97 protein-coding genes and 1 pseudogene (2 of these 98 only partly in view) are annotated in these 115,343 nt (G+C 68.3%); 50 read left to right on the top strand and 48 right to left on the bottom strand.

Annotated features, from left to right (window positions below):
- The 13 genes from QF046_RS10465 to QF046_RS10525 form a co-directional block, all read right to left on the bottom strand.
- On the bottom strand, positions 1-799 hold the 5' portion of the coding sequence (locus tag QF046_RS10465; RefSeq protein WP_307369441.1) for a hypothetical protein. The gene continues 125 nt to the left of window position 1, outside the view; the window shows 799 of its 924 coding nt (coding positions 1-799); its start codon is at positions 797-799; its stop codon lies off the left edge, out of view.
- Positions 800-862: 63 nt separating this feature from the next.
- Positions 863-4,579, bottom strand: a complete 3,717-nt coding sequence (locus tag QF046_RS10470; RefSeq protein ID WP_307369443.1) for a hypothetical protein — start codon at positions 4,577-4,579, stop codon at positions 863-865.
- A 206-nt stretch (positions 4,580-4,785) separates the two neighbouring features.
- Complete coding sequence (locus QF046_RS10475) at positions 4,786-6,276, bottom strand: mannitol dehydrogenase family protein (protein WP_307369445.1); 1,491 nt, start codon at positions 6,274-6,276, stop codon at positions 4,786-4,788.
- A 7-nt stretch (positions 6,277-6,283) separates the two neighbouring features.
- On the bottom strand, positions 6,284-6,610 hold the full coding sequence (locus QF046_RS10480) for a DUF6385 domain-containing protein (RefSeq protein ID WP_307369448.1): 327 nt from the start codon (positions 6,608-6,610) through the stop codon (positions 6,284-6,286).
- A gap of 11 nt (positions 6,611-6,621) precedes the next feature.
- A complete protein-coding gene (locus tag QF046_RS10485; protein ID WP_307369451.1) occupies positions 6,622-7,962 on the bottom strand; it encodes an FAD-dependent oxidoreductase in 1,341 nt (446 codons plus the stop codon).
- Complete coding sequence (locus QF046_RS10490) at positions 7,959-8,888, bottom strand: DUF6772 family protein (RefSeq protein WP_307369454.1); 930 nt, start codon at positions 8,886-8,888, stop codon at positions 7,959-7,961. The genes QF046_RS10485 and QF046_RS10490 overlap by 4 nt, the downstream gene beginning before the upstream one ends.
- 77 nt (positions 8,889-8,965) lie before the next feature.
- On the bottom strand, positions 8,966-10,549 hold the full coding sequence (locus QF046_RS10495) for an ABC transporter substrate-binding protein (protein ID WP_307369457.1): 1,584 nt from the start codon (positions 10,547-10,549) through the stop codon (positions 8,966-8,968).
- Positions 10,550-10,624: 75 nt separating this feature from the next.
- Complete coding sequence (locus tag QF046_RS10500) at positions 10,625-11,407, bottom strand: endonuclease/exonuclease/phosphatase family protein (protein WP_307369459.1); 783 nt, start codon at positions 11,405-11,407, stop codon at positions 10,625-10,627.
- Positions 11,404-12,063, bottom strand: coding sequence for a histidine phosphatase family protein (locus tag QF046_RS10505; RefSeq protein WP_307369461.1), 660 nt, complete (start codon positions 12,061-12,063; stop codon positions 11,404-11,406). Before QF046_RS10505 ends, QF046_RS10500 begins: the two co-directional genes overlap by 4 nt.
- Positions 12,060-12,884: an ABC transporter ATP-binding protein gene (locus QF046_RS10510; RefSeq protein WP_307369464.1), complete on the bottom strand. Its 825-nt coding sequence runs from the start codon at positions 12,882-12,884 to the stop codon at positions 12,060-12,062. The genes QF046_RS10505 and QF046_RS10510 overlap by 4 nt, the downstream gene beginning before the upstream one ends.
- Positions 12,877-13,914: an ABC transporter ATP-binding protein gene (locus tag QF046_RS10515; RefSeq protein ID WP_307369467.1), complete on the bottom strand. Its 1,038-nt coding sequence runs from the start codon at positions 13,912-13,914 to the stop codon at positions 12,877-12,879. Before QF046_RS10515 ends, QF046_RS10510 begins: the two co-directional genes overlap by 8 nt.
- A complete protein-coding gene (locus tag QF046_RS10520; protein WP_307369469.1) occupies positions 13,911-14,801 on the bottom strand; it encodes an ABC transporter permease in 891 nt (296 codons plus the stop codon). Before QF046_RS10520 ends, QF046_RS10515 begins: the two co-directional genes overlap by 4 nt.
- The gene (locus QF046_RS10525) at positions 14,798-15,721 is read right to left on the bottom strand and encodes an ABC transporter permease (protein WP_307369471.1); all 924 of its coding nucleotides are present in this window, start codon (positions 15,719-15,721) and stop codon (positions 14,798-14,800) included. The genes QF046_RS10520 and QF046_RS10525 overlap by 4 nt, the downstream gene beginning before the upstream one ends.
- 274 nt (positions 15,722-15,995) lie before the next feature.
- Between QF046_RS10525 and QF046_RS10530 the strand changes: the two genes are divergently transcribed.
- From QF046_RS10530 to QF046_RS10545, 4 genes are read left to right on the top strand one after another with little or no spacing between them, the layout of a single operon-like run.
- Positions 15,996-16,961 carry a DUF6772 family protein gene (locus tag QF046_RS10530; protein ID WP_307369473.1) on the top strand — a complete coding sequence of 322 codons (966 nt, stop codon included), beginning with the start codon at positions 15,996-15,998 and terminating at the stop codon, positions 16,959-16,961.
- 8 nt (positions 16,962-16,969) lie between these two features.
- Positions 16,970-17,305 (top strand): hypothetical protein, encoded by a 336-nt coding sequence (locus QF046_RS10535; RefSeq protein ID WP_307369475.1) that lies wholly within the window; start codon positions 16,970-16,972, stop codon positions 17,303-17,305.
- A gap of 13 nt (positions 17,306-17,318) precedes the next feature.
- Entirely contained in the window at positions 17,319-18,374 is a 1,056-nt protein-coding gene (locus QF046_RS10540; protein ID WP_307369477.1) for a LacI family DNA-binding transcriptional regulator, read from the top strand.
- A gap of 14 nt (positions 18,375-18,388) precedes the next feature.
- A complete protein-coding gene (locus tag QF046_RS10545) occupies positions 18,389-19,402 on the top strand; it encodes an NAD(P)-dependent alcohol dehydrogenase (protein ID WP_307369481.1) in 1,014 nt (337 codons plus the stop codon).
- On the opposite strand, the gene QF046_RS10550 is transcribed toward QF046_RS10545, so the two are convergent.
- Complete coding sequence (locus tag QF046_RS10550; protein WP_307369484.1) at positions 19,384-20,346, bottom strand: sugar-binding transcriptional regulator; 963 nt, start codon at positions 20,344-20,346, stop codon at positions 19,384-19,386. The genes QF046_RS10545 and QF046_RS10550 overlap by 19 nt on opposite strands.
- Positions 20,347-20,484: 138 nt before the next feature.
- Here QF046_RS10550 and QF046_RS10555 point away from each other — a divergent pair, with 138 nt between their 5' ends.
- The 3 genes from QF046_RS10555 to QF046_RS10565 are packed head-to-tail and all read left to right on the top strand — an operon-like array spanning position 20,485 to position 23,440.
- Entirely contained in the window at positions 20,485-21,894 is a 1,410-nt protein-coding gene (locus tag QF046_RS10555) for an FAD-dependent oxidoreductase (RefSeq protein WP_307369486.1), read from the top strand.
- Entirely contained in the window at positions 21,891-22,361 is a 471-nt protein-coding gene (locus tag QF046_RS10560) for a histidine phosphatase family protein (RefSeq protein WP_307369489.1), read from the top strand. The genes QF046_RS10555 and QF046_RS10560 overlap by 4 nt, the downstream gene beginning before the upstream one ends.
- Complete coding sequence (locus tag QF046_RS10565) at positions 22,358-23,440, top strand: glycerophosphodiester phosphodiesterase family protein (RefSeq protein ID WP_307369492.1); 1,083 nt, start codon at positions 22,358-22,360, stop codon at positions 23,438-23,440. Before QF046_RS10560 ends, QF046_RS10565 begins: the two co-directional genes overlap by 4 nt.
- Positions 23,441-23,456: 16 nt before the next feature.
- Here QF046_RS10565 and QF046_RS10570 read toward each other — a convergent pair whose 3' ends face one another.
- Complete coding sequence (locus QF046_RS10570) at positions 23,457-24,029, bottom strand: TetR/AcrR family transcriptional regulator (protein ID WP_307369494.1); 573 nt, start codon at positions 24,027-24,029, stop codon at positions 23,457-23,459.
- A 76-nt stretch (positions 24,030-24,105) separates the two neighbouring features.
- On the opposite strand from QF046_RS10570, the gene QF046_RS10575 reads away from it, so the two are divergent.
- The 3 genes from QF046_RS10575 (at position 24,106) to QF046_RS10585 (ending at position 26,916) form a co-directional block, all read left to right on the top strand.
- Positions 24,106-25,101: an SDR family NAD(P)-dependent oxidoreductase gene (locus QF046_RS10575; RefSeq protein WP_307369497.1), complete on the top strand. Its 996-nt coding sequence runs from the start codon at positions 24,106-24,108 to the stop codon at positions 25,099-25,101.
- Positions 25,102-25,244: 143 nt separating this feature from the next.
- Positions 25,245-26,753 carry a hypothetical protein gene (locus QF046_RS10580; RefSeq protein ID WP_307369500.1) on the top strand — a complete coding sequence of 503 codons (1,509 nt, stop codon included), beginning with the start codon at positions 25,245-25,247 and terminating at the stop codon, positions 26,751-26,753.
- Positions 26,686-26,916 (top strand): hypothetical protein, encoded by a 231-nt coding sequence (locus QF046_RS10585; RefSeq protein ID WP_307369502.1) that lies wholly within the window; start codon positions 26,686-26,688, stop codon positions 26,914-26,916. Before QF046_RS10580 ends, QF046_RS10585 begins: the two co-directional genes overlap by 68 nt.
- A 213-nt stretch (positions 26,917-27,129) precedes the next feature.
- Here QF046_RS10585 and QF046_RS10590 read toward each other — a convergent pair whose 3' ends face one another.
- Positions 27,130-27,897: an SDR family oxidoreductase gene (locus tag QF046_RS10590; RefSeq protein WP_307369505.1), complete on the bottom strand. Its 768-nt coding sequence runs from the start codon at positions 27,895-27,897 to the stop codon at positions 27,130-27,132.
- 100 nt (positions 27,898-27,997) lie between these two features.
- Here QF046_RS10590 and QF046_RS10595 point away from each other — a divergent pair, with 100 nt between their 5' ends.
- The gene (locus QF046_RS10595; protein WP_307369507.1) at positions 27,998-28,855 is read left to right on the top strand and encodes a helix-turn-helix transcriptional regulator; all 858 of its coding nucleotides are present in this window, start codon (positions 27,998-28,000) and stop codon (positions 28,853-28,855) included.
- A 76-nt stretch (positions 28,856-28,931) separates the two neighbouring features.
- On the opposite strand, the gene QF046_RS10600 is transcribed toward QF046_RS10595, so the two are convergent.
- Complete coding sequence (locus QF046_RS10600; RefSeq protein WP_307369509.1) at positions 28,932-29,546, bottom strand: MerR family transcriptional regulator; 615 nt, start codon at positions 29,544-29,546, stop codon at positions 28,932-28,934.
- A gap of 72 nt (positions 29,547-29,618) precedes the next feature.
- On the opposite strand from QF046_RS10600, the gene QF046_RS10605 reads away from it, so the two are divergent.
- From QF046_RS10605 to QF046_RS10615, 3 genes are all read left to right on the top strand, one after another.
- Positions 29,619-30,278 carry a DUF4188 domain-containing protein gene (locus tag QF046_RS10605; protein ID WP_307369510.1) on the top strand — a complete coding sequence of 220 codons (660 nt, stop codon included), beginning with the start codon at positions 29,619-29,621 and terminating at the stop codon, positions 30,276-30,278.
- Between the two features lie 257 nt (positions 30,279-30,535).
- Positions 30,536-32,866 carry a phosphoribosylformylglycinamidine synthase subunit PurL gene (purL, locus tag QF046_RS10610; protein ID WP_307369513.1) on the top strand — a complete coding sequence of 777 codons (2,331 nt, stop codon included), beginning with the start codon at positions 30,536-30,538 and terminating at the stop codon, positions 32,864-32,866.
- The gene (locus QF046_RS10615) at positions 32,863-33,024 is read left to right on the top strand and encodes a hypothetical protein (RefSeq protein WP_307369515.1); all 162 of its coding nucleotides are present in this window, start codon (positions 32,863-32,865) and stop codon (positions 33,022-33,024) included. Before purL ends, QF046_RS10615 begins: the two co-directional genes overlap by 4 nt.
- 137 nt (positions 33,025-33,161) lie before the next feature.
- Here QF046_RS10615 and QF046_RS10620 read toward each other — a convergent pair whose 3' ends face one another.
- Complete coding sequence (locus QF046_RS10620; RefSeq protein WP_307369517.1) at positions 33,162-34,079, bottom strand: AraC family transcriptional regulator; 918 nt, start codon at positions 34,077-34,079, stop codon at positions 33,162-33,164.
- Between the two features lie 166 nt (positions 34,080-34,245).
- Here QF046_RS10620 and QF046_RS10625 point away from each other — a divergent pair, with 166 nt between their 5' ends.
- Positions 34,246-34,470 (top strand): hypothetical protein, encoded by a 225-nt coding sequence (locus tag QF046_RS10625; protein ID WP_307369519.1) that lies wholly within the window; start codon positions 34,246-34,248, stop codon positions 34,468-34,470.
- 91 nt (positions 34,471-34,561) lie between these two features.
- Here QF046_RS10625 and gnd read toward each other — a convergent pair whose 3' ends face one another.
- Complete coding sequence (gene gnd, locus QF046_RS10630; RefSeq protein ID WP_307369521.1) at positions 34,562-35,617, bottom strand: phosphogluconate dehydrogenase (NAD(+)-dependent, decarboxylating); 1,056 nt, start codon at positions 35,615-35,617, stop codon at positions 34,562-34,564.
- Between the two features lie 241 nt (positions 35,618-35,858).
- On the opposite strand from gnd, the gene QF046_RS10635 reads away from it, so the two are divergent.
- Positions 35,859-36,200: a TraR/DksA family transcriptional regulator gene (locus QF046_RS10635; RefSeq protein WP_307369523.1), complete on the top strand. Its 342-nt coding sequence runs from the start codon at positions 35,859-35,861 to the stop codon at positions 36,198-36,200.
- Between the two features lie 249 nt (positions 36,201-36,449).
- Positions 36,450-37,421: a LacI family DNA-binding transcriptional regulator gene (locus QF046_RS10640; protein ID WP_307369526.1), complete on the top strand. Its 972-nt coding sequence runs from the start codon at positions 36,450-36,452 to the stop codon at positions 37,419-37,421.
- A gap of 4 nt (positions 37,422-37,425) precedes the next feature.
- Here QF046_RS10640 and QF046_RS10645 read toward each other — a convergent pair whose 3' ends face one another.
- Positions 37,426-38,673 (bottom strand): AGE family epimerase/isomerase, encoded by a 1,248-nt coding sequence (locus QF046_RS10645; protein WP_307369529.1) that lies wholly within the window; start codon positions 38,671-38,673, stop codon positions 37,426-37,428.
- An 84-nt stretch (positions 38,674-38,757) separates the two neighbouring features.
- On the opposite strand from QF046_RS10645, the gene QF046_RS10650 reads away from it, so the two are divergent.
- From QF046_RS10650 to QF046_RS10660, 3 genes are read left to right on the top strand one after another with little or no spacing between them, the layout of a single operon-like run.
- Positions 38,758-39,549, top strand: a complete 792-nt coding sequence (locus QF046_RS10650; protein WP_307369532.1) for a 6-phosphogluconolactonase — start codon at positions 38,758-38,760, stop codon at positions 39,547-39,549.
- Positions 39,546-40,568 carry an N-acetylglucosamine-6-phosphate deacetylase gene (locus tag QF046_RS10655; RefSeq protein WP_307369535.1) on the top strand — a complete coding sequence of 341 codons (1,023 nt, stop codon included), beginning with the start codon at positions 39,546-39,548 and terminating at the stop codon, positions 40,566-40,568. The genes QF046_RS10650 and QF046_RS10655 overlap by 4 nt, the downstream gene beginning before the upstream one ends.
- Positions 40,569-40,610: 42 nt before the next feature.
- Complete coding sequence (locus QF046_RS10660; RefSeq protein ID WP_307369537.1) at positions 40,611-41,618, top strand: hydroxyacid dehydrogenase; 1,008 nt, start codon at positions 40,611-40,613, stop codon at positions 41,616-41,618.
- A gap of 25 nt (positions 41,619-41,643) precedes the next feature.
- Here the strand turns inward: QF046_RS10660 and QF046_RS10665 are convergent, their stop codons facing one another.
- A complete protein-coding gene (locus tag QF046_RS10665) occupies positions 41,644-42,495 on the bottom strand; it encodes a Gfo/Idh/MocA family protein (RefSeq protein ID WP_307369539.1) in 852 nt (283 codons plus the stop codon).
- Positions 42,496-42,650: 155 nt separating this feature from the next.
- On the opposite strand from QF046_RS10665, the gene QF046_RS10670 reads away from it, so the two are divergent.
- From QF046_RS10670 to QF046_RS10685, 4 genes are all read left to right on the top strand, one after another.
- Positions 42,651-43,898 carry an extracellular solute-binding protein gene (locus QF046_RS10670; protein WP_307369541.1) on the top strand — a complete coding sequence of 416 codons (1,248 nt, stop codon included), beginning with the start codon at positions 42,651-42,653 and terminating at the stop codon, positions 43,896-43,898.
- Between the two features lie 65 nt (positions 43,899-43,963).
- The gene (locus QF046_RS10675) at positions 43,964-44,905 is read left to right on the top strand and encodes a carbohydrate ABC transporter permease (protein WP_307369543.1); all 942 of its coding nucleotides are present in this window, start codon (positions 43,964-43,966) and stop codon (positions 44,903-44,905) included.
- Entirely contained in the window at positions 44,905-45,792 is an 888-nt protein-coding gene (locus QF046_RS10680; RefSeq protein WP_307369545.1) for a carbohydrate ABC transporter permease, read from the top strand. The genes QF046_RS10675 and QF046_RS10680 overlap by 1 nt, the downstream gene beginning before the upstream one ends.
- 3 nt (positions 45,793-45,795) lie before the next feature.
- Positions 45,796-47,262, top strand: a complete 1,467-nt coding sequence (locus QF046_RS10685; protein ID WP_307369547.1) for a carboxylesterase family protein — start codon at positions 45,796-45,798, stop codon at positions 47,260-47,262.
- Here the strand turns inward: QF046_RS10685 and QF046_RS10690 are convergent.
- The 3 genes from QF046_RS10690 to QF046_RS10700 form a co-directional block, all read right to left on the bottom strand.
- Positions 47,235-48,548 (bottom strand): mandelate racemase/muconate lactonizing enzyme family protein, encoded by a 1,314-nt coding sequence (locus QF046_RS10690; RefSeq protein WP_307369548.1) that lies wholly within the window; start codon positions 48,546-48,548, stop codon positions 47,235-47,237. The two genes, QF046_RS10685 and QF046_RS10690, sit on opposite strands and share 28 nt — an antisense overlap.
- Positions 48,549-48,617: 69 nt before the next feature.
- Positions 48,618-48,776 (bottom strand): hypothetical protein, encoded by a 159-nt coding sequence (locus QF046_RS10695; protein ID WP_307369550.1) that lies wholly within the window; start codon positions 48,774-48,776, stop codon positions 48,618-48,620.
- Between the two features lie 26 nt (positions 48,777-48,802).
- A complete protein-coding gene (locus QF046_RS10700) occupies positions 48,803-51,733 on the bottom strand; it encodes a carbohydrate binding domain-containing protein (RefSeq protein WP_307369552.1) in 2,931 nt (976 codons plus the stop codon).
- Between the two features lie 96 nt (positions 51,734-51,829).
- Between QF046_RS10700 and QF046_RS10705 the strand changes: the two genes are divergently transcribed.
- Positions 51,830-53,332, top strand: coding sequence for a DUF4127 family protein (locus tag QF046_RS10705; RefSeq protein ID WP_307369554.1), 1,503 nt, complete (start codon positions 51,830-51,832; stop codon positions 53,330-53,332).
- Positions 53,329-54,213 (top strand): acetylxylan esterase, encoded by an 885-nt coding sequence (locus QF046_RS10710; protein WP_307369556.1) that lies wholly within the window; start codon positions 53,329-53,331, stop codon positions 54,211-54,213. The genes QF046_RS10705 and QF046_RS10710 overlap by 4 nt, the downstream gene beginning before the upstream one ends.
- A 73-nt stretch (positions 54,214-54,286) precedes the next feature.
- Here QF046_RS10710 and QF046_RS10715 read toward each other — a convergent pair whose 3' ends face one another.
- A complete protein-coding gene (locus QF046_RS10715) occupies positions 54,287-57,220 on the bottom strand; it encodes a carbohydrate binding domain-containing protein (protein WP_307369559.1) in 2,934 nt (977 codons plus the stop codon).
- A 98-nt stretch (positions 57,221-57,318) separates the two neighbouring features.
- Complete coding sequence (locus QF046_RS10720) at positions 57,319-58,242, bottom strand: acetylxylan esterase (RefSeq protein ID WP_307369562.1); 924 nt, start codon at positions 58,240-58,242, stop codon at positions 57,319-57,321.
- Between the two features lie 54 nt (positions 58,243-58,296).
- On the opposite strand from QF046_RS10720, the pseudogene QF046_RS10725 reads away from it, so the two are divergent.
- Positions 58,297-58,610 (top strand): annotated as a pseudogene (locus QF046_RS10725) (enolase C-terminal domain-like protein); the annotation flags it as partial.
- A gap of 49 nt (positions 58,611-58,659) precedes the next feature.
- On the opposite strand, the gene QF046_RS10730 reads toward QF046_RS10725, so the two are convergent.
- From QF046_RS10730 to QF046_RS10740, 3 genes are read right to left on the bottom strand one after another with little or no spacing between them, the layout of a single operon-like run.
- A complete protein-coding gene (locus tag QF046_RS10730) occupies positions 58,660-59,385 on the bottom strand; it encodes an N-acetylmannosamine-6-phosphate 2-epimerase (RefSeq protein ID WP_307369564.1) in 726 nt (241 codons plus the stop codon).
- On the bottom strand, positions 59,375-62,452 hold the full coding sequence (locus QF046_RS10735; protein WP_307369566.1) for a discoidin domain-containing protein: 3,078 nt from the start codon (positions 62,450-62,452) through the stop codon (positions 59,375-59,377). Before QF046_RS10735 ends, QF046_RS10730 begins: the two co-directional genes overlap by 11 nt.
- 10 nt (positions 62,453-62,462) lie before the next feature.
- On the bottom strand, positions 62,463-65,291 hold the full coding sequence (locus QF046_RS10740) for a discoidin domain-containing protein (protein WP_307369568.1): 2,829 nt from the start codon (positions 65,289-65,291) through the stop codon (positions 62,463-62,465).
- Between the two features lie 283 nt (positions 65,292-65,574).
- On the opposite strand from QF046_RS10740, the gene QF046_RS10745 reads away from it, so the two are divergent.
- The 6 genes from QF046_RS10745 to QF046_RS10770 are packed head-to-tail and all read left to right on the top strand — an operon-like array spanning position 65,575 to position 72,378.
- Positions 65,575-66,600 (top strand): LacI family DNA-binding transcriptional regulator, encoded by a 1,026-nt coding sequence (locus QF046_RS10745; protein WP_307369570.1) that lies wholly within the window; start codon positions 65,575-65,577, stop codon positions 66,598-66,600.
- Positions 66,597-68,213: an FAD-dependent oxidoreductase gene (locus QF046_RS10750; RefSeq protein WP_307369571.1), complete on the top strand. Its 1,617-nt coding sequence runs from the start codon at positions 66,597-66,599 to the stop codon at positions 68,211-68,213. The genes QF046_RS10745 and QF046_RS10750 overlap by 4 nt, the downstream gene beginning before the upstream one ends.
- 47 nt (positions 68,214-68,260) lie before the next feature.
- Positions 68,261-69,532, top strand: a complete 1,272-nt coding sequence (locus tag QF046_RS10755) for an ABC transporter substrate-binding protein (RefSeq protein ID WP_307369573.1) — start codon at positions 68,261-68,263, stop codon at positions 69,530-69,532.
- 29 nt (positions 69,533-69,561) lie between these two features.
- Positions 69,562-70,518, top strand: a complete 957-nt coding sequence (locus tag QF046_RS10760; RefSeq protein ID WP_307369575.1) for a carbohydrate ABC transporter permease — start codon at positions 69,562-69,564, stop codon at positions 70,516-70,518.
- Complete coding sequence (locus QF046_RS10765) at positions 70,518-71,384, top strand: carbohydrate ABC transporter permease (protein ID WP_307369576.1); 867 nt, start codon at positions 70,518-70,520, stop codon at positions 71,382-71,384. The genes QF046_RS10760 and QF046_RS10765 overlap by 1 nt, the downstream gene beginning before the upstream one ends.
- Positions 71,385-71,400: 16 nt before the next feature.
- Complete coding sequence (locus QF046_RS10770) at positions 71,401-72,378, top strand: carbon-nitrogen hydrolase family protein (protein ID WP_307369578.1); 978 nt, start codon at positions 71,401-71,403, stop codon at positions 72,376-72,378.
- An 84-nt stretch (positions 72,379-72,462) separates the two neighbouring features.
- Here QF046_RS10770 and QF046_RS10775 read toward each other — a convergent pair whose 3' ends face one another.
- The 4 genes from QF046_RS10775 to QF046_RS10790 are packed head-to-tail and all read right to left on the bottom strand — an operon-like array spanning position 72,463 to position 76,503.
- Entirely contained in the window at positions 72,463-73,410 is a 948-nt protein-coding gene (locus QF046_RS10775) for a Gfo/Idh/MocA family oxidoreductase (RefSeq protein WP_307369580.1), read from the bottom strand.
- Positions 73,407-74,405, bottom strand: a complete 999-nt coding sequence (locus tag QF046_RS10780; RefSeq protein WP_307369582.1) for a hydroxyacid dehydrogenase — start codon at positions 74,403-74,405, stop codon at positions 73,407-73,409. The genes QF046_RS10775 and QF046_RS10780 overlap by 4 nt, the downstream gene beginning before the upstream one ends.
- Complete coding sequence (locus QF046_RS10785; RefSeq protein ID WP_307369583.1) at positions 74,402-75,469, bottom strand: dihydrodipicolinate synthase family protein; 1,068 nt, start codon at positions 75,467-75,469, stop codon at positions 74,402-74,404. Before QF046_RS10785 ends, QF046_RS10780 begins: the two co-directional genes overlap by 4 nt.
- Positions 75,469-76,503: an NAD(P)-dependent oxidoreductase gene (locus tag QF046_RS10790; protein ID WP_307369584.1), complete on the bottom strand. Its 1,035-nt coding sequence runs from the start codon at positions 76,501-76,503 to the stop codon at positions 75,469-75,471. Before QF046_RS10790 ends, QF046_RS10785 begins: the two co-directional genes overlap by 1 nt.
- A gap of 224 nt (positions 76,504-76,727) precedes the next feature.
- Here QF046_RS10790 and QF046_RS10795 point away from each other — a divergent pair, with 224 nt between their 5' ends.
- Complete coding sequence (locus tag QF046_RS10795; RefSeq protein ID WP_307369585.1) at positions 76,728-77,897, top strand: ROK family transcriptional regulator; 1,170 nt, start codon at positions 76,728-76,730, stop codon at positions 77,895-77,897.
- A complete protein-coding gene (locus QF046_RS10800) occupies positions 77,887-78,603 on the top strand; it encodes an SGNH/GDSL hydrolase family protein (protein ID WP_307369586.1) in 717 nt (238 codons plus the stop codon). The genes QF046_RS10795 and QF046_RS10800 overlap by 11 nt, the downstream gene beginning before the upstream one ends.
- 28 nt (positions 78,604-78,631) lie before the next feature.
- On the opposite strand, the gene gndA is transcribed toward QF046_RS10800, so the two are convergent.
- Genes gndA through QF046_RS10820 form a run of 4 tightly spaced genes read right to left on the bottom strand, consistent with a single transcriptional unit; the run spans position 78,632 to position 84,637 of the window.
- Positions 78,632-80,086, bottom strand: a complete 1,455-nt coding sequence (gene gndA, locus QF046_RS10805) for an NADP-dependent phosphogluconate dehydrogenase (RefSeq protein ID WP_307369587.1) — start codon at positions 80,084-80,086, stop codon at positions 78,632-78,634.
- Positions 80,083-81,450: a mannitol dehydrogenase family protein gene (locus QF046_RS10810; protein WP_307369589.1), complete on the bottom strand. Its 1,368-nt coding sequence runs from the start codon at positions 81,448-81,450 to the stop codon at positions 80,083-80,085. The genes gndA and QF046_RS10810 overlap by 4 nt, the downstream gene beginning before the upstream one ends.
- A complete protein-coding gene (gene uxaC / locus QF046_RS10815; protein WP_307369591.1) occupies positions 81,447-82,859 on the bottom strand; it encodes a glucuronate isomerase in 1,413 nt (470 codons plus the stop codon). The genes QF046_RS10810 and uxaC overlap by 4 nt, the downstream gene beginning before the upstream one ends.
- A gap of 38 nt (positions 82,860-82,897) precedes the next feature.
- Entirely contained in the window at positions 82,898-84,637 is a 1,740-nt protein-coding gene (locus QF046_RS10820) for a glycoside hydrolase family 3 protein (RefSeq protein WP_307369593.1), read from the bottom strand.
- Between the two features lie 238 nt (positions 84,638-84,875).
- On the opposite strand from QF046_RS10820, the gene QF046_RS10825 reads away from it, so the two are divergent.
- The 8 genes from QF046_RS10825 to QF046_RS10860 all read left to right on the top strand — a co-directional run bounded on the left by QF046_RS10825 (position 84,876) and on the right by QF046_RS10860 (position 94,507).
- Positions 84,876-85,724, top strand: a complete 849-nt coding sequence (locus QF046_RS10825) for a sugar phosphate isomerase/epimerase (protein WP_307369597.1) — start codon at positions 84,876-84,878, stop codon at positions 85,722-85,724.
- A complete protein-coding gene (locus QF046_RS10830) occupies positions 85,721-86,764 on the top strand; it encodes a Gfo/Idh/MocA family protein (RefSeq protein ID WP_307369600.1) in 1,044 nt (347 codons plus the stop codon). Before QF046_RS10825 ends, QF046_RS10830 begins: the two co-directional genes overlap by 4 nt.
- Positions 86,761-87,927, top strand: a complete 1,167-nt coding sequence (locus tag QF046_RS10835; RefSeq protein WP_307369601.1) for a Gfo/Idh/MocA family protein — start codon at positions 86,761-86,763, stop codon at positions 87,925-87,927. The genes QF046_RS10830 and QF046_RS10835 overlap by 4 nt, the downstream gene beginning before the upstream one ends.
- Before the next feature lie 222 nt (positions 87,928-88,149).
- Entirely contained in the window at positions 88,150-89,685 is a 1,536-nt protein-coding gene (locus QF046_RS10840; RefSeq protein WP_307369603.1) for an ABC transporter substrate-binding protein, read from the top strand.
- Between the two features lie 67 nt (positions 89,686-89,752).
- On the top strand, positions 89,753-90,694 hold the full coding sequence (locus QF046_RS10845) for an ABC transporter permease (RefSeq protein WP_307369605.1): 942 nt from the start codon (positions 89,753-89,755) through the stop codon (positions 90,692-90,694).
- Positions 90,691-92,490 (top strand): dipeptide/oligopeptide/nickel ABC transporter permease/ATP-binding protein, encoded by a 1,800-nt coding sequence (locus QF046_RS10850; protein ID WP_307369608.1) that lies wholly within the window; start codon positions 90,691-90,693, stop codon positions 92,488-92,490. Before QF046_RS10845 ends, QF046_RS10850 begins: the two co-directional genes overlap by 4 nt.
- Positions 92,487-93,398, top strand: coding sequence for an ATP-binding cassette domain-containing protein (locus QF046_RS10855; protein WP_307369610.1), 912 nt, complete (start codon positions 92,487-92,489; stop codon positions 93,396-93,398). The genes QF046_RS10850 and QF046_RS10855 overlap by 4 nt, the downstream gene beginning before the upstream one ends.
- Positions 93,399-93,457: 59 nt before the next feature.
- Positions 93,458-94,507 carry a LacI family DNA-binding transcriptional regulator gene (locus QF046_RS10860; RefSeq protein ID WP_307369612.1) on the top strand — a complete coding sequence of 350 codons (1,050 nt, stop codon included), beginning with the start codon at positions 93,458-93,460 and terminating at the stop codon, positions 94,505-94,507.
- A gap of 144 nt (positions 94,508-94,651) precedes the next feature.
- Here the strand turns inward: QF046_RS10860 and QF046_RS10865 are convergent, their stop codons facing one another.
- Positions 94,652-95,509 carry a sugar phosphate isomerase/epimerase gene (locus tag QF046_RS10865; RefSeq protein ID WP_307369614.1) on the bottom strand — a complete coding sequence of 286 codons (858 nt, stop codon included), beginning with the start codon at positions 95,507-95,509 and terminating at the stop codon, positions 94,652-94,654.
- A 241-nt stretch (positions 95,510-95,750) separates the two neighbouring features.
- On the opposite strand from QF046_RS10865, the gene uidB reads away from it, so the two are divergent.
- From uidB to QF046_RS10885, 4 genes are all read left to right on the top strand, one after another.
- The gene (gene uidB, locus QF046_RS10870) at positions 95,751-97,211 is read left to right on the top strand and encodes a glucuronide transporter (protein ID WP_307369616.1); all 1,461 of its coding nucleotides are present in this window, start codon (positions 95,751-95,753) and stop codon (positions 97,209-97,211) included.
- A 46-nt stretch (positions 97,212-97,257) separates the two neighbouring features.
- Positions 97,258-98,496: a D-mannonate dehydratase ManD gene (gene manD, locus QF046_RS10875; RefSeq protein WP_307369618.1), complete on the top strand. Its 1,239-nt coding sequence runs from the start codon at positions 97,258-97,260 to the stop codon at positions 98,494-98,496.
- 8 nt (positions 98,497-98,504) lie between these two features.
- The gene (locus tag QF046_RS10880; protein ID WP_307369621.1) at positions 98,505-99,044 is read left to right on the top strand and encodes a gluconokinase; all 540 of its coding nucleotides are present in this window, start codon (positions 98,505-98,507) and stop codon (positions 99,042-99,044) included.
- 168 nt (positions 99,045-99,212) lie between these two features.
- Positions 99,213-99,917 (top strand): SGNH/GDSL hydrolase family protein, encoded by a 705-nt coding sequence (locus tag QF046_RS10885; protein WP_307369623.1) that lies wholly within the window; start codon positions 99,213-99,215, stop codon positions 99,915-99,917.
- 96 nt (positions 99,918-100,013) lie between these two features.
- Here QF046_RS10885 and QF046_RS10890 read toward each other — a convergent pair whose 3' ends face one another.
- Genes QF046_RS10890 through QF046_RS10910 form a run of 5 tightly spaced genes read right to left on the bottom strand, consistent with a single transcriptional unit; the run spans position 100,014 to position 106,398 of the window.
- On the bottom strand, positions 100,014-101,684 hold the full coding sequence (locus tag QF046_RS10890; protein WP_307369625.1) for an ABC transporter ATP-binding protein: 1,671 nt from the start codon (positions 101,682-101,684) through the stop codon (positions 100,014-100,016).
- Positions 101,681-102,478, bottom strand: coding sequence for an ABC transporter permease (locus QF046_RS10895; RefSeq protein ID WP_307369628.1), 798 nt, complete (start codon positions 102,476-102,478; stop codon positions 101,681-101,683). The genes QF046_RS10890 and QF046_RS10895 overlap by 4 nt, the downstream gene beginning before the upstream one ends.
- Positions 102,475-103,509, bottom strand: a complete 1,035-nt coding sequence (locus QF046_RS10900) for an ABC transporter permease (RefSeq protein ID WP_307369630.1) — start codon at positions 103,507-103,509, stop codon at positions 102,475-102,477. Before QF046_RS10900 ends, QF046_RS10895 begins: the two co-directional genes overlap by 4 nt.
- A 40-nt stretch (positions 103,510-103,549) precedes the next feature.
- Positions 103,550-105,145 (bottom strand): ABC transporter substrate-binding protein, encoded by a 1,596-nt coding sequence (locus QF046_RS10905; RefSeq protein WP_307369632.1) that lies wholly within the window; start codon positions 105,143-105,145, stop codon positions 103,550-103,552.
- A 44-nt stretch (positions 105,146-105,189) separates the two neighbouring features.
- Positions 105,190-106,398 (bottom strand): amidohydrolase family protein, encoded by a 1,209-nt coding sequence (locus QF046_RS10910; RefSeq protein ID WP_307369634.1) that lies wholly within the window; start codon positions 106,396-106,398, stop codon positions 105,190-105,192.
- A 155-nt stretch (positions 106,399-106,553) separates the two neighbouring features.
- Here QF046_RS10910 and QF046_RS10915 point away from each other — a divergent pair, with 155 nt between their 5' ends.
- The gene (locus QF046_RS10915) at positions 106,554-107,336 is read left to right on the top strand and encodes a GntR family transcriptional regulator (protein WP_307369636.1); all 783 of its coding nucleotides are present in this window, start codon (positions 106,554-106,556) and stop codon (positions 107,334-107,336) included.
- A gap of 4 nt (positions 107,337-107,340) precedes the next feature.
- On the opposite strand, the gene QF046_RS10920 is transcribed toward QF046_RS10915, so the two are convergent.
- The 3 genes from QF046_RS10920 to QF046_RS10930 are packed head-to-tail and all read right to left on the bottom strand — an operon-like array spanning position 107,341 to position 111,414.
- Positions 107,341-107,979 (bottom strand): response regulator transcription factor, encoded by a 639-nt coding sequence (locus QF046_RS10920; protein WP_307369637.1) that lies wholly within the window; start codon positions 107,977-107,979, stop codon positions 107,341-107,343.
- Positions 107,976-109,292, bottom strand: a complete 1,317-nt coding sequence (locus QF046_RS10925; RefSeq protein ID WP_307369639.1) for a sensor histidine kinase — start codon at positions 109,290-109,292, stop codon at positions 107,976-107,978. Before QF046_RS10925 ends, QF046_RS10920 begins: the two co-directional genes overlap by 4 nt.
- Positions 109,243-111,414 (bottom strand): MMPL family transporter, encoded by a 2,172-nt coding sequence (locus QF046_RS10930; protein ID WP_307369641.1) that lies wholly within the window; start codon positions 111,412-111,414, stop codon positions 109,243-109,245. The genes QF046_RS10925 and QF046_RS10930 overlap by 50 nt, the downstream gene beginning before the upstream one ends.
- Before the next feature lie 143 nt (positions 111,415-111,557).
- Between QF046_RS10930 and QF046_RS10935 the strand changes: the two genes are divergently transcribed.
- Positions 111,558-112,364, top strand: coding sequence for a hypothetical protein (locus tag QF046_RS10935; protein WP_307369642.1), 807 nt, complete (start codon positions 111,558-111,560; stop codon positions 112,362-112,364).
- A 113-nt stretch (positions 112,365-112,477) separates the two neighbouring features.
- Positions 112,478-113,407 carry a Gfo/Idh/MocA family protein gene (locus tag QF046_RS10940; RefSeq protein ID WP_307369643.1) on the top strand — a complete coding sequence of 310 codons (930 nt, stop codon included), beginning with the start codon at positions 112,478-112,480 and terminating at the stop codon, positions 113,405-113,407.
- Positions 113,408-113,522: 115 nt separating this feature from the next.
- On the opposite strand, the gene QF046_RS10945 is transcribed toward QF046_RS10940, so the two are convergent.
- Together QF046_RS10945 and QF046_RS10950 are read right to left on the bottom strand one after the other, a co-directional pair.
- Positions 113,523-115,013 carry a lipase maturation factor family protein gene (locus tag QF046_RS10945; RefSeq protein WP_307369646.1) on the bottom strand — a complete coding sequence of 497 codons (1,491 nt, stop codon included), beginning with the start codon at positions 115,011-115,013 and terminating at the stop codon, positions 113,523-113,525.
- 169 nt (positions 115,014-115,182) lie between these two features.
- On the bottom strand, positions 115,183-115,343 hold the 3' end of the coding sequence (locus tag QF046_RS10950) for a RidA family protein (protein ID WP_307369647.1). It continues 223 nt past the right edge of the window; only the last 161 of its 384 coding nucleotides appear in the window; its start codon lies beyond the right edge, outside the window; the stop codon is at positions 115,183-115,185.

A 115,343-nucleotide genomic window follows, 5' to 3' on the forward strand; every position in this document is an offset into this window, starting at 1 on the left:
CCATCTCGCGCAGATCCCCGTCCAGCGCGCGCATACCGAGGCCGTAGTTGATCGCGGTGAACACCGCAGGCAGCATCCACAGGGCCAGCAACCCGACCACCCACACGACGAGCCGCCCCAGCGGCCGCACGCCGGCCCAGATCAGCGCGACCGCGACGATCACGGCGGGCACCCAGCGCAGGATCGTCCCGACCACCGGCGGATACCCGTAGATCGGGTTGAAGCTGACGATCAGCACCCCGATCCAGCTGCCCACCGGCACCGCCGACAGCGCGACCGCGAGCGAAGGAAGCAAGGCCGTGCGGCGGGATGCCATCCAGCATCCGAGCTGCGCGAGCAGGATTCCGGCGATGACGCCGCCGAGCATCCCACCGAAGTACAGCAGCTCCCGCGAACCCGCGGTGCCGTCGAGAAGACCGTGCCCGCCGGCGAGCACGGCGAAGCTCTGCACGGCGACGATCACATGCACGGCAAGCACGCCCAGCGCTGCCATGCCCGCGCGCAGATGCCTCCACCGCACGATGAGCCCGGCGATCACCCCGCCGAGCAGCAGCATCACGAAGATGTTCAGCGCGTAGTACTGGCTCAGCGGCAGCAGAGAGATCGGCATGTCATCGGGCATCGTCCGCTCGTGCCAGAGATTCTGCAGCGGCAGCCGGGCGCCACCCACCCACGACGGGAAGAGCATCAGAGCGGATGCCGCGATTCCGGCCAGCAGCGACGGCCACGGCCTGCCCGTCACGTCGGTGCGGTCGGGTGCAGAGTCGACATCGGCACGCGGGGCTTGGTCAGCATCCATGGATCGAGCGTGCCACACGCGACGCCGATCACGGGCGAGGCGCCATCCCTCGCACCCCGCCGCTCATCGATACAGATTCCGCGCCACGTAGTCCTTCCTGCTCTTGGCTCCGACCCGGATCTCGTCGGGCAGGAAGGCCTCTCCGTTGGCTCCGGCCTTGAGCGCATCGCGCCTCTTCGCCTCGTCACTCAGGGCCGCGTCGACGGCGAAAGCATCGAACACCGCTTGGCGTTGCGTGCTCGCGGCGAGCACATCGGCGACGTCGGCGCCCTGCCACCTGAACGTTTTCGTCAGCAGGTCCTTGTTCGCCTGAGCGTTCAACCAGGTGACGTCGCCCTTGTACGCGGCCGCCTCGAAGGAGATCATCTGGGCGAACGTCGGTGCCCGTGAGGTGAGCGTCTTGAACTGGGCGGTGTGCTGCGTCTCGTGGCGCAGCGTGAGCACCCCGGCGCCTCTCACGAAGTCCTCAGCATCGGCGAGCAGATTTCCCTTCGCGACCGAGTCGGCGATCAGCTTCTGCAGAGCGGCGAGGTTGACGAAGATCGTCTTCGGGTCGTCGGTCCACGCGCCGAACTCGAGGGCCGCATACTCCTTGGCGTGCGGGTGGTAGGCCAGGTCGCGCAGGGTCACGCCGCGCAACGCGATCCCCGCGTCTAAAGCATCCTTCCGGAGCGTCTGCAGCAGCAACGTCTTCGACGAGCTGATCGACGATGCTTTCGACCCGCCCGGCTCGAAATCCGCCAGCGTCACCGGCACGCCCAGCACGTTGTTCGCAGCCGCCAGCCGTTGATGCGAGAACGCCGAGGCGTCGTCTGCGGTGGCGACCTCGCGGAGGAAGGCGGACGGCCCCGGCATGAAGTCGGTGCTCCCGCCCGACCCATCGTCGCCGGATGCGCCTCCCGCCGACGACGAGGGCGCCCCGCCACCCGCATCGGCCGACGATCCCCCGGTGCTCCCGCCCGAGGTCAACCCGCGCTCGTCCATGTCGCGGCCGTGGTTGATGCGGGCGCCGTCGCCCGAGATGCCGCCCTCACGCCCCTTGGCGATCTCGGCGGACTTGATCGCCGTGAACATGCTGGCGGCGGCCTTGCCCATCTCGGTGGCCTGCGTGGTCGCCGTCTGGAAGTTCGTGCTCGCGATGCGCCCTGCATCGGTCGCGGCGTTCAGGGTGTCGGTCGATGCATACCGCGCGAGATCCTGCGTTCCGGCGAGCCCTGCCATGTCGCGGAACATGCTTCCGTTCGCCAGCGCACCCAGCGCGGCCGAGAGCCCGGCGGGTTCCGGCAGCACCGTCGGTGTCGAGATGCCCAGCACCGGGGTTCCCAGCTGCCCGGGCTTCAGATCGTCTGTCGTGCCGCGCGACCCGGTCGCGACCGGGGAGATCTCCGGCGGCTGCAGCGGGATCGGGGAGTCCTGCCAGTTCCAGAACCGGGTGATGTCGAGCTTCTCGGCCGAGTTCGAGCGGCCGAGAACCGCCTCGGCGAAGACACCGGCCGTCGGAATGGGCACGAGCCGCGTCGACTGGGTGTCGAGGTCGATCCCGCGATCGCGCAGCAGCTCGCCCCAGGTGGCGTACTGCGCGAGTCCGCTGGCGTCACCCGTCTCGGCGGGCGCACGCAGCACCAAGTAGTTGCCCGACACGGCGATCGGGTTCGGCTCGACCTGGTCTGCGAGGGGTCTTCCCAGCCACGACACATCGGCGAGCAGCAGGGCGAGGGATGCCGCATCCAGGCGCCCCAGCACGACCCGGGTGTAGTGGCCGCGGTTCGCCTGCAGGTGGGCGAGCAGTTCGTCGCGGCGCCCCGCAGCATCCCCGTGCAGAAAGCAGACCTTCTGCATGGCGCTGGTCGCGAGCACGGCGATCGGCACGACGGCCAGCGACTGCTGGCCCTCGGATTCGTACCGGACGACCATCGACCCCTCCCCCGCGGCGGCGGCATCGCACGCCACATGGATCGCATCGATGCCGCGCGCGGCGATGCCCTGCGGGAAGTCGACCTGCCCGGTTCCCGCCGCCACCATGAACGTGCTGGCCTCAGCTGCGACTCCCGGCTGGTCGATCCGCACGCGGTCGACGACGACGTCGTCGAACGCGATCGAGGTGATGCGCGCGTCACCCGGGACGATCTCCGCGATCGGCCCTGGCCGCACCACCATGAACCGTGTCACCACGCGCGGCGGCCGCACCGGGTCGCCGACCGGCGGCATGACGGGCGGATCGTCGGGCGGATCGTCGGGAACCGATGGATCGTCGCCCGCGCGCCGCATCGCCGTCCTGACCATCCCAGACGCGGGCGCCAACGCGACATCGGCGACCGTGATCGGCCTCGGCACCCGCACAGCGCTGTGCAGCTCGATGCGGCCTCGGTCATCGAGCAGCAGATCCGCCGCACGCGGGGTGAGCGCGCCGGTGAGCAGCTCGCCGCGGAAACGGGCGACGAGATCAGGGCCGGATGCCGTGCTGAAATCCAGCAGCGCGAAGGGCAGGAACAGGGCCCGATCGAACCGGTTCAGCTGCACGGTGACGCGGTAGATCTGCACGACCTCGTAATACTGCACCGTCAGCGCATGCATGTGGTTGTAGTTCGCGACGATGCGAGTGCTGACCTGCTCGTGCTCGGATTGCGAGACCTCGCGCACGGCGGTCGCCCGCCGGTTGCGCACCGACGTCGCGTACTGCTCGGTGCGATCGTTCACCCGCTGGTTCATCTCGGCGAAGACGGATCGTGACCCGACCGACCACGATGCGCTCGTCGCCTCGGACTGCGTCTCGGACGACTGGCTCGTGTAGGAGCCGCCGACTCCGAAGCCGAGGGCGCCACCGATCGAGCCGGCCATTCCGGCGATCCCTCCGCCGTAGCTGGCCGCGAGGCCCTTCGACGTGCTCGACGACTTCGACCATCCGGTCGCGATCGAGCCGCCCTCCTGCATCTCTTCGGCCACCGCGTTCTGCACTTCGCTGATCGCCCGCACGTGATTCGTGGCATTCGAGAGACGCTCGCCCTCGTCGACCGACTCGCTCGAGGTCGTCGTGGTCTTGCGCGTCCAGTCGATCATCGCGAGGCGGGTCGCCTCACCGGGTGCGAGCGCGAGCGAGTGCACCATGTGCCCGAGCGTGAGCCCCTGCGCGAACCACGACTGCGCATAGGTGGCGATCGCCCCGATCGCCGGCGCCCCGAAGGCGAGCCCACCACTGGCCAGCTTCTCGAGCGACAGCGGCGCCGACAGCGGCTGCTGGGCCTGGGTCGCATCCGTCCCCAGCATGAAGAGCGTGTCGTAGTAGACGCGTTCGGTCGGGTACTCCCCGAAGGCGGGACGCAGTTCGTCGGCGGAGCGCTCTTCGGAGTCGCCCAGATCGGTGCCGAGCGCGACACCCACCATCTCGTGCGCGACGCGACGCGGCGGCCACAGCGCGAGCTCGCGGATCGTGGTGACCGCGAGGGCAGCGGTGATCGCCGCCGCCGCAGCCTGCGAGATGCCCTGCAGCCTCACGATGGGCAGCGCGGGCACGTCCTCCGGTGCCACCCCCGATCCCGACGGGCCGAGGATGTCCTGCGGCACGAGCTGCACATCGGAGCCGGCCGCGGTGAGCGCGGCGGAGGCGCGGGCGAACACCGACGAGGTGCCGAGATCGAAGATCGAGCCGATCGTCAGAGATGAGAGAGCGGATGCCGCGTCCGGACTCACCCCGATCAGTTCGGTCACTGACTGCTCGAGCAGCTCACGAAGACTGAGTTCGCGACTGGACTCGCGGACGAGGTCTGCAAAACGGACAGACATGGCTGTCTCCGATCCGCGTCCAACAGGGCGCACGCCGACGATCGAGATGCGAGGAGCCCCAGATGACTACTCCTCACACCGCCGGATGCTACTCCCAGCCGGGGCGCCGCGACAGGGTGACTTCGTTGCGGTCACGAGCGGCACCCGTTGCACGTCCGAGCCCGCAGGCATGCGCGCCGGAAGCCAGCCGTCCCCGGCAACCGGGCTCACGAAGGCGCGGACTCTCCGACGATCCTCCGCAGCGCCTCGCGGGCGCCCAGATCGCGGATCAGCCCCACAGCTTCCACGTATGCGTCGACGAACCGGGAGTCATCTCTCAGATCGCCGAAGAGCTCACGATCGTCGAGGAAGGCTCCGGGCTCCTGACGGTCGCGGAGAGCGGCGGCGACCACGCGATCGCGAAGCCTGTCCACCACCTCGATCGGCCGGCCCTCCTCGTCGATCCCCTCGGCATATCGCGCCCAGCTCGCGACGATCGCGGCGCACAGACGCACCTCGCCACCGGCATCCAACTGCTCGCGCACCACCGGAACCATCCACGTCGGAATCCGGTCGGTGGTGTCGGCGCACAGTCGGGCGAGGGTGTCGCGCACGTCGGGATTCGCATAGCGTTCCAGCAGCGAGGCCTTGTACGCCACCAGGTCGATCCCCGGCACGGGCGGCAGCGTGGGCGTCGCCTCCCGATCCATGTAGTCCACCAGCAGGCGGCGGATCAGCGGGTCGGCCACGGCCTCATGCGCGTACACGTAACCGAACAGGTGACCGAAGTAGGCCATCGCCTGATGGGTGCAGTTCAGCAGGCGCAGCTTCATCAGCTCGTACGGGATGACGTCGTCGACCATCTGCACGCCCACCTGCTCGAAGGCGGGGCGCCCCGTCGGGAAGTGATCCTCCAGCACCCACTGCTCCCATGGCTCGGCGACGACGGGCCAGGCATCCACCACTCCGAACCGCTCCCGCAGCTCGTCGATGTCGCTCTGCGCGGTCACCGGGGTGATGCGGTCGACCATCGAGTTCGGGAAGGCCACCTGCTCGCCGATCCACTCGGACAGTTCGGCATCCCGCATCCGCGCGAACGCCATGAACGCGCCCCGCGCCACCGAGCCGTTGCCAGGAATGTTGTCGCACGACATGACGGTGAACGGATCCACCCCGCGCTCGCGGCGCAGCCGCAGCGCCTCCACGACCAGCCCGAAGACCGTCCGCGGCTCACCGGGAGTCGCGAGGTCGTCCTGGATGCCTGGGCCCTGCGCATCGAACTCGCCGGTCGCCCGGTGAACGTTGTATCCGCCCTCGGTGACCGTCATCGACACGATGCGGATCGCCGGGTCGGTCAGCCGCTCCACGGCCGCGGCGCGATCGTCGGGCGCGTAGACGTACTCCACGATCGAGCCGATCACCCGAGCCTGGCGCACGCCGCCGGCGCTCTTCAGCACGAGCGTGTACAGCTCGTCCTGCGCGGCCAGCGCGTCCCGCATCCGCGCATCGTGCTCCAGCAGCCCGATGCCGCAGATGCCCCACTCGCGCGCATCGCCTCCTGCGTTCAGCAGGCGATCCACGTACATCGCCTGGTGCGAACGGTGGAACCCGCCGACACCGATGTGAGCGATGCCGGCGCGGACCGCACCGCGGTCGTAACCAGGGCCCTCGACGTCAGCCGGCAGCACCGCCGTCGCATCGAGCACGTACTCCGCCATGCGCGCCTCAGCCCTTGCCGTTGACGTGGATCAGGATCCGGGCCGTCGCCTCGGCCGACGCCCCGGCGACGGTGACGCGCAGCCAGTTGCCGAATCGCGCGAGCGAGAGCTCGGCGATCGCGGCATCCGCGGCCAGCGTCACGACATCGCCGCGACGGATCCAGTTGATCCCGTCCGGCGAGATCTCGGTCGCGAGCGTCAACTGCGGATGCTCGCCCTCCACCTGCACGAAGACCACGGCCTCGCTCGCCCATCCCGCCTCGTACGCCTGGCTGGCGAAATCTCCGTCGATGACGATCCGTCGCGCCAGCACCGACGTGTTGTTCTGCTGCATCCTGTTCCCTCTCACCTTGTGCCCGCGAACGACCCGACGTCGTCGAAGTCGACGATGGCGCCGCCTTCGATCAGCGTCTGCCGCAGCAGGTCGAAATCCATCTCCGACATCGAAAGTCCGTGCTGCACGGCGAGCGCAGCGGCCGAACCCGCCCCCTGCCCCATCGCCATGCACGTCGCCATCACCCGCACCGAGCCGAAGCCCGGCCCGTCGGCGCACAGGCAGCGACCCGCCGTCACCACGTTGTCGCTCCCCCGCGGCACGAGGCTGCGGAACGGCACGTTGTAGGCCTGACGCAGGATGAGCAGGTCGTCCTGATCGATGCTGTCCACGTGGTGGATGTCGATCGTGTGCGCCCCCTTCGCCACTGTGTCGGGGAACGCCTTCGGATGCACGATGTCATCCTTCGCGAGCTCGTACAGCCCCACGATGTGGTGCGTCTCGCGCACGCCGGTCTGGATGCCGGACTTCGCCAGCCATGCGTCGCGGAACTCCGGGAACTCCCGCCGCAGCACCTCGATGAGTTGATGCATCTTCTCGCGCAGGCTCGTCTCGGTGCGCGAGAACCACGCCGGCTCGCTCGCATCGGTCGGCTCCCTCAGCACGTTGATGCTCACCATGCCGTCGTGGAAGAACTCGTTGATCCACGGGCCGCCGAACAGCGGCGCCTCACCGGCCTCGTGCAGCTCGGCCAGGCGCCCGCGGATCGTCTCCGACACCGGCAGGATGCCGTCGACCGCGTCGCCGAAGAGATGCTGCAGCGCATCGGTGTCGACACCGCCGAGCTGGAACCACAGCGTCGCCGGCTGCAGAACATCGCCCTTGGTGGTCGGCAGCCCCGCGGAGCGCACGACATCGGCATCCCCGGTGCAGTCGACCACCGCCTCGCACGCGTACGCCACGCGTCCCGCCTTGTTCTGCACGATCACATGACCGACACGGCCGTCCGTCGCGACCGTGTCGGCGAACCAGGTGTGCAGCAGCAGCGTCACGCCGCTCTCGAGCAGCATCCGCTGCGCCGCCAGCTTGAAGAGCTCGTCGTTGACGGGCCAGTTGCCGCTGTCGCGTTCGAGTTCGGCCCCGCCGAGCTCTGCAGCGCGTCGCATCAGCTCCAGCGGGATGCCGCCGATGTGCTGCTTGCCGCCCACGCGGAACTCGCTGATCGGCGTGACCAGCGCGCTGGTCGCCATCCCGCCCACGAAACCGTACCGCTCGATCAGCAGGGTGCGCGCCCCGCCCCGGGCGGCCGCGACCGCGGCGATCACGCCGGCGGGGCCACCGCCCGCGACGATCACATCGAAGTGCCCGACGACCGGCGTCTCACGCGCCGGCTCGAGCACGGTGTCCGTCATTCGCACGAATACACCACGGAGTCCAGGAACAGGCTCACCGATCGATCGGTGTCGGTCTCGATGAAGAAGATCGGGTTGATCAGATCCTTGATCGACTTGTATCCCGGTACGAGGGTCGGCTCCAGCTCCCGCATGTCGAAGACCTGATCCATCGACTGCAGTTCGACGTACCGGCGGTTGCGGATGTCGACGGTCAGCCGGAAGTACAGCCAGTTGATCTTGTCGGGGCTCTCGTTGAACAGCAGCTCCTGCTCACCGCCCGGGATCCAGTCGTAGCCGTCGCCCGAGCCGTCCTCGAAGCGCCGTCCGTACCACTGGTTGTCGACGCCGGGCACGCACCAGCCGTTCTCGACGCCGAAGTTCCAGTCCGTCGGGGTCACACCGTCGGCGACCCGGTAGTACTGCCAGCGCCGCACCGGCTTGCCGCCGAGCGCGTTCACGTAGCGCACACCGGGCATGTATCGGTGCTCGGCATCCTGAACATCGAAGAAGAACCCGATCGCGCGGATGTCGTCCTCGCCGATCCCGAACCGGTCCTGCGTCGGCGTGTACGAGTACCAGGCCTCGATCTGGATGAGGTCGGGGTCACCGAACCGGGACAGGCGCTTGATCGCATGCCCCATGCTGCCCGGCCGCGGGGGCTCGGTGTGCGGGCCGCCGGTGGGAGCGGTGGTGACCTTGAGGGAGTACGTGCCCTCCATCGAACCGTGGGAGGAGGCGAACCGCATCGCCGCCGAGCTGAGCTGGTTGGCCGGCCAGCTGGTCAGATCCACCACCGAGTCGAAGGACTCGTAATCGTCGTAGACGAAGTTGGGGGTGAGGTCCATCCAGCCGTTGTAGCCGGTGTCGAAGTCGTCGTAGGTGATGACGCGGTTCAGCGGGTTGAACCGCTCGAGGCCGCGGTCGTAGCTGAGGAATTTCTGCATTGTCCTGATCCTTGGATGCCGATGCCGATGCCGATGGACCGAGGTGGGACGGCCTGCGCCGTCCCACCTCGTCGTGCTCACTTCGTGAGATACACCGTGCGGAAGTCGATGAACTCGTTCGCCGGGATCTCCAGACCCTTCACGTTCGAGGCCGTGGCCACGTTCACGTTGATCTGGAACAGCGGGATCGCCGGGGTGTCCGCGCGCATGATGTCGATCGCCTTCTGGTACAGCGCAAGACGCTCATCGGGATCGGTGCTGCGCTGCGCCTGCATCGTGATCTCGTCGAACTCCTGGTTGCAGTAGCCCAGACGACCGGCGGTGCAGTTGTAGAGACGGTAGATCGTGTAGTCCGCGTCTCCGGTGATCGTCTGGTTGGGCTGCACATCGATGTTCCAGCCGTGGGTGCCGTCGTCGTTGACCGTGCTGAAGGTGCTCAGCCAGGTCGCCGCGTCGAGCGCCTTCGGCTCCACCGTGATGCCGACCTCGGCCCAGGCCGAGATGAATGCCTGCATCATGTTGGCGAAGCCGGCGCCGTTGGCGTTGCTGTAGATCGCATCGACGGTCAAGCCGTCCGCGTGACCCGCCTCGGCCAGCAGCTCCTTGGCGTGCTTCGGGTCGTACTTCACCATGCCATCGGTCGGCTCCACGCAGCCGAAGGCGGCCACGGGGCAGAACGACTTCATGACGGCCGCGGTGTCGCCGAACAGCGACTCCTGGATCGTCTTGAGGTCGAGGGCGGCCCACATCGCCTCGCGAACGCGCTGATCCTTCAGGAACTCGTTCTTGTTGTCGAACCACAGGAAGTAGTAGTTGAGACTGTCCTCCTGCGTGAAGGTCACATTGCTCATGCCCTTCACCTGGTCGACCTGGTCGTGAGGAACGTCGCCGATCACCTGCGCCTCGCCGTTGGAGAGAGCCGTGATCTTGCCGTTGACGTCGGTGACCTGCTTCATCGTCAGCGTCTTGAGCTTCGCCTTCTCGCCCCAGTACTTCTCGTTGCGCTCGAAGGCGAAGCGATCGTTGGCGACGTAGTCCTTGATCACGAACGGACCCGTGCCGATCGGCAGCGCCCAGTAGTCGTTGTCGGCCGCCGCGGTCAGATCGGTGTGCGAGAACTTCGCCTGGCCGATGTAGACCAGCGAGAGCACACCGAGCAGCGTTCCCGAAGAGACGGACGTCTTGATCGTGACGGTGTGGTCATCGTCGGCGATCACCTCCGTGATCGGAGCGAGCACCGTCTTGAGGGGGCCCTGCTGCGCGATGTAGCGCTCGATGGAGCCCTTGACATCCGCGGCGGTGAGGGGCGCACCGTCGCTGAAGGTGACGTCATCACGCAGCGTGAACGTCAGCGTGGTGTCATCCGTCCACTCCCACGACTCGGCGAGCTTGGCCTTCGGCTTGCCCTCCTTGTCGAGGGTGACCAGCGTCTCCATCGTCTGCGAGATCGCCATCTCGACACCGATCTCGAGCGGGTACTTGGAGATGTCCGTTCCGGCCCAGCCGTAGGACGGGATGTAGGTCAGGTTCTGCTCTGCATCCGGCAGCGGCTCGGTGGATCCGGCATCCTTGCCTGGTCCTCCCGAACATCCTGTGAGCACAAGTGCGGCAACAGCCGCCAGGGCGGCGACGGATCGCACCCTCGCGCGTAGCGATGTCATTGCTATCTCCTTTGATCGGTGAGTCGGGTACTGCTGAGGGACAAGGGACTTGCTGCGGTCCCCACTCCGCCGGTGTCAGCCGGGCAGGGTGAAAGTCGACGCGACCGGGTGGTGATCGCTGGGGGAGATCCCCCTGTCGAAGAACTCCACGACCTCGGCGCTGCGGGGGCGCACGGGGCCGCGGAAGAAGATGTAGTCGATGGTCTTGTGCGGGCTCGCGATCGGCGACTTCGGCGTGCCGACGACGTCGCGGAAGGGATTGGGCACGACCGGATGCGTGGGAGGCGCCTGCCGGTTCAGCGCGCTGAACGAGTCGAGATACCCGGCGGTGCCGATCACCCAGATGGCGGTGGCGATCGCGTTGGTGTCGGAGGCGAAGAAGACGGGCTCATCGGGATGCGCGAGACGGGCGAGCTCCTCGACCACGCGCCGCGCCTGCGGTGTGCGCTGGTTCACCCCGGTCTCGACCTCGACGGCGTTGCCCGAATAGGACAGATGCGCGGTCGTCCACAGGATCGTGCGGTCCTCGCCCGTGACCCGCAGGCGCACCCAGAACAGTCGCGCATCGGCATCGTGGATCCCCACGTCCTCCGCACCGTGCTCCACCTCGCTGAACAGCGCGCCGTCCCACCACAGATTGCTCTGCCGCTCCCAGCCGGGGAAGTCGTCCTGCACGCGCCGATGACCGGGCATGGCGGCATCCAGCAGGTCACGGGACCACCCGCGGGTCTCCTGCGTGGCCAGCAGATCGGGTGCACGGCGCTCGTACAGCGCACGCATCGCATCCTCCCGCTCTGCGGCGTGATGATCACCCCACAGGTTGTGCGTCTGCGCGATGAAGGTGAACGGCGCGGTCACGAGATCTCCCTCTGGTCGGCCGGGCGCGCCGGCGCGATGTCATGGTTGTAGCGCACGACCTCGCGGCGCCCGTCCCTCAGACGGAAGGTCGTGACAGAGCAGTTGTCCGGCGCACCGAGCGCCATGTGACCGGGCGACGGGATTCCGAGCATGTGGGCCGCCGCCAGTCGGATCGGGTTGCCGCTGGTGAAGACGACGCCGACGCGGTCACCCTCCCCCGTCTCGAGCTCAGCGATCACTCGCTCGATGGCCTCGGCCACGCGATCGCGCGTCTCGGCGAAGGTCTCACCACCGCCGCGGCGGAGATCCTCCCCGGCCGCCACCGCGGAGACGATCTCCGGATGCCTGCGCTCGGCATCCTCGAGGGTCATCCCCGCCCAGTCGCCGACGCTCATCTCCCGCAGTGCGGCGTCGTAGGACACCGGCGCCCCCACCCGGCCGATGTACTGCTGGGCGGTGTCCCGCACCCGCGGAAGGTCGCTCGAGACCACGACATCCGGATCCGGCACCTCGCGGGCGAACTCCTCGCCGAACTGGGCGACCTGGGCGCGACCGTCCGCCGTCAGCCCCGAGTCCTGCTGCCCCTGGTAGCGTCCCTCGACGTTCCAGAGCGACTCCCCGTGGCGCACAAGATGCACGACGATGCTGCGACTCATGAGCTCTCCGTCAGCCAAGGGCGCACCACGGGCACAGCCGAGAGAAGCGCCTGCGTGTACGGATGCTGCGGATTCGCGAACAGCTGCTCGGCGGTGCCCTCCTCGACGACCACGCCCTTGTTGAGCACGAGCACGCGGTCGCAGATGTGCTCGATCACGGAGAGGTCGTGCGAGATGAAGAGGTACGAGAGCCCGAGGTCGGCCTGAAGGTCTTCGAGCAGGTTGAGCACCTGCGCCTGCACCGACACGTCCAGCGCACTGACCGCCTCATCGCAGATGATCACCTTCGGACGCAGCGCGAGCGCCCGCGCGATGCCGATGCGCTGCCGCTGACCGCCCGAGAACTGATGCGGGTACCGGTCGGAGTAGTCGGGGTTGAGGCCGACGCGCTCCATGAGCTCCTTCGCCTCGGCGGTCCAGCGCTCGCGCGCAACGATGCCCGAGTGCACGCGCCATCCCTCGGCGATGAGGTCCCGCACCGTGAGGCGCGGATTCAGCGACGCATAGGGATCCTGGAAGACCATCTGCATGTCGCGCCGCATCTCCTTCATCTGCCGAAGGGAGAGCTGTGCGATGTCGTTGCCCTCGAAGCGGATGGTGCCACCGGCCGCGGGGACGAGGCCGATCACCGTGCGGGCGATCGTCGACTTCCCGGATCCGGATTCGCCGACCAGGCCCACGGTCTCGCCGGGGCGGATCTCGAAGTTCACATCCGAGACGGCGAGGTTCTCGCCGATCTTCCGCTGCAGGACGGATGAACGCAGCGGGTAGGACACCTTGAGGTGCTCCACGCTCAGCAGCGGGGCGGACGACTCAGCCATGCACCAGCACCTCCTCGGAACGGTGGCATGCGGCCGAATGCCCGGGGGCCCAGCCCTCCGGATGCCGCAGCGCGGGCGACTTCTCCCGGCACAGCTCGGTCGCGAACGGGCACCGCGGGTGGAAGGAGCATCCGGTCGGCAGCGCGAGAAGGTTCGGTGGCGACCCGACGATGGGGTTCAGCCGGTCGCCGGCCTCCGTGTTGCTCGGAATCGAGTTCAACAGGCCCTGCGTGTACGGATGCGCTGGGTTGTCGTAGACCTCGCGGATGCCGCCGGTCTCGACGATCCGCCCGGCGTACATGATGGCCGCCCGATCGGCCACCTCGGCGACGACGCCGAGGTCGTGACTGATGAGGATCATCCCCATGCCGGTCTCGGCCTGCAGGTCCGCGAGCAGTTCCATCACCTGCTGCTGCACCGTGACATCCAGTGCGGTGGTCGGCTCGTCGCCGATGAGCAGCTTCGGTTCGAGGGCGATCGCCATCGCGATCATGATGCGCTGACGCTGCCCGCCCGAGAACTGGTGCGGATAGTCGCGGATGCGCGTCTCGGCATCCGGGATCCCGACGCGCTTGAGCAGCTCCAGGGACCTCGCCCAGGCCTCCTGCTTGGGTGTTCCCCGCCGCCGGCGGAACAGCTCCGCGATCTGCGCGCCGACCCGATGAACCGGGTTGAGCGAGCTCAGCGGGTCCTGGAAGATCATCGCGATCTCGGTCGCGCAGAGCTCGCGCACCGTGCGGATGGGCGCTGCGGCGAGATCGACGCCGCCATAGAGGATCCTGCCTCCGACGATGGATCCTGCCGGCTGCGGAAGCAGCGCCATGATCGCCTGCGCGGTGACCGACTTGCCCGAACCCGACTCGCCCAGGATGGCGACGGTCTGGCCCGCACGCACGTCGAAGCTGACGCCGTCCAGCGCCCTGACGACACCGGCCGAGGTCGAGAACTCGACCTGAAGGTCCTGCACGCTCAGCAGCAGTTCGTCCGGGCGGGCGACGGCCTGATCGGATGCCTGGGAGATCGTCATCATGCGCTCCTCAGCTTCGGGTCGAATCGATCGCGCAGCGCGTCGCCGAGCACACCCGTGGCGAGCACGAGAGCGGCGAGCGCGATACCGGGAAGGGTCGAGATCCACCAGGCGGTGCCGAGATAGGCGGTGCCGTTGTTGATCGTGCTGCCCAGGCTCGGGATGCCCAGCGGCACGCCGACACCGAGGAAGGAGAGCGCCGCCTCGAGCAGCACCACATGGCCGAACTCGACGGTGGCGACCACGAGGATCGGCGCCAGGCATCCGGGCAGCAGCGTGCGGAAGATGATGTGCCAGTGGCTCGCCCCGAGAGTGCGGGCGGCCTCGACGTACTCCCTGCTGCGCAGGGTCAGCACCTGACTGCGGGTGACGCGGGCGAAGACCACCCAGTTCGTGATGGAGATCACCACGATCACGTTCCACAGGCTCGACCCGAGCACCGAGGCGAGCAGGATCGCGAGCAGGATCGAGGGGAAGGCCAGCTGCACGTCGGCGATGCGCATCAGCACGTTGTCGACCCAGCCGCCGAAGTGGCCGGCGACCAGACCCAGCACCACGCCGATCACTCCTGCGACCAGCAGCGAGGCGACGCCGACGGTGAGCGAGACCCGGGCGCCCATCATCATCTGGGCGAAGAGATCCTGCCCGACCTGATCGGTGCCGAAGACCGCGAAGGATCCGTCGGGCAGTGTCGTTCCGGGGGCCTTGAGCCGCTGCAGCACCTCGGTCCGCAGCGGGTCGAAGCCGTACAGCATCGGCACGATGATCGCGCCGACGATGAACAGGCCGAGGACCACGAGGGGGATCGTGATGCGCGCGGTGACGCCGCGGCGAGCCCGAGCGGCGCGCTGCATCGTCTGCACGGCGATGGTGGGAGGCAGACCGGTCATTTCGCGAGCCTCACTCTCGGGTCGAGATAGCCGTACACGAGATCGACGAGCAGGTTCACGATCACGAACGCCGCGGCGATGATGACCACGCACGCCTGCACGAGGTTGTAGTCGCGGGCGAGGATCGATGACACCAGCAGCCTGCCGACGCCGGGGAAGCTGAAGACGGTCTCGGTCACGACCGCACCGCCGAGCAGGGCGCCGAACTCGAGACCGACGAGGGTCACGACCGGGATCAGCGCGTTGCGTGCGGCGTGGTTGAAGATCACGACCCGTTCCGACAGACCCTTCGCGCGGGCGGTCGTGATGTAGCCCTCGCCGACGACCTCGAGCAGGCCGCTGCGCGTCATTCGGGTGAGGATCGCGATGAAGGGGAGGGAGACGGTCACGACGGGCAGCACGAGCGCATCGGGCGTGCTGAGGCCCGTGCTCGGCAGAAGCCGCAGCATCTGCGAGAAGACCAGCATGAGCACGACGCCCACCCAGAAGCCCGGCAGCGCCTGGGTGAACAGGCTCGCCGTGGTGATGACGCGATCGGTGGTCCGATTGACCCGGAGGGCTGCCAGCAGCCCGAGCGGGAAGCTGACCACCACGGCGAGCAGGCAGCCGAGGAACGCGAGCAGAGCGGTGTTCGGCAGCGCCTTCAGGACCAGCCCCATGGCGGCGGAGCCGTAGGTGTACGAGGATCCGAAGTCGCCGCGGACCGCCCCTCCGATGTAGCCGAGGTATTGCAGGATGATCGGCTGATCGAGTCCCATTCTGGCGCGTATCGTGGCGATCTGCTCCGGCGTCGCGTCGATGCCGGCGACGAGAACCGCCGGATCGGCCGGGACGAGTCGGACGATGATGAACACCACGGTGACGACGCCCCAGAGCACGAAGACAGCGAGCAGCACCCGCCGGATCGTGTATCCGAGCATGTTCACCTCCGTGGGGTCACCACTGACCCCGGGTCAGGTTCCAGGAGCCTTCGAGTTCGAACACCGGAACGTTATCGCTAATGAACATCGCGCATCTCGACGCGATTGTCAACCCGCATACGGTGACCCGAGTTTCAAGGGTTTCTTGTCAGGCTCCGCGTGGGAGCTCCCGCCGAAGACAATCCTTTGACAGCTTTCAGAGATAACGCTAATGTTGCGCTCACCCCGCTCCGACGCAGCTGTCGGGGCATGACACGACCTCAAGGAGTCACAGGTGACCACCCCCGATGTCGCGAGCACCGCAGCAGGCCTGCGGGACGCGATCCGAAGCAGCGATCTGCGTCTGTCGAAGTTCAATCCGCTACCGAGGATCCTGACGTTCGACGATTTCAACCAGGGTGCGCATGGCTGGGTCGAGCTCGGCGGCAACTACAACGGCCGCGGCGATCTCGACTCGATGGACGAGCACTTCAGGGACTTCCGTCCGCCGATGCTCTCGAACCAGAGCTTCTTCGACGTCGGCACCCACGGCGGCATGACGGGGACCTACTCGCTCAAGCTCGCCACCCGCAACGCCCCCGGCCACACCGCGACCGCGATCCGCCGGCTCACCATGAGCGGTCGCGGACTGCTGCAGATCGAGGCCTACATCGCCTGGAAGGGCGAGGCGAACCTCGGCGGCGGCGAGGAGGCGAACAGCTACGGCGACATCAGCTGGGATGCCAACTCCCACCCCACCGAGGCGCAGTTCGGCGCCTTCACCGTCGCGACCGACCTCTCTCACGACGGCATCCGGTACCACAACGTGATGCGCTTCCAGAATGCCGATGAGGACGGCCGGATCATCCAGAAGTGGATGTATCCGACGGTCGCCGAGCCCACCCCGCACGAGCGCTTCGAGGGCAAGCACGACTACGGCCGGTACGCCGACTTCACGGCGCCCGATCCGAAGGACTGGACCTACCTGAACGACGTGCGCCAGGAGGCCTGCTACAACGAGGTGCCGACCAAGGTCAACTGGCACTACCTGCGATTCCTCATCGACACCAAGACCCGCTCCAACGTCGAGCTGCAGTTCAACAACGACACCTACGACCTGCGTGACGTGCCGGTGCCGCCGTATGCCGAGAAGTACGAATCGCTCGAGAGCCTGCTCAACTTCTACTTCTCGGTGCGCACTCTCGGGCCGCACCGCAACTTCCTGTTCCTCGACTCCGTCGTCATCTCGACAGATTGGTGAGAAAGCTGATGCGTCAATCTCAGAGCGCCGTCATGGAGCGCGGCGTCGATCTTCACAGCGTCCACGAGACCGAGCCCTTCGAAGTGGCCTGGGCCGGGGAGGCGCGCTGGTACGTGCAGTTCCTGCGCCCGGCCCCCGGCAGCCGGGTAGAGTTCCGTGTGCAGATCTCGCCCGATGGCCTGACCTGGATCGACCACGACGGGGTGGAGCCTGTGGCCTCCGAGGCCGTCGGGATGCTGTCCATCCCCGTCACCGGGATCGGACACTGGCTGCGGTTGCGCAGCGAGCAGACGACGGGCGACGAAGCCCCGATGCTGCGCATCTATCTCGAACTCAAGGAGTAGTCGGAGCAACCCTATGGTGCGCAGAACAGACGGGCCCCGGCGACGCACGCTGCAGGACGTCGCCGAAGCCCTCGGCCTCACGGCCAACACCGTCTCCCGCGCGCTCAACGACAAGTCCGGCGTGAGCGCATCCACCAGAGCGCTCATCAAGGCCGAAGCCGAGCGGATCGGGTACGTGCCCAACGCGCATGCCCGATCCCTCGTGCTGGGTTCCCGCAAGACGATCGGCGTGATCCTCACCGACCTCGCCAACCCGTTCTTCAACGACCTCGTCAGCCAGGTGGAGGAGCTCGTGATCACCGCGGGCTACACGCTCCTCCTGCTGCTCTCGGACGAGGATCCCGAACGGGAGCGCGCCGCCGTGGAGACCGCCCTGCGATCGGGGGTCGACGGCATCCTCGGAGTCCCCGTCCAGGGGCGCTCGAATCCGTGGACCTCCGTCACCAACGCCGGGATCCCGCTGGTGCTGATCGCGCGCGAGCTGCCCGAACTCGACGTGGACTTCTACTCGACCGACAACGAGACCGGTCGCCGACTGGGCGTCGAGGCCGCGATCGAGCGGGGTGCACGGGACATCGTTCTCGTCGAGGAGGACCTGAGGATCTCGACCGTCACCCACCGGCTCGAGGCGTTCCGTCGCTCCCTGGAGGCGAACGGCATCCCCTTCGACGAGAGCCGGACGGTGCTCGTACCGTCGCGGCGCACCTCCCGCAATTCGTCGCTCTGGCGCGGCGAGGACGCCTACCGGGTGATCAGCGACCTGCTGGACACAGGACGCGTGCCCGAGGCGTTCCTCGTCGGCAACGACTACTTCGGACTCGGTCTCTACGCCGCGCTCCGCGAGCGCGGCGTGCGGGTCCCGCAGGACACGCTCGTTCTCGGCTGGGGAGACTATCCGTTCTCACGCTTCCTCGACCCGCCGCTGTCGACCATGCGGCTCCCCGCGGTCGGCATCGCGCGCCGTGCGACCGAGCGCCTGCTCGCCCTCATCGACGGGACCGCCGAGCCGGGAACCGTCACCGAGTACTTCCCCCCCGAGCTGGTGCTCCGGGGATCCATGAACCGCTGAAAGGCCACGCTTCAATGTCGAACAATGCAGCAGTCATGCCCGAACCCGGGCGCATCGAGATCCAGGACGTCGGCGAGCCCTCCGCAGGACCGCGCGACGCCATCGTCCAGATCGAGGCGGTGGGGGTGTGCGGCTCCGACAACGCGTATTACACCGTGGGCCGGATCGGCGACTACATCGTCGACGGGCCCATCATCCTCGGGCACGAGTGCTCGGGCACAGTGCTCTCCGTCGGAGACGAGGTGACCGGCGTCAGCGTCGGAGACCGCGTGGCGATCGAACCCGGAAAGCCCTGCCGCGACTGCCGCGACTGCATGGCCGGGCGCTATCACCTGTGCCCCGACCTCGTCTTCTTCGCCACTCCGCCCTATGACGGTTCGCTCGTGCAGCGCATGGCGATCGATGAGCGGCAGCTCTTCCGGATGCCCGACTCGATGACCTTCGAGCAGGGTGCGCTCTGCGAGCCGCTCTCGGTCGGGATCTGGGCCTGCAAGCGCGCCGGACTCGAGCCGGGTGACCGCGTGCTCGTCACGGGCGCCGGCCCGGTCGGGCTGCTCGCCGCGCAGGTCGCACGCGCCTTCGGCGCGGCATCCGTCACGGTCGCCGACATCGCCGACTTCCGCCTCGACATGGCGCGTGGGCTCGGATTCGACGTCGAGAAGGCCGGCGAGGGAACGGAGAACGACTTCGATGTGCTGCTGGAGTGCTCCGGCGCCCCGACGGCCCTCGCCGACGGGCTGTGGCGCCTGCGCACGAACGGACGTGCGGCGATGGTCGGGATGCCGAAGCAGGATGTCTCCCTCGCGCTGTCACGGCTGAACGTCAACGAGCTCACGATCGGACTCGTGAACCGCTACGCGCACACCTGGCCCATCGCGATCGACCTCGTCTCGAGCGGACGGGTGGATGTGGATTCGCTGGTCACGCACCGCTTCGCCCTGGATCAGACCGCGGAGGCGCTCATGCTCGCCAAGACCGTGCCCGACTCGGTCAAGGCGGTCATCGCGCCTCAGCGGCTGTCGGCCTGAGCCGGTCCGCCGGCGAGGATCTCGTCGGCGAGCTCAGCACTGGTGACGAGACTTGTGATGAGCGTGCCCGCGGCGAGCGCCCTGATCGCCGCCGCCCGCCCAGACGTCGGCACGACCGCGATCACCTCGGGAACCCGGCGGAGCTCGTCGAAGGAGATGCCGAGCACGCGTTCGGTCGCCGCCGAGGTGACGGGTTCGCCGTCGCGGTCGACGACGATGCCGCACACCTCGGCGACAGCGCCGGCATCCGCGAGCTCGGCGCTCTCCTCCGGCGAGAGCGAGTCATGCAGGCCGGAGGAGCCCGGCGCCCAACTGCCGACGGAGACGGCGGCGACGTCGAGCCGCGCGTAGGCCGACATGGTCAGGCGCACGGACGGGTCACGGCGCAGATCGTGCGCGGATGCCGCGGTCGGCATCACGAAGGGCGCGTAGAACACGCGCGAACGCCCCGAGCTCTTCGCGGCGATGTCGCGGACGAGTTCGACGGGCCCCACCCCCGCCACCTGATTCGTGTGCACCCCGCACAGCTGCACCACCGTGCTCTCGCCGAGGGTCTCGATCTCCTCACCCATCGCGATCAGTGCCAGGCTCGCCGAGATGCCCACCACCGACTCCCGGCCGGCGAGCTCGGTCAGCAGCCGAGCACTCGCACGCCCGACCGCGCGGCGCACGGCGTCGGGATCGCGGCCGGTGGCCTCGCTCACGACGACGGCCCGGCGCAGTCCGAGCGCGCGACGCAGCCGCTCGGAGCGATCGAGATCTGCGGCGCTCGGCGTGATCTCGATGCGCACGAGTCCGCGGCGCTTGGCATCCTCCAGGAGACGCGCGACCTTGAACCGCGAGATGCCGAACTCGGACGCGATCTCGAGCTTCGTGGCGTCGTCGAGATGGTAACGACGCAGGATCGCCTCGATCACCGCGTCGGACTCGGTCGCGCTCGTCATTCGTCCCGCCCTCCCTTTTGCGCTCAGATGAGCGCACGGACTTTGTCTTAAGGCTTGAGAGTAGTGCACACGGCGATGTTCACTGAAGAGGAACCTGATCAGCTTCGCTCATCTGAGCCGCCACACAAGGACGCCACCATGACAGAGTCGTCGACCTACTCCGAACCCGCCCGCGCTGTGCCCGTGATCGCCGACGTCGACGTGCTCGTCGTCGGCGGCGGCCCAGCCGGGGTGGCCGCCGCTGTCGGGGCGGCCCGCACCGGGGCATCCGTCTTCCTCGTCGAGGAGATGGGGGGCTTCGGAGGCATGTGGACCCAGGGACTCGTGATCACCCTGGCCGGCTACAACTCCTGGCTGGGGCCGGACCGCACGCGCGTCGTCGACGGTGTGGGCGGGGACTGGCTGCGCCGCGTGACCGCGATCGGCGGCGCCGTCGATCACGACGGCTGGGTGCTCTCCACCGACCCGGAGAAGATGAAGCTCGTCGCCGACGAGATGCTGGAGGAGGCGGGCGTCGACTTCCTGCTGCACGTTCTCGCGACCTACCCCATCGTCGATGACGGCGCCGTGACCGGCTGCATCATCGAGACCCGCGAGGGCCGCCAGGCGATTCGCGCCGAGGTCACCGTCGACGCGACCGGCAACGGCGACGTCATCGCCCGCTCCGGCGACGACTGGGCCAAGGGCGACACGCTGCAGCCCATGACTCTCCCGATGTACCTCTCGAACGTGCGCACGACACCCGGCATCGACGCCGGAGAGCCCGCTCGCATCCGCACCGGTCCGCAGCCCGGCGACCTGGATCAGTACGGCATGGACGACGCCGAGGCCGCCCGCCAGGACATCGCCATCGACCGTCAGCCGATGCGCGAGGCGAAGGAACGCGGCGATCTGCCCGTCTTCGGTGGCCCCTGGTTCGGAGGTCTGGAGAAGGACGTCGTGTGGGTGAACACCGTGCGCGTGATCGGCGATGCGACCGACAACCGCGATCTGACCCGAGCGGAGGTGCAGGGGCGCCGGGACGCCTTCCGGCTCTACGGCTATCTCCGCGACAACGTCGCCGGCTTCGAGGAGTCACGTCTGCAGCAGACCGCCCCGACCATCGGCATCCGGGAGACCCGTCGCCTGGTGGGGGTCACGACTCTCACCGGCGACGAGGTGCGTGCCGCCGCGCAGCCCGCGGACTCGATCGCTCTCGGCGCCTGGCCGATTGATGTGCACCCGGTGGACGGCTACGCGGGATCGCATGTGATGTACGTGCCGGATCCCTTCGGCATCCCGTACAGTTCGCTCGTCCCCGCGACGACCGACGGCCTTCTCGCTGCGGGTCGCTGCATCTCGGTGGACCGGGAAGCGCTCGGAACCGTGCGCGTCGGTGCGACCTGCACCGCGACAGGGCATGCGGCAGGCACCGCGGCCGCGATCGCGGCGCGCGATGGCGTCCGTCCCCGGGACGTCGACATCGCCGAACTGCAGGCCACGCTGCGTGAACAGGGCGCGCTGCTGACGGCCGAGGACCTGGCACCGACGCTGAGTCTGCAGGGATGACCGGGGAATCGCTGCCGCGCCGGCTCGCACTCGTCAGGCGCGGCGAGACCGAGCCGATGCCGGACGGAAGAGACCGGCTGAGCGCCGCAGGGCGCCGACAGGTGCTGACCGTGGCGGGCCGGCTCGCGTACAGCCGGTGGTCATGGATCGCCGCGGCGCCGTCCGAGGCGGAGGTCGAGACGGCCAGGACGATCGGAATCGAGTTCCCGGATGCTCCGCTGCGAGAGTGCGCGGAACTCGGCGAGTACAGCGATCGCGCGTTCGAGACCCTGACGTGGCTGCTGCGCGCGGAGCAGGGCGATGGCATCCTCGTCGCCGACGAGCGGGTGCTGGGCGATCTGATCGGCCGGCTCTGCGGCATCCGGGAGCCTGGTCTCGCCGACGGCGCGATGGTGGTGCTGCGCCGGACCGGGTTCGGATGGGAGATCTCCCGCGGGTGCAGCTCCGGCCTGCTGGTGGTCGCATGACCCCGGCATCGCGACGTTTCATCGCGCATCGCGGTGTGCACCTGGGCGGCACGATCGCGGGCGAGAATTCGCTGGAGGCGGTGCGGCTCGCCCGCCGTGCGGGCTTCGCCTGCATCGAGACCGACACGCGGCTGAGCGCGGACGGCGAGCTCGTCGTCATGCACGACGAGACCCTCAACCGAACGGCGACGGATGCCGCGGGTCGCGAGCTCAGCGACCCTGTGCCCGTCCACGAGGTGTCGCTCGCGCGCCTGCGCGCCGACTACCGGTTGAAGGCGCGCGACGCGCAGAACCGCACCCGCATCCCCACCCTCGAGGAGTACCTGACCGAATGCGCCGCGGCCGGCCTGCTGCCGTTCATCGAGATCAAGCTCATCGATCAGGCGCCGTCCTTCTATCGACGCGTCCTCGATGTCGCGGACTCGACCCTCGGGCGCGGCGGTTATGTCATGACGTCGAACGGCAACGCCAATCGCCGCATCCGCGGGATGGGTGTTCACGACGTGCCGCTCATGGACATCCGGCATCAGGCGTCGACCTTCGAGGACGTCGCGGCGCTCGGCGAGGTCACGGTCGCGATCAGCGCCACCCGGTACGAACGCGAGGAGCACGCCGTTCACGTCGCGCAGGCACGGGGCCGCGGCCTCGCGACCGAGTCGCACGCCGATGACCACGGCGTCTTCAGCGTCGCGGACGATCACGGTGTCGATCTCATCTCCACCGATGTGCTCGCACCGGATCTGCGCGATGACGCGCACGTCATCGCGCACGCGCTGGCGCCAGGTGCGTTCGAGCACAGCGGTCGGGTCGTCGGCGATGAGCTGGTCCTTGCCCCTGGGGAGACCGTCGTCCTGCCCGCATCGTGGCCGCAGCCGCGCTTCGGCGGCCTGTTCCTGGCCCTCGAGTTCGCGGGAGCGGCCGAGGTGCGGCTCGGGCCGCAGCGCTTCTCTCTCGAGAGCGAGCGGCTCCGCCGCACTCGGCACCAGGTGCTTCTCGACGCGGCAACGGCGGCCTTCGTCCTCACCGCCCTGGGTCCTTGCCGTCTTCGAGGACTCGAGGTCACGGTGGCGGAGTACTGACCGAGCCGGTTGCTCGTCAGGCTGTTCCGATTCCCCGCATCATCACCCGCACGGTCTCCTCGACGCGCCTCTTCCCCAGCGGCCTGCCCAGCAGAGCCGCGTAGCTGGCGATCGCGACGAGCTGGTCGGCGACGACCTCGGCATCCGTGTCCGGCCGCACCTCGCCGGCTTCGACGGCGAGCTCGATCCGGCGGGTGACCCAGTCGCGGATCGGCGCCGCAAGGCGCTCGTTCAGGGCGGCGCCGAGTTCGGCATCCGTCGCGGTCACCGCGATCAGCGCACGCGCGAGTTCGACGTTGGCAGCGTTGCCCTGCTGATCGGACAGCAGCGAGAACCACACGCGCAGGTCAGCGGCCAGGTCGTCGGTCATCGGCACCTCGGCATCCGCTCCGGGAACGGAACCCTCCAGCAGCGCTTCGCCGAGGATCGCCGCCTTCGACGGCCACCAGCGGTAGATGGTCTGCTTGGCGACGCCGGCCTCAGCCGCAAGACCCTCGATCGTCACTGCCGCGTAGCCCTCTGCCGTGAGCGCGCGGCGCATCGACGACAGGACGGACTGACGAGCTTTCTCACTGCGGGGACGAGGCACGTTCACAGCCTATTCGGCGTACACTCGAATTAGTAGACGCACCGTTGCGTTATTGTATTCGAGCAGGGAGACGACCATGGCACTGACCGCACACTCCACCATCGGCGAGTGGCTGAACGACCCGACCGGCGGCGAGCTCGTCAAGGGCCTGCTGGCGCAGTCCGGAGCGAACCCCGACTCCCTCGCTCCCGTGCTCGGCCTCCCGCTGCAGCAGCTCGTCACCCTCAGCCAGGGTGCGATGCCGCAGAGCGTCGTCGACGATCTCGTGCGCGCAGCCAACGGCGGAGAGATCCCCGAAGAGGCCGCGACCACCGGCTGGGTCGAGAACATCACCGCAGGTCGCTTCGCCGGCAGGACCGTGATCGTCACGGGAGCCGCCTCCGGCATCGGCAAGGCCACCGCATCCCGCATCGCCCGCGAGGGTGGCCGGGTGATCGCCGCCGACATCTCCGCCGACAAGCTCGACGCACTGAAGGCCGAACTCCCCGGCATCGTCACCGTCGCCGGCGACCTCACGACGCAGGACGCCATCGACGCCGTCATCGACGCCGCGGGCGACCGCATCGACGCCCTCGCCAACGTGGCCGGCATCAACGACGACTTCTCCCCCGCAGGCGAGACGACGGATGCCGTGTGGGACCGCGTCATCGCGATCAACCTCACCGCGCCTTTCAAGCTCATGCGCGCCGTGCTGCCGATCATGGAGGCCGCCGGCCGCGGCGCCGTGCTCAACGTCGCCAGCGAGGCGGGCCTGCGCGGCAACGCGTCCGGCAACGCCTACACGGCCAGCAAGCACGGGATCATCGGGGTCACCAAGTCCGCCGCATTCATGTACGGGCCGAAGGGCATCCGCGTGAACTCCGTCGCCCCGGGCGGCGTCGCCACCGGCATCCCGATGCCCCCGAACATGTCCGAAGTCGGCTCCGCCCGCCTCGCTCCCTTCCAGCAGGCCATCCCGTCGCTGGCGACAGCCGAGCACCTGGCCGCCTCGATCACATTCCTGCTCAGTGACGACGCCGTGAACATCAACGGCGCGATCCTGGCATCCGACGGCGGGTGGTCGGTGCAGTAGGCACGATGCTTCGGCCTGGCTGCGCCCGGCGTGCATCCCGGCGTGGATCAGAAGCGCACCTCCACCCGCCCTCCGGGAGGCGTTTCTGATCCACGCCGGGCCGGCACGCCGCATCCTCAGCCGCCCGCCGTACGCTCGCCTTCATGAGCCTCGCCGACGTCACCACGCCCGCCGAGGTCGAAGCACTCGCGGGCCGCATCCTCGCCGCGCGCGCCCGCCCGCTGCTGCTGGTGTCGACGGATGCCGATGGCCACCTGCTGTTCGACGTCGGCCGCCTGCGTTCCGAGCTCGACGGCATCGCCGAGGTCGTCACGATCGCGACCGGCACCGCCACCCATGTGCTCGAGCAGCTGCTCCCGCCCAAGTCGCACGTGTTCGGCGGGGCCGCCCGCTCCTACCCAGGGGACTTCGGCCGTGACCCCGACTGGTCGCGCTCGCACCTGCGCTTTCCCACCCACGCCGATGCCGACGACCTGATCAACGATGCGATGGCCCAGACCGGTCGGCGCACCGTGGAATCGGCTCCGGCGCCCAGCATCCGGCGCGTCTCGGGCATCGTCAAGGGCTTCGTCGCCGAGGGCACCCGCGCGATGGTGCAGCTCGACGACGGCAGCACCGTCACCGCGACCGGCGCTCTCCTGCCGCCCGACATCCCGCTGATGACCGCCCTGGTGGTCGGCGCGCCCGTGAGCGGCATCATCGACGGCACCGAACTGCACCCCGAGCCGGTCACCCCCGACCTGTCCGTGTACCCCGACGGCGCGGTCACCCTCGCACTGGTCGTGAAGGTCACCGACCTCCGGGCGACCGTGCATCTGCATCCGCGGATCGCGATCGTACTGCGCCGGCGCGACGTCGACTCCGAGCAGACACCGGTCAACGACGTGCTCAGCGTCGGCGACGTCATCCGCGTGCGCGTGCGGCGCGAGCCCGGCCACGAGCTCGCGCTCAGCCATGCCGACGTCGACCCGGCAGCGCCCGTGCTGCCCGCCCTCGCGGTGGTCGCGGGCGGTGCGCCCTGGCTGAGTGAGGATCGACCGGGGGCACATGAGGCGTCGGATGCCGTCAGCATCGCCGTCCCGGATGCGGCAGCCTCGCCCGCCTCGCCCCCGCAGTCGGCCGATGCGGCGACCCGCCGGGACGTCGCCATGCTGTCGAGCGAGATCACAGCGATGCGCGGCGATCTGCTGGCCCTCGCGAACCGGGTCGCCCGTCTGGGTGGGACGCCGGCGAGCCCGGATGCCGAGATCGCCCGACTTCAGGCCGAGAACGAGCAGCTGCGCACCAAGCTCGCCCAGGAACGGGCCGAACGCGCGAACGCGGAGGCGAAGCTCGCCGAGGCATCGCAGGACCGCCGCGAATCCGGGGCGCGCGCTGCGCGATGCCCGCCGCGCCGCCGAGCGCTCCCACGTGGACGCGACCGCCGACGGCATCCGCTTCGAGATCGAACGCACCTGGGGCAACCGCACCGCACCCGGCGAGCGCGCGCTGTGGCCCCTGCGCGAGTACCGCCTCGGCCCGGACTTCATCGAGTCTCTGTCGGCACTCGACGAGAGCCAGCTGAGCAAGGCCGTGCGCGCATGCGTGGATGCGATCACCGGCCGCGACAAGGAGATCCCCGCCCGCGAACTGCACCGGCTGCGCACCGGTGAGGGCGGCGACGACTCGTTCGTGGTGCGCGCCGACGGCGCCCGGTGCATGCGCTCGTCGATCGAGCAGAACGCGCCGGGCGCGCGGCGCCTGCACTACTGGGAGCTGCCAGGCGGGGTGATCGAGCTCAGCCGCGTGGTGCACCACGACGAGATGCGGCCCTAGCGGCTGCCGCGAGCATGCCGCAGCGGCGCCGGGTTCCGCCGGCATGCGTCACGCCCCAGATGGAAAATGCTGGCCCCAGGCTCCCCGCGCCCACCTTTTCCATCTGCGCGCACCTGGTGAGATGGAAGACGCTGGCAAGAGAGGTCTCTCACCAGCGTTTTCCATCTGTGCGGACGCCCGAAGCATCCTGAAGCGTTCTGCCGAGTCCCGGGCTCAGGCCACGGCGATCGGTTCGGCCACGTTCAGTGCCTCGATGACCTGCGCCTGGTCTCCGCGGCCCTCCCCGTAACGCAGGAACTTCACCCGCTCCACGAGGATCTCACCCTGCTCGGGCTCTGCCTCGAGAAGGCCCCAGACCTCGTCGATGTACTCGTCGAGCGGCATCGCCATCGGGTCGTCGCTGTGTCCGGCGACCAGCTCGGTCTGCACCGACGGCGGCACCAGTTCCAGCATCCGCACGCTCGTGCCGGCCAGCTGCAGGCGCAGCGATTCGGTCAGCATGTGGATCGCGGCCTTGGTCGCGTTGTAGCTCGGCGTCGCGCGCAGCGGCGCGAACGCCAGCCCCGACGAGACGGTCATGATCGTGGCATCCGGCTGCGCCATCAGCTGGTCCAGGAACGCGGTGATCAGCCGGATCGGCCCGAGCACGTTCGTCGTGACGGTCGCCTCGGCCGACGCCACCGCGCCGGCGGGCGAGGTCCAGTCCTCGGCATTCATGATGCCCGCCATGGTGATGAGGACGTTCAGATCGGGGTGCTCCGAGATGACCTGCGCGGCGGCATCCGCGATCGACTGCGCGTCCGCCGTGTCGATCCTGACGGTATCGATGCCCGGATGCTGCGCCGCGACCTGCTCAAGCAGCTCGGTGCGGCGTCCACCGACGATGACCGTGTTGCCGGCATCATGCAGACGCTGCGCGAGGGCGAGACCGATGCCACTGGTCGCTCCGGGGATGAAGATGGTGTTTCCGTTGATTCGCATGGATCGAGTGTCTTGCCGTGTGCGGAGGCGCGGCAGAGTCCGTTCATCGGGGGATCGGCGATCCCTGGATGCCGCGGCGGCGGGCGCGCATGATGGGTACATGGACCGTCAAGCACTCGCCGACTTCCTGCGTCGGCACCGCGAGCAGCTGCAGCCCGGAGACGTCGGACTGTCCACCGGCGTGCGCCGACGCGCACCGGGCCTGCGCCGCGAAGAGGTCGCGCAGTTGGCCCTGATGTCCACCGACTACTACACGCGGCTCGAGCAGCAGCGGGGTCCGCAGCCCAGCACGCAGATGCTCGCCTCGATCGCCCGCGCGCTGCGACTCACCGCCGACGAGCGCGATTACCTGTACCGGATGGCCGGGCACGCGGTGCCCGATCGCATCGCCGCATCCGAACACGTCGCGCCCGCCCTGCAGCGCGTGTTCGCCCGACTGACCGACACGCCCGCACTGATCATCTCGAACCTCGGCGAGACGCTGCTGCAGAACGCGCTGGCCGCCGCGCTCCTCGGCGACCACGTCGGCGCTGCGGGACTTGAGCGCTACGAGCCCTACCGCTGGTTCATGCATCCCGACGAGGCCCGATCCCACTATCCGCGCGAGGACCACGCCCGCAACAGCCGCGCACAGGTCGCCGGGCTCCGCGCGGCCTACGCCACGACGGGCGCGCGATCGCAGACCGGGATGCTGGTGGCCGAACTATCACGGCACAGCTCGGAGTTCCGCGAGCTGTGGGAGCGGCAGGAGGTCGCCCAGCGCTTCGCGGACCACAAGATCCTGCTGCACCCCGAGGTCGGCGCGATCGAAGTCGACTGCCAGGTGCTGTTCACCGAGGACCGCGGGCAGGCACTGCTCGTCCTGACCCCCGCCCCGCGCAGCGAGGCGGAGGAGAAGCTCCGACTGCTCAGTGTGCTCGGCGCGCAGCGCTTCAGCGCGCCCGCCGAGCGGCCCTGAGGCATCTTCGCCCCGCAGCATCCGCCCCCGCAGCATCCGCCCCGCCCGCGGATCGACACGCAAGGGGGCCGGCCGCTCACAGCTCGACCGCGCCGAACCTCTCCGATGAAGCGACCTGCTGCGCCACCCGCCGCAGCGCCAGCAGAAGCGACTCGGGGAGAACCGAGCCCAGAACGACGTACCGCACGGCATCCTCAGGCGACGTGGTGGGGACACCGGCGATCTCGGCATCCGCGATCTCCCGCATCCCCTTCAGGTACGCCGGCATGACCTCGCGCGGCACGTCGAAGCCCGCGGAACGCAGACCGTCGAGTGCCCGGGCGACGCCGTGCAGCACCGCGTCGTCGCACATGCCGCGCTTCCACCCGAGACCCGCGACCAGTTCCTCGGCGGCGGTCAGGTCGAGCGAGTCATCGGCGGGCGGGGTGATGGCCGCGTGCGCCGAACCGAGCAGCTGGTGTCCACTCGTCGGTGGGTGATCGAGCGTCTCCAGCACCCGACGGACTTCGGCGATGCTCACACCCGCCGCGACGAGCGCCCGGATGACGCCGAGTCGCTGCACGTGCGCCTCGCCGTAGGAGGCCTGCGTCGGCGCAGTGCGCGCACCCTCCGGAAGCAGCCGCTCCCGCAGGTAGTACTTGATCGTCGGGACCGGAGTGCCCGTTCGTGCCGAAAGCTCTGAGATCTTCATGCCCACCCCTTGACATCGATAGTACTGCTATCCATTATGGATAGTGTCGCTATCTAGTCATCGGAGGATGCCATGTCTCAAGTCGTCACGGGTCGAATGACCCACCAGCACGAGGGCGAACTCGTCGTCTTCCACATCGGAATGCAGATCAATCGCTGGTGGCGGCCCGATCTGTGGCTGCCGGCGTTCCTCGCCATGCCCCGGATGCTGCGCGAGCTGTCCACCGACAAGGAGTCCGGCTTCCTCGGGTACGAACTCCTCTTCGGCCGGGGCGGCCCGTACGTCGTGCAGTACTGGTCGTCCATCGACCAGCTGTACGCGTACGCCTCGGCACCCTCGCAGGAGCACCGGCCGGCATGGACCGCGTTCAACCGGGCCGCCCACAAGGCGCCCGGAGCCGTCGGGGTCTGGCACGAGACGTTTCCTCGTCGAGCGAGCCGAGAGCGTCTACGTGTCGACCCGGTCGATGGGACTGGCCGATGCGACGGCGCTCGTGGAGGTCGGACACCGCGGCGACCGCGCCCGGCAGCGCTACGAGAGCGGGCGCACCGCCGGTTCAGCATCCTGACGCCGGCCGGATGCGGGACGCCCTCACCGGCATCCGGCCGCACCCGTCCGCACAGGCACCCGTCCGAACCCGCACCCGTCCGAACCCGCACCCGTCCGCACAGGCACCCGTCCGCACCCGCACCCGTCCGCACCCGCACCCGTCCGCACAGATGGAAAACGTAGGTTCCCGAGCCTCCGCACCCACCTTTTCCATCTCCCCGCGCCGGAACGGATGGAAAACGTCGGCGGGAGTGGGCTCGCACCAGCGCTTTCCATCTCTCCGCGCCGGGCTGGATCAGAAACGCCGCCGAATGAGCCCGCGCAGCGACGTTTCTGATCCAAGCCCACCCCGGATGCCGCACCGCCGACTCCCCGGCATCCGCTCCTCCGCGCGCCGATAGACTGGTCTCGCCCGCTCGGCCCCTTCCTTTGGAGTGCGCGTGACCGCCAACACCCCCACCACCCACGTTCCCGACTCTGTCGAGAACGCCCTCGCGACTCCGGAGAAGCAGCAGCCGTACGCGGCGCTCGGCCTCAAGCCGGAGGAGTACGAGCAGATCAAGACCATCCTCGGCCGCCGCCCCACCTCTGGCGAGCTGGCGATGTACTCGGTGATGTGGTCTGAGCACTGCTCCTACAAGAGCTCGAAGAACTATCTCAAGAGGTTCGGCCAGAAGGTCTCGGAAGAGATGAAGAAGCGCCTCATGGTCGGCATGGGCCAGAACGCCGGTGTCGTCGACGTCGGCGAGGGCTGGGCGGTCACCTTCAAGGCCGAGTCGCACAACCACCCGAGCTTCATCGAGCCGTTCCAGGGCGCGGCGACCGGCATAGGCGGCATCGTCCGCGACATCATCTCCATGGGCGCACGCCCCGTCGCCGTGATGGACGCACTGCGCTTCGGCGCCATCGACCACCCCGACACTCCGCGCGTGGTGCACGGCGTCACCGCCGGCATCAGCTTCTACGGCAACTGCCTGGGCCTGCCGAACATCGGCGGCGAGACCGTCTTCGACTCGGTCTACCAGGCCAACCCGCTCGTCAACGCGCTCGCGGTCGGCGTCCTCCGCCACGAGGACCTCAAGCTCGCGAACGCCGAGGGCGTCGGCAACAAGGTCGTCCTCTTCGGCGCTCGCACGGGCGGCGACGGCATCGGCGGCGCCAGCATCCTGGCATCCGACACCTTCGCCGACGGCGGACCCACCAAGCGTCCCGCCGTGCAGGTCGGCGACCCGTTCGCCGAGAAGGTGCTCATCGAGTGCTGCCTGGAGCTGTACCGCGACGAGCTGGTCGAGGCCATCCAGGACCTCGGCGCCGCCGGCATCTCCTGCGCGACGTCCGAGCTGGCCGCCAACGGCAACTCCGGCATGAAGGTCTCGCTCGACAACGTGCTGCTGCGCGACCCCACGCTCACGGCCGAAGAGATCCTGATGAGCGAGTCGCAGGAGCGCATGATGGCGATCGTCGCGCCCGAGAAGCTCGAGGCCTTCCTCGCCGTCGTGAACAAGTGGGAGGTCGAGACCAGCGTGCTCGGCGAGGTCACCGGCGACGGCCGCCTCGTCATCGACTGGCAGGGCGAGCGCATCGTCGACGTCGACCCGTCCACCGTCGCGGTCGACGGCCCGGTCTACGACCGTCCGGTCGCGTACCCGACGTGGATCGACGCGCTGCAGGCGGATGCCGCGGAGCTGCTGCCCCGTTCGAACGAGCCCGCCGTGCTGCGCGAGCAGTTCCTGGCCCTGCTGGGTTCGCCGAACCTGGCCGACACCAGCTGGATCACCAACCAGTACGACTACTACGTGGGCGGCAACACGGCCCTGGCCTTCCCCGACGACGCCGGCATGATCCGCGTCGACGAGGAGTCGGGCCTGGGCTTCGCGATCGCCACCGACGCCAACGGCCGCTACAGCCAGCTCGACCCGTACGCGGGCGCGCAGCTGGCCCTCGCCGAGGCGTACCGCAACGTCGCCGTCACCGGCGCCGAGCCCACCGCGATCACGGACTGCCTGAACTTCGGCTCCCCCGAGAACCCCGAGGTCATGTGGCAGTTCGGGCAGACCGTCGACGGTCTGGCCGACGGATGCTTCGAGCTTGGCACCCCGGTCACCGGCGGCAACGTGTCCTTCTACAACCAGACCGGCGACGTGCCGATCCACCCCACCCCGCTGGTGGGCGTGATGGGCATCATCGACGACGTCTCGCGCCGCATCCCGTCGGGCTGGCAGGACGAGGGGCAGAACATCTACCTGCTCGGCACCACCGCGACCGAGCTGTCGGGTTCGGCGTGGGCCGACGTCGTGCACGACCACCTGGGCGGGCTGCCGCCGACCGTGGACCTCGCCGGCGAGAAGCGTCTGGCCGGGCTCATCTCCGCCGCGCGCGACGAGTGGCTGATCTCCTCCGCGCATGATCTCTCCGAAGGCGGGCTGGGCCAGGCCCTCGCCGAGGGCGTCATGCGCTTCGGTCTCGGCGCTCGCGTGTGGCTGACCGAGCTCATGGAGCGCGACGGGGTGGATGCCGCATCCGCTCTGTTCTCCGAATCGACCGGCCGCGTGATCGTCACCGTGCCGCGTGAGGACGACGTGAAGTTCCGGGGCCTCTGCGAGGGACGCGACTATCCGGTGCTGCGCATCGGCGTCACCGACTCCGAGCCGGCTCTCGAGGTGCAGGACGTGTTCACCCTGACGGTGGACGAGCTGCGCTCCACCTCCCGCGCGACCCTGCCGGGCGTCTTCGGGCCGACGGTCACCGAGCCCACCGCGGCGTCGGCGTGACCGAGGTCATGGAGGCGGTGGACAAGGTGGACTCCGACGACGACTACGGCGATTTCGAGCGCCGCAAGCATCGCATCCGCCTGGTCGCCTGGATCACGATCGTCGCGCTCATCGTGGGCGGCGGCGGGGCGAGCCTGGCGACGCTGCTCTTCCCGTGAGGCGCGGCCCTTTGCGCTGAGCACGCGCACGCCCTCGTGCGCCGAGCCACCAGGCAAGCGTCGAGCCACCACCGTGATGACGGTCGCTTGCGTGGTGGGTCGCGCGTTGCCTGGTGGGTCGCGCAACAGGCTGGCGGTCAGGCGCTGACGACCCAGAACCGCGGGTCGCCCCAACCCAGTTCGTCGTGGCCGTGGGATGCCAGCGCGAGACACACGAGCGTGCGACGGTGCGCCGCGAAGGTCAGGACGTGGGCGATGTTCCCGCCGTACGAGATCATCTGCGCGGGCTCGGTCATGGCATCCACGAACGTCTCGTCCAGCCGGTCCTCGGCGATCACCTCCCGCACGTGCGCGAGGAACGCGGAGCCCTCGGTGTCGAGGATGGTCCGCAGCTCGCTCAGCGACTGATCGGCCTCGATGGACAGGTCGTAGCTGCGGCCGGCCATCACCGCATTCCACATCGCCATCTGACCGGTCAACCGGGCCAGCAGCGATCTGATCGTCTGGTCGGCCTCATCGGGCACGCCTCCGATCGGCTGTTCGAGCTGCTCGGCGTCGAGCGGTCCGGCCACCCGGATCATCTCGCCGGTCAGCCAGATGTGATGCTCCACCATCCGTGTGATCAGGTCCATGTCACTCACTGCTCCTCTCGAGGGGAGCCGGATGCTCCCCGGTGGGTGGAAATGCACATCACTCGCCGCCGGGATGCGGATCTGCCCCGGATGCTGCCGCCAGACGGCCGGGCCCGTGCCGAAGGCACGCGTGAACGCGCGGGTGAACGCCTCGTGCGAGCCGTATCCGGCATCCACCGCGATGTCCAGCAGGGCGGCGTCGGTGGTCAGCATCCGGAACGCGGCGCGCTCGAGCAGGATCCTCCTGCGGAACGCGGCCGGCGGCTCCGTGGCGACCGAACGGATCATCCGGTCGAAGTGGAATCGCGAGAAGCCGATCCTGGATGCGAGCTCATCGCCGGTCAGCTTGCCGGCCTCGTCGTCGTGCATGGCCGAGGCCAGGTGATCGACGAATGCGGCGAACGTGTCGGATGATGTGCTCATGGCTCCATCATGATCCGGTGGGTTCGGGCGCGCTTGATCGGTCTTGCGGAGGTTGGCGAGTCTCACCATTCGCGGCCATGTGTGCCACATTGACGCATTCCCTCACACTTGAGAGGCCATGTGGCACACATGCACGGGCGAGCGGGCCCCGCCGTAGGCTGGAGACATGGCCCGTCGCAAGCGTCCGTTCCTCATGACCGCGATCGCGCTGTGGGTGGCCGCGGTCGTGCTGACGGCTCCCGCGCTCGGTCAGCTGGTCAACGGCGTCCCCGCAGACCAGGGCCTGGGTCCGATCGGCTTCGTGATCGGACCGCTGCTCGCGATCGGCGGCATCCTGCTGTTCCTCGTGAAGAAGCCCGAGCCCGAGCGGCCACCCGAGCCGCTGGACTGAACACTCTCCCCCGCTCGCAAGACGCGAATGGCCGCCTCCCACGCGGGGAAGCGGCCATATGCGACCTGCGAGACAGGGTCAGAAGCGCGACTCAGGCGGTGTCGGACTTGCGGCCGCCGGCCTCGAGCACATCACCCGCGGGCAGTTCCTTGTGTCCACCGAACTGCAGGCGCATCGCGGAGAGCACCTGGTTGGCGAACTGGTCCTCGTCGCGCGAGGCGAAGCGCTCGAACAGCGATGCGGCGAGCACCGGCACCGGCACGCCCACGTCGATCGCGGCCTTGACGGTCCAGCGGCCCTCACCGGAGTCGGACACACGACCGGCGAGGCCGTCGAGCGTGGGGTTCTCGTTGAGTGCGGTGGCGGTCAGGTCGAGCAGCCACGAGGAGATGACCGATCCGCGGCGCCACAGCTCGGAGACCGCGGCGGTGTCGATGGGGAACTGGTAGTACTCCGGCTCCTCCAGCGGGGCGATCTCGGCCGAGTGCTCGGCCTCGCGCACGCCGGCATCCGCGTTGTTGAGGATGTTCAGGCCCTCGGCGATCGCGGCCATGATGCCGTACTCGATGCCGTTGTGCACCATCTTCACGAAGTGCCCTGAGCCTGACGGTCCGCAGTGCAGGTAGCCCTGCTCCTCTGGAGTCAGCTCGCCGGTGCGCCCGGGAGTGCGCTCGATCTCGCCCACACCGGGCGAGATGGTCTTCAGCAGCGGCTCGATGTGGCTGACCGCGGCATCCGACCCGCCGACCATCAGGCAGTACCCGCGCTCGAGTCCGAACACGCCGCCGCTGGTGCCGGCATCCACGTACTCGATGCCCTTCTCCTTCATCGCCTTCGCGCGGCGCACGTCGTCGCGGTAGTTCGAGTTGCCGCCGTCGATGATGATGTCGCCCGGCTCGAGCACCTCGGCGACCTGCTCGGCGATCTCCCCGGTCAGCGAGGCGGGCACCATCAGCCACACCACGCGCGGGGTCTGCAGCTTGGCTGCGAAGTCCTTCAGATCGGATGCTCCCGTCGCGCCCTCCTCGGAGAGCGCCTTCACGGCATCCGCATTCACGTCGTACGCGACGCATTCGTGCCCATCGCGCATCAGCCGCCGCACGATGTTCGCGCCCATCCGGCCGAGTCCGATCATTCCCAGTTGCATCGCTTCTCCTCGCGTCAGTACAGCGTTCCCATCGTCCTCCCGCGTCGGGCCTGAGGCAAGCCGGGGCGGGTCCCACGGCGGCTGTCGTAAGCGATCGGTCGGGATCCGCTCGGGAGGAGAACTCGCTCTGGGGAGGAGAGATCGAGCGGGAAGCTCCTCCCCGGCGGGAGATCTCCTCCCCAGGCGAGACGGCGAGAGGGCGAGGCAGAGCGCTGAGGGCTGAGCGACGTAGGGTGTGGGCATGATCAGTCGCGAGGTGCTCGCAGGGCGGAGAGCGGATGCCGTCGCGCGCGCCGACGCCGCAGCATCCGCCCTGGCCGAACTCGTGCAGGACCGGAGGGGCTCCAACGATGACGACGAGCACGACCCCGAGGGTGTGACGCTGTCATCGGAGTGGTCGCGGTTGTCGGGGCTGTCGGATGCCGCGGCCGACGATGTGCGCCGCTTCGACGACGCGCTGAAGCGGTGGGATGCCGGAACTTACGGGATCTGCGCGCGCTGCGGCAAACCGATCCCGGCGGGACGGCTGGACGCGCGCCCGTTCGCGGAGCTGTGCGTGCCGTGTGCGGAGAAGGCCATCTGACTGCAACCGCTTCGGCGCTCGGGGACCAGACGCAGGCGTGTGCCAGCTGCAACCGATTGCAACCGTGGTTCGGGGTTTGATAGAGTCCGTCAGTACCCACCGACCGTGCGGCGATCTCGATCGTCACCCCGCGGCCGACGGCGAACTGGAACGTGGTGCGCCGGGTGCAGGATGGGGATATATGGAACGGCGAACGACCGTCGTTCGGCAGGGTTGCCGGATTCGGGGTCGCAACGAGAGGGGACCGTCGTGGCGAAGGTGACGATCTACTCGATCGCCGAGGAACTCGGTGTGCACGCGTCTACAGTGTCCCGGGCGTTCAGCCGTCCGGACCTCGTGAAGGACGATGTCAGACAGCGCGTCCTCGAGACCGCTGACCGTCTGGGTTTCCAGCCGAACCGCACCGCCCGGCGGCTCGCGACGGGCAGCACCGGTGCCGTGGGCCTGCTGGTGCCCGACATCACCAACCCGTTCTTCCCGCCGCTGGTGCGCGAGATCCAGGCTGCGGCGGGCGAATCGACCGTCATCCTCGTCGACGCCCAGGGCGATGCCGACGCAGAGGCCTCTCTTATCGCGCGGCTGAGAGCCCAGACCGATGGCATCCTGCTGGCCTCCCCACTCGCCTCCGATGAGGCGCTGCGCGAGGCTATCGGCTCGATGCCGACGGTGGTGCTCAACCGTGAGGTCGAGGGCATCCCCTCGGTGGTGTGCGACATGACCAGTGCACTGCATGACGCCGGAGATCACGTGCGCGCGCTGGGTCACACCCGCGTCGCCCTGCTGTCCGGAACCATCGGCTCCTGGGCGGCCGAGCAGCGGCGCGCGGCGATTCGCACCTGGGCCGCCGGAACTGATGTCGTGCTCACCGAGCTCGGCCCGTTCGACGCCTCGTACGAGGGCGGCAGGGCTGCGGCCGAGGCGCTGCTGAACACCGACACGACCGCCGCGTTCGCGTTCGACGATCTCACGGCGTGCGGCGTCATCGCCGGGCTCGCGGATTCCGGTCAGCGAGTACCCGATGACCGTTCGGTGATCGGCTGTGACGACGTGCTGCTGGCGCGGGCCGTCACACCTTCACTGAGTACGGTGTCGACGCCCAACGAGCGCCTCGCCGAAGAGGCCATGTCTGCCATGCACGCGGCGATCGCGGGTGACCGACCGTCGAACGTGCGCCTGGAGGGCGAGTTCATCCCCCGCCAGTCCAGCGGCCAGGCGCGCTGATCGCTCACTGCCGCGGCGCCTGGCCTTCTGCATCCAGCTCGATCAGCTGCATGAGGTTGCGGACGATGTGGAACGGGTCCTTGACCGGCAGCGCGACGACCTCGTCGCGCGGACTGCCGTCACGGTTGCGGATCTGAACCCACTCCTCTCCGTCCTCACCGCCGGGGAACGTCGCAAGGGCGTAGTCCCAGATGCGCGTGTGCCAGGGGTCGCAGTCCGCGCGCCCGTGCCGCCGTGCGGCGATGGCCGTGGTCGCCGCGGCCTCCGTGTGCACCCACCACAGCTTGGTGTCCCAGGTGCGCCGCACGAGCTGCTCGTACGGCGAATCCTGCGTGGATCCGCGCGGCTCGCCACCCGCGACATCGGCGTAGCGCAGCATGCCGCCGAGCTCGTCGTCCCAGCCCAGTTCGCACAGCGGACGTATCGAGTCCAGCGCCGACTGACGATGCGTCTGTGCATCACCGCCGACCAGATCGATCGCATCGAGAGCGATCCAGATGGCCTCGAGCGCGTGACCCGGCACCCGGTGTCGCGTGATCAGATCGTCGCCACCGGCATCATCCAGACGCGGCATCTCGGCGAAGCTTCCGTCCTCGGTGCGGAACGACATGACCGTGTCGATCTCGCGGGCGAGAGCGTCGTCGCGCGTGCTGGATGCCGTGAGCGCGCGCTCCGCCTGGGTGAACACGCCGAGTGCGTTGAGCAGGATCAGGTGCGGGCCGAAGGCCCGATGTCCCGCAGGGATCGCGTAGGGCGGAGTGGGTGCGGTGCGCTCACGGATGTCTGCGATGGCGCGATCGAGGATGCTGCGAGCAGGGGCGATCCAGGTACGGTCAGCCGACACCCGGGCGAGCTCGGCGAAGCCCATCACCGCGAAGAGGTCGGCGTACACGCTGCGCGACGGCTGACCTGTGACCGGCCGCGCGCCGTCGCGACTCAGCGCGAAGTCGCACGTGCCGTCGGGGTGAACGGCGTTCTCCTGGAGGAATACCGCGCCGCGCCGCGCCCAGTCGAGCATCCGCTCCGCGTCGGCATCCGGCACCTCGAGCAGGCCACGTCCGGACTGCTCGGCGGCGCGAGCGAGGAGCCAGATGAAGCGGCCCTGCGACCAGGTGTACTTGTCGTCGGCCACCCGGTCGCGTCCGCGATTGTCGAAACAGGTGTGGAAGCCGCCGAACTCGTCGTCGATTCCACGACTCGTCCAGAACGGCAGGACGACCTGCTCGAGGTGTCTCCGGGCCTCGTGCGTCATTCTGCTCCCTCCGCGCGTCGCCCCGTTGACCTCGGTGACGACCTTCCCGTAGTGTAGCTTGCAACCGATTGCAAAGGAATGACCATGGACAAGATCCCGTCGGCGGCTTCTCGCATCCACGTCGCGACATCCGTCGAGATCGCAGGGCGGGAAGCGGCCGGTCGCGCCGCATCTGTCATCCGCGACACCCTCGCCACCCGCGGCAACGCCCGGGTGATCTTCGCCAGCGCGCCCTCTCAGCAGGCCATGCTGACAGCACTCGTCGAGGAGCCGGGGATCGACTGGAGCCTGGTGCGGTCCTTCCACATGGACGAGTACCTGAACCTCGCATCCGACCACCCCAACAGCTTCGGTCGTTGGCTCGAAGAGCGCCTGCCCGTCGCCGCGCACGCCGGACTCGAACGCATCCGCACCCACGGCAGGCCGGCGGCCGAGGCGGTGCGCTACGGTGCGCTGATCAGCGAGGCGCCGATCGACCTGGTCTGCCTGGGCGTCGGTGTCAACGGTCACATCGCCTTCAACGAGCCGGGGACGTCCGATCCGGACGATCCCGAGATCGCACGCGTCGTCACGCTGAACGATGCGTCCCGCCGCCAGCAGGTGGACGAGAAGCTGTTCGCAACCCTCGACGAAGTACCCACGCAGGCCCTGACGCTCACGGTGCCCGCTCTGCTCTCCGGCCGATCGCTGGTGTGCAGCGTCATCGGTTCACACAAAGCGGATGCCGTTGCACGAGCCCTGCAGGGACCGGTCGACGCGTCGAGCCCGGCGAGCTACCTGCGCACGCATCCCGACGTCACCTGGTTCCTCGACGACGCGGCTGCGACGGGCCTGAATCGCGAGACCCGCCGTTCGGACACTAGCCTCCAGCTATGAGCGTGCGATCGTGGCCAGGACTCGTCGACCTGCAGGTGAACGGGTTCCACGGCTTCGACGTCAATTCCGACGACGTCACGGCCGATACGATCGTCGCGCTCACGCAGGCGCTCTGGGCCGAGGGCATCACCTCCTACCTGCCGACGGTGATCACGGCATCCGAAGACAGGATCCTGCACGCTCTCCAGGCGATCGTCCAGGCCCGCAGGTCGGATCCGTTGATCGCGCACTCGATCGCCGGCATCCACGTCGAAGGGCCGTCACTCAGCCCCGAAGACGGCGCGCGCGGTGCTCACGACGCCGCCCAGCTGCGTGATCCCTCCATCGCCGAGCTCGAACGGTGGCAGCAGGCGGCCGACGGCCTGATCCGCATCGTGACCCTGGCACCGGAGCGCGCAGGGGCGCTCGAGTACATCGCCGTTGCGAAAGCGCAGGGCATCCGCATCTCGATCGGCCACTGCGCACCCGCCCTCGAGCAGGTCCGCGAGGCGATCGATGCCGGCGCGAGCCTCTCCACGCACCTGGGCAACGGCATCCATCCGATGCTCCCGCGCCACCCGAACCACCTGTGGGCGCAGCTGGCCGCTGACGATCTCACGGCGATGTTCATCGCAGACGGGCACCACCTGCCGGCCGACACCCTCACCGCCATGATCCGCGCGAAGGGGCTGCAACGCAGCATCCTCACCTCCGATTCGGCGGCGCTGGCCGGCTGCCCGCCCGGACGATACTCCACTCCGGTCGGAGGCGACGTGACGGTCGCTGACGATGGCCGACTGTCGCTCAGCGGAACCGGACTGCTGGCCGGATCAGGGACCTCCCTGCGGGGTTGCATCGAGTGGGCGCTTGCGAATCTCCCGTTCACCGAGGACGAGGTGCTGATCATGGCGGCATCCAATCCCGCGCGGATGCTGCGCCGGCCCGAATCCTCAGACCCGGATCGCGTCGACGTGGACCTCGACGACGGCGTCCACGTGCGCCGCGTCGTCGTGTCGCAGACCACCGTGTTCGAGAGCTAGAGCCCCGGCCTCCACAGAACCCCGACCTCCACAGAAGAAGGAATGATGAGCACACGCGTCTTCGTCGCGATCACCGAACCCGAATTCGCGCGCCTCTACGACGCGGAAGCCCAGAGCCGCCTGCGCGCTCTCGGCGAGGTCGTGCACGGCGAGGAGCGCGACGGCAGGGTTCCTGTGCCCCACGACATCGCGACGCAGTTCGACGTGCTCATCACCTCGTGGACCACCGCGCCCTTCCCCCCGGAGATTCTGGACGGCCCCCGCCTTCGCCTCGCCGTGCACAGCGCCGGATCAGTGCGGAACCTGTTCCCCGTCGCGACCCTGGGCGGAGCCGTTCGGCTGGCGCAGGGAGGAGCGGATGCCATGGCACTCGCCGTCGCCGAGATGGCGCTGGCTCTCACCCTCGCGCACCTGCGCAACGTCGTGTGGCACGACCGCCGATTCCAGCAGAGCCGGGATTGGAAGGCGGGCGGCTTCGGGGTGCTGGGGCAGAGCATCGCGGCGCAGCGCATCGGCATCGTCTCGCTGAGTCGCGTCGGTCGGCACTTCGTCAAGATGGTCCAAGGGCTCGGTGCGACGCGACTGCGCGCATACGACCCGTACACCTCGGCGGAGAGCGCGGCGGAACTGGGCGTCGAGCTGTGCTCGCTCGAGGAGCTGTGCAGCACCAGCGATGTGATCTCAATTCACGCACCCTCCACCCCGGAGACGGAGTCGATGATCGGTGCCGACCACTTCCGCCGCCTTCCCGATGGCGCCATCGTCATCAACACCGCACGCGCCCAGGTGGTGGACGAAGCGGCGCTGCTGAAGGAAGTGCAGGCCGGCCGGCTGCGTGTGGCCCTGGACGTGTTCACGAACGAGCCGCTCAACCCCGACAGTGAGTTCTTCGGCCACGAGAATGCCATCCTGATGCCCCATGTCGCCGGTGGTACCGTCCAGGCACGATTCGCCCAGGGTGCGCACGTCGTCGATGAGGTCGACGCCTTCCTGCGCGATGGAACTCTGCGGTCTGAGGTGACGACGGAGAACTACCACCGCCTGGGGTGACGCCCGCTGCCCCGATCAGAACGCCTCAGAGGGCCGCGCAGATCTTCTCCATCAGGACGATCGGCGTCCGCATCACGACAGGCTCCACCGGAGCGCGACCTGACCGCAGCGAGGAGATGAAGCGGTTGAGGACCGGGGCGTTGTAGTCACGCCCCAGCTCGATCTCGGCGTTGCACAGGTCGTCCGCCGACACAGCACCTGCGTGGAAACCGACCTGTCCGCCGTCGTGCGGAGGAACGAACGTGAGGGTGATGACCACCTCGTCGAGCTGCACGGTCGCCACCGTGGTGCCGGCGGACTGGAAGGCAGCGACGCGGATGCCATCGGGGAGCGGGGAATCGCCCAGCACCTCCAGCGCGGCCTCGACGTGGTGAATGCCATAGAAGTAGAGGCCCGAGTACGGGCCGGCAGCATCACCCGCCCCGGTCACGTGCAGATGACGCAGCCCGGTCGATGAGCGCACCCACTGTTTCAGCTGGCCGACCTGCCGGGCGAATCGCAGCGCAGACGCCGAGTAGACCATCGCCCCGGACGCACGAGCGGCAGAAAGAATGGCATCCGCATCGTCGACCGACGTCGCAAGCGGCTTGTCGACGAGAACGGGGATGCCGGCGGCGAGCAGCGGCTCCGCCTGCGACCGGTGCAGCGCCCCATCGCGGGTTGAGATGATCGCGGCATCGACGCGGCCGACGAGATCGGACGCATCGTCCACGATCGTTTCGATGCCGCCCGCCTCGGCCAGGGCCTCCGATCGCGCATCCATCCCACCCGCGAGGGCGGTGGCGCGGAATCCGGCGTATCGCCCCTCCTGGTTCAGAAACCGGATGAAGTGTTCGGCGTGCGAGTTCTCCACACCGATCAGGCCGATGCTCGGCATGCTCGAGATCCTTTCAGTCCTCCGGCGCCTCCGAACTCATCGTGAGGTGCTCCTTGACACGCCACGCTATCGGTGACTAGCGTTACTTGCAACCGATTGCATTCCTGCATTTTCCCGCGATCGGACCTCGTCGCCCCGAACCCAATGGAGGGATCATGAGACACAAGGCTCCAGCCGCAGCGGGTGCCCTCGCAGTGAGTGCACTACTGCTGCTCACCGCGTGCAGTGGCACCGAAGCACCACCCGCCGAGTCATCCAGCCCGGAAGACGTCTCCGGCACTGTCACGTTCTGGCCCTACCCCCTTGGCGGGGTGAAGGAGGCCAGTTGGTGGCAACCGTACATCGAGAAGTTCAACGAGACCTACCCGAAGGTGAAGATCGACCTGCAGATGCAGGCGTTCGCCGGGCGCGAAGAAGCCCTCGTGACGGCCATCTCCGGTGGAAACGAACCGGACGTCGTGTATTTCAACCCCGACTTCGTGCCGAAGTACGCGGCTGAAGATCTGCTGCTTCCGCTCGATGACCTCCGCGATGACTGGGACAAGTTCCACGACTCCGCACTCGAGGCCATGACCTACGACGGCACCCTCTACAGCGCACCGCAGCTGATGACCGCCGGCAACGACTTCTGCAACACGGTCGTACTCAAGGCCGCGGGCGGAGTGCCGTGCCCGACCACGTGGGAGGAGATCAAGGAGATCGCTCCGGCGGTCAAGGACTCCGGCAACTTCGTCACCAACTACTACGGGACGGGCACGCTGAACAGCACGTTCTACAAGTACCTCTGGCAGGCGGGCGGTGATGTGCTCAACAAGGACATGACCGAGGCGACCTTCAACAGCGCCGAAGGCGTGAAGGCCCTCACCTTCATCAAGGAGTTGGCCGACAACGAGTGGGTTCCGCGCGAGGAAGTCGCGACCATCCCGCCGTTCGAGCAGTCCCAGCAGGGACTGGGCAAGGTGGCGTACAACGGCGGTGGCAACATCGTCGCCAACCGTGACCTGCACGGCGCGGATGCCATCGAGACCGTGGCCACGCTGAAGGATGTCAAGCAGGTCGCCTCCGGCACTGTCGGCGGGTGGTCGATCTTCAACACCACCGAGGCCCCCGAGGCCTCCCAGGCGTGGGTGCGTTTCCTGACCGATGTCGACTTCATGTCCACGTTGCTGCCGGAAGCCAATTATTACTCTCCGCGCAGCGACATCACCGGCCTGTACGCCGATGATCCCATCATGGCCGCGGGCGAAGAGGCGATCCCGTTCGTCCGCACCGGCGTGGCCAGCCCGAAGGCACGTGAGATCATCGACCTCCTCAAGCCGCACATCCAGCTCGTGCTGCTCGAGGGCGCCGACCCGCAGAAGGAACTGGATGCCGCCGCTGAGGAAGTGAACCGCATCCTCTGACCCAGAGGGTACGCGGTGCCCCGGTGCGTCAGCGCATCGGGGCACCGCAAGATTGAAGGACACCCATGACCTCCACCACCACCCGCCCCACTCTTCCGGCGACTCCGGAGCCGCCGGCGGCCACGCCCCCTCGTCGCCGACGCCACTGGTGGAACTCGAAGGAAGCGATCGCGGGCTACATCTTCATCGGCCCGATGGTGCTGCTGTTCGCCGTCTTCCGCATCTGGCCGGCGATCTACGGGATCGTGCTCGCCTTCGGCGACTACTCGCTGCGGCGCACCTACACGTTCATCGGGCTCGACCATTTCATCGAGCTCTTCCAGGACGCGATCTTCTGGGACGCCCTGAAGGTCACCGTGATCTTCGCCGCCATCCAGATGCCCTTGGCGATGATCGTGTCGCTCGGGATGGCGCAGCTGTGCAACCGTGCGCTGCGCGGAATGGGAATCTACCGGTCGATCTTCTTTCTCCCCACAGTCACCTCGAGCGTTCTCATCGCGCTGGTGTTCATGTGGATCTTCTCCGGCTCCGGCCCGATCAACGCGCTCCTGGAGATGTTCGGGCTCGAAGGCGTCGGGTGGCTGACGGACCGCTTCTGGGTGCTGCCGACCCTCGCCATCCTCAGCGTATGGAGCAGCTTCGGCTACAACATGCTGATCCTTCTGGCAGGCATGCTCGCGATTCCCACCGAGTACTACGAGGCGGCTTCGCTGGACGGAGCCAGCGGCTGGGCGAAGTTCTGGCACATCACGCTGCCGAACCTGAAGCCGGCACTCTTCTTCGTGCTGATCATCGAGACCATCAAATCTCTGCAGACCTTCGACTCGATCTTCGTGATGACCGGCGGGGGCCCTGCCCGGGGCAGCTACACCCTCACATTCATGATCTACGACCAGGGCTTCGGCTACTTCAACTTCGGCTATGCGAGCGCGGCTGGAGTGGTGCTCTTGATCATCACACTGGCGCTCTCGCTGATCCAGCGCAAGATCGTGGGGAAGAACGACTGATGTCCGAGACCATGGCGACCGTACTCCCCGATTCCTCCGAACGCACCCGACAGCTCAAGCGCCGCCCCATGACCGTGCGCAAGCTCAGCCGCCTGCTGCCGATGCACCTGCTGCTGATCGTGATCGCGCTGGTGACCGCATTCCCGTTCTACGCGATGCTGGTTCTCTCGGTTCAGCCCGGCCAGCCGATCCAGATGCCCCAGGCGCTGTTTCCGACCACGATCTCCTTCGACGCGTTCATCGAGACGCTCAGCAGCAGGAACATCCCTCGATGGGCACTGAACTCCGCGATCTACGCGATCGTGTCCACGGTGTTCGTGCTGCTGTTCGCTTCGATGGCCGGCTACGCCTTCGCCAAGAAGCGCTTCCCCGGACGAGAGGTGATCTTCTGGGTTCTGGTCGCGATGCTGATGATCCCGTACCACCTCACGATCATCCCGCAGTACATCCTCGTCGGCGACATGGGCGGGCTGAACACCATGTGGGGCATGCTGGTGCCCACCCTGGCCAACACCTCGGCGATGTTCCTGATGCGTCAGTTCATCCATGGCATCCCGGACGAGCTCCTCGACGCCGCCAAGATCGACGGCGCGGGCGAATTCCGCACCTTCTGGTCGGTCATCCTGCCGCAGACCAAGCCGATCCTGGCAACCCTGGCGACGTTCGTCTTCCTGGCGCACTGGAACGACTTCCTGTGGCCGATGATCTCGCAGCAGTCGGTCGAGAACCACGTTCTGACTGTGGGATTGAACACCCTGCAGGAGGAGCAGGTGCCGCTCGCGACGATCATGGCCGCCGCGGTGATCAGCTTCATCCCGACATTCCTCGTCTTCATCTTCTTCCAGCGCTACTTCGTGCGCGGCGTGATGATGACCGGAATGAAGTAGCGGATGCCGGGCGACCGGATCATCCGAACCGGATCAGGCCTGGTCCGAGGCATTCGACGCGTGGATCCGGACACCGGACTCTCCAGCATCGCGTTCCTCGGCATTCCGTTCGCCCGGCATCCGGCGGGAGCGCTGCGCTTCGCGCCGCCTGTGCATCCGAAGGAGTGGACTGGGGTGCGCGATGCGAGCCGCCCGGCGGATCCATCCGTCGACGGGCTCCACGTGAACGTGTTCACCCCTGACCCGAGCGCCTCGCTGCCCGTGCTCTTCTGGCTGCACGGCGGCGGTTTCACCTCCGGCGCACCGCTGGACGAGCAGCTCGACGGGACGACCCTCAATCGCGCAGGCATCGTGCTGGTGTCGGCGTCGTACCGCTTGGGGTTCGAGGGGTTCGGTCACCTCGACGGAGTCACCGAGAACCGCGGCGTCCTCGACTGGCTCTCGGCTCTCGAATGGGTGCAGCGCAGCATCCGCTCATTCGGAGGGGACCCCGGCCGGGTGACGGTCGGCGGCCACTCCGCAGGCGGCGGGGCCGCGCTCACGCTGCTCGGGATGCCGGTGGCTCAGCAGCTGTTCCATCGGGTGTTCTCACTGTCGGGTGTGCTCGGCGACGTCGCTCCCGCACGCGCACGGGAGCGAACGCTGCGTCTGGCCGATCTCGCCGGGGTGAGCCCCTCCGGTCTCGTCGATCTCCCGCACGAGCAAATGGACGCCCTGCTGCCGTCGGCGGCGAGCGCCGTGCAGGGAGATGTCGCCCGGGCGGAGCGCATGCGAGAGGGATCGCCATGGGGTCCGATCGTGGACGGCGGTCTTGTCCCGCACTGCGTCGCCGATGCTGTGAGGGCGGGGATCGGCGCGGACAAGCCTCTGCTCGTCGGGGCGACAGATGACGAGTTCGCACCGGGGCAGATGGCGCGCAGAGCTGAGCTGGCCGGCCAGGACCCCGACCGACTGCTTCGACCCTTCATCATCGATGACGGCGTTCGACGTGAATATCTGGCGAGCAACGCGGATCTCGTCGAGGCAGACAATACCATGCTGCTCGGCCGCGTGATGAGCGACGGCATCTGCCGGGTTCTCGTACCTCGGCTCGCGGACCTGCGCCCGCCGGTGAGTGCCCCGACCTGGACCTATCGGTTCAGCTGGCCCTCCCCGGTCACGGGATCAGCGAGCCACACGGTCGATCTGCCGTTCTGGTTCGACGGGCTCGAGAAGCCCCGCGCCCGGCGCCTTCTGGGCGACGACACACCACGATCACTGGCGGATGCCCTGCACACAGCGCTCGTGGGATTCGTGCGTGATGGCGATCCGGGCTGGCCGCGATGGCTGCGGGATCGGCCCGTCACGCGGCTGTTCGGCGGGGAACAGCCGCTGTCGACGATTGCGTACGAGTCGGTGCGACCGCTGCTGGCGCACGGCCTCCGCTCCGCGGATCGCGACGCTCATGAGCCGTCGAACGACATCCCGTAGAGGCCGTGACCGTCGAGTCCCTCGGTGCGGATGCGACCATCGACGACGTCGGCCAGACCCGGCATCCGCCGCCGGAGCACGCTGTTCGCACCGGGTGCATACTGGCGGCTGTTGTACTCGACCCGCACCCCGGCGGTGTGGAGCCTTCGCGCGAGCTGCACAGAGTGGACGAAGGCGGCGCCTGTGGCCGTGAGGTCCTGCACCACCACCAGAAGTCCGAGGTGCCGGGCGACGGCCGCTGCGACGACGGCGGGAGTCTGGCCCTTGCCTGCCTTGATGACCACGCCCGACCAGCCTTCTTCGCGCATCGACGTCAGTGCCGACAGAGACGTGAATCCTTCATCCATCAGCACGGGTACACGGCGCGACAGCGCCCGCATGCGATCCGGATCCACCGACAGCCCCCGCGGCACCGGCTGCTCGATGTAGTCCACGCTGCGTTCGGCGTCCCCATCGAGCTCCGCGAGTGCGTCGATCATCGCCAGGGCGGTCTGCGGATCCCGGTAGCCCTCGTTGGGGTCGACCGCCAAACGCGGCCGAACGCCTACTGCGCGGGCGGTGCGATACACGTCACGTATTCGCGACGCATCGCGGAACGGGTCGTGCCCCGCGACCTTGATCTTGAAGCTGGATACGCCCTCCCGTTCGATCCAGCCCGCGAGCCCGACCCCGCGTTCACCCGCGGTCAACTCGTCGGAGATGCCGACCACATGCTGCACGGGCAGCGCACCGAGTACTCCACCCCGATCGGCCAGGCCGTCGGCGGGATATGTCCCGGGAAGGCCGAACGCACTCAGGTCATCACGGAGATGCTCTCGCGTGTACATGCTGAAGACGTTCATCTCCGCAGCAGCGGCCCAGGCGTCGTGCACGGCGTTGTCGATCGCGCCGAGCGCGAGCAGGGCGCTCAATCGGGGCATTCGGATGCCCGAATCATCGCCCGGTGCGCTGAGGCGGTCGAGCTGCGTCGCGGCGCACCTCCACAGGGTGATCGGATCCGCGAAGTCGCGACGGGTCACGGCATCCGCGCACCGTTGGGCGGTCTCCCGCATCGCGGCGTCGCGATGTTCGATGGTGAGCTCGCTGTGCGGCCACGACCAGAGCACCGAGAGGATGCTCTCGCCGTATCCTGACGCCCGCGCACCGGCTGCGGATTCCACCTCGACACTCACGCACGCCACCGTGAACCACGCGATCGACCCGCCGCTGATCGTCAACGGCGGGTCGAGCTCGACCGGCCGGAAGCTCACATCGGCCGCGAGCACGCGGATGTCGGTGCCGTGCATCTTCTCTCCACATCGGGTCCGGGCGTACGAGCCGACGGGTGCGCGAATCTCCGCGCACCCGTCGTGCTGCTAACCCACCAGACAGCCCGTCGTGGCAACGCGGATGTCGAGGCCCGTGCCGCACGCCACTTCCCCGTCGCCCACGATCAGTCCATCCGAGGCATCGCCGACGGCGGTGATGAGGGCGGCCGCGGCCGCTCCCACCAGCATTCTTGATCGGGGGATCATGGGGTTCTCCTGTCCGCGTCAGTTCGTCAGCCCAGCGAGCATCCGTCGACGGCGCCAGAGATCGCGTTCGGCTCACCCTGATCGTCGACGCCGTCGGCATTGCCGCCGCATGTCAGCGAACCGCGCACATCGTTGCCGACGAACACGACCGGGCCGCTCGCGTTCGTGATCGCCGTGGCGCCCGAGATCCGGGACCCGATGATGCTCACGGCACTGGCGCCGTCGGCGGTGAGGCCGCCGCGCAGCGTGCTGCGCTCAAGTCGCAGCTCTCCGCCTTCGGCGACCGAGACGCTGCCCTGGACGGTGACGTCCGTGCCGCACGCGACGTCGCCGTCGGCCACGACCAGGCCGTCGGAGACGATCTCGTCGAGCTGCACCGTGCACGCCCTCTCACTCCGGGGTACGTCGTAGCGAAACACGTACGGTCCATGGGAGAAGAACACGTCCCCGTCAGCGTCGGCGACGGCGTTCATCAGCGGCGAGCCTGTCACGGTCGTGGGGACGATGTCGGTGTGGGCCATCGTCTCCGCGTCGATCCGGAAGAACGAGAAGCGGTTGGAGCCGTAGACGTCACCATCGGCGCCGATCGTGAGATTCGCCCACGCCCACACCGTGCCGGAGCCGTAGCGGTGGCGCAGGAGCTTCTCGGAGTAGACGATCTCCTCCGTCGCCGGGTCGTACTTGAAGACGGTGTCCTCGGAGACGCCCCAGATGAGGCCGTCGGGTCCGACGATCAGACCGGTGATGCCCTCGTCGCCCGCGACCGGCACGAGGTCCTTGACCACCGTCTCGGTCTTCGGATCCCACACGATGAAGTGCCCCTGCGTCTGCCCCGAGGTCGGCGCCGCGAGCCCACCGTCGATCGTCGTACCGACGTACACCAGACCGTCGTGCGCGAGCACGCTCACCACGGACTGGTCCGTGACGATCTCGGTGGTGTACGTCGTGCGCACACCCGTCGCGAAGTCGTAACGGGTCAGGGCGCCCTGGTTCTGCCCATAGGTGCCGACGCTGCCCATGTATGTGCTGTCCGTCGCCGCGTCATAGGCGAGCCCGAACGGACGGTCCTGCCCCTGATCCTCAAGGGAGTACACCTGGCGTGGCGAGGCACCGGTGGCCGGGTCATACTCCATGAGTTTGGCGTGACCGTAGGCGCCCAGCAGCAGCTTGCCGTTCCTGTTGACGGCGCTCTCATACTGTCCGGACTGCAGCGAGTCGCCCGGGATGCCGGTCTTCTCGTCGAACGGCGCGAGGCCGATCAGGTAGCCGGACGCATACATCGAGTCGGGCCCGTTGAACAGGCGCTGCACGCTGGTCGGTGTCGCGTAGGCGATGCTGTGCGATTCCGAGACGTCCTTCGACGGGTTCATCCGGACGACGCCCTTGCTGGTGGAGGCGACGAGCGTCCATCCCTCCCAACCCGCTTCAGTCGACTGCATCCAGTACCCGTCATTCAGGTAGCCGTTGGCGGGTATGCCCAGGTCGCGGCGCGTGCCAGTGGTCGCGTCGAACTCCCAGAACGTCCTGCCGAACACGTAGATGTAGTGCTCCGGCTGATCCGGTCGGGGCGTCACCCAGTAGCCGTGCATCTCGGGGCCATCGCCCTTCCAGTACTGCACCTGGTCATCCGCGCCGATCACGATGATCTGGTTGGAGATGCGCGCGAACAGCCGGTCGTCCACGAAGGTGAACGTCGACGCGAAGGACTCGGTCGTCGAGCCGGGTGCGGTCTGCTCGTGCAGCAGCGCGGTCTTGGTGCCGTCCGGCGCCACCTTCCAGATCTGCGCGCTGCTCCCACCCGCACCGACGTACAGGTTGCCCCGTTCCTGATCGAAGGCGAGGCCGTGAATGTACTTCTGGGTGGAGTCGACGGCGCCCAGGTTCTCGATGACATCTGTCGCCGGGTCGTACCGGTAGAGCAATCCCTTCGGGTAGCTGCCGAGGTACATCTCACCATCGTGTCCGGCCGCCATCGACCAGACGTAGCCGTCCGCCGGGGTGGTCGGATTGATCACTCCGATCCTGCGGGCTTTCGTCGTCTCCGGGTCGTACACCCACAGGCTGTAGTCGCCGTCCGTGGCGACGAAGATCCTGCCGTCGCTCGACCTGCGGATCTCCTGCGCGAAGCCGGATCCGGGCAGCGGCACCTTGCGCACGATCTCGCCATCGTCCAGACGCGCCACGACCAGGGTAGCCGGGTAGCCGGTCGACTCGACGCCCTTGAACACTCCGTAGCTCATCCAGACACCACCCTCTTGGGCGATCACCGCGTTCTTGGTGATCCGGCTGCCCACCGGTGTCCCCGTGTAAGTGAGGTTCGGGTCGTTCGCGACGACGAGCTCGGGCACGGAGGGCGGAACCGGCCTCTCGTGTCCGGATTCGCCCCTCGGCCCGAAATAGACATCATCCACATAGGCGTCGACGACAGGGGTGTTGCCCGCATAGATCATGATCTGCGCCTGAGTGGCGCCGACGGGCGAGTCGAAGTCGAGGAACACGCGCTCCCAGGCCTCATCCTCGGTTCGCACCGTCTGCCAGCTGGATGCCAGCCTCGTGCCGGCATCGTCGAGGAAGTAGGTCCAGACGCTGAAGCTGCCCGACACCTTGTACACCTCGAGATTGATCTCGTAGGCGGTTCGATCCGTGACCGGCATCTCGCTGCTGATCAGACCTCCGCCGTACGAGGTCGACGTGTCGTCGACATGCAGGCTCTGCGCGCCGACGGTGGCGTTCGAGGTCGAGACCTTGAAGTAGTCGCTGCTGCGCGTCGACCACGGTGCCCAGCCGTCGAGCTCGGCGAGCGCAGCACCCGATTCGAAGCTCGCATCGATCAGCAGATTCGTGTCCGGATTCGTGGCGGCGACGGCCGACTGCTCGGCCTGGAGGGGGTTGGCGAGAGTGGTGACGATGAGTGCAGCCGCAGCCACTCCCATCAGCGTTCGTGATCGCGGGATCATGGGCTTCTCCTGTGTTGTCGGGCGTCTTCGCCGAAGAGAACAGCACAACCATCGAACTCTTGCAATCGGTTGCAGATGCAGGCTACCGTTAGTTCCATGAGCGCACAAGACCCCCGCAGACTGCGGATCGCGGTCCTCCCGCCGGACGAGCGACCCAACACCGCCGGTTACGCGCGCCAGATCGGCACGTGCAACGGCGCCGACGTCATCATGCCGCCGGCCGAGCTCATGCCTCGCTTTCGGGAGCCCGCCGACGTGGACGCGCTGGCGGCGTGGCTGCGTGAGGTGGACGGTTCGGTCGACGCCCACGTGATCTCGTTGGATCTGCTCGTGCACGGCGGTCTGGTGCCCTCACGGCTCAGCCACGACCGCATCGGCGAGGTGATCCCGCGCCTGGAGGTGCTGCGCGGGCTGCGCGCGCCGATCTCCGCCTATCAGGTGGTCACTCGCCTCCCTCATTACGACAACGCCGGTCGCAGCAGACAGGAGCCCGAGTACTGGGCGACCCACGGCCGTAAGATGTTCGCGCTCTCCCAGACCTGGGACCGACAGGCGCGGGGCGAGGCAAGAGCCGATGACGTCGAAGCCGCTCTGCATGAGGTGCCCGCCGAGTTCCGGCACGACCTGGTGCGACGCCGGATGCGCAATCACGCCGTGAATCTCGCGGCGCTCGAACTGGCCGCCGACGGCACCGTCGCCGACCTGATGATCACCTCGGACGACACCGCGCCTCGAGGACTGCCGGCCGGTGACCGCGCCGCACTGAGCACGTGGAACCAGCGACTGGACGCCGGCGCGCTGCTCTATCCCGGCGCTGACGAGGTTCCGAGTGTGCTCGTCGCCCGCGCGGTCTCCCGCGCCCACGGCGTGACCCCGCGGATCTTCGTGGGCTGTCCGGATGCCGAAGGACTGCAGCGCACCGCGCTCTACGAGGACTCCCCGATCGATCAGGGCATCGACCGGCAGATCCGTGCACTCGGAGCCGAACGAGTCCCCACCGCGGAGGACGCCGACCTCGTGTTGATGGTGCACGCCCCGGCCGCCGAGCCCGGGGACTGGACCGCTGACCCGATCACCCAGGACAGCTCCGCGGCGAGCGCACTGGTCGCTGCGGCGACGTCGGATCATCTCACCGCCGGCCGCCGGGTCGCGCTCGCCGACGTCCGCTACGCCAACGGCTCGGATCCGACGCTGCTCACCATGCTCGACGAGTCGCGGGCGCTCGAGCGACTGGAGGCCTACGGCGGCTGGAACACGGCCGGGAACACCCTGGGCACCACGCTCGCGGCCGGTGTCAGCGCACTGCTCGACGGCAGCGAGGCGGCGAAGGAGGCGCGACGCCGCTTCCTGATCGCCAAGATCATCGAAGACGCCCGCTACCTCCCGACCCTGCGCGTGCAGCTGCAGCAGGAGTTCCTCGACCGCGGCCTGACCGAGCCGCCGCTCGACGAGCTTCCCGCGCTCGGAGAGCGGGCGGCGCGCGATCTCACCTCCTGGGCATCCGGAGTCCACGCCCTGCGCGGAGTGCGGGTGACGAATGCCTCGTGGCCCAGAGAGTACCTGTTCACGATCGACTTCGACGTCGAGCTCGATCAGTGACCGACCCCCTGACTCTGCGCCGCGAGTGGGTGGACCTTCTCGGGGCGCACCCGGCGCCGGATGCCGAGATCCGCGTCGGCACCGCGCAGACCGACGGGGCGATCCGTCGCATCCCTGTCGAACTGCGCAGCTTCGGGCTGGACCTGATTCCGCGGCTCGAGCTGCCTGCGAGCTCGTCGCCCTGCCCCGTGGTCGTGCTGCCGTTCTACGACACCCAGGTGCTGTTCGGCGAGCCGAGTCCGCTGTACCCGGACCCGGATGCCCGTCCGACCCGTGCGTTCGCCCGCGAGCTGCTGGCGGCAGGGCTGGGAGTGCTGGCGGTGCCGTGGTGGGCCGAGATCACCGCAGGTGCGTCCGCAGCCCGGGAGCTGCACGAGCGCTACGGCCCGGTTGCCGAGGAGCATCTGCGACAGCATCCGCGGGTCACCGGGCTCGGACGAAGCATCGCCGACCTGCGCCTGGCCGTCGACATGCTCACCGGACTCGATCAGGTGGACGGCACGCGCGTCGGCGTCTTCGGGCATTCGCTCGGCGGCAAGCTCTCGCTCTTCGCCGCCGCATTGGACTCGCGCATCGCCGCCGCAGTGACGCATGAACCGGGCCTGGGCTTCTCGCACTCGAACTGGAGCGATCCCTGGTACCTCGGCGCGCGCGTTCCCGCCGATCGCGACCTCGACCAGCTGCTGGGTCTCGTCGCACCCCGACCGATCCTCTACGGCGGTGGGGGCGCCTCGGACGGGGCGCACAACGAGGCGCTCGCGCGGAGCGCCGCCGGTCCCGGGTCTCGGATCGAGACGCTGCACCACACCGGCGGGCATCCGTTGCCGGAGGATGTGCTCGTGCAGATGATCGACTGGCTGCGCCGACACCTGGCGGCCTGAGTCGCAGGCCGCCACGGGGCGCCCGGCGAGCTCTCTCGCCGGACGCCCCTGGCGCTGTCGCCGCGTCAGCGCCTCACAGACCGAGACACTGGCCCTGAAGCGAACCGCTCACCAGGTTCGCCTGCGTCTCGTTCTCCGGCGCAGCCGCATTGTCGCCGCACTGCAGTGATCCGTGCACCTCGTTCCCGGCGAACACGAACGCCCCCGCCGTCGCCGTCACCGAGACCGCACCGCGCACCTCCGTGCCGCGCACTTCGATGCGCTCGGCGCCGTCGGACTGCATTCCTCCCCGGACGTCGGCATCGCGCATCAGCAGGGTGCCGCCCGCTTCGACCACGACACCCTCATCCACTCGGATGCCATCGATGCAGACGACCTCACCGGAGCGGACGATCAGTCCGTCGACGATGTCCGCCGTCGGCTTCTCGGTGCAACGAGCCCACTCCACCTCTTCCACGTCGTAGCGGAAGAGGTTCGCGCCCGCGCTCAGGTAGACATCGCCCTCGCCGTCGACGGTGCTCCACTGCAGCCCGTTCGCGATGCGCGTCGCCTGACCGGTCGCCGGGTCGAAGACACTGAACCGATACCCGGCGGTGACGTAGATTCGACCATCGGCGGACGACCTGTTGACGGTCCCGTACGCCCAGTACGTCGTGCCGGCGCTGTACCGTCCGCCGACGGTCGCCTTGACCGTCGACTCGCCGGTCGCCGGGTCATAGGCGAACAGCACGTCCTCCGCGACGCCCCAGACGACGCCGTCGGGGTCGACCATGAGCCCGCTGATGCCTTCGCGCTCTTCCCCGGCGGGGTCGAGCGTCTTCACCACGGAGCGGGTCTCGGGGTCGAACACGATCAGCTTGCCGGCAGTGTGCCCGCTGGGCACGGATCCGAGCCCGCCGTCGACCGTGCTGCCGAGATACACCAGGCCGTCCACGGGGTTGTACGCGACCGAGATGATGTTCTCGTCCTCGCCGATCTCCGAGGTGAGGATCACGTGCTCACCGCTGGCGCCGTCCCAGATCGCGAGAGCTCCCTGGGTCTGGCCGTAGGTGGCGACCGATCCCATGTAGATCTCATCGCGGTCCGGGTTGTACGCCATGCCGAACGGCCGGTCCTGACCCTCGTCCACGCCGCTGAAGAGCGTCGGCACCGTGCCGGCGTCGGCGGGGTCGTAGGTGGCCGGGTCGAGCACGTCGAACCGCGCATGACCGTATCCACCGAGGTACATCTTGCCGTCGCGCACGGCGGCCGACTCGAACTGTCCGCGCTGCAATGTCGGGCCGTGAGAGCCGCCGTCCTTGTCGACCTCGGCGAGGCCGATCATGTATCCGGAGGCCCATACCGTGTCATCGACGCCACGGAAGAGCTTCTGGATCAGCGTCGGCTGTGCGAACTCGATCGCCTCCTCCGAGATCAGCGTGCCCGCCGCGAGGTCGGCGACGAACACCCCGGATGCCGAGGTGCCGTACAGCAGAGTCTGACCGCTGGAGTCGTCCACCACCCCGTTGGAGAGATAGCCCCCGATGGTGATTCCGGTCGACTCGAAGGTGTTCGCGGCGATGTCATAGCGCATCAGTGCGCCGCCTCCGCTGGAGAAGATCGCTTCGTCGGGCGAAGCGCCCTCGATGATGTGGTGGCCGAAGAAGAATCGGGTCTGATCGGCATCCCAGTGCACGATGTTCCCGTCGAGGTCGAGTACCAGCATCCGCAGGCCGACCTGAGCGATGACCCGGTCACCGACGATGTCCATCCGTCCGACGAACTGCGTGCCCTCGTTGATCCGCGGAACAGTGGTCTCGTCGGCGATGAGTGTCTGCTCGCCGCGTCCGCCGTCCGCGATCTTCCAGATCTGCGGTACCTGTCCGCCGGATCCGATGTAGAGCGTGTCGCTGGGCTGGTGATAGGCGATCGAGTGGATGTAGTCGATGCCATCGCCGATGCTGCGCAGGAACTCGACCTTGTCCGTGGCCGGGTCGAAGAGGAACAGACGCGCATCGGGGTAGGAGCCGATGTACATCGTCCCGTTCGGTCCGGGCGACATGCCGAACATCGAGTCCTTCTCATCACTGATCGTGCCGAGGTCGGTGCACTCACCGGTCGCGGGGTCATAACGCCAGAGCTTGGAGTCGTGGTATGTGCCCCAGTAGACCCTGCCGTCGCTGGCGATGTTCAGGTTTCGCGCGTGGTCCGCACCGTCGACGGTGCAGGTGCGCAACTGCGCGCCGGTGCGCACGTCGGTCACGGCGAACGTCGCCGGGTAGCCGCTCTGCGGGTTGCCCTTGAAGACCTGGTACGAGACCTGCTGCCCCTCCTCGATGCCCTGAGCGGCCTGGCTCGGGATCTGACTGGTCACCGGTGTTCCGAGATGCTCGATGCGCTCGTCCTGGACGAGGATCTTGTCGACCGGCGAGAGCTCGGGCTCTTCGGGTTTTGCGGTCGCGGGGCCGAAGTAGACGTCATCGACGAAGGTGTCGATCATCACCCCGGAGGACACATACAGCACGGCGCTGGCTGTTGCCGTGCCGTCCGGCGCGACGAACTCCGCCGAGGCCCGCCCCCACGTGTTCTTGTCGGTGCGGAGCAGCTCGTACGGCTGGACGATGAGGTTGCCGTCCGCGTCATCGAAGTGCACGGTCGCGCTGATGGGCCCGCCCGACACGAGGAACTGATCGAAGCTGAACTCGACGGTCGCCCCCGGAGTGACCGGCACGGCATCCGCCACCAGGCCGCCGTTCGCGATGCTGGCATCCCTGAAGAGGTGCAGGCTCCGGACGCCGTCGCTTGCGCGTGCGCTGCTGAACGTCGTGATCTCGGTCCTGTTCCACAGCGGCGACCATCCTGGCGCGTCCTCGGGCCCAGTGCCCTCTTCGAAGCTCGCGTTGGTCAGGAGGTTGGAGTCGGCCGGCGCATCATTCGCGTGCGCGGCAGTCGCGCCCGCAGCCAGCATCGCCACCGCGACCAGGCCCGCAGCCAGGCGCCCGGCCCATGTTCTGGATTCCGTCGTCATGTGATCTTCCGCTCTCTGTGTCGTCATCGACACGCTTGCAATCGGTTGCATTACGGTGCGCACAACGTTATAGGTCCTCGCCGATCACCACAAGAGCCTCATCGGCTCTGAAGTGAACCGCGCTCCGTTCCCGCGAAGAGCGTCCTCGTGGCCTGCGCGAAAGCTGCCATCTCCTGCTCCTCCTGGGGGTAGGAGCGGTGACCTGCCGTCATCGGCATCACGGTGCGATACGCCTCCGGCACCGTCGCGGCGACTGCGCGCTGACCGACCGGCGGCACGGACTGGTCCTCCGCGGCAGGTGCGACGATCGTGGGCACCCGAAGGCGGCGTGCGGATGTCGCGGCATCGAAGTAGTCGAGCACCGACCAGGCGTCCGGATGCTCCGCGACCCACTCCGCGACCGCTGCGCCGCTTCCGACGCAGGAAACGCCCAGCCGATCGGCGTGAGCGCCGAAACTGGGCACGTAGAGGGAAGCCGCGTCTATCCGCTCATCCCATGGCACGGCCATGGCGCCGATCCCGCCGCCGAAGCTGGGCCCGAAGAAGCCCAGTCGCAGTCCTCCCCGCGATGCCCCCAGCGGCGTTTCGAGCACCTCCTGAAGCGCGGATACCGCACACCACACGTCAGCGGCGCAGCCGCCGTGCACGTACGTCTCCCGAGAGCCGATCCCGTGCAGAACGTGCTCCTTCGAGAACGACGGGATGCCATCCGTCAGGGACAGCTCCGCCATGCCCCGCGCCACCGGATAGAGAACCGCAGCCCCCGACGGCGCCCAGCGCGGATCGAGCGCACTCCGCCCCCCGTAGCCGTGTGCGACGATGACCGCCGAGGTGATCTCACCGTGCGGGAGCGTCAGCCAGCCCCCCAGTCGCACACCGTCGACCGATGTGAATCGCACCACCCCCGCCCCCGTCTCGTCGGCGGGTTCGCGTGCGGTGTTCGGGGCCACCGCCCGCGCGCGTTCCGCCAAGCCTCTCCAGAACGCGTCGAAGTCGTCCGGTTCAGGGCGGGCCGTGGTCATGCCGCCAGTGTTCCACGCGGCGAGGACGATGTGCAATCGGTTGCTTCACCGTCGCTCGACTACGCCGCGATGTACCAGATCCAGTCCGGCATGCACGGCCCCACCGACATCTCTCCCATCGGCATGGCCGCCGCGATGCACCTGGTGCTGTCGATCCACAACTTCGGCATCCAGGAGTACATGAAGCACGGCGCGAAGACCGACCAGGTCTTCCAGCAGTCCTACACCTGGACCGACGGCTACCTGCACCCCGGCGACAAGCCGGGCCTCGGAGTCGAGCCCGATGTCGACGAAGCGGGCAAGTACCGTACGGGCAGGCCTACCTGCCGTACAACCGCCTGCTCGACGGCACTGTGCACGACTGGTGAGCGGGCAGGATCGGTGAGACGTCCGTGCGCCTGCGGCGCAGGCGCCCGATCACCCCGGGGAGGACCTCTCGTCCAGCGCCTGCACAAACCCTGACGTGATGGTCGACGGATGAGTGATCGCGGTTCCGACGCAGACCGACCATGCGCCGGCTGCGATCGCTGCCGCGGCGTCCGCGGGCGATCGGATGCGGCCTTCCGCAATGACCGGCAGCTCGCACTCGGCGGCGAGCAGCGCGACGAGTTCCAGGTCCGGTCCGGGGGTCGTCGGCCGCTCTCCGGTGTACCCGGCGAGCGTCGTCCCCAGGATGTCGACCCCCGCCTGTTCGGCTGCGAGCGCATCATCCAACGAACCGCAATCCGCCATGATCAGCGCGCCCGAGGCCGAACGCAACCCGGCTACGGTCTCGGCGAGCGAGAGCCCGTCGGGCCGCCGGCGCCTCGTCCCGTCGATCGCCACGATGTCTGCTCCGGCTTCGGCGACCGCGAGCGCAGCCCCGAGAGTCGGCGTGATGAACACCTCGTCCTGGCCCTGCTTCAGCAGACCGATGATCGGAACGTCGAGAGCGGCCGCACCGGCGCGGATGTCCGCAATACCCTGCAGGCGGACACCGGCCGCGCCACCGACGACGACGGCTTGTGCCATCAGAACCATCGTGCCCGAGCCAGACATCGCCTCACCTGGATACGCCTGGCAGGAGACGATCAGGCGGCCGCGCAGACGATCGAGCGTCTGCCGCACCGTCGCCTGCGCCGGGCTCTCCTCCTCATCCGTCATCGCCGTCTCCGCCCTCGCAGGTGGCAAGTGGGGCCGTGGTGGCGATGTCGACACGTCCTCCGCCAGGCGAGAACGTCACGCAGCGGGTCTCCTCTACGACGTCATCGGCGCCGATGCTGCGGTACTGCAGCGTCTGACGCTCCGAGCGCTTGACCTCGAAGGGCTCGGCATACGTCACCCACTCACCACCACCGACCCGGTACTCGGTGCGCATCACCTCGGAAGTGCCCGCCTCGGCCGACAGCTCCACCACCACATGGTTCTCCCCCACGTAGCTCGATGTCGTCACCGGAGGCTCCGCAGGCTCCGCACCGTCACAGCCCGCCTCCGCCTCGCACGTCACCTCCACCTCGAACAGACGCACGCGCCCATCCCGACTCGTGAACCCATCGATCCGGACTCCCGTCGCCGCAACCGGCTCGAACCGATGCACGGGTCGTATCTCCGTGTTTCCGTGCACCTCGGCCACGCGCATCCACTCCCCGTCTATGCGCGCCGAAATGTCGTAGTCGCCCAGCTCGTATCCGGTGTACTGCTGAAGTGTCACAGTGTCGACCACGACCTCCTCTGCGAAGGAGATCTCCAGCCACGGTGAGGCGTCACCCGAGGCGGTGATCCACCGACTTCCCGCATCGGACACGTCGCCATCTATGACCTTCCCGGCGTCGTAGCCGGTGGCAGCGCTCGAGGCCACGGCCGAGCCACCATTCGCCGCCAGTGCGTGGTTGACGTGCGGTGCCGCCTGGGATCCATCGGAGAATTCGAATGACCAGGTCGACGTCGCACCGTCCGGTATGGAGAAGCACTCCTGCGCGACCGCCTGCACCGTGATCGACCCACTGCCAGCGTGGATTCCGGGTGGCATCGCGATCCCGTTCACGACATAATCGACGCCTTCGACCTCGGGGATCGTGTACCGATCCTCGTGCGTGCCATCTGGATCATGGAAGGTCACAGGCGCGGGCATCACGGTTCCGGGAGCCAGCCCAGGCGTCAGCGTCGCTTGGAGCACTTCAGGACCCCGAGCGAAGTACAGCCTGCCGTCGGTGTGCGGGAGAACGTAGTTGCCCGTCGTCAGCACCTCGTGGTCTCCGGTGTCCGGGTCCAGCACGAAGACGATGCCGCCGCCGGTCGAACCGTACAGCAGCCCATCCGCCCCCGGGGCGAGCTTCGGGTAGCCGTGGTTGCCGGTTCCCGCTCCGGTGATCTTGGTGCTCTGCTTCACCTCACGGCTCGCCGGGTCGAATCGGAAGACGATTCCGTCGCCGGTCAACGCCCAGAGCTGCCCATCTGCTCGGGGTACGAGCGCAGAGATCGTCGACAGGCCGGCGATGGGGGCGGACTGCCAAGCGATGGTGTCCGTGGTGAGATCCCAGGCGACGATCAGCGCCTCATCCACGATCGGGTCCGCGCCCGGCGTGTTGTTGGAGGTGCCGATGTACAGCGTGTCATCGACGACGGCCATCGAGATCAGCTGATGTCCGGGCAGCACCTCGCCGAAGTCTTCCACCACGCCGGAAGAGGGGGCGTAGAACACGAGGCGCCCGCTGGGTTGGCCTCGTTTGCCCAGGCTGCCCGCCGCGATGCGATCACCCGCCTCGGCCAGCGCGAACAGGCGATCCTGATTGTGCTCATTCAGGCTGAAGATGGTCTCGGGGTTTCCAGGACCGAGCGGCAGATCCGTATCGAGCCTTCGCAGTACGGCTCCGGTGTACGTCCCCATGTAGAGACCGTGATCGGTCGTCAGATACCTGTGGACCTGGGACGACAGCGAAGCACTGCGAACACTGAGCTCATCGGCCTCCGGATCGAAGGAGACGACGTTGCCGTTGTTGAAGCTCAGTCCGACGTACACGTCGCCATCCAGGCCGCTGCCGAAGGCGCGCACCGTCACCGGTGTCATGGGCATCTCGGCGTCGCTCGTCACGCTCCCACGACCCGTCTCGGGGTTGAAGCGCCAGAGCTCACCCCTCCTCCCCATGCCGACGATCGTCTCGCCCGGGTGTTCGGCATCGCCGAGGTCGATCAGATTCATGCCACCTCCGCCGAGGTAGTAGTTGACCGCCTGATCCCAGCCGGCATCAGCCGACTGAAGGGTGGTGGTATCGAAGGAGTAGAGCCGGTTGACGGCGGTGTTGGCGAAGTAGACCTTGCCCTCTGCGGAGACCTCAGTCGGCATGCTCGGCGCGCTTTTGGGAAGATGCGCGACCCACTTCTGCGTGGACGGATCGTAGACGTGCCATTCCAGCGAGCCACCGAAGTACGCGAAGAGCAGTCCATCACGCCAGGCCATCAGGCTGATGCGGTAGTCGCCGTCCGCCATGGTGGGGGGTTGCGGTATCTCCGTGCGCACACCCGTCGCGAGATCGACGCGGATGACCCGCGCGGTGCCCTCGGTTCCGACGTAGAGGCCACCCTGCTCGTCATAGGCGATCGCGCGGGCGTACTGCTCGTTCGGGTCGACGCGCCCGTAGTCTGTGAATCGCTCCGTCTCGGGCTCGAAGCTGAAAATGTGCCCCTGCGGGAAGGTGCCTCCGTAGATCGTGCCGTCCGCCGCCTCGACGATCCGAGTGATGTGCGATTCGCCGGCGACGGCGTGGCCCAGATTCGTCATCGTGTCCGCGGCCGGATCGTACTTGAACAGCAGAGCTTCGGGTCCCCAGCCGGGGATGTAGACGGAGCCGTCCCGGGTCGCGATCATCGAGAGGGAGTCATTGAGCTCTTCAATCGCATGGTGTCGCAGCTGCTCCCCCGTGAGCGGGTCGAGCGCGGCGAACTGCACCGCGTTCTCGGGGCTGCCCCCTTGGACATACACGACGGGACGCCCGTCGGGAAGACGACCGGTCGCCGACACGTTCATGCGCAGTTCCGTGACGGGGACTCCCAGCGATCGGACGGCGACGCCCGTGGACGCCGGCTCCGCCGGGCACGTCGTCGACGTGGAGAGCGTGGCACCGCCACCCTCCGACCCCGTCCCGGATGCTGTCGCGGGAGCAGCCGCTCCCAGTCCCGCACCTACTGCGACCATCAGCACCAGAGCGATGCGTGACACGCGTCGCGTGTTCATGGCTCTCCTCTCATTCGTCATCGCTGTCTCCCCCCTCGCAGGTGGCAAGTGGGGCCGTGGTGGTGATGTCGACTTCGCCGCCGCCAGGAGAGAACGTCACGCAGCGAGTCTCCTCGACAGCGCCGTCACCGCCGACGCTGCGGTACTGCATCGTCTGCCGATCCGATCGCTTGACGTCGAACCGCGCCTCGTAGGCGACCCAATCGCCGTCGTCGAACCGATACTCGACCCGCTCCACCGCGGCACTGCCCGCCTCCGCCGTGAGCGTCACCCGCACCTCGTTCTCACCCTCGTACGACAGGGTCGTCGCAGGCGGCACCGTCGCAGCGCCGCCGTCACAACCGGCATCCGCCTCGCACGTCACCTCCACCTCATACAGCCGCACCCGGCCGTCCCGACTGGTGAACCCGTCGATCCGGACCGCCGTCGCCGCCACGGCATCGAACCGGTGCACCGGACGCGCCATCGTGTTCCCGCGCACCTCAGCGACCGTCACCCACGCCCCGGCGATCTCAGCCGAGATGTCGTAATCGCCCAGCTCGTAACCGCCGAACTGCTGCATCGTCACCGTGTCGACCACGGACTCCTCCGCGAACGCGATCTCCAGCCATGGGTCGACGTCATCGGCCGTCGTGATCCACCGACTCGCCACACCCGACACGTCGCCATCGATCACCTTCGCCGGCACATACGCGCCGTAGGCGCTGGAGCCCGTCGCCGTGCCGCCGTTCTCCGCCAGGGCGACGTTGACCCGCTCGACGGGGTCGGGGCCGGGGTCGACGGGATCCGGGCGCACCCAGCCATCGGGAGTGCCGCGGAACACCACGGTGTTGCGCACGAAGAAGAACCGGCCGTCCCCGGTCGGGATGGCCTCGCTCCCCTCTGCGACCAGGTCGACCGCGCCGGAGGAGATGTCGACCGTGTACACCCACCCGCCCGCGTTTCCGACGAGCGTGTCCTCGTCCAGCAGGTTCAGCCGCGCACCCGCCCAGCCACCCGAACCACGGGGCTCGCCGAAGATCGAGACGGCCTCGGTGGCGTCGATCGCGTATCCGCTCTCGTCGTGCCGGACGTCGAGATCGAGGATCGCTGAATCATTGGTGACGGCCCAGATGCGACCGTCGGGCAGCTGCAGGATCTGGCTGATGCCGGTGGCGCCCGGCCGTGGCACCGTGACGTACTCGGTGGTCAGGGTCTCGAGGTCGAAGACGAACAGCCGCGCGTCGGGATCCGGGTGCTCCACCCCGAGCTGGCTGCTCGAGGTGCCACCGATGAGCACCTCGCGACCGTCGATCCGCTGGTAGAGCACCGACGCCACGGAATAGTTCGGCACGGGCTCATCGGTGTAGGCGATCGCGCCGGTGAGCGGGTCAAGGACCGTCAGATGCCCACCGAGACTGCCCTTGGGGTTCAGCGAGGTGACGGCGAGCCGGCTGCCTGCGGCCTCCATGTCGAGCACGCGCTCCTGGTCGTAGTCGCTGAGTGCCACGATGCGCGACGGGTTGGACGGGTAGCTCCAGTCCCTGGTGTGATCGAAACGCCAGACTCCGGCATCCGAGTACCCGCCGATGAACATGCTCGGGCCGCTGCCCTCGACGTCGATCGTTCCGATGAACTGCGACTGCGACACTCCGGGCAGTCCCTCTGAAGCCAGGGTGTCGATGTCGATGCGCGCCATCCGGTCGGGAGTGAGGTAGCCGGCGGCATACATCTTGCCGTCGGGCGCCATGCCGAGCGCGGCGATCTTCAGTGCACCGGCGACGGCGCCGGTATCGACCCAGCGGAACTGCTCGGTCTGCAGGTTGTAGTGCCACATCCGTCCCGTCAGGCCCATGCCCGCCGCAGTGACGCCCGGCCACTCCGGGTCCGCCAGCTCGAGCAGGCCGAAACCGCGGGCTGCGTTGATCGAGAACAGATTCAGCGCGGTGAGCTGCGTCACCGCACCGCTCGCCAGGTCATAGCTGTACAGGTCGTTGGGGGTGCGGTCGATGAACAGCACGCTTCCGTCCACGACGTCGCTGATCGGCGTCGCAGGGACATCGATCAGCGACTCACGCCATTGGCCTGTCACCGTGTCGTAGACCAGGTACGCGAAAGCGGGCGTCACGAAAGCGAAGAGCAGGCCGTCACGGTAATACATCTCGTTGATGTACGTCTGGGTGCCGGCATACTCGGCCGGCAGCGGGATCTCGGTCTTCTCACCGGTGGTGACGTCCGTCGAGAACAGGCGCGCATTGGTTCCCGTGCCGACGTACAGCGTGCGGTCGCCGTCGAACGCGGTCGAGCGCGCGTACTGCTCCCCCTCGGCGATGGGCCCGTAGTCGTGGAATCCGCGGTCGGGGTGGTAGCTGAAGACGTGCCCGCTGGGATAGGTCCCCGAATAGAGCGTCCCGTCGTCCGCGAATGCGGTGAGCCGCGAGATGTTCGACTCGCCCGCGACCGGCGCGCCCAGGTCGGTCACCGCATCCGCGGCGGGGTCGTAGCGGAAGAGGTTCGCGCCCGGTGTCTGGCCCGCCGCGTACGCCGAGCCGTCCGGTGAGAGTCCGGTGTACGTCGAGGTCGTCTTGTCACCGAGATCGTGTGCGGAGATCAGCTCACCTGTCTCGCCGTTCACGACGCTGAGCCGCGCGGGCTCGCCGTAAGTAGGCGCGTATACGACCGGGGTGCCGTCGGGCAGCGCCCCCATCGCGGCCGTGCGGATGTTGACTGCGGTGATCGGAGGACCCACCTCGTCCACCACGTATCCAGGCGCCGCATCTTCGCCGGCTGCAGGAAGGGGCACCGTGAACAGCGCCGCCGTCACCATGACGGCCAGCGCCGCCGAATTCCATCGCTTCATGTGGATCTCAACTCCCGTGTCGAGGATCGGATAAGGGCGACCGTACGGAGTTATACGGCATTACTGAAGTCATTTATGCGAATAACCTAACGAGAGCATGGTCGAGACGGTTACCGAACCGTTACAGAGCGGCGAGTATCCGCGATATGCAGGGCGATTTTGCTGGAAATCAAGCATTGGGCTCAATGATCTCCTGAGTTCGGGACTTGACGGAACGTCATCGAGCCGGGCAGTGTGGCTGACACAGCGCAAGTTATGCGCATTACTACCTGGAGCGAACAACATGGCGCAGCGAGTGACGCAGGCGGACGTGGCGCGGCTGGCCGGAGTGAGCCAGGCAACCGTGTCCCACGTGCTCAACGGCACCGCTGACAGCAAGCAGCGCGTCGGAGACGCAGCCAAGTCCCGTGTTCTGGACGCGATCCAGCGCACGGGCTACACGGCGAACCCGGTCGCACAGGCCCTCGCCCGTGGCCGGAACAGCATCATCGGCGTCTTCACCTACGAATCGGTCTTCCCCACAGGGAGTGCCGACTACTACACCCCGTTCCTCGAGGGCATCGAGGCCGGCGCCGAGGAATCGGGGGTCGACCTCCTGCTGTTCACCAGCGCCCCGTCGCGCAGCTCGCATCAGCGCACCCTCTCCAACACGGGGTGGAACCGCGTGTCCATCACCGACGGCTGCATCCTGCTCGGCCGCCAGGGAGACATGTACGACATCGAGGCCCTGCTCGCGCAGAAGTTCCCGTTCGTGTTCATCGGACGCCGCGACTCGAGCAAGCAGGTGGTGCCCTTCATCGGCGCCGACTATCGCAATGCCACGCGCGACGTCATCGAACGTCTCCTCACCCTCGGCCACAGCCGTATCGCGTTCCTGGGCGACCTCGGACCCAGTGAGTCCGCGAGGGACCGCGCGAGGGGCTATCGCGACGCGATGACTGCGGCCGGCCTGCGGCCCATGCTGTTCAACAGCGATGCATTCTCAGCGGACGAAGCAGTGGACATCCTCCTCGATCACTCCGCCACCGCAGCGGTCCTCGGCGCCGACTACCGCGCCGAGGAGATCCGCGCGGAGGCTGTCGGACGCGGGTTGAGCGTACCCGGCGACCTGTCCCTCGCGATTCTCGGGCAGCCGACCACCGCGCTCGCCGATGAGCAGCGCTGGACGGGCTTCCGAGTCCCCCGCGAGCAGATGGGGCTCGAATCGTTCCGCCTGCTGAGCGGGCAGATCGAGGAGCGTCAGGATCTTGAACTGCAGCGGCTCCTGCCCTGCACTTTTGTCGAGGGAGAAACGGTGACAGCGCTGTGAGTACGAATCTGACCACGGACATCCTGATCGTCGGCGGCGGTCTGGGTGGTGTCGCGGCCGCCCTGTCCGCACTGGAGGCCGGCAGGGACGTCGTCCTCGTCGAGGAGTACGCCTGGCTCGGCGGCCAGCTGACCTCCCAGGGGGTGCCGGTGGACGAGCATCCGTGGATCGAGGAGATCGGCGGGACCAGGATGTACCGGCGCCTGCGCGACGGCATCCGCGACTACTACCGCGATCATTTCCCGCTGACGGATGTCGCCCGCAGCCAGCCCCTGCTGAATCCCGGCGCAGGCACCGTGTCGAAGCTGTGCTCCGAACCGCGGGTCGGAGCCGCCGTGATCGAGAGCATGCTCGCTCCCTGGCTCTCGTCCGGGAGGCTCCGACTCCTTCAGCCGGCCGTAGCCGTGTCCGCGGACATCGACGACGACATCGCCCGCAGCGTCACCGTGCGCCGGCTCGACGATCAGAGCGAGGTGACCATCACCGCCGAGTACTTCCTGGATGCGACGGAGACAGGCGAACTCCTGCCTCTCACCGGAACCGAGTACGTCACCGGATTCGAGTCGCGTCATGAGACCGGCGAGCCCAGCGCTCCGGAAGAGGCGCAGCCCGACAACTGGCAGGCACTGAGCTTCTGCTTCGCCGTCGACCACGTCGACGGAGACCACACGATCGAGGAGCCGGAGCAGTACCAGAAGTGGCGCAGCGTCCAACCGGACTTCTGGTGGGGGCCGCTTCTCGGACTCGTCTCTCCGCACCCACGCACGCTCGAAGCGGCGCCGCGGACGTTCATTCCGAACACCGATGAGGATCCGCTCACGATCACGGCGGATCAGAGCAAGGACCCCGGCGATCAGAACCTGTGGATCTATCGGCGCATCGCCGCGCGCAAGCTGTTCGAGCCGGGCTACTACGAAAGTGACATCACACTCGTCAACTGGCCATCGATCGACTACTTCGAAGGCTCCGTGATCGATCAGCCTGCCGACGTGGTTGCCGCGCGGCTTCATGACGCCCGTCAGCTGAGTCTGTCGATGCTCTACTGGCTGCAGACCGAAGCCCCGCGGCCCGACGGAGGCAAGGGACTTCGCGGACTGCGTCTCCGACCCGACGTGATGGGAACAGCGGACGGACTGGCGCAGGCCCCCTACATCCGCGAGTCCCGTCGCATCAGGGCTGTGACGACCGTCACGGAGAACGACGTGTCGATGGCTGTGCGCGGCGACGCCGGCGCGCGGAGGTTCCACGATTCGGTGGGAATCGGGATGTACCGCATCGACCTGCATCCCTCCACCGGAGGCGATAACTACATCGACGTCGCCTCCTGTCCATTCCAGATCCCCCTGGGCGCGCTGATCCCCCGGCGGATGCAGAACGTCATCGCGGCGAACAAGAACATCGGCACGACTCACATCACGAACGGCTGCTACCGACTGCACCCCGTCGAGTGGAACATCGGCGAGGCGGCCGGCGCGCTGGCCGCGACCTGCATCGAGGACCGTGTCGGCCCTCATCAGGTGCAGAGCGATCCCGCCCGTCTCGAAAGGTTCCAGGACGCCCTCGTCCAGCAGGGGATAGAACTCAGCTGGCCCGACGGCATCACCGGCTACTGAATCCCCCCCCCCATAGCAAGAACAACGGCTACGAAGGAGTAGAAGTCATGAAGAAGAAGACACTGGTCGCCGCAGGTGCGGTGATGCTTCTGGGTCTGACCGCCTGCAGCGCGGGCGGAACCGACGCCAAGAACGGCGGCGCGGGCGGCGAAGGGCTCTCGGGCGAGGTGACGATGTGGTACCCGCCGATCGCGGGTGACGTCGAGCGCGAGTTCTGGGATGCCAAGATCGCGGACTTCACCAAGCTCCACCCGGACGTGGACGTGACCGTCGAGATCGTCCCCTGGGACGGCCGTGCCGAGCGCCTGCAGACCGGCATCGCCGGCAAGACGACGCCCGACGTCACCTACGTGCTGCCTGCCGACGTGTACTCCTACGGCAGCAAGGGTATTTTCGCCGACGTCTCCGACGTCGTCGCCGACGACAAGGATGACTTCCTGCCCAATGCCCTCGAGACCATGAGCGTCGACGGGGCGCTCTACGCGGTGCCGACGCTGGTGGGCATGTCCACGACGATCTATGTCAGCGACGTCTGGGATGCCATCGGTGTGGCGGAGGAGGACTATCCGACCACCTTCGAAGAGGTGCGCGAGTACGCTCCGCTTCTGAAAGAGAAGGGCTATTACGTCACGCAGTACGACGCGGCGCCGTCGATGACGCTCAACGGCAGCTTCTATCCGCTGCTGTGGGCATCGGGCGGTCGGGTCCTGGACGAGGACGGCGAGGTCGCCGTGAACAGCCCGGAGGCCGTGGAAGCACTCGACTTCGTCTCGTGGCTGGTCGACAACGACTACACGCCCCGTGACGCCCTCACCACCGATCTGCCCGTCGAGACGAGCCCGATCGCCCAGGGGAAGGTCGCCATGCTGTTCGCCCGTTCCGTGGCTTCGCTGGTCACCTTCGGCCTGACCGAGGATCAGCTCGTCGTCGGAGCGCCGATCGCGAACGAGGAGTCGCTGAGCTACGGCAATGTCGGCGGCTACGCGCTGTTCGAGGCGGCGGCGGACAATGCGGCCGCCAAGGAGTGGATCCGCTTCATCACCAGCCCTGAGTTCCTCAAGGACTTCCTGCCGGAGCGCAACCAGCTCTCCCCGCGCCTGTCCGTGAGCGACCTGTACCCCGAGGGCTCCGTCAACGCGGAGCTCGTGCAGTATCTCGACCGCGGCATCGTCGATCCGAAGGCACCGGGCGGCACGGAGATCATGAACGTCCTCAAGCCCGCCATCCAGTCCGTGCTCCTGGGCCAGCAAGACGCGCAGAAGGCGATGGACGCCGCCGCGGAGCAGATCGACGGGATCCTCGCGCGGTCGGGGAACTGACCCGCAGTGCGGGCACGAAAGGACATGTCATGACCATCGAGAAAGCACTCGGATCCCGGGCACGCACGCCCGCTCCGGGGCCGCTGCTGGCCCCCATACCCGCACGGCGGGGACAGCAGCGGCGGCGCGCGGCGCGCAAGGCATCGGCGATCGCGTTGATGTTCCTGCTGCCGTACCTGCTGCTCTTCCTGGCTTTCCGCATCGTGCCCGCACTCGGCGGCATCGGCCTCAGCCTGGCGGATTACTCGCTGACCGGTGACATCACCTACGTCGGCGGCGAGAACTTCGCCAGGCTGTTCGCCGACGAGCTGTTCTGGAACGCGCTGCGGGTCACGATCATCTATTCCCTGATCGCCGTCCCGCTCGTGGTCGTCGTGTCACTGCTGATGGCCAACCTCGCATCGCGATCGATCCGCGGCATCAAGGTCTACCGATCGGCCTTCTTCCTCCCGGTCATCACGAGCCTGGTGACCACCGCCGTCATCTGGCAGTGGATCTACTCCTCGCAGGGTCCGCTGAACTGGTTCCTCGGACTGTTCGGAGTCCCGGCCGTCCCCTGGCTCGCCAGCGGCTTCGCGGTTCTTCCCGCACTCGCGATCGTGGCCATGTGGTCCCGATTCGGCTACGACATGCTGATCCTCATGGCAGGGATGCTGGACATCCCGCAGGACTACTACGAGGCTGCCGGACTCGACGGCGCCAACGCATGGCAGAAGTTCCGACACATCACGCTCCCCGGGCTGCGCCGCCCCCTGTTCTTCGTGGTGATCCTCGAGATCGTGGCGTCTTTCCAGGTGTTCGACCTGATATACGTGATGACCGGAGGCGGACCGGTGACGGCGAGCTACTCGCTGGTCTACATGATCTACGACCAGGGCTTCGGCTATTTCAACTTCGGCTACGCGAGCGCAGCCGGAGTGGTCCTGCTCGTGATCACGATGGTCATCGCGGCCGTGCAGCGCCTGTACCTGAAGGATGAAGACTGATGACCCCCACGATGACCCGGACACAGGCTCTCACTGTCCCGTCCGCACGGAAGCGCCGTTTCAGGTGGAGCGACGTCTCCGCCCACGCACCGCTGATCATCGCCGCGCTGGTGACCCTCTTCCCGTTCTTCGTCATGCTGGTGATCTCCGTGCAGCCAGGGAAGGCCATCTCGCTGCCCGGTTCGCTCTGGCCTCAGAAATGGGACTTCAGCGAGTTCGCCCGGCTCCTCTCCCGTGGCGAGATGGTGGGATGGATCGTCAACACGACCATCTACTCCGTGGTGTCGGTCGTCCTGGTGCTGGTGCTCTCGTCGATGGCCGCCTACGCGTTCGCCAAACTGAGCTTCCCCGGTCGCAGCGCAGTGTTCATGCTGATGATCGCGATGCTGATGGTGCCGTATCACCTGACGTTGATCCCGCAGTTCATCATGGTCTCCGAGATGGGCGGACTCAACACCCACTGGGGGCTGATCCTGCCGACGATCGCGAACGTGCAGGCGCTGTTCCTGATGCGCCAGTTCATCGCCGGGATCCCGCAGGAGCTGATCGACGCGGCCCGCATCGACGGTGCCGGCGAGATGCGGATCTTCTGGCAGATCATCCTGCCGCAGACGAAGCCCATCCTGGCGACGCTCGGCGTGTTCGTCTTCCTCTGGCATTGGAACGACTTCCTCTGGCCGCTGGTGGCGAACACGAAGTCGTCGATGTACACGCTGACGGTCGGACTCTCTTCGCTCAACGAGGAGCAGACCTCGCTCGCCGTGACGATGGCGGGAGCCGTCATCACGTTCGTCCCGATCTTCATCATCTTCATCTTCCTGCAGCGCTACTTCGTGCGCGGCGTGACGATGAGCGGCATCAAATGACCGGCAGGAGAGCATCATGGCACGCCATGTGACCGTCAGCAGCGTCACGTCCTACCCGTTCGTGGCCGATCCCTCGATCAGCCACGGCGCGCTGCTCGACGCCCTCATCGATCACTGGACCGCCCGGATCGCGACGGTGCTGCCCGATCGGCCCGACCTCATCGTGCTGCCCGAGCACGGCGACCGGCCGCTGGCCCACTGGTACCCGCTGCGGCACTTCCCGATCGAGCAGGTCGCCGAATTCACCGCGTACAAGGGCGATCAGCTGCGCGACGCGCTTTCGGAGATCGCGGTGGCGAACCGGGCTCGGATCGCGTACTCCGGCTACCGGACCGATGAGCAGGGCCTGCTGCGCAACTCCACCCAGCTGATCGGCGTCGACGGCGAAGTCGTCGGCGTCTACGACAAGAACTACCTCACGATCCCCGAGCACGGAGTCCGTGGGGTGTCCCACGGCGAGCGGATGCAGGTCATCGAGACCGATATCGGTCGTATCGCCCCGGTGATCTGCTTCGATCTGAACTTCGAACAGGGGCTGCGGGAGCTGGCTCCGCAGAGGCCCGAGCTGATCCTGTTCTCCTCCGCGTATCACGGCGGCTTCATGCAGCAGTACTGGGCGTACGCGTGCCGTGCCCACCTCGTGAGCTCGGTGTGGTCGGACAACCGCTCCCCGATCATCTCGCCCGTGGGAGAGGTGGTGGCGTCCACCACGAACTACTACTCGGAGGTCACCACCCGGATCAATCTCGATTGCGCCGTGCTGCACATCGACGAGAACGGCAAGCGCTTCGCCGACGTCAAGCGCAAGTACGGCCCGAAGGTGAGCATCCACGATCCCGGACGGGTCGGCGTGGTGCTGCTCACCGCCGAGAGCGACGATCTGAGCGTCGCGGATGTCATGACCGAGTTCGGGCTCGTCGATGTCGACGACTACTTCGGCCGAAGCCTCGAGGAGCGCGAGAGAGCGCTGAGCGAGGATCCCTCAGCAGACTGATCGCGTCGCCTCCGACATTCACCGATGAAGCATCGCTGTTCAGCCAGGCTCTGCCGGGATACACGATGCTCGGCTCGGTGCACATCAGACCTGATCGCCTGCACCGCGCGCCGATTCTGCGGCGCGGATGCTGTTCACCACGACCGTCCGCGCCTCCCGCCAGTGCGCCGGCACACGCCCGTGCGGTGCGTCCCTGAGCAGCGCACGCATGAGCCCGGCGAAGCCGAGCGCGTCGATCGCGTCGCCGACGTCGAGTTCGAGGCTGTGCACGCCGGAGGCGGTCACAGCCTCGATCGCGTACCGGTCGGGACCGGGCACTCCGCTCACGAGCACCTGAACGGGGATGGTCCGGCCGTCCGGTGCCGTCAAAAGGCCTTCGACGCCGGCGGCGTCCTCCGATCGGGTCGTGGAGCCGTCGAGGCGGCTCGTCCACCCCGAGACCGGCTGGAAGGTCGCGCCGGGCAGGATGCGGTCGATCATCTCCCAGGCGTGCACACCCACGGTCACCAGGGTCCCTCCGCCCGCGGCCGGGTCATCCTGCCACGAACGGCCGGGCACCTGGAAGCCCGCATTGGCATGTTGCGCGTGCACGCGCAGTCCGATGATCTGCGTCCCGGCAAGTCCGACGGCGAGCTGTTCCAGGCCGGGCGCGAAGCGCAGCACCGATGCCGTCCCGACCGACGCGGAGGCGCCCGCGAGCGCCTCCTCCCAGGCGTGCAGCTGCGCACCCGTGGCGGCCACCACCTTGTTGAAGAAAACCGGTACCGCGGCATCCGCGAGCGCTCGCAGCAGCGGCACGGTCTCGTGCGGCCGCGGAGTGGCGATCACGACGTCGGGTCGCGATTCGAGGAGCTCCTCGATCGAATCGGTCGCTGCGCCGCCGAACCGCGCGGCGAAGTCGGCGGCGGCCGCAGCATCCGCATCGTGCACCGCCACGACTTCCGCTCCGTGCTCGAGCGCGTTCGCGGCATCGGTGCTCGGATGGGAGTGCGCGAGACCCGCGAAGGCGACGCGCAGCGGTTTCACGGTCATGCCATCGACGCCAACTGCTCGCGGGTGATCGCGTGCTGCAGCGGTTCCCCGGCGAGCAGCCGCTCGAGCTCGCCGACCACAACGCCGCCCTGGCGAAGCCGTCCCTCATGGGTGCCGGCCGCGCGATGCGGGGTCACCAGCACGTTCGGCAGTGTTCGGAACGGGCTGTCGTGTCCCAGCGGCTCCTCATCGAAGACGTCGATCGCGGCGCAGAGCCGGCCGCTGCGCAGTTCGGCGAGCAGGGCCGCCTCATCGATCAGCCAGGACCGCGCCGTGTTGACCATCCCCGCGCCATCGGGCATCAGCGCCAGCTCGCGCGCGCCGATCATGTGCCGGGTCCCGGGAAGGGTCGGGGCGTGCAGCGCTACGATCAGCGCGCGCTGCAGGGCCTCGTCCAACCCGACGAGCTCCGCTCCGAGGGCTGCGGCATCGTCAGCCGAGACGGTGGGATCGACCAGCAGTGGCCGAGCCCCGAGTGCGCGGATGAGCTCGAGGTAGGCGCGGCCGGTGCGTGATGCGCCGATGACGGCAATCGGCGCATCCAGGATCTCGCGCTGCCCGCCGATGGTCGCTTCGTACCAGCCGCCGCCGCGCAGCGCGTTGTGCATCGCCGGGATGCGGTGCAGCAGCGCGAGCGTGAAAGCGAGCGACACCTCGCCGACCGGACGCGCCATCCCCGCTCCTGCTTGGGTGACGCTCACACCCCGGTCGAACAGCTCGTCGGTCACGAACGCCTTCACCGACGCGCCGGTGTGCGCCACCAGCTCGAGGTGCGGCAGCTGCGCCAGGGTCGCTGCGTCGAACGGCGGAATGCCCCAGCTGGTGATGACGACGCGCACCTCGCCGAGCACGGCCGCGTCGTGCAACCGGTCGACCCGCAGGAGAGCACCGCCCAGCCGCGCTGCGGCCCGCTCCAGCCGAGCCTCATGGTCGGCCGAGAAGAACTCCGCGAAGAGCTGCTCGGGCACGACCGCCACGAGGCTCGGGGCAGTCATCGCAGCCACGTCTCCAAGTTCTCGGCGATGAAGGCGTCGTCGTGCAGCTCGGGGTGCGCGAGCCGGACGCGCTCGATCTCGTCGGCCTGACCGGGCGACAGCGATTCGCGCGGGTCGAGACACCACGTGCCCTCCAGCAGACCCTGCTGACGCAGTACCTCGTGCACACCCGCGATCACGCCGTGGAAGTCATTGCGCGGGTCGAACACGGCCTGGTTGACATCGACCATGTCGGCGGCGACTCGCCCCAGCCGTTGATAGGCGGCGAGATCTCCGGCGGCGGCGCGGTGTGCATCGGCGAGAAGCGCGACCGCTGAACGGGTGCCGACGGCCCACTGCCCGAGCAGGCCGCCCACAAAGCGCAGCGTGCGGGGACCGTCGGGCGAGTCCACATGGAACTCTGAGAGAAGGTCGGCGACGATCGCGTCGTCGTTGCCGGTGTAGAGCGCGATCCGGTCGGCACGACCGGACTCGGCGACACCCCGCACCAGCTCGAGGGTGCGGTACCGATCGAAAGGGGCCGCCTTGACTGCGACGACCGCGGGGATGGACGCGAACTCGCGCCAGAACTCGCGATCGAGCACCGGCCCGCCGATGGCGGCCTGCAGATAGAAGCCGATCACGGGGAGAACCTCGCCGACCGCGCGTGCGCGGTCGAGCAGGGCGCGATCATCGGCCCCTGGCACGCGCGGACTGACCAGCACGGTGTCGTAGCCGAGGTCACGGGCAAGCTCCGCCTCGGCGACCGCCTGGGCTGTGCCACCGGCGACTCCGGCGACGCGCACGATGTGCTCATCCGCCCGGGCGTCCATCTCCTCGGCGGCGAGCGCCAGCACGGGTTCGAAGAGTCCGTGCTGAGGATCGCGGATCTCGAACTGCGTCGTGTGAACACCGATCGCGATGCCTCCGGCCCCCGCGTCCAGATAGTAGCGAGTCAGTGCGCGCTGGCGACGCTCGTCAAGCCTGCGCGCTGCCGTCAGTGCGAGCGGATGCGCCGGAATCACCACTCCGCGAGCAAGAGCCTGCGCCGCCTCCGGGCGCAGCACGGGCACGTCGCCCCACATCAGAACTTCCCGTCCCGCACGGCCCACTTGGTCGGCTTGCTCGTCATGGGCAGTCCAGCCGCGATCCATGCAGCCTGCAACTGGATGAGGTTCTCCGCCGAGACGGACGGGTACCCGAAGAGCGCCATGCACCGTCGCGCGTCGCTGAGCAGCGCGGTCGGCTGCGGCGTGTCGACGAGCTCGACATCCCGGCCGAGCAGCGTGCCGAAGCGGCGCGCGATGGACTCGACGCTGAGCAGCTCGGGGCCGGTGAGGTTGATCGTGAACATGTCCGAGGAGGCGTGGACGAGGCTGCGGAGGACGACCTCGTTGGCGTACCCCTGCCAGATCACGTTCACGTTGGCGGTCGCGACCGAGACCGGCTCGCCTGCGTGCACCGCGCTGCTGATGTCGGCGAGCACCCCGTAGCGCAGGTCCACCGCGTAGTTCAGCCGGATGATCGCGACTTTCGTCCCGCGCTCGCGTGCCCCGAACTCGAAGACGCGCTCTCTGCCGAGGCAGGACTGCGCGTATTCTCCGATCGGTGCGGGGTGCGTCTCCTCCGATGCCCCGCCCGAGGAGGCCGGCACGAAGGGGTAGACGTTGCCCGTCGACAGCACCGAGATCGCGCTGTCCCGATAGCGGCGGGCCACCCGATCGGGGAGGGCCGCATTCACCTCCCACGCCCAGGAGGCATTCGTCTCGGCGCCGAACTTCGCGCCGACCATGAAGATCACGTTCTCGGCATCGGGGAGCGTCGAGAAGTCGTCGTTCGTGATCAGATCGAAGGGGATCACCCGCACTCCGGCGTTCTCGAGTCGCGCGCGGATCGCCTCGTCACCGAAGCGCGAGACCGCGTGCACCACATCGGACTGACGCCCGGCAGCATCCAGCGCGCGCCGCGCCAGCACCGCAAGGGTCGGCCCCATCTTGCCGCCCGCACCGAGGATGACGAGGTCGCCGGATCCTGTCGAGAGATCCTCGATCAATCCGGCGCTCGGCGTGGTGAGCGCGTCTTCCAGTTCTGCCTCCGACACGAAGGGGCTCGCAGTCACAGCTGACTTCCTCTCTCGCGTCCGGCGTCATCAGCGGCGCGCGGAGCTGCACCCATTATGACACCTGAGTTGGATAAATAGTCAACACTCCACATTCATCCAAATCGGATAAGCCTTCGGGCGTAGGAGAATTACCGGAGTTGAGTAAGCTATCTCGTGCCGTCCGAGAGCGGAAGCGACCAGCACGGACGCGGGAGACCAGCACAGACGCGGGAGGAGCGCCCATGGCACCCGGACACCCGTCGATCGCCGCGCGCGCGCTCGCACAGCTGCGTGGCGCCGGGCCTTCCACCGTCACCGATCTCGCCCGCTCACTCGACGTGTCTCGGACCTCGGTCGAGAAGGCACTGATTGCACTCGAGGCATCCGGGATCGTCGTCGCCGGGCCGGACTTCGCTGCGAAGGGGGCCGGACGGCCGGCTAGGAGCTATGCGTTCCATGCCTCCGCAGGCTCCGCCGTCGGAATCGACATCGGCATCGGCAGCGTGCGCGTGCTGCTCGCCGATCTGGACGGGCGCGTCGCCGTGCAGCGCGAGTTCCCGGGTGTTCAGGACCATGAGGACGGTGCGGCGAAGCTGGCAGCCGTATTCGATCGTGTGCACGAGACTCTGGCAGCCGCGCCGCGTCTGGCCTCCAGCATCCTGGCGGCCGGAGTGTCGCTGCCGGGCATCGTCGATGACGGCGGGCGCGTCACGGCGTCGGTGGTGATCCCCGAGTGGTCCGGTGTCGATGTCGGCGCGCAGCTCACTCAGACTCTCGGATGCCCGGTGTCGGTCGATAATGGCGTGCGCCTCGCCGCCGTGGCCGAACACCATCTCGGCGTGGCCCAGTTCGTGGATGATCTCCTCTACATCTCGGTCGGAAATCGCATCGCGATGGGCCTGATTCTCGACGGAGAGCCGAGACGCGGCATCCATAACGCAGCCGGCGACATCGGGCGACTCGCGTTCCGCAGCATCGTCGGCGAGACCGGACAGATCGTCTGGCGCACTGCCCCCACCGCTGCGGAGGTCTTCGAACGGGCCGGAGCCGGCGACGACGCGGCACGCGCCGAGCTCGACGCCTTCATCGACCAGCTCTCCCAGGGGATCGCCACTCTGGCGATGACCGTCGACCCGGCGATGATCGTGATCGGCGGTGGGCTCTCGGAGGCTCACGAAGACCTGCTCGGTCCGCTGCGCAGCGCGCTGCAGCAGCACATCGACCTCCCCTTCCGGATTCCACTCGTCGCGGCACGGCTGGGTGCGGCCGCTGCAGCGCACGGTGCGCTCGTCCACGCCTTTCAGGAGCACTCGAGCCACATCTACGGGCTCGACGGAATGCCCACGCCTCAGATCACCATCCTCGACACCACCGCCACAGTCCCTTCCCGAGAGGATCAGCATGGACTCTGATCAGCCGATCGCCGACCTGACCCGCCTGCGCACCCTTCTCGACAGCGGCACCCCGCTGAACTGGGTGCTGACCGGCGACTCGATCACCCACGGGCTCGTGCACACCCAGGGCGCGCGCAACTACGCCGACCACCTGCATGAGCTGATCCGTGGCGATATGGCCCGCGTGCGGGATGTCGTGGTCAACACCGCCATCAGCGGATGGCGGATCGTGCAGCTATTGGAGGACTTCGAGCGCCGCGTGGCGACCTGGCGACCCGACGTGGTCACCCTCATGATCGGCACGAACGACTGCTCCACGGGTGGCGTATTCCCGGTGATCGAACCGGCTGATTTCGCGGCATCCGTCACCGAGTTCGTCACGCGGGTGCGCGACCTCGACGCCATCCCGGTGCTGCAGACGCAGCCACCGGTCGATGTGCGCAACGCTCCCGAGCGCGCCCGCATCGCAGACTTCGCCCAGGCGGTCCGCGACGTCGCCGCCGCACAGGACACCATCCTCGTCGACCAGTTCACACGCTTCGCGGACATCGGCCGCGGCCGGGTGAACGACGTGCCCTGGAGCCTGATGAACGACCCCTTCCATCCGGGCGCCGCCGGCCACGCGGTGCTCGCACTGGGGATCGCAGAGTCTCTCGGCCTGGGCTCCGGCGCGCAGTCACGGGTGCTGGCTCAGTTGCGGGCGCAGGTGCCGATGTCGCTCTGATCGGCACCTGCGGCTGGACGGCCACGCCTCAGTGGGTGTCTTCGGCTTCGATCTCGGTGCGGTCGCCGGACCAGAGGGTGTGGAAGGTGCCGGGCTTGTCGGTGCGCTTGTAGGTGTGCGCGCCGAAGAAGTCGCGCTGGCCCTGGACGAGAGCGGCGGGCAGGCGGTCGGCGCGGATGCCGTCGTAGTACGACAGCGAGGAGCTGAACGCGGGGGCGGGGATGCCGGCTTCGGCGGCGGCGATGACCACGCGCCGCCAGGCGCCCTGGGCGCGGGTGAGGGCCTCGGCGAAGTACGGTGCGGTCAGCAGCACGGGCAGCTCGGGAGCCTCGGCGTAGGCGTCGGCGATGCGGTTGAGGAACTGGGCGCGGATGATGCACCCGCCGCGCCAGATCTTCGACACGGCGCCGAGGTCGATCTGCCAGTCGTACTCGCCAGCTCCCGCACGGATCTCATCGAACCCCTGGCTGTAGGCGACGATCTTCGACGCGTACAGGGCCAGGCGCACGTCCTCGATGAACGCGTCCTCGTCCTCGACTTCGAACGCGTCCTCGGGTCCGGGCAGGAACCCGGCTGCGGCGCGCTGCTCGGGGTGCGAGGACAGCGAACGGGCGAAGGTCGCCTCCGCGATCCCGGACACCGGAACACCCAAAGACAGCGCGGTCTGCACGGTCCACGCGCCGGTGCCCTTGGCACCTGCCTGGTCCACGATGACATCCACCAGCGGCAGCCCGGTCGCCGCGTCCACCTGACGCAGCACCTCGGCGGTGATCTCGATCAGGTACGACTCCAGCTCGCCACGGTTCCACTCGGCGAAGATGTCCGCGATCTGCGCCGGGGTCTTGCCGGTGCCGCGGCGGATCAGGTCGTACGCCTCGGCGATGAGCTGCATGTCGGCGTACTCGATGCCGTTGTGCACCATCTTCACGAAATGCCCGGCCCCGTCGTGGCCGATGTGCGTCACACACGGCTCACCCTCCGCGACCGCGGCGATCGAGCGGAGGATCGGGCCGAGCGTCACCCACGACTCATCCGACCCGCCCGGCATGATGGACGGCCCGAGCAGGGCGCCCTCCTCGCCACCGGAGATCCCCGCACCGACGAAGTTGATGCCCGTCTCACGGACCGCCTTCTCACGGCGGATCGTGTCGGGGAAGTACGCGTTGCCCCCATCGACGATGATGTCGCCCGGCTCGAAGACCCGCACCAGCTCATCGATCACCGCATCCGTGGGCCCACCGGCCTTGACCATGATGATCGCCGTGCGCGGCTGCTGCAGACTCGCGGCGAACTCCTCGTACGAGAACGCCGCAACGAATCCCGCCTCCGGATGCGCTGAGACCAGCTCATCCGTCTTGGCGCGGCTGCGGTTCAGCACCGCCACCGTGTTGCCCTCACGCGACGCAAGATTGCGGGCCAGGTTCGATCCCATCACGGCGAGTCCGACGACTCCGATATTGGCAGATGCAGCTGATGCAGTCATGATTCCTCCGTCAGGGACGAGGCGTCGCGCAGCGCAGCGACGATCTCATCGGTGGCGATCTCGGGGTCCAGCAGGGCGAGCAGCGCCCGCTCCTGGTCGTCCGCCCGCAGCGCCTGGTCGATCGCGGCCTGCTTGGCATCCTGAACTCCGGCCCCCGAACGCAGCAGCTGCACCCACGCGGCGATGACGCGGAGCGATGCGGCGCCATCGCGGCCCGCAGCCCGCTCCGCACGCAGCACCGGGGCGATCCGCACGGCGAGCTTGCTCGCACCCTCCATCGCGATCTGCGCGAGGTGATGCGCGATGCGCCCGTTGTCGAAGCGCTCTTCGAGCTTGCTGCGGTAGTCGTCCAGGGCGAGCGATGCCGGCAGGTGACGCACGGCCTCATCCCAGAAGTCGCGCACCCAGCCGCGGCAGACCTCATCGGCCATCGCCTCGGCGACGGTCGCGTGGCCGCGCAGGGTGCCCGCGTACGCCAGCAGACTGTGCGCGCCGTTGAGCAGCCACAGCTTGCGCTGCTCGTACGCCTCGATGTCGTCGACGAAGCGCGCGCCCGCGGTCTCCCACTGCGGCCGCCCGTTGGGGAAGTCGCCGCTGAGCACCCAGTCCGAGAACGGCTCGGTGACCACCGGGGAGACGTCGCGCATGCCGGTCAGCGCCTCGGCCGAGGCACGGTCGGCGTCGGTGGTGCGCGGCGTGATCCGGTCGACCGAGGTCGACACGAATGACACCTCGGCGCGGATCCAGTCCGCCAGCCCGGGATTCACCGCGTCCGCGAGGCCGCTGAGACCGGCGCGGACCAGCGGGCCGTTGCCCGGGATGTTGTCGCACGGCACGACCGCGATGGGGCCGGCCTCGGCGAGCCGCCGCGCGTCGAGGCCGGCCAGAAGCCGACCCAGAGCGGTGCCGGGGTCGCCCCCCGCACGCAGCGCCTCGATGTCGGCCGAGACGGCAGGGTCGGTCAGGTCGGGAGTGCCGTCGACGTTCAGCCGGTACGCGGGCTCGGTGATGGTCAGCGTGACCAGTGCGGTCGCAGGCTCCGCGAGCAGCTCCTTGAGCCGAGCGACGTCGTCGGCGGCATCCGCCTCGACGATCACGGACATGATCTCGGCGCGGTCGCCCGCCGCCGTGCGCTCGATGAGCGTGTACAGCCCGTCCTGACCGCGCAGCTCCTCGGCCGCCTGCGGGCTGCGACCGGTGAACGCGGCGATGGTCCACTCCGCGGCATCCGCGGCATGCGCGGTGTACCAGGCCTGATGCGCGCGGTGGAACGCACCCAGGCCCAGGTGGACGATCCGAGGCGCGACGATCGGGGTGTCGCCGAGGACGCCCCGGCGACTGAGGGAGGCGATGGCAGTGCTCACAGCTTGAAGACCTTCCGGGGCTGGGCGTCGACGAGGTCGTGGACGATCTTGCGGGCCATCGGCTCGTCGATGCGTCCCTCGGCCACGAGTCGGGCCAGGAACGCCGAGTCGAGACGGCGGGACATGTCGTGGCGTGCGGGGATGGAGAGGAACGCTCGTGTGTCGTCGATGAATCCCGAGCTGCGGTAGAAGCCGGCGGTCTCGGTGACGGCGGCGCGGAAGCGCAGCACGGCATCCGGTGCATCCAGGAACCACCACGGTGCGCCGATGTACAGGCTCTGGTAGAATCCGGCCAGCGGGGCGATCTCCCGCGAGTACGAGGTCTCGTCGACGCTGAACAGCACCAGGTGGAAGTCGGGGATGTTGCCGTAGCGCTGCAGCAGCGGGCGCAGCGCGTCGACGTACGTCGTGGCGACCGGGATGTCGTGTCCCGTGTCGGGCCCGAACGCGTCGAACGTCGGAGCGCTGTGGTTGCGGAACACGCCAGGGTGCACGGTCATGACGAGGCCGTCCTGCACCGCCATCCGGGCCGACTCCAGCAGCATGTGCGCCTGGAAGACCGTGCTCTCGGCATCCGTCAACTCACCGCGCACGGCGCGGGAGTAGAGCCCGGCGGCCTCGCTGGCGTCCAGGTCGACCGTGAGCGGCTGCAGAACGCCGTGGTCGGAGGAGACCGCGCCGTTGGCGACGAAGTGCGCACGGCGCGCCTCGAGCGCGGTGATGTAGCCGGCGTAGTCGTCGACCGGCTTGCCGCTCCACTCGGCCAGTCGCTGCACGTTGGCGACGAAGCCCGGGTTGGCGGGATTCGTGTACGCGTCCGGGCGGAACGTCGGGGCGACGCGGCCGCGGAATGTCGGGTCGGCGGCGAGCGCGCGGTGCGCGTCGAGCTCGTCCATCGGGTCGTCGGTGGTCGCGAGGAACTCGATGCCGAACTCGTCGAACAGCGCGCGGGGGCGGAACGAGGGCCGCGCGAGCACGGCGGAGATCTGGTCGTAGATCGCGTTGGCGTTCTCCGCCGAGGGGTGCTCGGTGATCCCGAACAGCTCGGTGAACTCGTGCTGCAGCCAGTAGCCGGAGGCGGTGCCCGCGAACAGGTGCCAGTTCTCCGAGAAGCGGCGCCAGGCCGAGCGCGGGTCGGCGGTCGGCGCGGAGCCCGTGAGGTCGGGGACGCTCAGCTCGTTCAGCGGGATGCCGGCGGCGTGCAGCAGACGCGTCACGTAGTGGTCGTAACGCAGCAGCAGGTCGGTCGGGTTCGGGAACGCCTCGTCATCGAGCAGCATCCGCGGGTCGACGTGGCCATGGGGCGAGATGATCGGCAGGTCGGCGACGCTCTCGTAGAGTCCGCGGGCGATGTCGCGCGTGCGCGGGTCGACCGGGAGGAGACGGTCGGGGTCGGAGTGGAGTTCCATGGCTGCTTCCTTGCTGGCTGGGATGTTCAGAGTCGTCGTCACAGTCGGGTCCCCCAGATGTCTCCGCACCAGACGTTGTCGTTGAACGTCCCGGTGAACTCGGATGCTCCGGTGATCTTCTCGACCGTGGCGTGGATGGCTTCGCGCGAGGGCGCGTGGGAGTGGATGAGCGTCTTCACCATCGGCACGTCGACGAGGTGGTTCGGCTGGTTCAGCGAGACGAAGATCGTGGGAACCTCGGTGACGTACCAGGGGATCTCGGATGCCATCGGCGTCGACCAGCGGATGCGGACCGTCGCCTCCTGCGCGAAGCCCGCGACGTTCGCGAAGACAATCGCCGCGTCATACCTCTCGGCGTACGCGCCGTTGGCCTCCTCGGCCATCACGGTGTGGAAGTACACGTTCTCCTCGCCGTCGGCCCGGCGCTGCAGGGCGTTCTTGAAGACGTGCACCTCGAAGCCGGCGCGCTCGAGCTCGTCGCGGGCGACGTCGAGGTAGGCGTTCGGGTCGGTGCCGGTGAAGTCCGACTGCCCCGTCACGCCGTACAGGCGGATGCGGGGGTGGGTCTTCGGGCTCAGCGGCAGGTTCTGCTGGGTGTCCTTCACGAGCGTCACGCTGCGGTCGGCGACTCCCGCCGCGATCGCGAGGTGCTCGTCGTCGCCGATGACGGCGAGCGCCTGCACCGGCGGGACGAGCTGGTCCTTCGGTGTGATGTGCAGTCCCAGCGACGCCTTCAGTCCCAGGATGCGGGTGAGCGCCTCGTGCAGGCGCTGTTCGGTGACGACGCCGTTCTCGATGCCCGTGCGCAGGTACTCGAGGTCCTCGGCGGGGTCGCGGAAGAACAGGAACATGTCGCAGCCGGCGGCGATCGCGGCGGGCACCGCGTCGCGTCGCTTCATCGCCTGCGTCATGCCGACCATCATCGAGGCGTCGGTGAGGATGAGTCCGTTGAAGCCCAGCTCGCCGCGGAGCAGATCCTGCAGCAGTTCCGGCGCCAGGGTCGCGGGCAGGATCTCGGCATCCGTCATCTCGGGCCGGAAGCGACGCGACAGTTCGGGAGCGCCGATATGACCGATCATGATCGACTGCACGCCGTGCCCGATCATCTCGCGGTACACCCGGCCGTAGCTCTCGTTCCACTCGTCGTAGCCGAGCGTGTTGTACGTCGTGACGACGTGCTGGTCGCGCTCGTCGACGCCGTCGCCGGGGAAGTGCTTCATGGCGGCGGCCGAGCCCGACTCGCTGAGCCCGTCGAAGTAGCGCCTGGCGCGCTCGATGACGATGTCGGCGTTGTCGCCGAACGAGCGCGTGCCGATCACGGTGTTGCGCCAGTTGCGGTGGATGTCGACGATCGGGGCGAATGCCCAGTTGCATCCGATCGCCGCGGTCTCGCGGCCGCCCACCAGGCCGAGCCGGTAGGCGTCGTCGGGGTCGGGGCTGGACCCGGCGCCGAGGTGGCTGGTGACGAGCGTGCCGTCGTCGATGCTGCCGGCGCCGCCCATCTCAGGATTGGATGCCACCAGCAGCGGGATCTTCGCGATCGACTGCGCGTAGCGGATGTGCTGCTGCACGGTGGCCGAGTCGGATCCCATGAACCGGATGCCGCCGACGCCGTACCGGCCGACGACGTCGTCGAGGTAGCCCTCGGCGAACGACACATTCAGGTTGATGAACAGCTGACCGATCTTCTCGTCGGGGGTCATCGATGAGATCGTCGTCTCGACCCAGTCGATCGCGTCGCGATCGAGATGGAACGGTGCCTGAGACAGATCGACCATGACGTTGTCCTCGAGTTCATTCGGTGCGGAGTTCTGTCTGCCATTGTGGCCGTGGAATCCAAAAGTGTCAACCGGTTGCCACTTACTGCTTCGGGAGAATGGGCATCCCGGCGCAGACGACGAACGATCGATCGAGGTATTTTGGCAAGCGGTTGCGCATTCGGGGATCTCTCTTTAGGATGGCCGTGCACCTGCATGCGCAGGAACCGAGCACACGAAGCACCGAAGGCGGTAGTCAATGGCTGACTCGAACATCACCTGGACCCTCTCCGGATTCGGCGACGAGATCGATCCCGATCCGCTCGTGCAGGTCGCCGTCCTCAAGGCGCTCGGCGCGCGCCACATCGAGGTGCGCAGCGCCTGGGGAGTGAACGTCGTCGACCTCTCCGACGAGCAGCTCGCCGAGCTCACCCGGTTGCTGAAGGATGCCGGGATGCAGGCCTCCGCCGTGGCATCCCCCATCGGCAAGGTCGACGTCTCCCTCGAGCCGGAGCTGGAGGTCGAGCGCCTGCGCCGCATCATCCGCGTCGCGCACGCGCTCGAGACCCCGAACATCCGGATCTTCTCGTTCTTCCGCGGCGAGGGCGTCTCGGTGGAGAGCACGCGCGACGCCGTGATGGTGCGCATGCGCGCGCTGGCCGATGAGGCCGAGCGCGAGAAGGTCACGCTGCTGCACGAGAACGAGAAGGACATCTACGGCGACACTCCCGAGCGCGTCCTCGACCTGGTCGAGTCCGTCGGGTCGTCCGCCCTGCGCCTGGCCTGGGACAGCGCCAATTTCGTGCAGGTCGGCGTCGCCCACCCGCACGACGACGGCTTCGCGATGCTGCGCCCGCACCTCGACTACCTGCAGGTGAAGGATGCCGTCGCCGCCACCGGCACGGTCGTGCCGGCCGGTCAGGGGGATGGCCAGGTGCTCAAGACCATCCAGGCTCTCGCTGCCGACGGCTATGCCGGGTACGCATCACTCGAACCGCACCTCGACGAGGCGCACGCACTCGGCGGCTTCTCCGGTCCCGAGGCGTTCGGCCAAGCCGCGCGCGCCTTCGCCGGGCTGCTCGACCAGGCCGGCGTGGGCACCCGATGACCGTCCGCGCGGCCGTGATCGGCCTCGGAGACATCTCGGCGCTTCACCTCGACGCGATCGCCGGACTGGCGGATGCCGAGCTGGTCGCGGTCTGCGACATCGACGCGGAGCGCGCGCAGACCGCGGCCGCCCGCCTCGGCGTCGCCGCGTTCACCGACCACCGCTCGCTGCTCGCCGCGGCGAAGCCGGACGTCGTGCACATCTGCACGCCGCACTCCGAGCACGCCGTGGCCGTCGTCGACGCACTGGACGCGGGGGTCGACGTGATCGTCGAGAAGCCCGTCGCCCGCGACCCGCAGCAGGCGGCCGCGGTGGAGGATGCCGCGGCCCGCAGCTCCGCGAAGATCGCGGTGTGCTTCCAGAACCGATACAACACCCCGGTGCGCGCCGCGAAGGAGATGCTGGATTCCGGCGAGCTCGGCGCGATCACCGGAGCCGCCGGCACCGTGATCTGGCACCGCACGCCGGAGTACTACCAGGCCTCGCCGTGGCGCGGGACCTGGGCCGGCGGTGGTGGCGGGCTGCTGATGAACCAGGCCATCCACACCCTCGACCTGCTGCGCTGGCTGGTCGGACCGGTGACCGCGGTCGCCGGCACCGCATCCACACGCGCGCTGCCGATCGCCGTCGAGGACACTGCCGAGCTGACACTGACGCACGAGAACGGCGCGCACTCGGTGTTCTACGCCACCCTCGCGCACGCTGCAAACGAGCCGATCACGGTGGACATCGTCACCGAGAAGGCGCGGCTCAGCCTGCGCGGTGACCTGACCGTCACCTATGCGGACGGTCGCGTCGAGACGGTCGCCGAGGAGCGCCTCGCGACCGGCGAGCGCTCGTACTGGGGCGTCTCGCACGAGCGCCTCATCACCGACTTCTACCTGCGACGCGACGACGCGGAGCCGTTCTGGATCACTCCGGGCGACGGCGCGCGTCTCGTCGACATCATCCACGAGGTCTACCGGGGCTCCTACCCCGAGCAGTCCTCGCAGCTCACAGAGAACCCCGCACCCACAGAGAACGGAGTGGTCATCGCATGACTGAGAACAAGGTCCGCCTGGGCATCATCGGACTCGGTGCGGAGGGCGGCATGTACGCCGGCCTCATCGCCGACGGCAAGGTGCCGAACATGAGCATCGGCGCCATCAGCGACATCGACGCCGCCAAGAAGGCGCGCGCCGATGAGCTGAACGTGCCGTTCTACGAGGACTACCTCGCCATGATCGAGTCCGGCGACGTGGATGCCATCGTCACCTGCGTGCCGCACTACCTGCATCCCGAGATGGGCATCGCCGCCCTTCAGCGCGGCGTGCACACCCTGCTGGAGAAGCCGGTCGGTGTGTACACCAAGCAGGCCCGCGAGGTCATCGACCTCGCCGCATCCAAGCCCGAGCTCACCTTCGGCGTCTTCTTCAACCAGCGCACCAACCCGCTGTACGTCGACCTGAAGAACCTGATCGATTCCGGCGAGCTGGGCGCGCTGCGCCACACCTCGTGGATCATCACCAACTGGTGGCGTCCGCAGGGCTATTACGACCAGTCCGGCTGGCGCGCCACGTGGGGCGGCGAGGGCGGCGGCGTGCTCGTCAACCAGGCACCCCACCAGCTCGACCTATGGCAGTGGATGTGCGGCATTCCGAAGTCGTGCTTCGCCAAGCTCTCCTTCGGCTTCCGTCGCGACATCGCGGTGGAGGACGAGGTCAACGCGCTCGTCGACTTCGGCGACGGCGCCACCGGCCACTTCATGACCGCCACGCACGATCTGGTCGGCACGGACCGTCTGGAGATCCTCTTCGACAAGGGCAAGATCGTCGTCGACGACTCCAAGACCGTCACGATCACGCGTCTGAAGACATCCGAGCAGGAGCTGTCCAAGAGCCTCGGCATGGAAGACGTGATGAAGCTCTTCATGGGCCAGATGGACCCGGGTGAGTACTACGAGACCGAGACCAAGGAGTACGAGTCGGTCTGGGGTCTGCAGCACGCGACCGTGCTGCAGAATTTCGCCGCCAACGTGCTCGACGGCACCGAGCTGATCGCGCCCGGCCCCGACGGCATCAACGGCGTGCGCCTGGCGAACGCCATGCACCTGTCGGCGTGGACCGGCGAGGAGGTCGACATGGTCGACTTCGATGAGGAGCGCTACCTGGCCGAGCTGAACCAGCGCATCCGCAGCGAGGGGAAGTTCGCCGAGCGCAGCTGACCTCAGCACCCGCACGCACCCGCACGAGAGCCCTGCCCGCGACCTGGAGTCCGGGGGCAGGGCTCTCGTGCTTTCCGGCTCGGATAACGCGGACGTCACAACTTTTGACAATCGGTTGCCAAACCTGATTCCCTGCCCTAATGTGAATCCAAGCAATCTTCTGCAGCCATCCTGGCAACCGATTGCGTCCCTCACAGACGAGCATCCTCCAAGGAGAGAACAATGAAGTTTCGTCCCCTAGTCGCCTCCGTGACATTGGTCACGGCAGCGACCTTGATCCTGTCCGGCTGCGCCGGCCAGTCCGGCAATGCGAACAGCGGAGGGTCGGGCGCCGCAGGCGCCACCCTGACCCTCGGCTCCGTGTCGAACATCACCTCGTTCGATCCCGCCCAGGCGCACCTCGGCCACCAGATGCCGATCTACCAGGCGGCGTACGACACCCTCATCCTGCGCGAGCCGGACGGCACGCTGTCGCCGATGCTGGCGACCGAGTGGAAGTACAACGCCGACAACACCGTTCTGACGGTGGATCTGCGCGACGACGTGACGTTCTCGGACGGCGCGAAGTTCGACGCCGAGGCGGCCAAGGCCAACCTCGACCACTTCCTCGAGGCGAACGGCCCCGACGCGAACCAGGCGAAGTCCGTCGAGTCCGTCGCCGTGGTCGACGAGGACACGATCGACATCACCCTCTCCGCCGCCGACCCGGCGATGACCTACTACCTCAGCCAGGCACCCGGCCTGATGGGCAGCCCGAAGGCCCTGGGCTCGGACGGCATCAAGACCGCCCCGATCGGATCGGGCCCCTACGTGCTCGACCCCGCGAGCTCGGTGAACGGTTCGCAGTTCACGTTCACGAAGAACGACAAGTACTGGAACAAGGACCTGCAGAAGTACGGCAAGGTCGTCTTCAAGATTCTCACCGACACCACCGCGCGCGCGAACGCCGCAGTGTCCGGCCAGGTCGACGCCGTGCTGCTCGACCCCACGACGACCCAGCAGGCGGACAAGGCGGGCCTGAAGAAGACCGCCTACCCCGTCGACTGGCAGGGTCTGCTGCTCTTCGACCGCGGCGGCGCCGTCGCCCCGGAACTCGAGGACGTCCGCGTGCGCCAGGCGATCAACTACGCGCTCGACCGCAAGACCATGCTCGAGGAGCTCCAGCACGGCGAGGGCGAGGCCACCGCGCAGGTCTTCGGCAAGACCACCGACGCGTACATCCCCGCACTCGACGACGCCTATCCCTACGACCCGGCGAAGGCGAAGCAGCTGCTGGCCGATGCCGGCTACCCCGACGGCTTCACCATCAGCCTTCCGATGCTTCCGGGAACCGAGAGCATCCTGGCAATGGTCAAGCAGCAGTTGGCCGACGTGGGCATCACCGTCGACCTCGCCACCTCGCCTCAGGCGACCTACGTGTCCGACATCATCGCGGGCAAGTTCCCGGTGGCGTGGTTCAGCATCTTCCAGGGCGAGCCCTGGGTCGCGATCCGTCAGATGATCACGACGGATGCCGCGTACAACCCGTTCAAGACCACCGATCCCGGGCTGCAGGCGGACATCGACGCCGTCCAGACCGGTGGTGAGGAGAGCGGCAAGCTCGCCCAGAAGGTGAACCAGTACGTCACCGACGAGGCGTGGTTCGCACCGTTCTACCGAGTGAACCAGCTGTACTACACCAACCCCAAGAAGGTCACGGTCGTTCCGCAGGTTCAGCAGGCCGTCCCGAACCTGTACAACTACACGCCGGCATCCTGACGGCGGCGTGGGGGGAGGCCGCCGCCTCCCCCCACGATCCCGGACTCAACCAACGGATCGAAATGACATGTTGACCTTCATCCTCAAACGCCTCCTGGCGGGCGTCACCGTGCTGATCGCCATCTCGGTGGCGACCTTCTTCCTCCTCTACTTCTCCAGCAGCAACATCGCGCGCAACATCCTCGGCGAGTTCGCCACCCAGGACCAGATCGTCGCGAAGGAGCACGAACTCGGTCTCGACCAGCCGCTGTTCTCCCGGTTCCTGCAGTGGGCCGGGCGGGCGGTCACCGGCGATCTCGGAACCGCGTGGATCACCAACCAGCCCGTCGCGCAGTCACTCGCGCTGCGACTGCCGGTCACCCTCACCCTCGTGATCGTCTCCATCATCGGCATCGCGATCATCGCCACGCTCATCGGGATCGCCGCCGCAGTCCAGCGCGGCTGGATCGACCGCGTCGTGCAGGTCGCCGCCGTCATCGGCGAGGCGATCCCCGAGTTCGTGCTCGCGATTGCGCTGGTCACGATCTTCGCCATCCAGCTCGGATGGTTCCCCGCGACCAGCAGCATCCAGCCCGGCCTCCTCGATGCCGCGTGGATCGCATCGCTCACCCTTCCCGTGATCGCGATCGTCCTGAACGGCCTCACCAGCAGCGCGCAGCAGATCCGCAGCGCAGTGATCGCGCAGCTCGAGAAGGACTACGTCCGCACCCTCCGCAGTCGCGGCATCCCGGAGCCGGTCATCCTCTTCAAGCACGTCCTGCGCAGCGCTGCACCGGCCGGGCTCACCGTCCTCAGCCTGCGCTTCATCGGAATGCTCGGCGGTGTGGTCATCATCGAGCAGATCTTCGCCCTGCCCGGCATGGGCGCACTCGCCGTGCAGTCGACCACACTCGGCGACACCCCGCTGGTGATGGGCGTCGTGCTCTACACCGTGATCATCGTCATCATCGTGAACCTGCTCGTGGATCTCGCGAACGGATGGCTCAACCCGAAGGTGCGTGTCTCATGAGCGAATCGGCCGCCGCAGAGGCATCCGTCCAGATCAACGCGTCGCAGGCGACGATCGCCCGCACGCACGTCTTCAAGCGCATCCTGCGCAACCCCATGGGGCTCGTCGCGCTCGTCATCCTCACCGTCCTGGTCCTCGTCGCCGTGTTCGCGCAGCTGATCGCACCGTTCGACGCGAACTTCGCGAACATCGGCAAGACGCTGGCCTCGCCGGATGCCGTGAACCTGCTGGGCACCGACAGCGCCGGACGCGACACGTTCAGTCGGCTCGTGCTCGGCACGCAGACGACACTGCTGTCGGCTCTGCTGTGCGCCGCGGTGGCGATCGTACTCGGTCTGCCCTCGGGCCTGATCGCCGGGTACTACTCCGGGTTCTTCGACTCGGTGTCGAACTGGGTCGTCAACGTGCTGATGGCGATCCCCGGCATCATCCTGCTGCTCACCATCCGCGCGGCGTTCGGGCCCTCGGTGTGGATCTCGATGATCGCATTCGGCATCCTGATCAGCCCCGGATACTTCCGGCTGACGCGCACCGCGGTGCAGTCGGTGCGCAACGAGCTCTACGTCGACGCCGCGCGCGTCTCGGGTCTGAGCGACAGCCGGATCATCTCCCGCCACATCTTCTCGGTGGTGCGCGCGCCGATCATCATCCAGACGGCGATCGTCTGCGGTGTCGCGATCGCCGTCCAGTCCGGGCTCGAGTTCCTCGGGCTCGGCGACCCCGCGGTCGCGACCTGGGGCGTAATGCTCGCCGAGGGGTTCAAGAACGTCTACCTGAACCCGCTGCTGCTGGTCTGGCCTGCCCTCGCCATGGGCCTCGCCATCGGTGCGCTGGTGCTGCTCGGCAACGCCGTGCGCGACGCGCTCGAGGATCGCGAGAAGATCAGGGCGCCCAAGGGCGCCAAGGCCGACGTGGCCCGCCGCACCGAGCTCGTCGAGCCGGAAGGCGACCACCTGGTGTCGGTCTCGAACCTGGCCGTCGGGTACCCGCAGGCCGGCGGCGTCGTCAAGGAGGTCGTGCGAGACGTCTCGTTCACGGTCGATCGGGGCGAGGTCCTCGGCATCGTCGGCGAGTCCGGTTCGGGCAAGTCGCAGACCGCGTTCTCGATCCTCGGGCTCCTCCCGCCGGAGGCGCGCATCGTCTCGGGCGCGATCAGATTCGACGGCGAGTACACCGTCGCACCTGGCGACGTGACCGTCGACCAGTCGCGACTGAGCCTGCTGCGCGGCAAGCGCATCTCGTACATCCCGCAGGAGCCGATGTCGAACCTCGACCCGGCGTACACGATCGGCTCCCAGCTCGTGGCGCCGATGGTGCGAGTGCTCGGCATCAGCAGGTCGGAGGCGCGCAAGCGGGCGCTGAAGCTGCTGGCCGATGTCGGCATCGTGAGCCCGGAGCGCACCTTCGCCGCCTACCCGCACGAGGTGTCGGGCGGAATGGCCCAGCGCGTGCTGATCGCCGGTGCGATCAGCTGCGAGCCCGACCTCATCATCGCCGACGAGCCGACCACGGCTCTCGACGTCACGGTGCAGGCCGAAGTCCTCGACCTCATCCGCGACCTGCAGATGCGGCTCGGCGTGGGCGTCATCCTCGTCACCCACAACTTCGGCGTCGTCGCCGACCTGTGCGACCGTGTGGTCGTCATGCAGAACGGCCGCCTCGTCGAGAGCGGCGACGTGCGCGAGGTGCTGCGCAACCCGAAGGATCCGTACACGATCAAGCTGCTGTCCTCGATGCTCGAGGGCAAGGAGCCGATGAAGATGCTGGTGACCGCAGAAGGAGGGTCGCAGTCATGACCGAAGCGACACGCGCCGAAGGCGCACTGCTCGACGTCGATGCGCTCGTCGTCGAATACCCGGGCAAGGGCTTCCGCGCCCAGCCGTTCCGCGCTCTCACCGACATCTCCATCTCCATCGGACAGGGCGAGACGCTCGGCCTGGTGGGAGAGTCCGGGTCAGGCAAGACGACGCTGGGGCGGGCCGTGCTCGGTCTCGCCCCCGTCAGCGGCGGGTCGATCTCGTTCGAGGGCAAGGACATCAGTCACGCCACACGCAGACAGCGGCAGAAGCTCAGTCGCGACCTGCAGGTGGTGTTCCAGGACCCGTACACCTCGCTGAACCCGGCGATGGAGGTCGGCGACATCCTCGCGGAGCCGCTCGGCATCCAGGGCATCGGAAAGTCCCAGTCCCGCTCGCGGGTCAAGGAGCTCCTCGACCAGGTGAACCTGCCGACGGACGCGCTGCGCCGTCAGCCCCGCGAGTTCTCCGGCGGCCAGCGTCAGCGCGTGGCGATCGCGCGTGCGCTCGCCCTGTCGCCCAAGCTCATCGTCTGCGACGAGCCGGTCTCGGCCCTCGACCTGACGACGCAAGCCACCGTGCTCGATCTGTTCCTGCAGATCCAGCGCGACACCGGCGTCTCGTACCTGTTCATCTCCCACGACCTGGATGTGGTCCGCCACATCAGCCATCGGGTCGCGGTGATGTACCGCGGAGAGATCGTCGAGCAGGGCGATGCCGCCCAGGTCACCGGCGATCCACGTCATCCGTACACGCAGAAGCTGCTGCTCGCCTCCCCGGTGCCCGATCCCGATCGGCAGCAGCAGCGCCGAGCCGAACGACGCCGCCTTGCAGCGGAGACGGCGGGCGAGAGCGGCTACCGCCCGACAGAAGCCCCGACGGGCACGGTCCGCAGTGTATTACGGTAGATCGAGGCGTCGGGGAATCGCTTCCCCTGCGACCTCCCCGAGCAGGAAGGAGCATCAGCGTGGCAGCTGACAATGCGGGCGCCGCGCCGGTGCGCAGAAGGCGGGCGGGATCCGCGCCGACCATCTACGACGTCGCCAGGCTCGCCGGGGTGAATCCCTCCACGGTCTCGCGCGCGCTAAGCCAGCCCGGGCGCATCAACGTCAACACCGAGGCGAAGATCCACGCGGCCGCCAAGGAGCTCAAGTACCGGCTCAACCCGATGGCGCGCGCTCTTCCGACCGGACGCACGAACACGCTCGGTCTGCTGATCGCGGACATCACGAACCCGGTGATCTTCGGCATCGTCCGCGGTGCCGAGAAGGCCGCGACGGCGAACGGCTACACCCTGGTCGTGAGCGAGTCGCAGGAGTCGGGCGAGGTCGAGGCGCGCTCCGCGCAGCGCATCCAGCCCGCCGTCGACGCGCTGATCCTGGGCACTTCCCGCCTGGCGGATCCGCAGATCGTGGCGCTGGCCGAGGCGAAGCCACTGGTCGTGCTGAACCGGACGATCCCCGGGGTCGCCAGCATCACGCCGGACCTGGAGCCCGGCGTCGATCAGGCGCTCGCGCACCTGGAGATGCTCGGGCACCGCACCCTGCTCTTCCTGGATGGCCCGAAGGGCTCGTGGATCAGCGGCAGACGGTGGGATGCCCTGCAGAAGGGCGCCCTGGCGCGGGGGATGTCGATCGCATCCGCCGGGCCGAACCAACCGACCCTGGACGGTGGGCACGCCACCCTGTCGCGCGTGATCGCTTCACCGGCCACGGCGATCATCGCGTACAACGACCTGATGGCGATCGGGCTGCTGCGCGCCGCAGGCGAACAGGGCATCTCCGTTCCCGGGCGCTTCAGCATCGTCGGATTCGACGACAGCTTCGGCTCGGATTTCACCTCGCCGCCGCTCACCACGGTGCGCTCACCGCTCGCCGAGGCGGGCGAGCTCGCCGTCCTGCGCGCGCTCGAGCTGGTGGGTGCGGATGCCGGCGCGTCTGCGGAGACCGCGCCGGAGCACGGCCTGGAGACCGAGCTCATCATCCGCGGGTCCACGGGACCTGCGCGCCAGTCCTGATCCACCAGCGCCGCGTGCCCCGGCATCCGCTCTGACGCATCTGCACTGTCGGCGACGGATGTCGGCACAAACGACGGATGTCGGCTCAGATCACTGATCTGAGCCGACATCCGTCTTCTGAGCCGACAGGTGAGCCGGCCGGGGTCAGAACAGGTCGCTCTTTCCGAGTGCGACCAGGTTGTCGTAGGACGTCTGCAGGCAGTCGAAGACGTCGCGACCGTACAGGTCATCCTGCTCGACGAGCAGGTACTCGGCGTCGCTGGCGACGGCTTCGTCGATGATGGCGCCGAACTCCAGGTTGCCCTCGCCGACCTCGGCGAACTGCACGACACCGGTGAACGCGGCCATGAACGTCTTGAAGTCGCCGGCCTCGAGCGCGGTGAATGCGTCTGCGGGCAGCTGCCCGATGCGGTAATCCTTCAGGTGGATCATCGCGACGCGGTCGCTGTACTTGCGGATGGTGGCGACCGGATCCTTGCCGCCGCGCTGGATCCAGTGCACGTCGAGCTCGAGGCCGACCTGCGGTGCCCGATCGGCGATGATGTCGAGCAGCAGCTTGCCGTCGTACTTCGCGAACTCGATGTGGTGGTTGTGGTAGTACAGGCGGATGCCGTCGTCGGCGAGGCGCTTCGCGTACTCGTTGGTCTCATCCGCGAAGGCGAGCACCTTCTCGAGCGAGGCCATCGCATCGAACGGGAGCATCCCGATGCGAACCATGGTGGTGTCCAGCCGCCTGCAGTCAGCCACGATCTTGTCGTAGTCCTCGGTGAGCGTGTCGATGGGCATGCCGGTCGACCGCAGCCCGGTCGAGAGGGATGCGATGTCCATCCCGAGCTCGTCGCGGGCCCGGACGAGGTCGTCGACATTGTCGACGGTCATCGGGATCTGGGAGATCTCGACGGCGTGGTAGCCGATGTCGGTGATCTTCCTGAGCGTCTCGAACGCGCCTGTCTCGGCGAAGCTGTCCTTGAGCATCATGGCCTGGACGCCGATTTTCGTCACTGTGTCTCCTTCGTTGGAGTCGACCTTCCCGGCCGACGAAGATGCGCCTGCTTCAGGCGTTTCCAGTCTGACACGCACCCCGCGATATGGCAACCGGTTGCCCATGCCTGTCCTGGCATCCGCACCAATCCCGCTCGCGTTTTTGGCAATCGCTTGCCAAAAACGGGCGAACGTGATTTACTGTGTCAGACAATCCACCCCGGCAATGACGCGCACCGCAACGATGCGAAGGGAAGGCTCCATGAACCAGCCGAGCACCACGGCCACCCCCACCACGGGAGCCCGCCGCCTCAGCAAGCTGAGCATCATCGGCTACGGCGCCGGCGACGCCGCGAACAACCTCGCGTTCACGACCGCGACGATGTTCCTGCTCGTGTACTACACCGATGTCGCCGGCATCTCGGCCGCCGCCGCCGGCACCCTGCTGCTCGTGGTCCGCATCTTCGACGCGTTCGCCGACGTCTTCGCTGGCCGCATCGTCGACAAGACGTTCAGCAAGCGCTTCGGCAAGTTCCGCCCGTTCATCATGTTCGGCTCCGTGCCGCTGCTGCTGCTCTCGGCCGCCGCCTTCAGCATCCCGCAGATCGGCGAGAGCGGCATGCTGCTGTACGCCTACCTCACCTACGCCGCGCTCGGCCTCGCGTACAGCCTGGTCAACATCCCGTACGGCTCGCTGGCCGGCGCGATGACCCAGGATGCCGGTGAGCGCGCGAAGCTCGCCAGCGCCCGCACCATCGGCGCCATGATCGTCGGCGCCGGTCTCGGCATCTTCGTCGCACCGCTCATCGTCCCCGGCGCCGACCTGCAGGCCATGTTCACCTTCATGACCCTGGGCTTCGTGGTCGTCGGCACCGCCCTGTACATGTTCACGGCCTTCACCGCGAAGGAGAAGGTCGCCCGCTCCGTTCAGCACGTCACCATGAAGCAGAGCTTCGCCACGCTCAAGGGCAACCGCCCGCTGCTGATGCTGTGCGTGAGCTCGTTCATCTTCCTGACCGGCATGCTCGCGCTGAGCACCATCCAGCTGTACTACCTGCGCGACGTGCTGCACGCGCTGCCGCTGTACGCCGTGGTGTCCATCGCCCAGATCATCCTGACCTTCGCCCTCGCTGCCGTGCTGCCCCTGATCGTGCGCACCTGGGGCAAGCGCGCCTGCTACATCGCCGGCGGACTGATCATGGGCCTCGGCGGTGCGTTGATCTTCTTCTCCCCCGCCGAGACGGTCTGGCTCGGCTTCACGGGCCTGCTGATCGCCCAGCTCGGTCTGGTGCTGGTCAACATGCTGGTCTGGGCTCTGGAGGCCGACACCGTCGAGTACGGCGAGTGGAAGACCGGCGTCCGCTCCGAGGGCATCATCTACGCGCTGTTCTCGTTCACCCGCAAGACCGGTCAGGCCGTCGGTGGTGCACTCGCCGCGTTCGCCCTCTCCTGGGGCGGCTACGCTGCAGGTGCGGCGCAGCAGACCGCGCACGCCGAACTCGGCATCCGTGCCGGAGCCGGTCTCATCCCGCTGATCTGCTCGGTACTGGCCATGGCGGTGATGATCTTCTACCCGCTCACCGATCAGCGCCATCGTGAGCTCCTCTCGGAGATCGCCGAGCGGCGCGAGAGCACCGCGACGGCCGAGCCCATCGCACCGGACCTGTCCACCGCAGCATTCCAATCGCACCGAACCGGCACCCGCGCTCCGCGGATCGACTGATCCGCAGCGCGAACCCCGCCGCCGAACCTCAAGAAGGAGCCCGAGAATGATCATCGACAGAGCAGAAGTCATCGTCACCAGCCCCGACCGCAACTTCGTGACGCTCAAGCTCACCACCGACGACGGCATCGTCGGCCTCGGCGACGCCACGCTGAACGGTCGCGAACTCGCCGTGGTCTCGTACCTGACCGACCACGTCGTCCCGCTGATGATCGGCCGCGACGCGCACCGCATCGAGGACACCTGGCAGTTCCTCTACCGCTCGGCGTACTGGCGCCGCGGTCCGGTCACGATGGCCGCGATCGCCGCCGTCGACATGGCGCTGTGGGACATCAAGGCCAAGGCCGCCGGGATGCCGCTGTACCAGCTGCTCGGCGGGGCATCCCGCACCGGCCTGCTGGCGTACGGGCACGCCTCGGGCAAGGAGCTGCCCGAGCTGTTCGACAGCATCCGCGAGCACCAGTCGCAGGGCTACCGCGCCATCCGCGTGCAGACCGGCGTTCCCGGCCTGAAGGCCATCTACGGCATCGCATCGCAGTCCGCCGACACCTTCGGCGGCGAAGCGCGCTACGACCACGAGCCCGCCCGCCGCGGCGCCCTGCCGACCGAGGAGGACTGGGACACCCGCGCGTACCTGCGTCACCTTCCCGGCGTCTTCGAGGCGGTGCGCAACGAATTCGGCGCCGAGATCCCCCTGCTGCATGACGGCCACCACCGCATGACGCCGCTGCAGGCCGCCAAGCTCGGCAAGGAGCTGGAGCCCTACGACCTGTTCTGGCTCGAGGACTGCACGCCAGCCGAGAACCAGGAAGCCCTGAAGCTCGTGCGCCAGCACACCACCACCCCGCTGGCGATCGGTGAGATCTTCAACACGATCTGGGACTTCAAGGATCTGATCCGCGACCAGCTGATCGACTACGTGCGCGGCGCGGTCACCCACATGGGTGGCATCAGCCCGCTGAAGAAGACGGTCGACTACGCCGCGCAGTACCAGATCAAGTCGGGCTTCCACGGCCCCACCGACGTCTCCCCCGTGGGCATGGCCGCGCAGATGCACCTGGGCCTCGCGATCCACAACTTCGGCATCCAGGAGTACATGCAGCACGGTGAGAAGACCGATCAGGTCTTCCAGCAGTCGTACACCTGGCAGAACGGTCTGCTGCACCCCGGCGACAAGCCCGGCATCGGTGTGGACCTCGACGTCGACGCTGCGGGCAAGTACCCGTACGAGCAGGCCTACCTGCCGTACAACCGCCTGCACGATGGCACCGTCCACGACTGGTGAGCAGCTGCATGACCAGTGATCCGGTGACGGATGCTGCGACCCGGGACTCCTCATCACACGGCCCGCTCGTCGTGATGGGGGTCTCGGGCGTCGGCAAGAGCACGATAGCGCATCTGCTCGGCGAGCGGCTCGGGATGCCGTACCTCGACGCCGACGACCTGCACGGCGAGGCGAACGTCGCGAAGATGGCCTCAGGGATCCCGCTGACCGATGAGGATCGGATGCCGTGGCTGCATCGCGTCGGCGACGCTCTCGCCGCCGAGGTCGCACCGGTGATGGCGTGCTCCGCGCTGAAGCGCTCGTACCGCGAGGTGCTGATCGCTCACGCCCCGCACGCGCGGTTCGTGATGCTCGCCGCCGACGCGGAGCGCATCTCGTCGCAGGTCTCCGCGCGCACCGACCACTTCATGCCGGCCGCGCTGCTGCGTTCGCAGCTCGACACCCTCGAGCCCCTCGGAGTCGGCGAGCCCGGCCTGGTCGTGATCGTCGACGCCCAGCCCGAGGCGCTGGTCGAGCGCATCGTGTCGCTGGTCGGCGCCCGGGTCTGATCCGCGCCGGTCCGCGGCGACTTCGCCCTTCGCCTCTTCACCCCTTCGCGGGTCGCAACACGCCGCGTCCTCACGCGGGATCCGGCGTGTTGCGCCCTGCGAGTGCGGATGCCGTGGGTCGTCCATCCTGTCGCAGCCGGATCCTCGGAATGCGACAGGATGGAACCCATGACTGCTGATGCGACCAGCCTGCACGCGCTCCTCGACGGCGGCACCCCGCTGAACTGGGTGCTGACCGGCGACTCGATCACCCACGGGCTCGTGCACACGCAGGGCGCCCGCACCTACGCGGAGCACCTGCACGAGCTGATCCGCGGCGACCTGGTGCGCACACAGGATGTGGTGATCAACACGGCCATCAGCGGCTGGCGCGTCGTGCAGCTGCTGGAGGACTTCGAACGTCGCGTCGCGACCTGGCGTCCGCAGGTCGTGACGCTGATGATCGGCACGAACGACTGCTCCACCACTGGCGCGCTCGGCACGATCGAGGCGTCGGAGTTCGCGGCATCCGTCACGGAGTTCGTCGCGCGCGTGCGCGATCTCGGCGCCATCCCCGTGCTGCAGACGCCGCCGACGATCGACCCGCTGAACGCTCCCGAGCGCTCCCGCATCGGCGAGTTCGTGCAGGCGATCCGAGACGTCGCCGCTGCGCAGGACACGATCCTGGTCGACCAGTTCGCGCGCTTCTCCGAGCTGGGCGCGGACAAGGTCAACCAGGTGCCCTGGGCACTGATGGGCGACCCGTTCCACCCGAACGCCGCCGGCCACGCCGTGCTCGCGCTCGGCCTGGCCGAGGCCCTCGGGCTGGAGGCGGAGCCGGTGCGCGACCGGGTGCTCGCGGGCCTGCGCGGGCAGCTGCTGCTCGCGCACTGAGCCCGGTCCCCGCCTTCGCAGGTCACGACTCGCGGCATCCGCCCGCGCGACGCGGCGCGTTGCGCCCCGCGAACCGGGGCGCCGCCGACCGAACCCTCAGTCCGCGGTCGCGATCCGTCCGGGGATCGCGGCGATCAGCTCACGGGTGTACTCGTTCGACGGGCGCTCCAGAACCTCGGCGGCGTCGCCGCTCTCGACGACCCGTCCCTTCTGCATGACGTCGATGCGGTCCGAGATCTGGCGCACCACACCCAGGTCGTGCGAGATGAACAGGTAGCTCAACCGGAACTCGGCCTGCAGATCGACGAGCAGCTGCAGGATCTGCTCCTGCACCGCGACGTCCAGCGCCGACACCGGCTCGTCGAGGATGAGCAGATCGGGCCCGAGGGCGAGGGCTCTGGCGATCGCCACGCGCTGCCGCTGCCCGCCGGACAGCTCGCCCGGCCTTCGCGCCGCGAGGTCGGGGTCCAGCTGCACCCGGTTCAGCAGTTCCCGCACCAGCTCGCGCTGACTGCGCCGGTCGCCGATGCGAAAGGACCGCAGCGGCTCGGCGACGATCCGCTCCACCGTCATCCGCGGATCCAGCGACCCGAACGGGTTCTGGTAGACGACCTGCATCCGACGGCGCAGCTGCCGCATCGCCTCACCGCCGGCGCGGGTGATGTCCTCGCCGTCCAGCAGGATCGTGCCGGCATCCGGCTGCACCAGCCGCGCGGCGATCCGCGCGCTGGTCGTCTTGCCCGATCCGGACTCGCCGACGATCGAGAGGGTCCTGCCCCGCGGCACGGCGAACGACACGTCGTCCGCGGCGAGGAAGGAGCCGCCGCGCACGCCGTAGCTCTTGGAGATCCCGCGCACTTCGAGGATGCTGTCGGCATCCGTCCGGTCAGCCGCCACGCGCTCTCGGAAGGTTGCGAACAGCGCGCCCTCGTCGGAGCGCGAAGCCGCATCGCGCACCTGCGGGGCGAGGCGCCCTTCGCGCAGCCCGGGAGCCGCGGCGACGAGTCGCCGGGTGTACTCGTGGGCCGGCGCATTCAGAACGTCCGCCGTCACCCCGCGCTCGACGATCTCGCCGCGGTACATCACGATGATCTCGTCTGCGCGGTCGGCGGCGACGGCCAGGTCGTGCGTGATCAGCAGCACCGCGGTGCCGTGCTGCTCGACGAGGTCGTCGAGCTGATCGAGCACGTGCCGCTGCACGGTCACGTCCAGTGCACTGGTGGGCTCATCGGCGATCACGAACTGCGGGCCGCACGCCCACGCGATGCCGATCAGGGCGCGCTGGCGCAGCCCACCGGACAACTCGTGCGGGTACTGGGCGGCGCGCAGCGCCGGCTGCGGAATGCCGACCTCGTCGAGGATCTCGATGGCCCGCGCGGCTGCGGCGGCCCGCGGCATCCGCCTGTGGATGCGCAGCGTCTCGGCGATCTGCTCCCCCACGCGCATGAGGGGGTTGAGCGAGGAGCCGGGATCCTGCGGAACGAACCCGATCTGCGCGCCGCGGAGCTTGCGCAGCGCGCGCTCGGGCAGCTTGACGAGGTCGTTCCCGGCGAAGCGGATGGCCCCCTCGGTGATCCGCCCGTTCTCGGGCAGGCGGCGGATGAGCGCCTGCGACACCGTGGACTTGCCCGATCCGGACTCGCCCACGAGTGCGACGACCTTGCCCGGCTGCACGTCGAACGAGATGCCGTGCACGACCTCCGACCAGCGGCCACGGGTGCTGTACTCGACGCGCAGCCCCTCCACGGTCAACAGCGCTTCGCTCATCGCTCGCCTCCGATCGCTCGCGCCACACGGTTCACGGCCAGCACGACCGCGAGGATCACCAGGCCCGGAATGATGCTCAGCCACGGCTGCGAGGCGATGAAGTCGCGTCCTGCCGATGACAGCGCACCCCACTCCGGTGCGGGCGGCGGCGCACCGAACCCGAGGAAGGTGAGCGCGGAGACGCCGAGGATCGCCGTGCCCAGCTCGAGGGCGGCGAAGGCGATGACCGGGCGGGCGGCGTTGGGCAGCACGTGCCGGAAGATCACGGCCGGCATCCGGGCGCCGAGCGTGCGCGCGGCCTCGACGTACTCGGCGCCGCGCACCTTGATCACCTGCGACCGCATCACGCGGGCGAAGCTGCCGGCGGCGCCGAGGCCCACACCGAGCCCGATCGAGATCGGGCCGAAACCGAGGCTCGCGACGACGATCAGGGCGAGCAGGATGCCGGGGATCGCGACCAGCACGTCGACGACGCGCATGACGGCGAAATCGACCGGCCCGCCGAGGAAGCCGGAGGTGAGGCCGACCAGCCCGCCGATGACGACGCCGACGAGCACGGCCAGTGCCGCCGAGACGATCGACAGCGCCGCGCCGTGCACGACCCGCGAGTACACGTCCCGACCGAGGTTGTCGGTGCCGAACAGGTGCTCGGCACTGGGCGGCAGCAGCCGCTCCTTGGGGACCGAGGCGAACGGATCGTGGGTGGCGAGCAGCGACGGGGCGACGATGGCCGTCGCGACCACCGCCAGCACGATCAGGCTGAGGACGAATCCGGGCTGGCGGAGCAGTCTCATGCGGGCACCTCCTGCGTCGCGGCCTGCGGGCGCGGACGTCGGTTGCGCCCGGCCCGCCCGGAACTCCCGGCCCGCCCGGAACGACGCGTGCGGGGATCGATGACGCCGTAGGCGAGATCGACGATGAGGTTGACCGCCGCGTACACCGCCGCGATCATCAGCACGATGCCCTGGATGACGTTGATGTCCCGCGCGAGCACGGCGTTCACCGTCATCCGTCCGATCCCGTCTCGGGAGAACACCGTCTCGACCACGGCGGTTCCCGCGGCGAGGTAGCCGATGGTCAGACCCAGGATGGTGATGGTGGGCAGCAGCGCGTTGCGCAGCAGGTGCGCGGTGAAGATGCGCCGCGGCGGGACGCCCTTCGCCACGGCGGTGAACACGTGCTGGCTGGCCTGCGCCTCGAAGATCGCGGCCGAGAACACCTGGAACAGGATCGCCGCGACGGGCAGCGCGAGGGTGACGGCGGGGAGGATCGCGCTGCCCGGCTGACGACTGCCCGACGAGGGCAGCCAGCCGAGGGTGAAGGAGAAGAAGCTGATCAGCAGCAGACCGGTGAGGAACGCGGGGATCGCGACGCCGAAGGGCGGGATCTGCAGCAGCAGGTTGCGCAGCCACCGGAACGGGGCGAGGAAGGCGAGGAAGGCGAAGACCGCGGCGATCACGATCGCGATGACCAGCGCGATTCCGGCGATCTCCACCGAGTTCGGCAGCGTGCGGGCGATCATGTCGCCCACCGGCCGACCCGTGGCGATCGAGACGCCGAGATCGCCGGCGAACAGCATCCCGAGTCGGTGCCAGTACTGGTCCCAGGGAGTCCCCGCCAGCCCGTACTGCTGGCGCAGCTTCTCCAGTGCCTCGGGGTCGACGATGGTGTCGCCGCCGCTCTTGCTGGCCAGCGCCGCGAGCAGCGGGTCGCCGGGCAGGAAGGTGATCAGAAGGAACACGACCGTGTACGTCGCCAGCACGACGAAGACGAACTGTGCGAGCTTCGGGCCGATGTAGCCCAGTACGCGGAGTACGGCGCTCATGTGGTCGTTCCCATTCCGATCCCTTCCTGCGGCGGCCGGCTCAGCCCTTGACGGTCACGTCGTGGAGGATGATCCGCGACGAGGAGTCGAACTCGACGCCGGAGACGCCCTGCTGCGATGCGTGCACCTGAGCCACTTCGAGCAGCGGAACCAGGAAGGCGTCGTCGATGATGCGCTTCTGCGCGTCTTCTAGGATGCCGGCGCGGGCGGCCGGGTCGGCCGTCTCGGCCTGCGTGGCGAGCTGCGTCTCGAGCTCCGGGTCGCTGACCACGGCCCAGCGGGCGGCGGATGCGGTGGAGAACATGACCCGCAGCACGTCGGGGTCGGTGCGGGTGAGGCCTGCGCCGAGGAAGTCGAAGTCCTTCGACGCGACCGCACCGAAGAAGTCTCCGGCCGTGACCATGTTGATCTTCAGCTCGATGCCGGCCTTGGCGAGCTGCGCCTGGGTGGCCTCGAGCACGTCCTGTCCGTAGAAGGCGGTCACTGCGACGCTGAGCTTCTTGCCGTCCTTCTCGCGAACGCCGTCGGATCCCTCGGTCCAGCCCGCGTCGTCGAGGATCTTCTCGGCGCCCTTCAGGTCGTACGCCAGAGCATCCTTCTGAGAGAGGAACGACGGGGTCGCCGAGCTGAGCACGCCGCCGGCCGGCGGAACCTTGCTGGACCCGGTCAGCTCCGAGATCTCGGCACGGTCGGTGGCGAGGATCATCGCCTTGCGCACGGCGGGGTCCGACACGATCGGGCGATCGGTGTTCGGCACGAGCGAGTGCGGGATGCCGGGGTTGGCGCGCGCGTAGATCGTGAACTCGTCCGTGCCGAAGCGCTTCTCATCCGCCGCGGGCAGGTCGAGGATCATGTCGAACTCGCCGGTCTGCAGACCGCCGGTGCGCACACCGGGCTCGGGGGTGACCGCGAAGGTGACCGTCTTGATCGCCGCGTCGCCCTTGACGGTGCGCAGCTCGGAGCCCCACTCGTAGCCCTTGCGGGCGGTGAGCACGACGGAGTCGTTGGAGGTGTAGGTGTCGAGCACGAAGGGTCCGGATCCGACGGGCGTCTGGCAGCGCTGCTCCGCGGTCATGGCGACGGTCGCGTCGGAGAGCAGGCCGAGGGTGATGGTGCTCGCCCCCTGCAGGAACTGGGCATTCGGCTCGGCGAAGCCGACCTTCACGGTCGAGGCGTCCACGACCTCGGTGCCCTGGTAGCCGGCCAGGTACTGCGAGGCGAGCGCTGCCGTGCTGCCGAGAGCGGCCAGCGCGTCGAAGTTCGCCTTGACGGTCTCCGCGGTCAGCGGGCTGTCGTCGCTGAAGGTCACGTCGTCGCGCAGCGTGAAGGTGAACTCCGTGAGGTTGTCGTTCGCCTCGTAGCTCTTGGCCACCCAGGGGACGATCTCGCCGGTCTCGGGGTCCTGATCGACGAGGGAGTCGACCAGCTGACGACCGATGTTCAGTGCGGTGGTGAGTGTCACCTGCTGCGGGTCCAGGCATACCGGGTCGTCCTGGACGGCGATGTACAGCTCGTCCTTCGCCTCGCCGCCTGTGTCTCCCCCTCCGGTGGTCGTGCAGCCGGCCAGCAGGCCGACGCCGATGGCGGCGGCACCGATGGCGGCGACCCAGCGTGCGGATGCGTGTCGTGGTGACATGTTCACGATCTTCCTCTCAGAGTCCAACAGGTGCTGCGCGACCGTCAGGCAGCGCTCGGCAGCGAACCGTGCACGAGACGGCCTCGTGACACGACGGCGACGATGTTCTCGACGTCCAGGTCGTCGATGTTCTCCCACGGGCGACCGCGCAGCACGACGAAGTCGGCGCCGTGACCGGGAGCCAGCGTGCCGATGCGGTCCGCCATCCGGACGACGGCGGCGGCATCGGAGGTCGCGGCCTTCAGCGCGCGCTCGGCGGTCCAGCCGAACATGCGCGCCATGAGGCGGACCTCCTCCATCTGGTCGCCGAACTGCACGAAGACGCCGTTCGCGTCGGTGCCGAGGACGAAGCGGATGCCGGCGCGGCCGGCGTCTCCGAACAGCGAGTCACGGTAGGCGACGACCTCCTTCGCCTTCTCCTGCGCTTCATCGCCGACGTCGACGCGGCCCTCGGCGATGGCGTCGTTGATGAGCAGCGTCGGGGCGACGGAGATGCTGCGCTCGATGAGCCGATCCCACTGGTCGCGCTCCAGCCCGGTGCCGTGCTCGATGGAGTCGACGCCGGCGGAGAGGGCGATCTCGTTGCCCTCGGCGGAGTGGCTGTGCGCGGCGACGGGCATGCTCAGCGCGTGCGCCTCGTCGATGGTCGCGCGGATCTCGTCGAGCGTCTGGTTGCGCCAGCCCACCTTGTCGCCCATCGAGAGCACGCCACCGGTGGTGAAGATCTTGATGCCGTCCGCGCCCATGCGGGCGAACTCGCGGACGAGCTTGCGGCACTCGTCGGGGCTGTCGGCGGTGCGGCCGCGGTGCGGGTAATGCGGTGGGATGAAGAGGTCGCCGTGACCGGCTGTCATGCCGACGGCGCCGTGCACGAGGATGCGCGGTCCCTGCTGGATGCCCTCGTCGAACGCCCGCTTCACGGCCAGCTGCCGCTCGTCACCCGAGAGATCGCGCAGCGTGGTGACCCCCGCACGCGCAGCCTTCTGCGCGTTGTTCGCGATATGGAAGACCTGTTCCTCCCACGGGGTGATCAGCGGCCACGACGACCAGTCCGCGCGGCCCGAACCGGAGTAGGCGCCGAGGTGCACGTGGGTGTCGATCAGGCCGGGGATGACGCAGTACCCGTCGAGCGAGGGCTCATCGGGCTCGACGGCATGGATCCGGTCGCCCGCCCAGTCGAGGCGGCTCGCCCCGAGGAAGGACTGGCCGTCCCAGACGGGGATGCCCCGGATGCTGTCGATCTTCGTCGTCACTTGCGCTCCTCTGTGCGGGTGGACTGAAAGTAGCAGAGAAACCGCACTTGTTGATAGGTATAGTCCATACTTGCTCAACTTGTTGACTAGTTGAGATTTTGTGACGACACGGACGATCCGGGCCGCATATGCTTGCCTGGAGCGGGGGGACGGCGATGACCGACGGCACGATGGGCGCGTGGAGCGAGCGCAGGACGCGCACCCCGCTGAACGACAGCGAACGCATCCTCAGCGGCGTGCTCCGGCATGTTCGCGAGGCGGTGGCCGCCGACGCCACACTGCCCGGCGAGCACCGGCTCGCCGAGGCGCTCGGATGCACGCGGCAGCAGATCCGCCACGCCCTCGCCGACCTGGAGAACCAGGGGATCGTCGTGCGCCGTCAGGGCGCCGCGACCACGGTCGACCCGCTCACCCTGCGACTGAGCGCACGCTTCGAGGCGCGCGTCGAGTACGGCGACATCCTGGCGCGCATGGGATACACCCCGTCGGTCGAGGTGCTGTCGGCATCCTTCGACGCCATTCCCGATGACATCGCCGCTCTGCTGCATCCGCAGATCGAGCCCGTCGGCGCGCATATCCGACTGCGGTGGTTCGCCGATGACATCCCCGCGATGGTCGGCGAGTACATCCTGCCGATGCCTGCGGGGATGGAGCGGCCCTTCATCGACCCGACGCGGCCGATCTTCGACATCGCCCATGACCTGTGGTCCGAGGCGATCGCCTGGGAGGTCGTCTCGGCCGGAGTCACCGCCCTCACCTCCGAGGAGGCCTCGCACTTGGAGCAGCCCGAGGGTGAGGTCGCCAAGATGTGGACGATCGTCGGCGCGACGCTCAGCGGCCAGCGCATCTCGTACTCGCGCGAGGTGCACCACCGCGACCTGGTGACGTACTCCTTCATCCGCTCGGTGAAGGAGCCCTGGAAGATCGGCCCGCGCTGACGCGTCAACCCGACTGGATCAGCCCGGTCTCCCGGGCGATGTGGATCGCGCGGGAGCGGCTGTCGACGTCCAGCTTGGTGAAGATGTGGGCCACGTGGGTCTTGACGGTGGCCTCGCTGACGAACAGCGCGCGGGCGATCTCCTTGTTCGCCGCCCCCGTCGCCAGCAGTCGGAGCACCTCGACCTCGCGGTCGGTGAGCTTGGGGCGCGGGCTGCGCAGCCCCTGCAGCACCCGCGCGGCCAGCTCCGGCGCGAGCACCATGTCGCCCGCCGCTGCTCGCCGGATGCCCTCGACGATCACCTCGGGGGCGACGTCCTTGAGCAGGTAGCCGGCGGCTCCTGCCTCGATCGCGCCGAGGATCTCGGCATCCCGATCGAAGGTGGTCAGGATCAGCACGGCGGGTGCCGGGTCGAGGGCGCGCAGCGCCGCGGTGGTGCGGATGCCGTCGATCCCGTCGCCCAGCCGAAGGTCGCAGAGCACGACGTCCGGATGCAGATGACCCGACAGCGCGATCGCCTCCTCGCCGGTCGCGGCTTCGCCGACGACGTGCACGGAGCCGCTCTCGAGAACGGCGCGCAGTCCGCTGCGCACGACGGGGTGGTCATCGACGATCAGCACGGTGGTCATGAGCACGGTGGTCATGGCTTCTCCTCGTTCGTGGTCTCGGAGCCGGATGCCGGGTCGGCTACCGGTGCAGCCTGCTCGGGATGAATCGGCAGGTGCACCGAGATCGTGGTGCCCTCACCGGGCGCGCTCTCGATGTCGAGCCCGCCGCCGAGCTCACGCAGTCGTCCGCGCATGAACCGCAGACCGTAGCTGGACGAACCGGACTCGGTGTGCTTCTCCCAGGCGGGCGCATCGAAGCCCGCACCGTCATCGGTGACATCCAGGCGCACGGTGCGATCCGCATCGACCAGGCTCATCACCACGCGGGTGGCGCCGGAGTGCAGACGCACGTTCGCCAGGGCCGACTGCGCGGTGCGCAGCAGCGCGACCTCCACCTCGGTGGGCAGCAGCGGAAGCGTGTCGTCCACATGCAGCTCGACCTGCAGCCCGACCTCGTCGTGCGCGCGATCCAGCATCCGGCGCAGCGCTGCGGCGAGCACGTCACCCTCCAGCTCGGCCGGAACCAGGGCCGCGACGATCCGTCGCACATCCGCCAGGCTGTCGCCCGCGAGGGTCTCGACCTGCGTGAGCGTGCGGGCCGCCTCGGCATCCGCACTCCGCCCTGCTCCCGCATGCGCGAGCAGCCGGATCGACGAGAGCGCCTGCGCGATCGTGTCGTGGATGTCGCGGGAGATGCGCGTGCGCTCGGCGATGGCACCGGACTGGCGCTGCGCGAGGGCGAGCTCGTCCTGCAGATCGGCCATCTCCTGCTGCGCGCGGGTGAGCGAGCCCACCAGCCGCTCGCGCTCGGCGGCATCCCGCAGCAGCTGCAGGTAGCCGCGGGAGATGCCGAACGCGAAGATCCCGCCGATCAGCGGCCCGAACACGTTCGCGTAGCTGGTGGTCCCGTGGTGCATGATCGGCGCCGTGATCACGACGGCGAGCACGACTCCCGAGTACACCAGCCCCCACGGCACCGGCAGCAGATGGCCGGCGAGCAGCCAGAGCAGGAAGGCGACCCAGACGAACTCGGATGAGACGGCGACGGCGGCGATCCAGATCACGCCGAACCCGATCAGCCACCACACCACGAGTGCGCGCGAGGACGACCGCGAGGGCAGGATCGTGCCGGCCGTGTGCCAGGCGAGGATCGCGAGCCCCGAGATCACCGCGGCGGCCACCGGAGTGCCGTCGCCGATCGCGCGGATCGTGCCGATCGCGGCGAGACCGGCGGCGATGACGTGCTGGCCGATCTCCATCGCCCGCATCGTCGGGCCGGCCGACGCCGGCCCGACGTTCTCAGCGCGCGTCAGTGCTGGTCGCGACAACGGCGAACTCACGAGGCTCATGGGTCCATTCTGCTTCCTGGGTGTTCTCGGCCGAGGGACGCTTCGGCGTGCCTGGCCACCAGATGCGGTCGCCGATCAGGGCGAAGATCGCCGGCACGATCACGGTGCGCACCACGAGGGTGTCCACGATCACGCCGACGCCGACGATGAGTCCGAGCTGCCCGAGGGTGACGAGCGGCAGTACGCCGAGGGCGGCGAACACGGCCGCCAGCACGATGCCGGCGCTGGTGATCACGCCGCCGGTGTGCGCGATCGCTTCGACCATCCCGCCCTTCGTGCCGTGCACAGCCGCTTCGGTCCGGGCCCGGTGCACGAGGAAGATCGTGTAGTCGATGCCGAGGGCGACGAGGAACAGGAACGCGAGCAGTGGCACCTGCAGATCGAGGGCGTGCTGGTCGAACAGCACCCGGCTCAGCCAGGAGCCCGCGCCGATCGCGGCGACCGCGCTGGCCAGGTTGACCACGAGCAAGAGCACGGGTGCGATCACAGACCGCAGCAGGATGACGAGCACCAGCAGGCTGACCGCGAGCACGAGCGGGGCGATCAGCAGCAGGTCGGCCTGGTTGCCGGTGCGGGAGTCGAGGTCGGTCGCCACCGCACCGCCGACCAGGGCATCCGCACCCGGGACGGCGTGGACCGCTTCGCGCAGCTCGGCGATCTGGTTGAGGCTCTGCTCGGTGCTCGGCGCGTAGTCGCTGGTCACCATGATCTTGGTCAGCTCATCCGCGGTGCCGACCGCGTGCGCCCGCACGACTCCCTCGACGTCGTCGACGGCGGCGACGACCGCATCGGCCTGCGCCGTGGCGGAGACGATGAGGATCGGCTGCGCCTCACCGGGCGGGAAGTGGTTCGACAGCACTTCGAGGCCGATCGAGGACTCGGACTGCACCCGGAACTTCTCGATCTGGTTCAGCCCGATCGATGTGCCGAACAGTCCGGTCGCCATCACCGCGAGCAGGGCGAGCCCGGCGAGCAGGCTGACGACGGGACGCGTGACGACGTGCGCGGCGATGCGGCGCCAGCCGCGGCCGTGCTCGCGGGCGGGCTTGTCGGCACTGCTACCGGACACCGGCGCGGTTCCGGATGCCGGAGCGGGGCGCGGCACGAAGGGCCAGAACACCTTGCGGCCGCACACCACCAGCAGCGGCGGCAGCAGGAACAGCACGGATGCCACGGCGACGAGCAGACCGATCGCCGAGGAGATGCCGAGGCCGTGGGTGCCGGGGATGACGGCGAGAACGAGGGTCAGCAGTGCCAGCACGACGGTCGCGTTGGAGGCGATGATCGCCGGTGCCGCCTTGCGCCAGGCGGTGCTCATCGCCTGGCGATGGTTCTCGGTGCGCAGCAGCTCTTCGCGGTAGCGCGAGATGAGCAGCAGCGCGTAGTTCGTGCCCGCACCGAACACGAGCACGCTGATGATGCCGGCGTCGAACTGGAGGTCCCAGGCGGATCCGGCCGCGGCGGTCAGGCGCCCGGCGAGCCCGTCGGCGAGCGCGACGACCACGAGCGGGATGAGCCAGAGCACCGGCGAGCGGTAGGTGATGATCAGCAGCAGCGCGACGATCAGGATCGTCACGAGCAGCAGGGTGAAGTCCGCGCCCTCGAACGACGAGGCCACGTCCGCGCCGAACGCCGGGCCACCCGTCACCTGCAGGGTCAGACCGGTCGGGGTCTGCTCCACGACATCCGCCCGCAGCTCCTTGAGCACCTCGGCGGTCTCGGCGTTCGTGTCGCCCACCTTGATCGGGGTGACGATCACCGCGGCCCTGCCGTCCTCGCTGACGAGAGGGCCGGTGGAATCGGCATCCGCATGCTCGTCGAGAACCGGCAGCATCCCCTTCAGGCCTCCGACCTGAGCATCCGTCAGCTTCGCGTCGTCGTCGCGCGAGGCGACGACGAGCACCGACTGTCGGTCCGCGTTCGGGAAGCTCTTGAGGATCTCCGCGACCCGGGTGGATTCCGCGTCGGTGGGAGCCTGCGCGTTGCTGGCCGGGGCCTTCGCGGAGCCGAACGCGCCGAAGAGGAGCACCATGATCAGGACCACGAGGCCCAGTGAGATCCACGCACCGCGGCGGGACGTGAGTCGGTCGGAGAAGTGCCGTTGCACACCAGAAGCTGCCATGTCATCCACTTCACCAGCGGCCGCTTCCGAGCACATCGCGAACGAGGGTGAACCGCCACTCCTCCAAAAGGATGAGGCGCCGGCCGCAGGCACGGGAACCCGGCGGCACGACGACGGCGCCGGGTGATTAGGCTGAGTTCATCATGGATGAATTCTGGCGGTGGGCTGCCGAGCACTGGTGGTTGGGCTTCGTCGTGTTCGGCGTGGTCAGCAGCGCTGTCGGCGGGATCGCAAAGTCCTGGGACCGTGGGGCGAAGCGCCGGCATGAGCGGCGCCTCGAGACGCTGCGGGTGAAAACTCAGCTCAAGACCGCCGAGATCCAGGCGCGAGGCTTCGCCGCAGCGCCGGTCACCGCGGCGCCTGCGCAGCCGGCATCCGTCCCTCCGAACGAGCTCCTCGAGCGCCTGCTCGCGGAGCACGACGAGATCACCGCGCGCTGGCTCGACTACGAGCTCGACGTCGCCAAGCTCATCGCCTTCCCCGCGATGAGCGACGGCCGCCAGCCCCTGACCGCGGCGTTCCTGCGGGCGAAGAAGACGGCGGACGCGCTGCGCCCGGCATCCGCGGATGCGAAGGTCACCGAGCAGCGCGTGACCGAGTATCTGGACGCCGTCGGAAACTACGCCGTGGCGTTCGAGGTCGCCGAGCGCGACGCCCGCAGATTGCGCGACTCGAGCTTCAGCGTCGATGAGCGCAAGCGCCTCGACCGCGCACAGCACATGCTGAAGGTCGCTCTCGACGAGTCCGCCACCCGGGCCGAGCGGCAGGTCGCATACAAGCGCGTGCGCGACGAGCTGGAAGGGCTCATCCTTCTCTCGGACGAGGCCGTGCAGGTGCTCGAGAAGAAGGTCGCCGGCGAACTGTCGGCCGGCCCTGCTTCTGCTCCCGCCCCGCCCGCGGCCCCCGAGCCCGAGCGGATGCCGCTGCGCCGCGACGACTCGCAGGCCTGACCCGTCCCGGATTCAGGACGTATGCACTTCTGAAGGACGCTGGCGTGCGCTGCATCCTTCAGAAGTGCATACGTCCTTCAGAAGTGCCCGCACCGGGTCGTAGGCTCGGCACCATGGACAGCACACCGCAGGTCGGGATCGTCGGCGCGGGAGGCATCGCCCCGCCGCACATCGAGGGCTGGCTGGCGCTCGGCGCCGAGGTCGGCATCCTGCGTCGCACCGGAGCGGATGCTCTCGCGGAGCAGTACCGCATCCGCATCCATGACTCCCTCGACGCGCTGCTCGACGCGTCCGAGATCGTCGACATCGTCAGCCCGACGCCCTCGCATCCGGACATCGCGCAGGCGGCGTTCGACCGCGGCCGGCATGTGGTGTGCGAGAAGCCGCTCGCGCTCACCGCATCCGACGCGCAGGCGATGACGGATGCCGCGCACGCGGCCGCGGTGCGGCTGTTCCCCGCCCACGTCGTGCGCTACTTCGACGGGTACCGGCGACTGCACGAGCAGCGCGAGACGGTGGGGCGGATGCTGGAGCTCACCTTCCGCCGCACGGTCGCCGCACCCTCGGCGGCCTGGTTCTACTCGCAGGAGCTCGGCGGCGGGCTGATCCGCGACCTGATGATCCACGACCTCGACCAGGCGCTCTGGCTTGCGGGTCCGGTCGCGGAGGTGTCGGCGACGCAGGATCGGGCCGACGAGCAGCCGCCGGTCTCGGCACACGTGACCCTCACGCACGTCAACGGGGCGATCAGCCACGTGCGCGCGGACTGGTTCGGGCCCGAGACCCCGTTCCGCTCGCAGGTCGAAGTGGTCGGGGCGGATGGCGCCCTGCGCTTCGGCACCGATGAGCTCGGCGGCGCCCGCGAGGGGTATCTGCCCCCGGCATCCGATCTCGACCCGTACCGGGCGCAGCTCGCAGACTTCCTCGACGCGCTGCGCACCGGCCGCGACGCGCGCGTCACACCCGAGGACGGCGTCGCCGCGGTCGCCCTGGTGGATGCCGCCTACGCGTCGCTCGCCTCCGGGCATCCGGTCGTCCTCTGACCCGCCCCGGCCCGCCCGCCCGCCCGCCCGCCCGCCCGCCCGCCACGAATGAAGGACGAATGCACTTCTGAAGGAGAAAACGGCGCGCAGCATCCTTCAGAACGGCAAACCTCCTTCAGACCCGCAGCGCGACCGGCCGTACCAGCACGCGGCGCCGGTCGCGCAGCCACACGTCGCCGGTCGCGCGGTGCTGAGCGCGGGTCGTGAACCGGTAGCGGTACGAGATCACGCGCACCCAGCGCGGGCGACGCCCCTCGAAGGGGTCGTGGCACAGCATCCGCAGCATCGCGGGGTCGGCCTCGAGCAGCCGCCACAGGAAGGCCGTGAACCAGTCCTCCAGCGAGCGGCCCAGCGGCAGGAACCACATCAGCCAGTCCAGGCGCAGATGGTACGGCGCGAACTGGCGCGGGATGCGGTGCACATCGCCCGGCTTGCCCTTGAACTCGTACTCGCGCCAGTCCGCGGCATCCGCATCGGCATCCTCCGTGCCCTCCACGATGTACTCGATGCGCTCCTTCGTGACGGTGCCGAACGCGCCGTACGCGTTCGCGAGCTGCCAGCGGTTGAAGCTCGCGTTCATCAGCTGACGGCGCGCGAACAGGTTGCGCAGCGCCGGCCAGCTGAGAGCCAGGCAGAGGATGCCGACGGCGGCGGTGATCACGGTCCAGTACCCTTCGACGCGCTCAGGGACCCATCCGCCCTGGGTCGCTGAGCCTGTCGAAGAGCCGGGCAGCGACACCGCCGAGAACGCGACGACCACCGTCGCCCAGTTCAGCCAGGCGAAGTTGCCGGTGACGATCAGCCACAGCTGGGTGAGGATCACGACGCCGGCCGCCACGGTGCCGACGATCTGCGGCCCTTCGACGAGCTCAGGGACCCATCTCTGGAGCAGCGCCAGCGCCGGGGCGAACAGGAAGACCGGCACGATCAACTGCGCGAAGTGGTTGCCGAGCACCTCGCCCCGGTGGAACCACGCCGGCAGCAGATGCGCCTGGCGACTGAGCGGCCCGGGCATCGGCTGGGTCTCGTGGTGGAACATCATGGCGGTCAGGTCGCGCCATTCGCGTCCGCCGCGGATCTTGATCATGCCCGCGCCGAACTCCAGCCGGAACAGCAGCCACCAGAACAGCACGATCACCACGGTCGGCGGTGGCTGGTCGCGCGACCCCAGGAAGGCCGCGAGGAACCCCGCCTCGAGCAGCAGCATCTCCCAGCCGAATCCGTAGAAGGTCTGCCCGATGCTGGAGATCGACATGTACCCGAACCACAGCAGCAGGAAGCAGATCATCGGCACCCATGGCGGTCCGAGCTGCGGGATGCCGGCGACCAGAGCCAGCGCGATCAGCATCCCGACACCGCACAGCACGACCAGTCGGCGATCCGTGTAGCGGATGCGGGTGAAGACCGTCGGATGCAGCATCCGCCGTCTGGCCTTCGACGATGCCACCCACGCGAGCAGGTCGGGCGCGGGCAGCAGCCCGCGCTCCCCCAGCAGCGGGCGGAACTGGTTCAGGGTGGACAGGAAGGCGACGGCGAAGAGCGCCGCGATGCCCCGCTGCAGGACCTCACGGGCGAAGCCGAAGTCGACGGCGGCGAACCCGTCCATGACGACAGGCTACGACGTGCGCGGGCGCACCGGGAGGGGTTGACACCTCGAACCACACGCTCGAACCACGCGCTCGGGAGGAGAACGCAGCGTGGGGAGGAGTCTTCGCGTCGAAGGCTCCTCCCCACGGCGAGAACTCCTCCCGAACGGGAGGGTCACGCCGGCGCGCTCAGCCCTGCGGGAACGCGGCGACCACGTCGATCTCGACGAGGATGTTCGCCAGCTGCGAGCCCACCGTGGTGCGCACCGGGTACGGAGCGGTGAAGAACTCCTCGTACGCCGCGTTGAACTCGGCGAAGTCGCTGAGGTCCTGCAGGTGCACCGTCGACT

This window comes from Microbacterium sp. W4I4, assembly GCF_030816235.1.
GTDB lineage: Bacteria > Actinomycetota > Actinomycetes > Actinomycetales > Microbacteriaceae > Microbacterium.

Bases quoted from the DNA above. Each gene is read 5' to 3' on its own strand.
- QF046_RS10785 (WP_307369583.1), bottom strand. From the start codon at position 75,469: ATGTGGGGCGACGTGCCCGTGCTGCGCCCGGAGGCGGCGCAGGCTCTT.
- QF046_RS10855 (WP_307369610.1), top strand. From the start codon at position 92,487: ATGACCGAAGCGACACGCGCCGAAGGCGCACTGCTCGACGTCGATGCG.
- QF046_RS10730 (WP_307369564.1), bottom strand. From the start codon at position 59,385: ATGACGGATGAGGAGGAGAGCCCGGCGCAGGCGACGGTGCGGCAGACG.
- QF046_RS10915 (WP_307369636.1), top strand. From the start codon at position 106,554: ATGACCGACGGCACGATGGGCGCGTGGAGCGAGCGCAGGACGCGCACC.
- QF046_RS10745 (WP_307369570.1), top strand. From the start codon at position 65,575: ATGGCGCAGCGAGTGACGCAGGCGGACGTGGCGCGGCTGGCCGGAGTG.
- QF046_RS10490 (WP_307369454.1), bottom strand. From the start codon at position 8,888: ATGCAGAAATTCCTCAGCTACGACCGCGGCCTCGAGCGGTTCAACCCG.
- QF046_RS10645 (WP_307369529.1), bottom strand. From the start codon at position 38,673: ATGACGCACGAGGCCCGGAGACACCTCGAGCAGGTCGTCCTGCCGTTC.
- gndA (WP_307369587.1), bottom strand. From the start codon at position 80,086: ATGACTGCATCAGCTGCATCTGCCAATATCGGAGTCGTCGGACTCGCC.
- QF046_RS10735 (WP_307369566.1), bottom strand. From the start codon at position 62,452: ATGAACACGCGACGCGTGTCACGCATCGCTCTGGTGCTGATGGTCGCA.
- QF046_RS10880 (WP_307369621.1), top strand. From the start codon at position 98,505: ATGACCAGTGATCCGGTGACGGATGCTGCGACCCGGGACTCCTCATCA.
- QF046_RS10760 (WP_307369575.1), top strand. From the start codon at position 69,562: ATGACCATCGAGAAAGCACTCGGATCCCGGGCACGCACGCCCGCTCCG.
- QF046_RS10820 (WP_307369593.1), bottom strand. From the start codon at position 84,637: ATGGTCGATCTGTCTCAGGCACCGTTCCATCTCGATCGCGACGCGATC.
- QF046_RS10940 (WP_307369643.1), top strand. From the start codon at position 112,478: ATGGACAGCACACCGCAGGTCGGGATCGTCGGCGCGGGAGGCATCGCC.
- QF046_RS10775 (WP_307369580.1), bottom strand. From the start codon at position 73,410: ATGACCGTGAAACCGCTGCGCGTCGCCTTCGCGGGTCTCGCGCACTCC.
- uidB (WP_307369616.1), top strand. From the start codon at position 95,751: ATGAACCAGCCGAGCACCACGGCCACCCCCACCACGGGAGCCCGCCGC.
- gnd (WP_307369521.1), bottom strand. From the start codon at position 35,617: ATGCAACTGGGAATGATCGGACTCGGCCGGATGGGCGCGAACATCGTG.
- QF046_RS10635 (WP_307369523.1), top strand. From the start codon at position 35,859: ATGATCAGTCGCGAGGTGCTCGCAGGGCGGAGAGCGGATGCCGTCGCG.
- manD (WP_307369618.1), top strand. From the start codon at position 97,258: ATGATCATCGACAGAGCAGAAGTCATCGTCACCAGCCCCGACCGCAAC.
- QF046_RS10920 (WP_307369637.1), bottom strand. From the start codon at position 107,979: ATGACCACCGTGCTCATGACCACCGTGCTGATCGTCGATGACCACCCC.
- QF046_RS10600 (WP_307369509.1), bottom strand. From the start codon at position 29,546: ATGAAGATCTCAGAGCTTTCGGCACGAACGGGCACTCCGGTCCCGACG.
- QF046_RS10755 (WP_307369573.1), top strand. From the start codon at position 68,261: ATGAAGAAGAAGACACTGGTCGCCGCAGGTGCGGTGATGCTTCTGGGT.
- QF046_RS10685 (WP_307369547.1), top strand. From the start codon at position 45,796: ATGCCGGGCGACCGGATCATCCGAACCGGATCAGGCCTGGTCCGAGGC.
- QF046_RS10935 (WP_307369642.1), top strand. From the start codon at position 111,558: ATGGATGAATTCTGGCGGTGGGCTGCCGAGCACTGGTGGTTGGGCTTC.
- QF046_RS10895 (WP_307369628.1), bottom strand. From the start codon at position 102,478: ATGAGACTGCTCCGCCAGCCCGGATTCGTCCTCAGCCTGATCGTGCTG.
- QF046_RS10720 (WP_307369562.1), bottom strand. From the start codon at position 58,242: ATGACCACGGCCCGCCCTGAACCGGACGACTTCGACGCGTTCTGGAGA.
- QF046_RS10845 (WP_307369605.1), top strand. From the start codon at position 89,753: ATGTTGACCTTCATCCTCAAACGCCTCCTGGCGGGCGTCACCGTGCTG.
- QF046_RS10550 (WP_307369484.1), bottom strand. From the start codon at position 20,346: ATGACGAGCGCGACCGAGTCCGACGCGGTGATCGAGGCGATCCTGCGT.
- QF046_RS10495 (WP_307369457.1), bottom strand. From the start codon at position 10,549: ATGACATCGCTACGCGCGAGGGTGCGATCCGTCGCCGCCCTGGCGGCT.
- uxaC (WP_307369591.1), bottom strand. From the start codon at position 82,859: ATGGAACTCCACTCCGACCCCGACCGTCTCCTCCCGGTCGACCCGCGC.
- QF046_RS10675 (WP_307369543.1), top strand. From the start codon at position 43,964: ATGACCTCCACCACCACCCGCCCCACTCTTCCGGCGACTCCGGAGCCG.
- QF046_RS10830 (WP_307369600.1), top strand. From the start codon at position 85,721: ATGACCGTCCGCGCGGCCGTGATCGGCCTCGGAGACATCTCGGCGCTT.
- QF046_RS10515 (WP_307369467.1), bottom strand. From the start codon at position 13,914: ATGATGACGATCTCCCAGGCATCCGATCAGGCCGTCGCCCGCCCGGAC.
- QF046_RS10620 (WP_307369517.1), bottom strand. From the start codon at position 34,079: ATGAGCACATCATCCGACACGTTCGCCGCATTCGTCGATCACCTGGCC.
- QF046_RS10555 (WP_307369486.1), top strand. From the start codon at position 20,485: ATGACAGAGTCGTCGACCTACTCCGAACCCGCCCGCGCTGTGCCCGTG.
- QF046_RS10740 (WP_307369568.1), bottom strand. From the start codon at position 65,291: ATGAAGCGATGGAATTCGGCGGCGCTGGCCGTCATGGTGACGGCGGCG.
- QF046_RS10540 (WP_307369477.1), top strand. From the start codon at position 17,319: ATGGTGCGCAGAACAGACGGGCCCCGGCGACGCACGCTGCAGGACGTC.
- QF046_RS10890 (WP_307369625.1), bottom strand. From the start codon at position 101,684: ATGAGCGAAGCGCTGTTGACCGTGGAGGGGCTGCGCGTCGAGTACAGC.
- QF046_RS10695 (WP_307369550.1), bottom strand. From the start codon at position 48,776: ATGATCCCCCGATCAAGAATGCTGGTGGGAGCGGCCGCGGCCGCCCTC.
- QF046_RS10945 (WP_307369646.1), bottom strand. From the start codon at position 115,013: ATGGACGGGTTCGCCGCCGTCGACTTCGGCTTCGCCCGTGAGGTCCTG.
- QF046_RS10595 (WP_307369507.1), top strand. From the start codon at position 27,998: ATGGACCGTCAAGCACTCGCCGACTTCCTGCGTCGGCACCGCGAGCAG.
- QF046_RS10840 (WP_307369603.1), top strand. From the start codon at position 88,150: ATGAAGTTTCGTCCCCTAGTCGCCTCCGTGACATTGGTCACGGCAGCG.
- QF046_RS10505 (WP_307369461.1), bottom strand. From the start codon at position 12,063: ATGAGTCGCAGCATCGTCGTGCATCTTGTGCGCCACGGGGAGTCGCTC.
- QF046_RS10800 (WP_307369586.1), top strand. From the start codon at position 77,887: ATGGACTCTGATCAGCCGATCGCCGACCTGACCCGCCTGCGCACCCTT.
- QF046_RS10660 (WP_307369537.1), top strand. From the start codon at position 40,611: ATGATGAGCACACGCGTCTTCGTCGCGATCACCGAACCCGAATTCGCG.
- QF046_RS10580 (WP_307369500.1), top strand. From the start codon at position 25,245: ATGAGCCTCGCCGACGTCACCACGCCCGCCGAGGTCGAAGCACTCGCG.
- QF046_RS10765 (WP_307369576.1), top strand. From the start codon at position 70,518: ATGACCCCCACGATGACCCGGACACAGGCTCTCACTGTCCCGTCCGCA.
- QF046_RS10925 (WP_307369639.1), bottom strand. From the start codon at position 109,292: ATGAGCCTCGTGAGTTCGCCGTTGTCGCGACCAGCACTGACGCGCGCT.
- QF046_RS10670 (WP_307369541.1), top strand. From the start codon at position 42,651: ATGAGACACAAGGCTCCAGCCGCAGCGGGTGCCCTCGCAGTGAGTGCA.
- QF046_RS10795 (WP_307369585.1), top strand. From the start codon at position 76,728: ATGGCACCCGGACACCCGTCGATCGCCGCGCGCGCGCTCGCACAGCTG.
- QF046_RS10590 (WP_307369505.1), bottom strand. From the start codon at position 27,897: ATGCGAATCAACGGAAACACCATCTTCATCCCCGGAGCGACCAGTGGC.
- QF046_RS10715 (WP_307369559.1), bottom strand. From the start codon at position 57,220: ATGACGACGGAATCCAGAACATGGGCCGGGCGCCTGGCTGCGGGCCTG.
- QF046_RS10485 (WP_307369451.1), bottom strand. From the start codon at position 7,962: ATGACGGACACCGTGCTCGAGCCGGCGCGTGAGACGCCGGTCGTCGGG.
- QF046_RS10560 (WP_307369489.1), top strand. From the start codon at position 21,891: ATGACCGGGGAATCGCTGCCGCGCCGGCTCGCACTCGTCAGGCGCGGC.
- QF046_RS10565 (WP_307369492.1), top strand. From the start codon at position 22,358: ATGACCCCGGCATCGCGACGTTTCATCGCGCATCGCGGTGTGCACCTG.
- QF046_RS10520 (WP_307369469.1), bottom strand. From the start codon at position 14,801: ATGACCGGTCTGCCTCCCACCATCGCCGTGCAGACGATGCAGCGCGCC.
- QF046_RS10835 (WP_307369601.1), top strand. From the start codon at position 86,761: ATGACTGAGAACAAGGTCCGCCTGGGCATCATCGGACTCGGTGCGGAG.
- QF046_RS10930 (WP_307369641.1), bottom strand. From the start codon at position 111,414: ATGGCAGCTTCTGGTGTGCAACGGCACTTCTCCGACCGACTCACGTCC.
- QF046_RS10535 (WP_307369475.1), top strand. From the start codon at position 16,970: ATGCGTCAATCTCAGAGCGCCGTCATGGAGCGCGGCGTCGATCTTCAC.
- QF046_RS10545 (WP_307369481.1), top strand. From the start codon at position 18,389: ATGTCGAACAATGCAGCAGTCATGCCCGAACCCGGGCGCATCGAGATC.
- QF046_RS10825 (WP_307369597.1), top strand. From the start codon at position 84,876: ATGGCTGACTCGAACATCACCTGGACCCTCTCCGGATTCGGCGACGAG.
- QF046_RS10470 (WP_307369443.1), bottom strand. From the start codon at position 4,579: ATGTCTGTCCGTTTTGCAGACCTCGTCCGCGAGTCCAGTCGCGAACTC.
- QF046_RS10905 (WP_307369632.1), bottom strand. From the start codon at position 105,145: ATGTCACCACGACACGCATCCGCACGCTGGGTCGCCGCCATCGGTGCC.
- QF046_RS10705 (WP_307369554.1), top strand. From the start codon at position 51,830: ATGAGCGCACAAGACCCCCGCAGACTGCGGATCGCGGTCCTCCCGCCG.
- QF046_RS10770 (WP_307369578.1), top strand. From the start codon at position 71,401: ATGGCACGCCATGTGACCGTCAGCAGCGTCACGTCCTACCCGTTCGTG.
- QF046_RS10885 (WP_307369623.1), top strand. From the start codon at position 99,213: ATGACTGCTGATGCGACCAGCCTGCACGCGCTCCTCGACGGCGGCACC.
- QF046_RS10625 (WP_307369519.1), top strand. From the start codon at position 34,246: ATGGCCCGTCGCAAGCGTCCGTTCCTCATGACCGCGATCGCGCTGTGG.
- QF046_RS10680 (WP_307369545.1), top strand. From the start codon at position 44,905: ATGTCCGAGACCATGGCGACCGTACTCCCCGATTCCTCCGAACGCACC.
- QF046_RS10525 (WP_307369471.1), bottom strand. From the start codon at position 15,721: ATGCTCGGATACACGATCCGGCGGGTGCTGCTCGCTGTCTTCGTGCTC.
- QF046_RS10665 (WP_307369539.1), bottom strand. From the start codon at position 42,495: ATGCCGAGCATCGGCCTGATCGGTGTGGAGAACTCGCACGCCGAACAC.
- QF046_RS10655 (WP_307369535.1), top strand. From the start codon at position 39,546: ATGAGCGTGCGATCGTGGCCAGGACTCGTCGACCTGCAGGTGAACGGG.
- QF046_RS10475 (WP_307369445.1), bottom strand. From the start codon at position 6,276: ATGGCGGAGTACGTGCTCGATGCGACGGCGGTGCTGCCGGCTGACGTC.
- QF046_RS10700 (WP_307369552.1), bottom strand. From the start codon at position 51,733: ATGATCCCGCGATCACGAACGCTGATGGGAGTGGCTGCGGCTGCACTC.
- QF046_RS10850 (WP_307369608.1), top strand. From the start codon at position 90,691: ATGAGCGAATCGGCCGCCGCAGAGGCATCCGTCCAGATCAACGCGTCG.
- QF046_RS10480 (WP_307369448.1), bottom strand. From the start codon at position 6,610: ATGCAGCAGAACAACACGTCGGTGCTGGCGCGACGGATCGTCATCGAC.
- QF046_RS10650 (WP_307369532.1), top strand. From the start codon at position 38,758: ATGGACAAGATCCCGTCGGCGGCTTCTCGCATCCACGTCGCGACATCC.
- QF046_RS10690 (WP_307369548.1), bottom strand. From the start codon at position 48,548: ATGCACGGCACCGACATCCGCGTGCTCGCGGCCGATGTGAGCTTCCGG.
- QF046_RS10900 (WP_307369630.1), bottom strand. From the start codon at position 103,509: ATGAGCGCCGTACTCCGCGTACTGGGCTACATCGGCCCGAAGCTCGCA.
- QF046_RS10780 (WP_307369582.1), bottom strand. From the start codon at position 74,405: ATGACTGCCCCGAGCCTCGTGGCGGTCGTGCCCGAGCAGCTCTTCGCG.
- QF046_RS10510 (WP_307369464.1), bottom strand. From the start codon at position 12,884: ATGGCTGAGTCGTCCGCCCCGCTGCTGAGCGTGGAGCACCTCAAGGTG.
- QF046_RS10605 (WP_307369510.1), top strand. From the start codon at position 29,619: ATGTCTCAAGTCGTCACGGGTCGAATGACCCACCAGCACGAGGGCGAA.
- QF046_RS10575 (WP_307369497.1), top strand. From the start codon at position 24,106: ATGGCACTGACCGCACACTCCACCATCGGCGAGTGGCTGAACGACCCG.